Annotated in this window: 108 protein-coding genes, 1 tRNA gene and 2 pseudogenes (1 of these 111 only partly in view); 49 read left to right on the forward strand and 62 right to left on the reverse strand. The window is 61.5% G+C overall.

What is annotated here, in order from left to right; genetic code table 11:
• Positions 1–286: 286 nt before the first annotated feature.
• The 3 genes and pseudogenes from ACLIRY_RS18340 to ACLIRY_RS18350 all read right to left on the reverse strand — a co-directional run.
• Positions 287–819, reverse strand: a pseudogene (locus tag ACLIRY_RS18340) (IS5 family transposase); the annotation flags it as partial.
• Between the two features lie 136 nt (positions 820–955).
• Positions 956–1,483 (reverse strand): bacteriohemerythrin, encoded by a 528-nt coding sequence (locus ACLIRY_RS18345; protein WP_413206873.1) that lies wholly within the window; start codon positions 1,481–1,483, stop codon positions 956–958.
• 133 nt (positions 1,484–1,616) lie between these two features.
• Entirely contained in the window at positions 1,617–2,558 is a 942-nt protein-coding gene (locus ACLIRY_RS18350; RefSeq protein WP_413206874.1) for a DMT family transporter, read from the reverse strand.
• Positions 2,559–2,716: 158 nt separating this feature from the next.
• On the opposite strand from ACLIRY_RS18350, the gene ACLIRY_RS18355 reads away from it, so the two are divergent.
• From ACLIRY_RS18355 to ACLIRY_RS18415, 13 genes are all read left to right on the forward strand, one after another.
• Positions 2,717–3,154 carry an HIT domain-containing protein gene (locus ACLIRY_RS18355; RefSeq protein WP_413206875.1) on the forward strand — a complete coding sequence of 146 codons (438 nt, stop codon included), beginning with the start codon at positions 2,717–2,719 and terminating at the stop codon, positions 3,152–3,154.
• Complete coding sequence (locus ACLIRY_RS18360) at positions 3,151–3,783, forward strand: hypothetical protein (protein ID WP_413206876.1); 633 nt, start codon at positions 3,151–3,153, stop codon at positions 3,781–3,783. The genes ACLIRY_RS18355 and ACLIRY_RS18360 overlap by 4 nt, the downstream gene beginning before the upstream one ends.
• A 74-nt stretch (positions 3,784–3,857) precedes the next feature.
• A complete protein-coding gene (locus ACLIRY_RS18365; protein WP_413206877.1) occupies positions 3,858–5,309 on the forward strand; it encodes a cryptochrome/photolyase family protein in 1,452 nt (483 codons plus the stop codon).
• A 262-nt stretch (positions 5,310–5,571) separates the two neighbouring features.
• Positions 5,572–6,861, forward strand: a complete 1,290-nt coding sequence (locus tag ACLIRY_RS18370) for a PP2C family protein-serine/threonine phosphatase (RefSeq protein ID WP_413206878.1) — start codon at positions 5,572–5,574, stop codon at positions 6,859–6,861.
• Positions 6,861–7,412: an ATP-binding protein gene (locus ACLIRY_RS18375; RefSeq protein ID WP_413206879.1), complete on the forward strand. Its 552-nt coding sequence runs from the start codon at positions 6,861–6,863 to the stop codon at positions 7,410–7,412. Before ACLIRY_RS18370 ends, ACLIRY_RS18375 begins: the two co-directional genes overlap by 1 nt.
• Positions 7,409–7,738 (forward strand): STAS domain-containing protein, encoded by a 330-nt coding sequence (locus ACLIRY_RS18380; protein WP_413206880.1) that lies wholly within the window; start codon positions 7,409–7,411, stop codon positions 7,736–7,738. Before ACLIRY_RS18375 ends, ACLIRY_RS18380 begins: the two co-directional genes overlap by 4 nt.
• A 114-nt stretch (positions 7,739–7,852) precedes the next feature.
• Positions 7,853–8,650: an MlaE family ABC transporter permease gene (locus tag ACLIRY_RS18385; protein ID WP_413206881.1), complete on the forward strand. Its 798-nt coding sequence runs from the start codon at positions 7,853–7,855 to the stop codon at positions 8,648–8,650.
• Between the two features lie 7 nt (positions 8,651–8,657).
• A complete protein-coding gene (locus tag ACLIRY_RS18390) occupies positions 8,658–9,518 on the forward strand; it encodes an ABC transporter ATP-binding protein (protein WP_413206882.1) in 861 nt (286 codons plus the stop codon).
• A 37-nt stretch (positions 9,519–9,555) separates the two neighbouring features.
• Positions 9,556–10,530 (forward strand): MlaD family protein, encoded by a 975-nt coding sequence (locus ACLIRY_RS18395; RefSeq protein WP_413206883.1) that lies wholly within the window; start codon positions 9,556–9,558, stop codon positions 10,528–10,530.
• Between the two features lie 381 nt (positions 10,531–10,911).
• Positions 10,912–11,538, forward strand: a complete 627-nt coding sequence (locus ACLIRY_RS18400) for an ABC-type transport auxiliary lipoprotein family protein (RefSeq protein WP_413206884.1) — start codon at positions 10,912–10,914, stop codon at positions 11,536–11,538.
• 191 nt (positions 11,539–11,729) lie between these two features.
• Positions 11,730–12,587: a peptidase gene (locus ACLIRY_RS18405; RefSeq protein WP_413206885.1), complete on the forward strand. Its 858-nt coding sequence runs from the start codon at positions 11,730–11,732 to the stop codon at positions 12,585–12,587.
• A 73-nt stretch (positions 12,588–12,660) separates the two neighbouring features.
• Positions 12,661–13,341: a response regulator transcription factor gene (locus ACLIRY_RS18410; protein ID WP_413206886.1), complete on the forward strand. Its 681-nt coding sequence runs from the start codon at positions 12,661–12,663 to the stop codon at positions 13,339–13,341.
• Positions 13,319–14,911 (forward strand): ATP-binding protein, encoded by a 1,593-nt coding sequence (locus ACLIRY_RS18415; RefSeq protein ID WP_413206887.1) that lies wholly within the window; start codon positions 13,319–13,321, stop codon positions 14,909–14,911. The genes ACLIRY_RS18410 and ACLIRY_RS18415 overlap by 23 nt, the downstream gene beginning before the upstream one ends.
• Positions 14,912–15,299: 388 nt before the next feature.
• Here the strand turns inward: ACLIRY_RS18415 and cobW are convergent, their stop codons facing one another.
• From cobW to ACLIRY_RS18435, 4 genes are read right to left on the reverse strand one after another with little or no spacing between them, the layout of a single operon-like run.
• The gene (cobW, locus tag ACLIRY_RS18420) at positions 15,300–16,409 is read right to left on the reverse strand and encodes a cobalamin biosynthesis protein CobW (protein ID WP_413206888.1); all 1,110 of its coding nucleotides are present in this window, start codon (positions 16,407–16,409) and stop codon (positions 15,300–15,302) included.
• Entirely contained in the window at positions 16,406–16,981 is a 576-nt protein-coding gene (cobU, locus tag ACLIRY_RS18425; RefSeq protein WP_413206889.1) for a bifunctional adenosylcobinamide kinase/adenosylcobinamide-phosphate guanylyltransferase, read from the reverse strand. The genes cobW and cobU overlap by 4 nt, the downstream gene beginning before the upstream one ends.
• 29 nt (positions 16,982–17,010) lie before the next feature.
• Entirely contained in the window at positions 17,011–17,658 is a 648-nt protein-coding gene (locus ACLIRY_RS18430; protein WP_413206890.1) for a histidine phosphatase family protein, read from the reverse strand.
• Positions 17,655–18,452: an adenosylcobinamide-GDP ribazoletransferase gene (locus ACLIRY_RS18435; RefSeq protein ID WP_413206891.1), complete on the reverse strand. Its 798-nt coding sequence runs from the start codon at positions 18,450–18,452 to the stop codon at positions 17,655–17,657. Before ACLIRY_RS18435 ends, ACLIRY_RS18430 begins: the two co-directional genes overlap by 4 nt.
• Positions 18,453–18,576: 124 nt before the next feature.
• Here ACLIRY_RS18435 and cobT point away from each other — a divergent pair, with 124 nt between their 5' ends.
• Both cobT and ACLIRY_RS18445 read left to right on the forward strand, forming a co-directional pair.
• Positions 18,577–19,605, forward strand: a complete 1,029-nt coding sequence (gene cobT / locus ACLIRY_RS18440; RefSeq protein WP_413206892.1) for a nicotinate-nucleotide--dimethylbenzimidazole phosphoribosyltransferase — start codon at positions 18,577–18,579, stop codon at positions 19,603–19,605.
• 12 nt (positions 19,606–19,617) lie between these two features.
• Complete coding sequence (locus ACLIRY_RS18445; RefSeq protein WP_413206893.1) at positions 19,618–20,238, forward strand: class I SAM-dependent methyltransferase; 621 nt, start codon at positions 19,618–19,620, stop codon at positions 20,236–20,238.
• A gap of 178 nt (positions 20,239–20,416) precedes the next feature.
• On the opposite strand, the gene ACLIRY_RS18450 is transcribed toward ACLIRY_RS18445, so the two are convergent.
• Genes ACLIRY_RS18450 through ACLIRY_RS18465 form a run of 4 tightly spaced genes read right to left on the reverse strand, consistent with a single transcriptional unit; the run spans position 20,417 to position 24,490 of the window.
• Positions 20,417–21,613, reverse strand: a complete 1,197-nt coding sequence (locus tag ACLIRY_RS18450) for a M20 aminoacylase family protein (protein ID WP_413206894.1) — start codon at positions 21,611–21,613, stop codon at positions 20,417–20,419.
• Positions 21,594–22,145 carry a TRAP transporter small permease gene (locus ACLIRY_RS18455; RefSeq protein WP_413206895.1) on the reverse strand — a complete coding sequence of 184 codons (552 nt, stop codon included), beginning with the start codon at positions 22,143–22,145 and terminating at the stop codon, positions 21,594–21,596. Before ACLIRY_RS18455 ends, ACLIRY_RS18450 begins: the two co-directional genes overlap by 20 nt.
• A gap of 52 nt (positions 22,146–22,197) precedes the next feature.
• Complete coding sequence (locus tag ACLIRY_RS18460) at positions 22,198–23,172, reverse strand: TRAP transporter substrate-binding protein (protein WP_413206896.1); 975 nt, start codon at positions 23,170–23,172, stop codon at positions 22,198–22,200.
• Positions 23,173–23,209: 37 nt separating this feature from the next.
• Positions 23,210–24,490, reverse strand: coding sequence for a TRAP transporter large permease (locus ACLIRY_RS18465; RefSeq protein WP_413206897.1), 1,281 nt, complete (start codon positions 24,488–24,490; stop codon positions 23,210–23,212).
• Positions 24,491–24,704: 214 nt separating this feature from the next.
• Here ACLIRY_RS18465 and ACLIRY_RS18470 point away from each other — a divergent pair, with 214 nt between their 5' ends.
• Together ACLIRY_RS18470 and infA are read left to right on the forward strand one after the other, a co-directional pair.
• Positions 24,705–25,607: a LysR substrate-binding domain-containing protein gene (locus tag ACLIRY_RS18470; RefSeq protein WP_413206898.1), complete on the forward strand. Its 903-nt coding sequence runs from the start codon at positions 24,705–24,707 to the stop codon at positions 25,605–25,607.
• 465 nt (positions 25,608–26,072) lie between these two features.
• Entirely contained in the window at positions 26,073–26,357 is a 285-nt protein-coding gene (gene infA, locus ACLIRY_RS18475) for a translation initiation factor IF-1 (protein ID WP_413206899.1), read from the forward strand.
• A gap of 156 nt (positions 26,358–26,513) precedes the next feature.
• On the opposite strand, the gene ACLIRY_RS18480 is transcribed toward infA, so the two are convergent.
• The 8 genes from ACLIRY_RS18480 to ACLIRY_RS18515 form a co-directional block, all read right to left on the reverse strand.
• On the reverse strand, positions 26,514–27,500 hold the full coding sequence (locus ACLIRY_RS18480) for a threonine/serine dehydratase (RefSeq protein WP_413206900.1): 987 nt from the start codon (positions 27,498–27,500) through the stop codon (positions 26,514–26,516).
• Positions 27,501–27,588: 88 nt separating this feature from the next.
• Positions 27,589–28,872 (reverse strand): phosphoribosylamine--glycine ligase, encoded by a 1,284-nt coding sequence (gene purD, locus ACLIRY_RS18485; protein ID WP_413206901.1) that lies wholly within the window; start codon positions 28,870–28,872, stop codon positions 27,589–27,591.
• A gap of 50 nt (positions 28,873–28,922) precedes the next feature.
• Positions 28,923–29,855, reverse strand: a complete 933-nt coding sequence (locus ACLIRY_RS18490; RefSeq protein ID WP_413206902.1) for a ribose-phosphate pyrophosphokinase — start codon at positions 29,853–29,855, stop codon at positions 28,923–28,925.
• Positions 29,856–30,087: 232 nt separating this feature from the next.
• The gene (locus ACLIRY_RS18495; protein WP_413206903.1) at positions 30,088–31,263 is read right to left on the reverse strand and encodes a hypothetical protein; all 1,176 of its coding nucleotides are present in this window, start codon (positions 31,261–31,263) and stop codon (positions 30,088–30,090) included.
• A gap of 106 nt (positions 31,264–31,369) precedes the next feature.
• A complete protein-coding gene (gene pgeF / locus ACLIRY_RS18500) occupies positions 31,370–32,137 on the reverse strand; it encodes a peptidoglycan editing factor PgeF (protein WP_413206904.1) in 768 nt (255 codons plus the stop codon).
• A gap of 13 nt (positions 32,138–32,150) precedes the next feature.
• On the reverse strand, positions 32,151–33,233 hold the full coding sequence (locus tag ACLIRY_RS18505) for a class I SAM-dependent methyltransferase (RefSeq protein WP_413206905.1): 1,083 nt from the start codon (positions 33,231–33,233) through the stop codon (positions 32,151–32,153).
• Positions 33,223–34,098 carry a prolipoprotein diacylglyceryl transferase gene (gene lgt, locus ACLIRY_RS18510; RefSeq protein ID WP_413206906.1) on the reverse strand — a complete coding sequence of 292 codons (876 nt, stop codon included), beginning with the start codon at positions 34,096–34,098 and terminating at the stop codon, positions 33,223–33,225. Before lgt ends, ACLIRY_RS18505 begins: the two co-directional genes overlap by 11 nt.
• Before the next feature lie 151 nt (positions 34,099–34,249).
• Positions 34,250–35,062: an ABC transporter permease gene (locus ACLIRY_RS18515; protein ID WP_413206907.1), complete on the reverse strand. Its 813-nt coding sequence runs from the start codon at positions 35,060–35,062 to the stop codon at positions 34,250–34,252.
• Positions 35,063–35,165: 103 nt separating this feature from the next.
• Between ACLIRY_RS18515 and ACLIRY_RS18520 the strand changes: the two genes are divergently transcribed.
• Positions 35,166–35,753, forward strand: coding sequence for a regulatory protein RecX (locus tag ACLIRY_RS18520; protein ID WP_413206908.1), 588 nt, complete (start codon positions 35,166–35,168; stop codon positions 35,751–35,753).
• A gap of 270 nt (positions 35,754–36,023) precedes the next feature.
• Here ACLIRY_RS18520 and ACLIRY_RS18525 read toward each other — a convergent pair whose 3' ends face one another.
• From ACLIRY_RS18525 to ACLIRY_RS18545, 5 genes are read right to left on the reverse strand one after another with little or no spacing between them, the layout of a single operon-like run.
• Positions 36,024–36,578, reverse strand: coding sequence for a DoxX family protein (locus ACLIRY_RS18525; protein WP_413206909.1), 555 nt, complete (start codon positions 36,576–36,578; stop codon positions 36,024–36,026).
• A 29-nt stretch (positions 36,579–36,607) separates the two neighbouring features.
• Positions 36,608–37,396 carry a putative DNA-binding domain-containing protein gene (locus ACLIRY_RS18530; protein WP_413206910.1) on the reverse strand — a complete coding sequence of 263 codons (789 nt, stop codon included), beginning with the start codon at positions 37,394–37,396 and terminating at the stop codon, positions 36,608–36,610.
• Positions 37,389–38,363, reverse strand: coding sequence for a DUF692 domain-containing protein (locus ACLIRY_RS18535; protein ID WP_413206911.1), 975 nt, complete (start codon positions 38,361–38,363; stop codon positions 37,389–37,391). Before ACLIRY_RS18535 ends, ACLIRY_RS18530 begins: the two co-directional genes overlap by 8 nt.
• 57 nt (positions 38,364–38,420) lie before the next feature.
• Positions 38,421–38,687, reverse strand: coding sequence for a DUF2282 domain-containing protein (locus tag ACLIRY_RS18540; RefSeq protein WP_413206912.1), 267 nt, complete (start codon positions 38,685–38,687; stop codon positions 38,421–38,423).
• Between the two features lie 44 nt (positions 38,688–38,731).
• The gene (locus tag ACLIRY_RS18545; RefSeq protein WP_413206913.1) at positions 38,732–38,998 is read right to left on the reverse strand and encodes a DUF2282 domain-containing protein; all 267 of its coding nucleotides are present in this window, start codon (positions 38,996–38,998) and stop codon (positions 38,732–38,734) included.
• 402 nt (positions 38,999–39,400) lie between these two features.
• Here ACLIRY_RS18545 and ACLIRY_RS18550 point away from each other — a divergent pair, with 402 nt between their 5' ends.
• The 4 genes from ACLIRY_RS18550 (at position 39,401) to ACLIRY_RS18565 (ending at position 44,091) form a co-directional block, all read left to right on the forward strand.
• Positions 39,401–41,047: a hypothetical protein gene (locus ACLIRY_RS18550; RefSeq protein ID WP_413206914.1), complete on the forward strand. Its 1,647-nt coding sequence runs from the start codon at positions 39,401–39,403 to the stop codon at positions 41,045–41,047.
• 144 nt (positions 41,048–41,191) lie between these two features.
• A complete protein-coding gene (locus ACLIRY_RS18555; RefSeq protein ID WP_413206915.1) occupies positions 41,192–41,446 on the forward strand; it encodes a FeoA family protein in 255 nt (84 codons plus the stop codon).
• A gap of 84 nt (positions 41,447–41,530) precedes the next feature.
• Positions 41,531–43,876 (forward strand): Fe(2+) transporter permease subunit FeoB, encoded by a 2,346-nt coding sequence (feoB, locus tag ACLIRY_RS18560; protein ID WP_413206916.1) that lies wholly within the window; start codon positions 41,531–41,533, stop codon positions 43,874–43,876.
• Positions 43,873–44,091, forward strand: coding sequence for a FeoC-like transcriptional regulator (locus ACLIRY_RS18565; protein WP_413206917.1), 219 nt, complete (start codon positions 43,873–43,875; stop codon positions 44,089–44,091). Before feoB ends, ACLIRY_RS18565 begins: the two co-directional genes overlap by 4 nt.
• A 6-nt stretch (positions 44,092–44,097) precedes the next feature.
• Here the strand turns inward: ACLIRY_RS18565 and ACLIRY_RS18570 are convergent, their stop codons facing one another.
• From ACLIRY_RS18570 to ACLIRY_RS18585, 4 genes are all read right to left on the reverse strand, one after another.
• Positions 44,098–45,168, reverse strand: coding sequence for a BMP family ABC transporter substrate-binding protein (locus ACLIRY_RS18570; RefSeq protein WP_413206918.1), 1,071 nt, complete (start codon positions 45,166–45,168; stop codon positions 44,098–44,100).
• A gap of 196 nt (positions 45,169–45,364) precedes the next feature.
• The gene (phnX, locus tag ACLIRY_RS18575; RefSeq protein ID WP_413206919.1) at positions 45,365–46,180 is read right to left on the reverse strand and encodes a phosphonoacetaldehyde hydrolase; all 816 of its coding nucleotides are present in this window, start codon (positions 46,178–46,180) and stop codon (positions 45,365–45,367) included.
• A 17-nt stretch (positions 46,181–46,197) separates the two neighbouring features.
• Positions 46,198–47,388 (reverse strand): 2-aminoethylphosphonate--pyruvate transaminase, encoded by a 1,191-nt coding sequence (locus ACLIRY_RS18580; protein WP_413206920.1) that lies wholly within the window; start codon positions 47,386–47,388, stop codon positions 46,198–46,200.
• A 167-nt stretch (positions 47,389–47,555) separates the two neighbouring features.
• Entirely contained in the window at positions 47,556–47,696 is a 141-nt protein-coding gene (locus ACLIRY_RS18585) for a hypothetical protein (RefSeq protein WP_413206921.1), read from the reverse strand.
• 4 nt (positions 47,697–47,700) lie between these two features.
• Here ACLIRY_RS18585 and ACLIRY_RS18590 point away from each other — a divergent pair, with 4 nt between their 5' ends.
• Positions 47,701–48,087, forward strand: coding sequence for a hypothetical protein (locus ACLIRY_RS18590; protein ID WP_413206922.1), 387 nt, complete (start codon positions 47,701–47,703; stop codon positions 48,085–48,087).
• 151 nt (positions 48,088–48,238) lie between these two features.
• Here the strand turns inward: ACLIRY_RS18590 and ACLIRY_RS18595 are convergent, their stop codons facing one another.
• Together ACLIRY_RS18595 and ACLIRY_RS18600 are read right to left on the reverse strand one after the other, a co-directional pair.
• The gene (locus tag ACLIRY_RS18595; RefSeq protein ID WP_413206923.1) at positions 48,239–50,209 is read right to left on the reverse strand and encodes an FUSC family protein; all 1,971 of its coding nucleotides are present in this window, start codon (positions 50,207–50,209) and stop codon (positions 48,239–48,241) included.
• Positions 50,206–50,673, reverse strand: coding sequence for a MarR family winged helix-turn-helix transcriptional regulator (locus tag ACLIRY_RS18600; protein ID WP_413206924.1), 468 nt, complete (start codon positions 50,671–50,673; stop codon positions 50,206–50,208). The genes ACLIRY_RS18595 and ACLIRY_RS18600 overlap by 4 nt, the downstream gene beginning before the upstream one ends.
• Before the next feature lie 383 nt (positions 50,674–51,056).
• On the opposite strand from ACLIRY_RS18600, the gene ACLIRY_RS18605 reads away from it, so the two are divergent.
• A complete protein-coding gene (locus tag ACLIRY_RS18605) occupies positions 51,057–51,491 on the forward strand; it encodes a transposase (RefSeq protein ID WP_413206925.1) in 435 nt (144 codons plus the stop codon).
• Between the two features lie 592 nt (positions 51,492–52,083).
• Here ACLIRY_RS18605 and ACLIRY_RS18610 read toward each other — a convergent pair.
• The 3 genes from ACLIRY_RS18610 to ACLIRY_RS18620 all read right to left on the reverse strand — a co-directional run bounded on the left by ACLIRY_RS18610 (position 52,084) and on the right by ACLIRY_RS18620 (position 53,538).
• Complete coding sequence (locus ACLIRY_RS18610) at positions 52,084–52,464, reverse strand: bleomycin resistance protein (RefSeq protein ID WP_413206926.1); 381 nt, start codon at positions 52,462–52,464, stop codon at positions 52,084–52,086.
• 82 nt (positions 52,465–52,546) lie between these two features.
• Positions 52,547–52,879 (reverse strand): hypothetical protein, encoded by a 333-nt coding sequence (locus tag ACLIRY_RS18615; protein ID WP_413206927.1) that lies wholly within the window; start codon positions 52,877–52,879, stop codon positions 52,547–52,549.
• 92 nt (positions 52,880–52,971) lie between these two features.
• Positions 52,972–53,538 (reverse strand): hypothetical protein, encoded by a 567-nt coding sequence (locus ACLIRY_RS18620; RefSeq protein ID WP_413206928.1) that lies wholly within the window; start codon positions 53,536–53,538, stop codon positions 52,972–52,974.
• 223 nt (positions 53,539–53,761) lie between these two features.
• On the opposite strand from ACLIRY_RS18620, the gene ACLIRY_RS18625 reads away from it, so the two are divergent.
• Genes ACLIRY_RS18625 through ACLIRY_RS18635 form a run of 3 tightly spaced genes read left to right on the forward strand, consistent with a single transcriptional unit; the run spans position 53,762 to position 55,810 of the window.
• Complete coding sequence (locus tag ACLIRY_RS18625) at positions 53,762–54,580, forward strand: DUF4198 domain-containing protein (protein WP_413206929.1); 819 nt, start codon at positions 53,762–53,764, stop codon at positions 54,578–54,580.
• A gap of 34 nt (positions 54,581–54,614) precedes the next feature.
• Positions 54,615–55,223: a cobalt transporter CbiM gene (cbiM, locus tag ACLIRY_RS18630; protein ID WP_413206930.1), complete on the forward strand. Its 609-nt coding sequence runs from the start codon at positions 54,615–54,617 to the stop codon at positions 55,221–55,223.
• On the forward strand, positions 55,220–55,810 hold the full coding sequence (locus tag ACLIRY_RS18635) for a carboxypeptidase-like regulatory domain-containing protein (RefSeq protein ID WP_413206931.1): 591 nt from the start codon (positions 55,220–55,222) through the stop codon (positions 55,808–55,810). Before cbiM ends, ACLIRY_RS18635 begins: the two co-directional genes overlap by 4 nt.
• A 271-nt stretch (positions 55,811–56,081) precedes the next feature.
• On the opposite strand, the gene ACLIRY_RS18640 is transcribed toward ACLIRY_RS18635, so the two are convergent.
• Positions 56,082–56,282 (reverse strand): zinc-finger domain-containing protein, encoded by a 201-nt coding sequence (locus tag ACLIRY_RS18640; protein ID WP_413206932.1) that lies wholly within the window; start codon positions 56,280–56,282, stop codon positions 56,082–56,084.
• A gap of 290 nt (positions 56,283–56,572) precedes the next feature.
• Here ACLIRY_RS18640 and ACLIRY_RS18645 point away from each other — a divergent pair, with 290 nt between their 5' ends.
• Together ACLIRY_RS18645 and ACLIRY_RS18650 are read left to right on the forward strand one after the other, a co-directional pair.
• Positions 56,573–57,544: an ABC transporter ATP-binding protein gene (locus ACLIRY_RS18645; protein ID WP_413207023.1), complete on the forward strand. Its 972-nt coding sequence runs from the start codon at positions 56,573–56,575 to the stop codon at positions 57,542–57,544.
• Between the two features lie 7 nt (positions 57,545–57,551).
• Positions 57,552–58,742 (forward strand): alpha/beta hydrolase, encoded by a 1,191-nt coding sequence (locus tag ACLIRY_RS18650; protein WP_413206933.1) that lies wholly within the window; start codon positions 57,552–57,554, stop codon positions 58,740–58,742.
• Here the strand turns inward: ACLIRY_RS18650 and ACLIRY_RS18655 are convergent.
• Both ACLIRY_RS18655 and ACLIRY_RS18660 read right to left on the reverse strand, forming a co-directional pair.
• Positions 58,721–59,011 (reverse strand): hypothetical protein, encoded by a 291-nt coding sequence (locus ACLIRY_RS18655; RefSeq protein ID WP_413206934.1) that lies wholly within the window; start codon positions 59,009–59,011, stop codon positions 58,721–58,723. The genes ACLIRY_RS18650 and ACLIRY_RS18655 overlap by 22 nt on opposite strands.
• Positions 59,012–59,049: 38 nt before the next feature.
• Positions 59,050–59,595: a GIY-YIG nuclease family protein gene (locus ACLIRY_RS18660; protein WP_413206935.1), complete on the reverse strand. Its 546-nt coding sequence runs from the start codon at positions 59,593–59,595 to the stop codon at positions 59,050–59,052.
• A gap of 14 nt (positions 59,596–59,609) precedes the next feature.
• On the opposite strand from ACLIRY_RS18660, the gene ACLIRY_RS18665 reads away from it, so the two are divergent.
• Positions 59,610–60,656, forward strand: coding sequence for an aldo/keto reductase (locus ACLIRY_RS18665; protein WP_413206936.1), 1,047 nt, complete (start codon positions 59,610–59,612; stop codon positions 60,654–60,656).
• 268 nt (positions 60,657–60,924) lie between these two features.
• Here the strand turns inward: ACLIRY_RS18665 and modA are convergent, their stop codons facing one another.
• The gene (modA, locus tag ACLIRY_RS18670; RefSeq protein ID WP_413206937.1) at positions 60,925–61,752 is read right to left on the reverse strand and encodes a molybdate ABC transporter substrate-binding protein; all 828 of its coding nucleotides are present in this window, start codon (positions 61,750–61,752) and stop codon (positions 60,925–60,927) included.
• A gap of 213 nt (positions 61,753–61,965) precedes the next feature.
• Complete coding sequence (locus ACLIRY_RS18675) at positions 61,966–64,068, reverse strand: ATP-binding protein (RefSeq protein ID WP_413206938.1); 2,103 nt, start codon at positions 64,066–64,068, stop codon at positions 61,966–61,968.
• A 302-nt stretch (positions 64,069–64,370) separates the two neighbouring features.
• Between ACLIRY_RS18675 and ACLIRY_RS18680 the strand changes: the two genes are divergently transcribed.
• Entirely contained in the window at positions 64,371–65,174 is an 804-nt protein-coding gene (locus ACLIRY_RS18680; protein ID WP_413206939.1) for a substrate-binding periplasmic protein, read from the forward strand.
• Positions 65,175–65,483: 309 nt separating this feature from the next.
• Here the strand turns inward: ACLIRY_RS18680 and ACLIRY_RS18685 are convergent, their stop codons facing one another.
• Positions 65,484–65,795, reverse strand: a complete 312-nt coding sequence (locus tag ACLIRY_RS18685; protein ID WP_413207024.1) for a transposase — start codon at positions 65,793–65,795, stop codon at positions 65,484–65,486.
• 28 nt (positions 65,796–65,823) lie between these two features.
• A pseudogene (locus ACLIRY_RS18690) lies at positions 65,824–65,988 on the reverse strand (IS630 family transposase); the annotation flags it as partial.
• 258 nt (positions 65,989–66,246) lie between these two features.
• On the opposite strand from ACLIRY_RS18690, the gene ACLIRY_RS18695 reads away from it, so the two are divergent.
• Entirely contained in the window at positions 66,247–66,708 is a 462-nt protein-coding gene (locus ACLIRY_RS18695) for a hemagglutinin repeat-containing protein (protein ID WP_413206940.1), read from the forward strand.
• 126 nt (positions 66,709–66,834) lie between these two features.
• The gene (locus ACLIRY_RS18700; protein ID WP_413206941.1) at positions 66,835–67,371 is read left to right on the forward strand and encodes a DUF637 domain-containing protein; all 537 of its coding nucleotides are present in this window, start codon (positions 66,835–66,837) and stop codon (positions 67,369–67,371) included.
• Between the two features lie 437 nt (positions 67,372–67,808).
• Here ACLIRY_RS18700 and ACLIRY_RS18705 read toward each other — a convergent pair whose 3' ends face one another.
• The 3 genes from ACLIRY_RS18705 to ACLIRY_RS18715 form a co-directional block, all read right to left on the reverse strand.
• Positions 67,809–69,287 (reverse strand): hypothetical protein, encoded by a 1,479-nt coding sequence (locus ACLIRY_RS18705; RefSeq protein ID WP_413206942.1) that lies wholly within the window; start codon positions 69,285–69,287, stop codon positions 67,809–67,811.
• 36 nt (positions 69,288–69,323) lie between these two features.
• A complete protein-coding gene (locus tag ACLIRY_RS18710) occupies positions 69,324–71,069 on the reverse strand; it encodes a hypothetical protein (protein ID WP_413206943.1) in 1,746 nt (581 codons plus the stop codon).
• Positions 71,070–71,171: 102 nt separating this feature from the next.
• Positions 71,172–72,626 (reverse strand): exopolysaccharide biosynthesis polyprenyl glycosylphosphotransferase, encoded by a 1,455-nt coding sequence (locus tag ACLIRY_RS18715; RefSeq protein ID WP_413206944.1) that lies wholly within the window; start codon positions 72,624–72,626, stop codon positions 71,172–71,174.
• 966 nt (positions 72,627–73,592) lie between these two features.
• Between ACLIRY_RS18715 and ACLIRY_RS18720 the strand changes: the two genes are divergently transcribed.
• Positions 73,593–74,315: an O-antigen ligase family protein gene (locus ACLIRY_RS18720; RefSeq protein ID WP_413206945.1), complete on the forward strand. Its 723-nt coding sequence runs from the start codon at positions 73,593–73,595 to the stop codon at positions 74,313–74,315.
• Between the two features lie 469 nt (positions 74,316–74,784).
• Here the strand turns inward: ACLIRY_RS18720 and cysG are convergent, their stop codons facing one another.
• From cysG to nirB, 4 genes are read right to left on the reverse strand one after another with little or no spacing between them, the layout of a single operon-like run.
• Positions 74,785–76,284 (reverse strand): siroheme synthase CysG, encoded by a 1,500-nt coding sequence (cysG, locus tag ACLIRY_RS18725; protein ID WP_413206946.1) that lies wholly within the window; start codon positions 76,282–76,284, stop codon positions 74,785–74,787.
• Complete coding sequence (locus ACLIRY_RS18730) at positions 76,253–78,895, reverse strand: molybdopterin-dependent oxidoreductase (protein ID WP_413206947.1); 2,643 nt, start codon at positions 78,893–78,895, stop codon at positions 76,253–76,255. The genes cysG and ACLIRY_RS18730 overlap by 32 nt, the downstream gene beginning before the upstream one ends.
• 4 nt (positions 78,896–78,899) lie before the next feature.
• On the reverse strand, positions 78,900–79,223 hold the full coding sequence (nirD, locus tag ACLIRY_RS18735; protein WP_413207025.1) for a nitrite reductase small subunit NirD: 324 nt from the start codon (positions 79,221–79,223) through the stop codon (positions 78,900–78,902).
• 16 nt (positions 79,224–79,239) lie between these two features.
• A complete protein-coding gene (nirB, locus tag ACLIRY_RS18740; protein ID WP_413206948.1) occupies positions 79,240–81,711 on the reverse strand; it encodes a nitrite reductase large subunit NirB in 2,472 nt (823 codons plus the stop codon).
• A gap of 834 nt (positions 81,712–82,545) precedes the next feature.
• Between nirB and ACLIRY_RS18745 the strand changes: the two genes are divergently transcribed.
• From ACLIRY_RS18745 to ACLIRY_RS18765, 5 genes are all read left to right on the forward strand, one after another.
• Positions 82,546–83,973 carry a CmpA/NrtA family ABC transporter substrate-binding protein gene (locus ACLIRY_RS18745; protein WP_413206949.1) on the forward strand — a complete coding sequence of 476 codons (1,428 nt, stop codon included), beginning with the start codon at positions 82,546–82,548 and terminating at the stop codon, positions 83,971–83,973.
• 76 nt (positions 83,974–84,049) lie between these two features.
• Positions 84,050–85,066 carry an ABC transporter permease gene (locus ACLIRY_RS18750; protein WP_413206950.1) on the forward strand — a complete coding sequence of 339 codons (1,017 nt, stop codon included), beginning with the start codon at positions 84,050–84,052 and terminating at the stop codon, positions 85,064–85,066.
• Positions 85,067–85,118: 52 nt separating this feature from the next.
• Positions 85,119–86,840, forward strand: coding sequence for an ABC transporter ATP-binding protein (locus tag ACLIRY_RS18755; RefSeq protein ID WP_413206951.1), 1,722 nt, complete (start codon positions 85,119–85,121; stop codon positions 86,838–86,840).
• 50 nt (positions 86,841–86,890) lie between these two features.
• Positions 86,891–87,478, forward strand: coding sequence for an ANTAR domain-containing response regulator (locus ACLIRY_RS18760; RefSeq protein ID WP_413206952.1), 588 nt, complete (start codon positions 86,891–86,893; stop codon positions 87,476–87,478).
• Between the two features lie 7 nt (positions 87,479–87,485).
• On the forward strand, positions 87,486–88,721 hold the full coding sequence (locus tag ACLIRY_RS18765) for a CmpA/NrtA family ABC transporter substrate-binding protein (RefSeq protein ID WP_413206953.1): 1,236 nt from the start codon (positions 87,486–87,488) through the stop codon (positions 88,719–88,721).
• Positions 88,722–88,914: 193 nt separating this feature from the next.
• Here ACLIRY_RS18765 and ACLIRY_RS18770 read toward each other — a convergent pair whose 3' ends face one another.
• From ACLIRY_RS18770 to ACLIRY_RS18800, 7 genes are all read right to left on the reverse strand, one after another.
• The gene (locus tag ACLIRY_RS18770; RefSeq protein WP_413206954.1) at positions 88,915–90,342 is read right to left on the reverse strand and encodes an aldehyde dehydrogenase family protein; all 1,428 of its coding nucleotides are present in this window, start codon (positions 90,340–90,342) and stop codon (positions 88,915–88,917) included.
• Between the two features lie 157 nt (positions 90,343–90,499).
• Positions 90,500–91,582: an ABC transporter ATP-binding protein gene (locus ACLIRY_RS18775; RefSeq protein WP_413206955.1), complete on the reverse strand. Its 1,083-nt coding sequence runs from the start codon at positions 91,580–91,582 to the stop codon at positions 90,500–90,502.
• Positions 91,572–92,201 (reverse strand): helix-turn-helix domain-containing protein, encoded by a 630-nt coding sequence (locus ACLIRY_RS18780; RefSeq protein WP_413206956.1) that lies wholly within the window; start codon positions 92,199–92,201, stop codon positions 91,572–91,574. Before ACLIRY_RS18780 ends, ACLIRY_RS18775 begins: the two co-directional genes overlap by 11 nt.
• A gap of 342 nt (positions 92,202–92,543) precedes the next feature.
• Complete coding sequence (locus ACLIRY_RS18785) at positions 92,544–93,605, reverse strand: ABC transporter substrate-binding protein (protein ID WP_413206957.1); 1,062 nt, start codon at positions 93,603–93,605, stop codon at positions 92,544–92,546.
• Positions 93,606–93,652: 47 nt separating this feature from the next.
• Positions 93,653–94,465 (reverse strand): ABC transporter permease, encoded by an 813-nt coding sequence (locus ACLIRY_RS18790; RefSeq protein ID WP_413206958.1) that lies wholly within the window; start codon positions 94,463–94,465, stop codon positions 93,653–93,655.
• Positions 94,462–95,343, reverse strand: a complete 882-nt coding sequence (locus tag ACLIRY_RS18795) for an ABC transporter permease (RefSeq protein WP_413206959.1) — start codon at positions 95,341–95,343, stop codon at positions 94,462–94,464. Before ACLIRY_RS18795 ends, ACLIRY_RS18790 begins: the two co-directional genes overlap by 4 nt.
• An 87-nt stretch (positions 95,344–95,430) precedes the next feature.
• A complete protein-coding gene (locus ACLIRY_RS18800) occupies positions 95,431–96,567 on the reverse strand; it encodes an NAD(P)/FAD-dependent oxidoreductase (protein WP_413207026.1) in 1,137 nt (378 codons plus the stop codon).
• Between the two features lie 9 nt (positions 96,568–96,576).
• Between ACLIRY_RS18800 and ACLIRY_RS18805 the strand changes: the two genes are divergently transcribed.
• Positions 96,577–96,699: a hypothetical protein gene (locus ACLIRY_RS18805; RefSeq protein ID WP_413207032.1), complete on the forward strand. Its 123-nt coding sequence runs from the start codon at positions 96,577–96,579 to the stop codon at positions 96,697–96,699.
• Between the two features lie 402 nt (positions 96,700–97,101).
• The gene (locus tag ACLIRY_RS18810; protein WP_413206960.1) at positions 97,102–97,434 is read left to right on the forward strand and encodes a hypothetical protein; all 333 of its coding nucleotides are present in this window, start codon (positions 97,102–97,104) and stop codon (positions 97,432–97,434) included.
• Between the two features lie 182 nt (positions 97,435–97,616).
• On the opposite strand, the gene ACLIRY_RS18815 is transcribed toward ACLIRY_RS18810, so the two are convergent.
• The 4 genes from ACLIRY_RS18815 to ACLIRY_RS18830 form a co-directional block, all read right to left on the reverse strand.
• Entirely contained in the window at positions 97,617–100,295 is a 2,679-nt protein-coding gene (locus ACLIRY_RS18815) for an ATP-binding protein (protein ID WP_413206961.1), read from the reverse strand.
• Positions 100,295–100,675 carry a hypothetical protein gene (locus ACLIRY_RS18820; protein ID WP_413206962.1) on the reverse strand — a complete coding sequence of 127 codons (381 nt, stop codon included), beginning with the start codon at positions 100,673–100,675 and terminating at the stop codon, positions 100,295–100,297. Before ACLIRY_RS18820 ends, ACLIRY_RS18815 begins: the two co-directional genes overlap by 1 nt.
• A gap of 7 nt (positions 100,676–100,682) precedes the next feature.
• Positions 100,683–101,063 carry a response regulator gene (locus ACLIRY_RS18825; protein ID WP_413206963.1) on the reverse strand — a complete coding sequence of 127 codons (381 nt, stop codon included), beginning with the start codon at positions 101,061–101,063 and terminating at the stop codon, positions 100,683–100,685.
• Between the two features lie 109 nt (positions 101,064–101,172).
• The gene (locus tag ACLIRY_RS18830; protein WP_413206964.1) at positions 101,173–102,603 is read right to left on the reverse strand and encodes a short-chain fatty acyl-CoA regulator family protein; all 1,431 of its coding nucleotides are present in this window, start codon (positions 102,601–102,603) and stop codon (positions 101,173–101,175) included.
• Positions 102,604–102,851: 248 nt separating this feature from the next.
• Between ACLIRY_RS18830 and ACLIRY_RS18835 the strand changes: the two genes are divergently transcribed.
• From ACLIRY_RS18835 to ACLIRY_RS18860, 6 genes are all read left to right on the forward strand, one after another.
• Positions 102,852–104,192: a substrate-binding protein gene (locus ACLIRY_RS18835; RefSeq protein WP_413206965.1), complete on the forward strand. Its 1,341-nt coding sequence runs from the start codon at positions 102,852–102,854 to the stop codon at positions 104,190–104,192.
• Positions 104,193–104,384: 192 nt separating this feature from the next.
• A complete protein-coding gene (locus tag ACLIRY_RS18840) occupies positions 104,385–105,413 on the forward strand; it encodes a branched-chain amino acid ABC transporter permease (RefSeq protein WP_413206966.1) in 1,029 nt (342 codons plus the stop codon).
• 5 nt (positions 105,414–105,418) lie between these two features.
• Positions 105,419–106,576 (forward strand): branched-chain amino acid ABC transporter permease, encoded by a 1,158-nt coding sequence (locus tag ACLIRY_RS18845; RefSeq protein WP_413206967.1) that lies wholly within the window; start codon positions 105,419–105,421, stop codon positions 106,574–106,576.
• A 15-nt stretch (positions 106,577–106,591) separates the two neighbouring features.
• A complete protein-coding gene (locus ACLIRY_RS18850) occupies positions 106,592–107,347 on the forward strand; it encodes an ABC transporter ATP-binding protein (protein WP_413206968.1) in 756 nt (251 codons plus the stop codon).
• Positions 107,344–108,183: an ABC transporter ATP-binding protein gene (locus ACLIRY_RS18855; RefSeq protein ID WP_413206969.1), complete on the forward strand. Its 840-nt coding sequence runs from the start codon at positions 107,344–107,346 to the stop codon at positions 108,181–108,183. The genes ACLIRY_RS18850 and ACLIRY_RS18855 overlap by 4 nt, the downstream gene beginning before the upstream one ends.
• A 58-nt stretch (positions 108,184–108,241) precedes the next feature.
• Positions 108,242–108,850, forward strand: coding sequence for a hypothetical protein (locus ACLIRY_RS18860; protein WP_413206970.1), 609 nt, complete (start codon positions 108,242–108,244; stop codon positions 108,848–108,850).
• Positions 108,851–109,125: 275 nt separating this feature from the next.
• Here ACLIRY_RS18860 and ACLIRY_RS18865 read toward each other — a convergent pair whose 3' ends face one another.
• From ACLIRY_RS18865 to ACLIRY_RS18880, 4 genes are all read right to left on the reverse strand, one after another.
• Positions 109,126–110,139, reverse strand: a complete 1,014-nt coding sequence (locus ACLIRY_RS18865; protein ID WP_413206971.1) for a hypothetical protein — start codon at positions 110,137–110,139, stop codon at positions 109,126–109,128.
• 342 nt (positions 110,140–110,481) lie between these two features.
• Positions 110,482–110,982: a transposase gene (locus ACLIRY_RS18870; protein WP_413207027.1), complete on the reverse strand. Its 501-nt coding sequence runs from the start codon at positions 110,980–110,982 to the stop codon at positions 110,482–110,484.
• Positions 110,895–111,671: a hypothetical protein gene (locus ACLIRY_RS18875; RefSeq protein ID WP_413207033.1), complete on the reverse strand. Its 777-nt coding sequence runs from the start codon at positions 111,669–111,671 to the stop codon at positions 110,895–110,897. Before ACLIRY_RS18875 ends, ACLIRY_RS18870 begins: the two co-directional genes overlap by 88 nt.
• A gap of 653 nt (positions 111,672–112,324) precedes the next feature.
• Positions 112,325–112,398: transfer RNA gene (locus tag ACLIRY_RS18880), tRNA-Gln, on the reverse strand.
• Positions 112,399–112,678: 280 nt separating this feature from the next.
• Between ACLIRY_RS18880 and ACLIRY_RS18885 the strand changes: the two genes are divergently transcribed.
• Both ACLIRY_RS18885 and ACLIRY_RS18890 read left to right on the forward strand, forming a co-directional pair.
• Complete coding sequence (locus ACLIRY_RS18885) at positions 112,679–113,725, forward strand: Ppx/GppA phosphatase family protein (RefSeq protein ID WP_413207028.1); 1,047 nt, start codon at positions 112,679–112,681, stop codon at positions 113,723–113,725.
• Between the two features lie 25 nt (positions 113,726–113,750).
• Positions 113,751–113,880: the beginning of an RlmE family RNA methyltransferase gene (locus ACLIRY_RS18890; protein WP_413207029.1), read on the forward strand. It continues 629 nt past the right edge of the window; 130 of the gene's 759 nt are visible here — the first part of the coding sequence; the start codon lies at positions 113,751–113,753; its stop codon lies off the right edge, out of view.

Consider the following 113,880-nt stretch of genomic DNA (forward strand, 5'->3'; position numbering starts at 1 on the left):
ACCTCCAGCGCTATCTCTGCCGGTGCTATTGGCGGCCGATTGCTCTGGAGCCACTCTCAAGTGGTTCCATCTCATCGCCCTGCACTCCAATCCAACACCGCGATACTGTCTGCGTGCAGCCATCGGCGGCATGATAGCCAATATCAATGCGATAAGCGAATAGAGATGTTCAATAAATCACCACCATTACTTTCTAAGAGATAATAGCTTATCAAATTTTTCTCGAGCTCATCACCCTTTGGGTAACTGATGACCAAATCGCCTTAGAGTCTGTCCGAAGACATTTTTATTTTTTACAGAGCCTTCTGAGCATCATGCGTATGGATGCCAGTTTGAGGAAGGCGAGCCCCTTCCTGTTGTAGCATTCCCAGTCCTTGGCGAGACGTCGGCACCTCCCTAACCAAGCAAATGTCCGTTCGACGACCCAACGCCTCGGTGAAACCTCGAAACCCTCTGCTTTATCCGAGCGCTTGACGATTTCGACATTGACCTGGGCCAAGACCTGTTTCAATCCAGCCTGAAATTGTGGTCCTTGATACCCGCCGTCGGCCTAAAGCTTGAGGAGGAAGGGATACAGACCGAAAAGGGAAGCCATGACAAGCAGGCCGCCGTCTCGGTCCTGGATATTGGCGGCATGGAGGAGCGCATGCATCAGGAAACCTTGGGTATCGACGAGAATATGCCGCTTCTTTCCCTTGATTTTCTTGCCCGCATCGTAGCTGTTCTCATCAATGTAGCGCCCCCTTTTTCCGCGCTTTTCACGCTCTGGCTATCAATGATGCCTGCCGTGGGAGCGGCTTCCCGTCCGGCGTGTTCCCGACTGGCCCATGCTATAAGAAGAACGGCTTCGTCGACAAGATCATCGCTGCGGCCGCATTGATCCACGATATGTCTGCGGTTCCGGGAACCGAAATCACCGCCTCCCCCGAATATGAACCCTGATTATAAACCTTGATCAGGCCTCCAACAGGGCAAAGAGACCCGCGACATCGCTGTCATCGACGAGCTGTACACGCTCTGCCGCAGCCTCTGCGCCTGGGCAGCTGCGAACCGCGTGCACATAGCGCATATCCTCGACCAGGATATGGTCGATCAGCCAATGTTCCATAAAATCCAGCAGTTCGGCTAGGTTCACCCCGGCGGGATCCGTCGCATAGGCCTCCACATAGGCTCGAACCTTGGCCTTCAGGTCCTCGTGTCGAACACCGTGTTCCTCGCCATGGGCATAGCCTGCGGCAGCCAGAACCGCTTGCTCCCGGGCGAAGTGAAAATCCGTATAATCCCACAAGCCATTGAGAACACTGGACAGGATCACCCGCTCTTCCGCGTCCCCCAAAGCCGTGGGGATCTGGTTGATGAGGGACACCAGGATCCGATGGTCGCGATCCATGCTTGGGATCCCCAGATCCCACTCGTCACGCCAGACGATCAGGGGAGCCCCCTTTTCCGCCGCCTCCAGGGCCTCTGTCCCCTTCAAGGTCATGATTTCATCCTTCCCCCTCGCAGCTTTCCTGCCGTCACCCCTCTCGCATGGACTGGAGGGCCCCCGTTTGAGGTGCACTGAGCCAGACCGGGATGAAGCGAGTACGATATCTCCGCTGGTCTAAAGGAAACCTTTACGCAACCCGTTTTCGAGCGAAAAGACGCCCGATGGGCAGACCGGTGACGATGAAAATCCCCCCCATGATCAGGATCAAGCCCAGGAAATGATACCAGGCGAAATCTTCGCCCAGCAGGCCCACGGCCATGAAGGCGGTTAGAATGGGCACGAGATTGACATAAACGCCCGCGATGCTCGGTCCGACGGCGGCAACCCCCCGGTTCCAAAAATAGAAGGCCAGAATCGCCGGGCAGATCGCCGTATAGGCCAAAACCCCCAAGGTCACCGGCGTAACGGGGAAGGAGCCGCCGCCGGACAGGTTCAACAGGAAAATGGGAGTGAGAACCATCAACCCCGCACCGACCTGAGCGGCCAGCATGGAAAAAGGCTTCAACCCCGTTGGATGACGCCGAAGGAGAACGGAATAGACGGCCCAACACAGGGTCGCTGCAAACATCAACAGGTCCCCATCATGCAACTGAAAGCCAATCAGTACTTCCAGCTCCCCCCGGGAAACCACCAGGACCACCCCCAGGGCGGACAACAGAATGCCCCCCACTTGGCGCGGCTTCAACCGTTCGCCCAGCCAGAATCGGGCGATCACCGCCATGACGATGGGCAGACTGGCCCCAAGAAGGGTGACATTGATGGCCGTCGACTTGGCCAGGGCCATGTACATAAGGGTGTTATAGGCTCCGGCGCTGAGAATCCCGAGGACGAGGATCAGGAACCACCGGCGACGGATCAGATCCCAATCATCGATCAAGGAGCGCGCGGACAGGGGCAGCAGGATCAGGAAGGCCAGAATCCAACGCCAAAAAGCCAACTGAATGGGCTGAATCCCCAGATCCGGCGCCCAGCGACCGACAATCGCATTGGTCGCCCAAAACAGAGGCGGCAGAACCAGGAGCACATAAGGAGAGACGAAGGGGGACTCCGACCGCGATCCACTCGCCATGACAAACCCTTTCCGTTACGTTTCGGCGTCAATCGCCCCCAACCACAATCCGGAAGGGCGGGGCACCCTATCTGCTCTCCCGGGATCCGGGCAACCCACTTGGATCCAATCCGTTGAATCCTTTTTTCCCTCTCTCCCAACCCCAAAGGATGAGACCCATGTTCGAACTGGATCCCCGCCTGGAAGCCGACAGCCATGCCGTGACGCAATGGCCCCTCTGTCAGGTCCGCTTGATGGACGACGCCCGCTACCCCTGGCTGATCCTGGTGCCCCGGCGCGCCAGTGCCGTTGAGCCCTTCGACCTGGATGAGGTGGATCAGACCCAGCTTTGGCAAGAGGCCAACCGGGCCGGCGCCATCCTGAAGACGGAAACCGGCGCGGCAAAAATCAACATCGCCGCCATCGGCAATATCGTCTCCCAGCTCCATATTCATGTGATTGCCCGCAAGCCCGGCGACGCTGCCTGGCCCGGTCCTGTCTGGGGCCAAGGACAGGCCGAGCGCCTGGATCACGCCGCACTGGCTGAAACCCTGACCGGACTCCGCGCGAAGCTCATCGCCCCCCAGGATAATGCCCCCCAGGATAGCACCCAATGACATTGTATCGCTCGACCATCCCCCTCCCCCTGGCCGCGGCTGTCGTCGCCCTTGTGACTCTGGCCCCCTCGGCTCTCGCTCCTTTCGCCCTCGCGGCGACCGGCGATGGGGCAACCCAGTCGGCCCTTTCCACCACCCCTGGCACATTGAAGACCATGGAGCCCAAGGGCATGGGACTCCGCTACCGCATGCCGGAGACCTGGTCCCAGGAGCCCCGGGATGGTCATAGCCTGCTGCTCCAAGGCCCCAAAGCCACGCCCCAATGGCTCACCACGGTGCAGATCACCAATCAACAGAATCCCACTCCCTCCCTGCCCAGCCAGGGCGCAGAGCGGGTAATTTCCGACTACGTGGCCTATATCCAAACCAAGGGTCAGAACCAGGAAATCCTGCGGGAGGCTCCCTTCCACTACGTCAATTCGGGTCCCGGTGTGGATGGAACCCAGGCGGTATCGCGCTTCCAGGGCAAAGAAGGGCCAATCCGGCAATGGATTGTGGCCATCGGACGCGCCGATATTCCCGTGGTGCATGTGGCCATCTACTCCGCCCCCGACGACCTGTTCGACGACGGTCTACCTGCGGCCAGGGCGATCGTCGAAAGCATGACCGTCATTCCGGCCAAACGGTGATGATTCGGTGATCCGGCGGCTCCGCGCTCCCCGTATCAGCTGCGTTCGCCATTGATCCTTGGATTGTCATCGCCATGTCTTCCTCTCCTGTCCTCCTCTGGTTCCGCCAGGACCTGCGCTTGTCCGACAATCCCGCCGTCGCGGCGGCTGCCCAAAGTGGGGCCCCTATCCTGGCCCTGTTTATTCTGGAAGAGGGATCCGAAGACCACCGCCCTTTGGGTAGCGCCTCCCGCTGGTGGCTGCATGGATCCCTGGACAGCCTCGCCCGGGATATCGCGAACAGGGGAGGACGGCTGCTGCTTCGCAGAGGGAATCCAAGCCGGATCCTTCCCGAACTCCTGGCCCACAGCGGCGCCCGCTCCGTTCTCGCCAACCAGCGCTTCGGCGCCCCGGGTTCCGCAGATGCCACCCTGTTCGAGAGCCTGCGCGCCGATGGGATCGCCGTTCGTCTGTTCAATGGCACCCTGTTACACCATCCGGACGCGCTCTCTACCAAAGGCGGGACTCCCTTCAAGGTCTTCACACCGTTTTGGAAGGCTCTCTCCGCCACCTTGACCGGAGACCTCGCCCCAGCCGCCCCCCTGTCGGCCCCGGAGCGTCTGGAGGCCCCAGCCCCCCTGCCCGAGGGCGACACCTTGGAAGATTGGGACCTCCTCCCCGTCCACCCCGATTGGGCAGGGGGACTGCGGGGTCACTGGACCCCAGGCGAGGGTGGCGCAAGGGAACGACTGGAGGCGTTCCTGAAGGGCCCCGTGATCCGCTACGGCGAAGGACGGGATTTGCCGGGCCAAGCCCTGACCTCCCGCCTGTCTCCCCACTTGCGGTTTGGCGAGATCTCCCCCAATCAGGTCCTGACCGCTTGCCGGAGAGTTCAACGCCCGGGGGCTGCGGCCTTCCTGCGGGAAGTGGGTTGGCGGGACTTCTGTCACCACCTGCTCCACCGCAATCCAGACATGGCCGATCGTCCCCTTCGAAGCGAATACACCCGCTTCCCTTGGGCAGAAAAGGAAGACGCCGCGACAGCCCTGGCAGCCTGGACAAGGGGACGCACCGGCTACCCCATCGTCGACGCCGGTCTGAGGGAACTCTGGCAGACGGGATGGATGCACAACCGGGTGCGGATGATCGCCGCCTCCTTTTTGATCAAGGACCTGCTGGTTCCCTGGCAAGAGGGGGAAAGGTGGTTCTGGGACACCCTGGTTGACGCCTGCCCGGCCAACAATGCCGCCGGATGGCAATGGGTGGCCGGATGCGGTGCCGACGCTGCCCCCTTCTTCCGGATCTTTAACCCCGTGACCCAAAGTCAGAAGTTCGACCCCAAAGGCCTGTACCTGCGCCGCTGGCTGCCGGAGCTGGCCGCCCTGCCGGACCATGCCCTGCACGCGCCTTGGACTGCCAGCCCCCTTGAGCTGACCTCGGCAAAAGTGCGCCTGGGAGAGACCTACCCCCAGCCTATCGTTGACCATGGTCAGGCCCGAGTGAGGGCTCTGGCCGCCCTGAAAAGCTTGTCTTCCTCTGCCGTTTGACGGCCAATTTCGCACACCATTCCGATAAGGAAATGGAAAAACAACGATCGCAATTCGCCCCCTTATTTCATTCCGATATAGGAACGAACCATGCAGGGCCATTGCGAGGGCGCATCGAAAGTGGCAGAATTGGCCAGGAATGGGATAGGCTGCACAGTCCGGACAGGCTATCCCCGAGTATGGTGTCGCACGTCTTTCCTGGGACTCTCCATTCCCGGTTTCCGCCCCATCCCGGACGGTCTCTTTCCAGCGGAACCCGCCCTTGTCCGTCTCCCCCGAGCGCCCCAAGGATCCACTTGACCTGATCGCGGACATGACCCGCGAGTTCACCACATCCCAGGACGCAGAACAGACCATGCACCATGGTCTGCGTCAGGTGGCAGAGCTTCTCCACGCCGAAGCAGCGAGCCTGTTCCTTCTGGAAAACGGAGACAAGGATCTGGTCTGCCGGGCATGCCATGGGCCTGTGGATATCACCGGATTGCGCCTTCCCCCAGACCATGGGATCGTCGGGCGGACGGTGATGGAGAACCGCTCGCAATTGGTGCGGGATGTCTCCGATGACCCGGACTTCGGCGGGCAAGTGGATGAAAAAACGGGCTTCACCACACGGTCTATTCTCTGCGCTCCCTTAACGGTCCGCGAACACCACTTGGGTGTGGTTGAAATCATCAACAAGCAGGATGGCGACGGGCTGTTCAATATGGAGGACATGCGCGTCCTGGCGACCCTGGCCAGATCCGCCGCATTGGCTCTGCTGAACGCCCGGCTGACCGAGCAGCTTTTAGAGCGGGAACGACTGGTACGCGAGTTGGAACTGGCCGCAGAGATCCAGCGCGGCCTGTTGCCCGTGCCCGATCCCGACGATGCCCCCGTCCACGGGATCAACATCGCGGCCCATGACGTATCGGGTGATTTCTTCGACATCCTGCTGGACCCCAAGGGACGGCGTTGGTTCTGTGTCGGCGATGTCTCGGGCAAGGGCATGAACGCCGCCCTGATGATGGCCAAGACCGCCAGCCTGTTCCGCTGTCTGGCCAAGAGCATGCCCTCGCCTGGGGCGCTGATGGACACCTTGAACGCCGAGCTGTGTGAAACAGCCTCGCGGGGGATGTTCGTCACCATGGTCTCTGGCATGATTGTGGAGGATGGCTCACGGGTTTTGCTGTCCAACGCGGGGCATGAACCCGTACAAGTCTTCCACAGATCCGCTGATCGGTTCGAGGCCATTCCCGCAGAAGTGCCGCCCCTTGGTATTTTCCCCGATATCGCCGGTCCCGGCGGATTTCCCGAATCGGATCTGTCGCTTGCGGGAAAAGACCTATACATTTTCACCGACGGCGTCACAGAGGCCAAGACCAAGGATGGAACCATGGTCGGAGTCGAACGGATCAAGGACATGCTGCGGGCCGGGCGCGCCCTCCCCCCCAGCCAGCAACTGGCCAAGATTGCCGAGACCCTTTTGGCGGAAGACATCAAGCAACGCGACGACATCACCCTGCTGATCGTTCGCGGCCCCGATGACCTCCGGACGAAGGGGAGCACTGCGTGATGAAATCTCCATCAAACCTTCTGTTTTCCTTAAGAGTCCCCGCCCAGGCCGACCGTCTCCGCTTGATTCGGGCCAGCACCAGGGATGCCCTCTCAGCGCTCGGCTGTTCGCCGAACTGGACCCGGGACATGTTGATTGCCATCGACGAAGCCTGCCAAAATGTGGTGCGCCACGCCTATGGAGACAAATTCACCGGAGACATGGTGGTAGAGGCTCGGATCATGGGAAAGAATCTGGAAATACTGCTTCGGGACTTCGCGCCATGCGTCGACCCGGCTACAGTAAAGCCGAGGGATCTGAACGATATCCGCCCCGGCGGCCTGGGCACACATTTCATTCGAGAGGTCACGGACCTATGCGGGTTCCTTGACCCTCCAGTAGGGGGGGGAAACCTGTTCCGCATGGTCAAGTCCCTGGAATGCCTACCTGGGGATGGGCCGGACAAGACCGACACCGACGAACGGAAGGCGGCCCACGAACCGGAGTGTGAGGGATCCAAAGACGGAGCATCTGGCCGAATGGGGACTTCGAGTAAGGACGCAATGGAATGAAGGTTGATATCAGGGAGCAGGGCAAGGCGACCATTGTCGCGGTGGCCGGTGAAGTGGATTTGCAGACCTCCCCCACACTACGAGCGGCTTTGATCGAGTCCTTAAAGGCCAATACCGCCCTGGTCGTGGACCTGGGGGCCGTGGATTATATCGACAGCTCGGGCATCACCAGCCTGTTGGAGGCCCTGAAACTGGCCAAGGAAAAAAAGGTCGGGTTCACCCTCGCCCAGGTTTCTCCCGGCGCCATGCGGGTGATCCAACTGGGGCGCCTCGACAAAGTTTTCACCATTACCAACAGCGTGGACGCCGCCCTGGAGGACAGATGAATCGGATGGAATCACTCTGTTTCATCTGCCCTTTTATAATATAGACTTTAGAGCGCACTCTTCCTTTTTCATCCCGCCCCCCAGGCCTGGGCCCCATTATGAAACGGCGGTTCCATGACCCCGGTAATTCAACGGATCGAACGCATTGGACAAGCCACAACCAGTGGCATTCAGGAACTGGGCCACGCGGCCATGCTGTTCCTGGAAAGCCTGCTTTGGATTGCCGTCGGACGGTTCCGTCGGCAACCGGTGCGCCTGTCGGCCATTATCCGCCAAGCCATGGACATCGGGATCACCGCCCTGCCCATCATTATTGTGATGAACGGCACCATCGGCATGATGCTGGCCATCCAGGGCATTTACACCCTGCGCACCTTCGGCGCCGAACAGCAGGTGGTCTTCGGTGTGGCCTTCACCGTTGTGCGGGAATTCGCACCGCTGATCACCGGAATCCTGGTGGCAGGACGGTCCGGGTCCTCCCTGGCCGCGCGATTGGGAACCATGAAGATCAATCAGGAAATCGACGCCCTAACCGTCATGGGGATTGACCCCACCCGCTTTCTGGTCGCCCCGGCCCTGGTCGCCAGCATGGTCATGGTTCCCCTGATGACCTTCATGGCCATGGCGGTTGCCATGCTGGGCGCCGGGTTTTATGTCCAGATCGACCTGGGCATGTCCCTGCCCGCCTTCTTCGACGAGTCCTTCAACATCCTCCGGGTGAACGACTTGGCCCATGGCCTGGGCAAAAGCTGCCTTTTCGCCCTGGAAATCGTTCTCGTTGGCGTGGTCAATGGCGCGTCTGTCACCGGCGGAGCCGAAGGAGTGGGACGGTTGACCACCCGCTCCGTGGTCCAGGCCATCAGTGCGATCATTGTCACCGACATGATCTTCGCCTTCATCCTGACCCGGTAACCGGCCCATGACCACGCGCCCCAGTGACGTCGACTTTGACATCTCCCCCTTCCAGGTCCCTCCTGCTCGCCCTGGGCAGGAGGTTGCCATTTCCGTCACCGATCTGGTGACCCACTTCGGCGAGCGAAAAATCCTCAAGGATATCTCCCTGGAGGTGCGTACAGGAGAGATCCTGGTGATCATGGGCGGGTCCGGATCGGGCAAGACCACCCTGCTCAATCATCTGCTGGGGCTGTTGCAACCCACCAGCGGATCCATCCATGTCCTGGGCCAGGACATCAACGCCATCTCCAAAGGCGATCTGTCCCGCCTGCGCCAAAAAATCGGCGTGGCCTTCCAGGGGGGGGCACTGTTCTCCTCCATGTCCGTAGGGGACAACATCTTGCTTCCCTTGCGTGAACATACAAATCTGGCGGAAAGCACCATGGAGATCATGGCCCGCCTGAAACTGGAGGTGGTCGACCTGGCAGGTTTCGAAGATCTGATGCCTGCGGAACTGTCCGGCGGCATGATCAAGCGCGCTGCCTTTGCCCGGGCCATTATCATGGACCCGAAAATCCTCTTCTGCGACGAGCCCTCCGCCGGTCTTGACCCGGTGGTGGCCGCCGCTATTGACGAATTAATCCTGCGTCTACGCGATGCCATGGGCATGTCCGTGGTCGTGGTGACCCACGAGTTGGAAAGCGCCTTCAAGATTGCCGACCGGATTTGCGTCCTCGACCAGGGGACGATCCTGGCCATTGATACGGTCGACAACATCCGCCACAGCGACAACGACCGCATCCAGGACCTGCTCAATCGCCGGATCGAGCGCACCGAACTGGATCCGGAAGACTACCTGCGCCGCTTGACGGAGGGCGGCCCATGAGTACCGCCAAATTCAGCCGGTTAACCGGGGACCCAGAATGAACGCCAGCCGTGCCAACTACTTAATCGTCGGGCTCTTTGTCCTCGCCATGATCGTCGGCGTGATTATCGCCGCGTCCCTGGTCAGCGGACGCTCCGGATCCACCGACAGCTATTACACCACCTACTCCAACGTGGGTGGTGTCAAGTACGGCACCCAGGTGCTTTACGAAGGCTATCGCGTGGGCCAGGTGGAAGAGATCCTGCCCAGCCAAACGCCTGAAGGAACCACCTTCCGACTGAACCTTTCCATTCGGGAAGGCTGGCGGATTCCCGAGGGCAGCAAGGCGACGATCGCCGCCTCGGGCCTATTGGCTGCGGTAACCATCGACATCAAAGGGGGCAAGAGCAAGGATCTGATCGCCCCGGGCTCCGAGATTCCCGGCGCCACCGGTGGTGGCATGTTCGCCGCTTTGAGCGATATTTCCAGTGAATTCAGAACATTATCTAAGGACGGCCTGCAGCCCCTTTTGACCAAACTCAACACCTACATGACTATCCTGGGGGCGAGTGTCACGGACACCGTCCCCCGCATCCTGATGGATGCCCACACGGTCTCAAGCGCCATGGCCGCGCGCTTGCCCAACCTGTTGGATCAGGTCGACGAATTCACCCACCGCCTGAACGAAGAGGTCCTGTCGGCCAATAACGTGGAGCAGCTCAACGCCTCCATTGACGACCTGAACGCCTTCACCAACGATCTGGCCGCCCTGGGCGCCCAACTCAAGGGCGGCGGTCAGGGGTTGAACAACATCCTGCGGACCATTGACGGCATCGTCGACCGGGGCGGCCCCCAGGTGGACGCCTCCTTGCGGGACATGCGCCACACATTGCGCACCTTGTCCACGAGCATCGACACCATCACCTTCAATCTGGAAGGAGCGACCCGGGATCTGAAGGAATTCAGCCGGACCATCCGCCAAAACCCGGGATCTCTGCTGAGAAGCGGAGCCCCGGAAGAAAAATCCCCCTGATCGATGCCCGACCGCTCGATGCTCTAACCATTTCACTCTCATTCTATTAAGTTTTAGAGTATCTTGGAGGCTAAGTTTGGTCGTAAATCACGCTACACGACAGGGGATGTTTTCCCGTCACGGGGCTTTGCCCCGTCCCCCACTGGGGCCGAGAGGCCCCAGACCCCAAGCTGTTACTGGCCGAGAGGCCCCAGACCCCAAGCCGTTACTGGCCGAAAGGCCCCAGAGCCCAGGCTAAAAAAAAATGGGGGTTTGGAGGCATTGGCCTCCAAATGGGCTTGGGCAATCGCCCAAAAAATATACGACACGGTCGTGAAGCGACCCAACTAGGCCTCGAAGATACTCTTGTCTCCAACGATCTCCCCTTAAAGGAAGCAGACCATGTCCCTCCGTCGCCGCCTCGCCATGCTCGCCGCACCGCTTCTCGGTGCAGGCCTTCTGCTGGGGGCCTGCGCCGTGGAGAACGCCCCCCCAACCGACGTTTTCTATCGCCTGGATATCCCCCAGTCGGAGATCGTTCCCGCCCCAGTCACCGATCCGCGCACGGTCGAAGTCGGCCGTTTCGATGCCAAAGGGACCCTGGGGGATCGGGCCATCGCCTTCACCACCCGGACCGATGGCCAGGTCCTGGAGCAGTACTCTTATCATTTCTGGGAAGAGACTCCGGCGATTCTGCTTCGGGATCAGATGGTGAATTACCTGCGAGCCTCTGGCGCCTTCGCCGAGGTGGTCACCCCAGCCCTGCGCGCCAGGGCGGACTTACTCATCCTGGGTCGGGTTTTGCGTATGGAACATGTGCTCCCTCCGGAAGGGGAAAGCGGCCCCGCTGTCGCCCTGTCCCTGGAGCTCACCCTGTTGGATCCCCAAACCGACGACGTCAAAGTTCTTGCCACCTATACGGAGGTCATTCCCGTCGCAGACCGAACCGTCCCCACCGCCACCCAAGGGCTTCGGGACGCCCTGGCGCGCATCCTCGCCCGCTTCGCCAAGGACATTACGAAGAGTTAATTCCACCTCCACCTGCCCGACAGGGGCCAAGTGCCATGATCCTCTCATCGGCATCAGATCAAACGGGACCCTCGTTTCGCCCGGCCCCTTTGATCTGACGCCAAAGGGTTGAGCGGTAAGTGGAACAGGCAAACCTGCCTCCTTTTTTCCTCTGACCGTCCAATAACATTCGACATGAAGAGGACCATACCATGACACGCCGCCTGATTATTCTCTCCGCCCTGGTTGCCACTGCCGTTTCCGCACCTGCCCTCGCTTTTGCCTTTGGTGGTGGCGGATGTAACCAACAGGGCTTCGGTCCCATGGGAGGCCCAATGGGAGGCCCAATGGGAAGCAGGGCCGCCCTCACCCAGGAGGCACTGAAAACCACCACCGTGACCCTGGACAAGGCCATCGCGAAAGCCCAGGAAAATGTGTCCGGCACGGTCGCCATGGCTCGCCTTGTGCCCTTCTCCCCGACCATGGCCCAGGGGACGCGCAACGCCTTCGCCACCCCAGAGGTCCACCCCACTTTTATGGTGGCCCTGGTGGATGGTGACACTCGCACCATGGTGACCGTCGATGGTGCCACGGCGGAAAGCGTCGTCGCCGGGTCGGCCAGCGGCATCATGGCCTTAGGACACGGGGCCATGGGACAAGGGGGCATGGCCCGAGGAATGGGACCAGGACGGGGCATGGGTCCGGGTGGCCGTGGTGTCCCCGCCGACATGAGTACAGCGAAGGTCTCGCCCAGTGATGCCGTCGCCAAGGCTGTCGCTGCAACCGACGGCGGAACAGCCATCATGGTGCGAGGCATCCAACGGGGAAATGACACCGCCTGGATGACCCTTGTCCAGCCCGCCGACGGCACCGGCATGCCCTCCATGGTCTTCATCGATCCCGATGACGGCGAGGTCCTGCGAATCCAGGACATGCCGATGCGCGGGAGCCGCCAGACCCCCGGTATGGGTCCAGGCCCGGGAATGGGCCAAGGACGCGGCATGGGCCCGGGGCAAGGTATGGGCCAGGGAATGGGAATGGGTCCCTGTGGCGCCGTAACGAACCAATAGACTAGAATATCCCCCACGGCGCCCCCGCTTTCACGGCGGGGGCGCCGATTGGACTATTCAGAAAGGCTTCGCTATGCGCATCCTGGTCATCGAGGACGACAAAGACGTTTCCGCCCATTTAGCCAAGGGCCTCAAAGAGGCCGGACATGTGGTGGACACCGTCGCCGATGGTCGAGATGGACTGTACCAAGCCGCTTCGGAATCCTACGACCTGCTTGTCGTCGATCGCATGCTGCCCCATGTGGATGGCCTGACCATTGTCCGCACCCTACGGGCCTCGGACAACACCACGCCAGTGTTGTTCCTGTCGGCATTGGGCGAAGTGGACGACCGGGTGAAGGGCCTGCGGGCTGGGGGCGACGACTATCTGGTCAAACCCTTCGCCTTTGCCGAACTTCTGGCCCGCATCGATGCCCTGACCCGCCGGACCGGATCGGACGGGGGCGAACAAACCAAATTGCGCTGCGCCGACGTGGAAATGGACCTGCTGTCCCGCAAAGTGACCCGAGCAGGCCAGACCATCGACCTGCAACCCCGTGAATTCCGCTTGCTCGAATATCTGCTGCGCCATGCCGGACAGGTGGTCACCCGCACTATGCTTCTGGAGAATGTCTGGGATTATCATTTCGATCCCCAAACCAACGTGGTTGATGTCCATATCAGCCGCCTGCGCCGCAAGATGGACGAAGGGTTCCCAACCTCCTTCCTGGAAACCGTGCGGGGAGCAGGCTATGTCCTCGTCGACCCCCACTAATCCGCCCTCCATTGATTCGCCCCCCACTGGCCCGGCCCCCACCCGCCGTTTCCGCCTGTTGCCCCGGGGGGTGGCGGCGCGCATGGCTCTGACCTTCCTGCTGCTCTTCGGCGGGGCTTCGGCCCTGCTGATTGGCGGCGTCTACTTTCTGACCGCCCATGCCCTGCGCGAGCAGGTGGACCGGAACATCCGCGAGGATATTGCCCTGCTGCGGAGTGCCGCCCAAGATCGGGGCCTCCGGGGGTTGGCCCGCCAATTGGTGCGTCAGGCCCAGATGGCCGGGGAAAACCAGGCGGTCTTCCTGCTCACCAAGGCCGATGGGACGCCCATTGCCGGAAACTTGACCCGCTGGCCCGAAGGGGTCCCCTTCCAGGGTCGCTCCGTCGTGGCCCGCGACGCCCTCTCCTTAACCGAAGTCACCGACACCCTTCCTCCCCGCGGCCCCCCCAGAGGCCCCCATGGCGCCGGTCCGGGGTGGTCTGATCCCATGGGGGCCGCAATGCCCCCCTTCCCCCCCCCGCCCCCAATGCCACCCCATAGGCGCCCGCCCCCCTGGGAATCCGGAGAGGTGCGGCTGGTCACCCTTTCCCTGCCGAGTGGCGCTCACCTGCTGGTCGGGCGGGACATGAGCCTCGTGGAGGGACTCCTGGACCGCATGGCCTTCGCCATGCGCCTGGGCCTGTTTGTCACCGCCCTTCTGGCTCTGTTGGGAGGTTGGGTGATGAGCCGACGCTTCGGCCACAGGCTGGAAGGCGTGACTCAAGCCAGCCGCGAGATCATGGCCGGGGATCTGTCCCGTCGCGTCCCCCAAGGCAAAGGCTTGGACGGAGACGACTTTGACCAGCTCGCCGCCAATCTGAACGCCATGCTGGCCCGCATCGAATCGCTGATGGAAGGGGTCCGCCACGTCTCGGACACCATTGCCCACGACCTGAGGACCCCGCTTGCCCGACTGCGTAACCGCCTGGAAAGCCTGCAATCGGACTGTGCCGAAGAGACAGATCGGGAGGGTATCACCCAGGCCCTGAAGGAAGTGGACGGGCTGCTGTCCACCTTCAGCGCCCTGTTGCGCATCGCCCAGGTGGAGACCGGCGGGCGCCGCATGGCCTTTGCCCCGGTCGACCTGACCGAACTTCTGGCCGATGTGGTCGACCTCTATGATGCCGTCGCCGAAGATGCCGGAGCGCAGCTGGACACCGAGCTATCCACCGCCGTTACCGTGGACGGAGACCGGGACCTGCTGTTCCAGGCCTTTGCCAACCTGTTGGACAACGCCGTCAAATTTTCCCCACCGCAGGGGAGCATCACCCTGCGATTGAGCGTGGAAAACAACACCCCGGTCGTCACCCTGAGCGACCGGGGGCCAGGAATCCCCAAGTCGGATCGGGATCGGGTCTTTGAGCGCTTCACGCGCCTGGACCAATCCCGCACCACCCCTGGCAACGGCCTGGGGCTCACCATGGTGGGAGCGGTGATCGAGGCCCATGGCGGCACCATCACCCTGACCGACACCGAGGGCGGCGGCCTGACCGTGGTGGTACAGTTGAGAAAGAAGACCGGCCCGGCCTGAGTCTACGTCAGCTCGTTGAACTCGCGAGTAATATAAAGCATTTTTCTCATAAAAATGCGACAAGACAAAACTTTAGAGCATCTTGTCTGATTCACAACAGAGTACACGACAGTGTCTCGTCTCTTTTGGGCGATAGCCCAAGCCCATTTGGGGGCCAATGCCCCCAAACCCCCATTTTTTTCTTTTACAAATGACCGCCTGGGGTCTGGGGCCTTTCGGCCCCAGTGGGGGACGGGGCAAAGCCCCGTGACCGGAAAGCACCCCACGGATTCACAAATCAGGCGGAATACTCGAACAGGATGCGGCAGCGGAAAAAGTCCGAAAATTCTTCAAAAGCGTCATTCCCGCGTACACGGGAATAACGACAAAAGAACTTTTCCGAACCTTGCTATAACTTATGGAATGAGAGGGAAACGGCCAACTGACCGATGGCCTCCCGGATGGCGCTTTCATCCAGGCCATGCAAGCCAATGACCACCAGTCGGCCCTGGCGAGTCTCTTCGGTCTTCCAGGGACGGTCGAAATACCCCGCCATGCGCGGCCCTACGCCCTGTAGCAAATGCCGCATGGGCTTGCCCGGAACGTCCAGGTAGCCCTTCACCCGCAGGATGTTATGGGCCTCGACCACGGCGGTCAGAGCCTTGGCATAGGCCACCGGATCGGCCACGGGGGCAATGTCAATCACGAAACTGTCGAAGTCATCGTGGTCGTGGTCTTCCTCCGTATCGTGATGGCTGGGGCGGGCGGCCAGATCGTCCTCCACCCCGGCGACCAAACCGAGCGCCACGGCGGGGTCCACCCGACCGTGCTCCACGGGCACCATGCGCGTGCCCGGACGGGCCTCGGCCTCGAGGGTTTTGATCAGAGTCTCCAACTCGCCCGGGGCCAGCAGGTCAGCCTTGTTCAGCACCACCATGTCGGCGCAAAGGACTTGATCCTCGAAAACCTCTTCCAGAGGGTTGTCATGGTCGAGGCTTGGATCCGCCGCCTTCTGGGCGGCCAAGCCCGCCACGTCACCGGCAAAGAATCCGTCGAGCACCGCCCGACCGTCGACCACGGCCACCACCCCGTCCACGGTCACACGCGCCCGGATCGCAGGCCACTCAAAGGCCTTCACCAGGGGCTTGGGCAGGGCCAAGCCAGAGGTCTCAATGATGATATGGTCCGGCGGAGTCTCCCGGGCCAGCAGGGCTTCCATGGTGGGCAGGAACTCATCGGCGACGGTGCAGCAGATGCAACCGTTGGCCAGCTCCACGATATCGTCCTCGGCGCAGCCTTCCACGCCACAGGCTGCCAAAATCTCCCGATCCATCCCCACATCGCCAAACTCGTTGATGATCAAGGCGATCCGGCGGCCCCCGGCGTTTTCCATCAGGTGGCGGATCAGGGTCGTCTTGCCCGCCCCCAGAAATCCGGTAATCACTGTCGCCGGAATACGGGTTGGGGCGCTCCGCGCGGCGGAACCGGGGTGATCAAGGCGACTGGGGGATGTGGTCATGACGGATCCTCTTCCGGAAGGTCTTTCAGGAGGGTGGGCAGCCCGGCGACGCAGAGGATCACCCGGCCCGCGAGCGCGGCCACCCGTTGATTCAAAAGGCCCTGGGCGTCGCGAAACCGGCGGCCCAGGGGCGTGTCGGGCACGATCGACAGGCCCACCTCATTGGAGACCAGGACCACCGGAGCCCGGCTGTTGGTCAGGGCGGCCTCCAGGGCGGCGATGGCCGGACCCTCGGGCCGGTCGGCGAGCATCAGGTTGGACAGCCAAAGGGTCAGGCAATCCACCAGCACCGGCCTGGCGGGATCCATCGCCCGCCCCATCAGGGCGGCAGGCAGATTCATGGGGGCCTCCACCGTCTCCCAACCCGCGTCCCGGCGGTCCCGGTGGGCGGCGATGCGCGCGGCCATCTCGTCGTCGAAGGCCTGGGCTGTGGCCAAATACAGCCGCTCGGGCCCCCGGGCCGCAACCAGCCGCTCGGCCAAGGCGCTCTTCCCCGACCGGGCGCCCCCCAAGACCAGGGAAATCCGGGGACCCGGGGGGGCCCTATCGGGGTCGAAGGGAAAAAGACTCATGGGTGCACGCTCATGGATCGGGCCCGGTCCTACCAATAGGTTTCGTTGAGAGAACGCAAGGCCCAACCGCCCTCTGGCCCGGCGAAACGATCAATCCGGGTCAGGGAGAGGGGGGCCACGGACAGCCGCAAAGCGGCGGCCGGGGAGAGCTCCAGGGCCTGGGCCACCGCAGCCCGGATGGCGCCCGCATGGGCCACCACCACCACATCCCGGTCCCCCAGATGGTCGCTCCACTGAAGCACCGCCTGAGCGACCCGGTCCATCACCCGGGCAAAATTTTCTCCGCCCGGAGGTGTTCCCAACCCTGGATCCCGCCAAAAGGATTCAAGGGCCGGGTCCGGCGGATCCTGGCTGGCCAGATCGCCCCAGGTTTTGCCCTGCCACCGGCCAAAATCCTGCTCCAGAAAGGCCTCTTCTTCCTCGAAGGGAGCCAGGCGGGCTCCGGCCATCTCCAGGGCATGGGCCGTTTGGTGGGTGCGGGACAGGGGAGTAAGCACCAGGGCCGCCCCCGCAGGCAGACGCCCGGCCAGGGCGGCGATTTCCTCCTCATCCCCCGTGTCGCAGGGCAGGTCCAGGCGCCCATGGATGCGCCCCTGGGGATCGGGCACGGGAGCATGACGCAGCCACCACCACCGGGTCACGGGCCCAGCGCTTTCCCCTGAACAATCGCCATTCATGGCACAAGGTCTCCCAACACAACCAAAGCCCCCAGCAGGGCGCCGGTTTCAGCAAGCAGGGCCGCAGCCCCGGCGATATCCCCGGTTTGTCCCCCCAGGCGCACCCAGGACCGCCAAGCGACCCACAGGGTGGCCGACAGCCCGCCAAGCAAAGCCCCCGCCGCAGCCCGCTCTCCCCCAAAACAAACCACGGCCAAGGCGCCGGTCAGGATCAGGCAGGAGGCCATGGGGCCAGAGCGAGGACGGCCCGCACCCGCCCCCAGACCATCGGACCGCGCCGGGTCGAGCAGCGCCAGGATCAAGGCCGCGCCTCCGCGCCCGATCGCCGCAGAGGCCACCAGGACCGGCACTAGCCAGGGACCGGCGACCAGGGCAGCAATCAGGGCCGCGCGCAGCCCGAGGACCAGGATCAGGGCCACCACACCGAAGGCGCCCACCCGGCTGTCCCGCATGATCTCCAGCGCCCGCTCCCGGGTCCGTCCGCCGCCCAGTCCATCGGCCATGTCGGCCAAGGCATCCTCGTGCAGGGCGCCGGTCAGCAGGGCCATGGCTGCCAAAGCGAGGAACGCGGCAACCAGGGGAGGCAAATGGGCGCCCGAAGCCAACAAGGCGACGATGGCGCCCGCCAGGCCGACCCCCCCTCCCACCAGGGGGAAGGCCCAGACCGACTGGGTCAGGGGCGGGGGAGCCGTCTTCAGGGGCAGGGGCAAACGGGTCAAAAAGCACACCACGCCGGTGAGTTCGCCCAGGCGGCGCCCAAGAAGGGAGAGCTTATCGGAAGAAGGGTCGGTCAAGGGGTGCATTCACCGCAGGAATAGATTAAGCCAGAGGTCGTCAAACGGCGACCCCGCCCCTCACATAGGCGATCCCTGCCGAGCTGACCAGTCCCTTCCCTCCGATGCCTTGGGAAAGTCCGCCATGTCCGAGACTATTGCCCCCGCCCCTTCTTTTGCAATCGCCCGTGCGCTGCTGACCGCCCTGCCCGGCCCAGACACCGGCGCCATGGGGCTGGCCCAGGCCCGCGAGCCCCAACTCACCAAACCTCCCGGCTCCCTGGGACGGTTGGAGGATCTGGCCGCCTGGGTCGCCGGATGGCAGGGGCAGCACCCTCCGGAGATGCAGAACCCCCGGGCCCATGTCTTCGCCGGAAACCATGGGGTTGCCGCCCTCGGCGTCTCGGCCTTCCCCGCGGACGTCACCGCGCAGATGGTGCTGAACTACGAACAGGGCGGCGCGGCCATCAACCAGATGTGCCGGGCTTTCGGTATCGAACTCGGCATCACCGCCCTGGAGCTCGACCGCCCCACCCACCCCTTCACCGATGGTCCCGCCATGGACGAGAACGAGGTCCTCACTGCCTTCAATGCTGGCCTGACCCTGGACTTGACCGGGGCGGATTGCCTCTGCCTGGGGGAAATGGGTATCGCCAATACCACCAGCGCCGCAGCCCTGGCTCTGGCCCTGTTCGGGGGAGCGGCGGAAGATTGGACCGGTCCGGGAACGGGTGTGACGGGGTCGGCCCTGGAAACCAAGATTGGCGTGGTCCGCGACGGTGTGGCCAAACATGTCGAGGAGGCCACCGACGGCCTGGACCTGCTACGCCGCCTGGGGGGCCGGGAATTGGCCGCCATCGCCGGGGCCATCACCGCAGCCCGCTTGTCCCGCGTGCCGGTCGTGCTGGACGGCTTCATTGTTTGTGCGGCGGCCGCCTGCCTGAAAGCCGTCGCCCCCGATGCCCTGGACCATTGCCTGCTGGCCCATGTCTCCCGGGAACCCGGTCATCGGCGGCTGGCCCAGGCCCTGGGGATGGACCCCCTGCTCAACCTCGGTCTGGCTCTGGGGGAAGGAAGCGGCGCGGCGCTGGCTGTTCCACTTCTCCAAGCCGCCTGTCAATGCCATAAGGGGATGGCGACCTTCGCCGAAGCCGGCGTATCCGACAAGGAATAGGAGCTTTTTGCCATGCCCTCACCCTCTTCCCCTTCCGATTTCTGGGACGACAAGTTCTCCCGCCCCGGCTACCTCTATGGTGTGGAGCCCAATTCCTGGTTGGTGTCCCAGCGCTACCGTCTGAAGACGGGGATGCGCGTGCTCTGCGTCGGCGATGGCGAGGGCCGCAACGGCGTCTGGCTTGCCCAGCAGGGCATGGAGGTGATGAGCGTCGACAGCTCCCCCGTCGCCCTGCGCAAGTCCATGAAGCTGGCCATGGACCGCAACACCAAGCTGATGACCCATTGCGCCGATCTGGTCACCTGGCACTGGCCCCGGGAGGCCTATGACGCGGTAGTGGCGATTTTCCTCCACTTCCCCCCCACGGTGCGCCCGGCCATCCATGTGGCCATGGCTGGCGCCCTGCGCCCCGGGGGGATCCTATTGATGGAAGCGTTCAGGCCCGAGCAGATCAAGAATGGGGCTGGCGGCCCCCGGAATCCCTCCCTGCTGTACACGCCTGATACCCTACGAACGGACTTCGAGGAGCTGACCATCGAAGAGCTGGCCGCCTGGGACGGGGTCCTGGACGAAGGCCCCGGCCACCAGGGCCAATCGGCCACCACCCGACTGGTGGCACGCAAACCCAAATAACGGGCAAAGATCATCCTCAAAGCCCGTTCTGCGAAAGGGCGCCCCCACGGTACACGACAGGGAGAGTTTTCCCGTCACGGGCCAAAAAAAAGGGGGGTTTGGGGGCATTTGCCCCCAAATGGGCTTGGGCAATCGCCCAAAAAAGGCGAGACGCTGTCGTGTCCCGTGAGGCGATCCCTTATGCCTCTCCACCGAGTTCCTCCCGGACGACATTGAGCCAATAGGCCACGCCGATGGGAATCAACTCATCGTTGAAGTCGTATTTCGGCGTATGCACGAAGGCGGCATTGCCGCTGTCGCCGTTGCCGATCATCACATAGGCGCCGGGGACCCGCTCCAGCATGAAGGAAAAGTCCTCGCTTCCTCCGGCCAGGGGCGCGTTGCCGTCGACCATCCCGTCGCCAACGGTCGCTTCCGCCGCCGCAACGGCCACAGCAACCTGATCAGCGGTATTGATCAACGGGGGGTAGCGGCGGGTGTAGATCAACCGGGCCGTGACATCATGGGGTGCGGCGCAGCTCTCGGCGAACCGGGCGAGGGAGCGCTCCAGGAGATCGCGGACCTCCGGACGGTAACTGCGGGCGGTCCCGCGAATCACCACCTTGGAGGGGATGATGTTCGGGCTGTTGTAGTCGCCCGCATTCATATGACCGACAGAGACCACGGCGGCGTCATTCGACGACACAAGGCGTGAAATGATCTGGGCGATGGAGGCAACGAACTGCCCCGCCGGGATTGTCGGATCGGTCGCCGTATGCGGCACCGCACCATGACCACCGGTTCCCTCGAAGATCACCTCCCAGGTGTCTCCTGCGGCCATATAGGGGCCACTGCGGGTCTGTACCCGACCCAAGGGCTCCTTAGGTCCATTATGCAATCCATAGACCGCGTCACAGGGAAACAGGTCGAACAGCCCCTCCTCGATCATCACCCGCGCCCCGCCGAGGCCTTCCTCCGCCGGTTGGAAAATGAAGTGGAGGGTTCCAGCGAAATCGGGATCGGCCGCCAGCTTCACTGCAGCGCCGAGCAGCATGGTGGTATGGCCGTCGTGGCCACAGGCGTGCATCTTGCCATTGATCTGTGAGGCATAGGGCAGACCGGTCTGTTCCTCAATGAACAGGGCATCCATGTCGGCGCGCAGACCGATCACGCGATCGCCGCCCCGCTTGCCTTTCAGAGTCCCGACCACGCCGGTCTTGCCGAGACCCCGGTGGATCTCCATGCCCAGGTCCTCGAGAATCCCCGCGACAATGTCGGAGGTTCGACGCTCCTCGAACGCGGTCTCGGGATGGCGGTGGATATCACGCCGGATTTCGGTGAGGCGATCGAGAAAGGCCGAGTCAGCGCGGAGGGCATCAGGGGTCGTCGGATGCATGAACCAGGGTTCCTTGATTGGACTGCGACAGGCTGTCGGAAAACAGATCCCGCGCGCACCGCGCGAGACCGTGCAGGAAAATGGCGCAAATGAAGATCGGTACGGACACCGCGACAAAAATCATCGGCATGTCGAAGCTTTCCGCCATGGTCTGGATATTCCGCGCCAGAAAAGACCGCTCCGGGTTCAGCCCCGGGCCGACGAAGCAGAAGAACAGGATCGGCCCCAGGAAGACGACCACAGCCGCCCCCCGGAAAAGGGCAGCAACAACACGAATGGGACGGGGAAGCCTGGGGGGCAAGGCTACAAGGCTCGGGTCGAAGCCCGCCTTGAAGGAAATGGCGGCGCCCAGCAGGCCCACCCAGACCATGGAATAGCGCGCGGCTTCCTCCGTCCAGGCCGGTGGCGCGGAAAAGCCGTACCGCGCCACCACCTGAAGTAGAATGAAGCCCACCATTGCCACGAGGCAGATCCGAGCCACAAAACGCAGAACCTTGTCCAAGCCGTCGCTCAGCCAAACGAGCGCCTTCACGATTGAAATCATCGGACAGCCTTATGTTGTGGAGCGTTAAAAAGCCTGTGGATCAGTCGATAAATTGGGAGATGAAATCCACGTCTTCCTGGGACACAATCTGGTTCCAGATATTCCGGGTCGTGGTCAGGAACTTGTCCCGCTCGCCCTCTTTCAGCGGCGTAATTTCAATGCCCCCATCCTGGATCACCTGTTCGAAATAGGGGGCCTGCTTTACCGCCCAATCCCGGTTCTCCGCGATCCCGGCGGCCACGGCCTCGTCCACCCATCCCTGTTCCTCGTCGCTCAGGGCGTCGTACCAATCCTGGGACATCATGATGACCTTCGGCACGGGACCGGCATCCAGCGGCGTGAAGTACTTGAGCAGCTCCACCTGACCGGCGGCGACCACGGTCGACGGCGGGTTGAAATGGCCCACGGCCACCCCGGTCTGCAGCGCATTCGGCGTCTCCGCCCAGCTCACCACCGTGGGCTTGGCCCCCCAGGCGCTGAACATCGTCAGTTGGTCGCCATTCTGGGCCCGCAGACGCATGTCCTTGACATCCTCCAGCGTCGTCACCGGCTTTTCCAGGTTGAACAACCCAAGAGTGCCCCCGCGCATGGCGAATCCCGCGACACGCAGGCCCAAACGCTGGGCTTCGGCGTTGATGCGGTCCAGGGCACCGGACTGCTCGACCATGCGGTCGAAGGCTTGGTCATTGGTGGTCAGGAAGGGCAGGAACAGGACGGAGGCGAATTTCGACGCCTTCATCAGAGATCCACCATTGGCGATATTGACCGCAATCAGACCCTGGGAGGTCGCGTCGAAGCGGTCACTTTCCTTGCCCATCGTATTGGACGGATAGACGGAAACCGTCACTCCATGCGTCCCCAGGCTCTCGGCGAAGCCATGGATGAAGACATATTCGGCGTCGTTCTGCAGATCCTCGGTACCGGCGAAGGCAACAATCACGTCATCCATCGCCTGGGCCGTGCCGGTGAGGGCACAAAAGCTGATGGCGGCAGCAAGCAGGGTTTTCTTCATCATCTCATTCCTTTTTAAAACGTCTTCTGTCGCTGGATCCTCAGTGGCCCATGAGCCCCAAATAGCGCGGTAAGGTCAGCGAAATTGCGGGGACATAAATCAGCACACCCAACAGGACCAGTTCGACCAACAGGAACGGCAGGACCGCCCGGGCGAGGCGCCAATACCCGATGTCCACCACCGTAGAGAGGATCAGAAGCACCCCCCCCAATGGGGGCGTCAGCAGGCCGACGGTCAGGTTGAAGCCAATCAGGATCCCCATGTGCACCGGGTCCACCCCCAACAGAATGGCCGGAGGGATCAGCAGCGGCCCGAGCAAGGCCACCGCCGCCTTCACATCCATGACCATGCCCGCCGCCAGGAAAACCAGGTTCAGCACCACCATGTATCCCGTGGCCGAAAGGCCCGCATCGTCGATCAGCGCAGCAAGCATGCGCGGCACTTGCTCGACGGAGGTGAGATAGCCAAAGGTCGCCACTGCAACGAGAATGATGAAGACCGCGCCGGACAGGACGACCGTCCGGTTGAGCGCCTCGATGATATCCCGGCAAGTGAGACGGCGATGGAGCAGGCCCACGACCAAAGCGGCCAGGGCAGCGACCCCCGCAGCCTCAGCCGGGGTCATGAAACCGAACAGAATGCCCGACAGGATGATCACCGGAAGGGACAACGCCGGAAGCGCCGCAAACAGGGAGCCCCAGAACGGAGGGATTTCGGACCCGCGACCGCCGGGATGCCCCTGCCGATGAGCGATGATCGCGTTCATGACCATCAACACCCCCGCCAGCAGCAATCCCGGAACCACACCCGCCGCGAAAAGCGCCACCACCGAGGTTTTCAGCAGGGCCCCATAAAAGATGAGAATGATAGAAGGCGGAATGATCGGCCCGATGATCGCCGAAGCTGCGGTGATCGCCGCGGCATAATCGCGGCTGTAGCCCTGTCGCTCCATCGCCGGAACCAGCGTGTTGCCAAGCGCGGCGGCGTCCGCCGTGGCCGACCCCGAAATCCCTGCGAAGAACACCGAAGTCAGGATGTTCACATGGGCCATGCCGCCCTTGAACCGCCCCAGCATGGACAGGGAAAAGCGGATCAGGGCGTCGGTCACGCCGCCCCGGTTCATCAACTCCCCCGTCAGAATGAACAGGGGCATCGCCAGAAAGGCGAAAACATCAAGCTGGCTCATCGCGCGCTGGGGCAGACCCGAGAGAAAGCGCAGATGGTCCAGCGTCAAAAAGCCGATGATCGTCGCTCCGCCCACAAAGTAAGCAATCGCGGCGCCCGACAGGAGTGTGATGGCGAGAAACAGGAACGGCAACATGGTTTGGTGACTCCCTTTCCCCCTACAAAAAGAGAATCTCACTTAATAGACAACACGAAAAATAATCGAAACTGCATGCGTATGAGCTATAGGTTTCCTTGAAAAGACGGCGTTATTTCCCATTAGACAGGGGAAATCCCTGCCTTCTCCCGCAGCAGACGTTAAAAAAACCGCGTTTATGGTGCCTAATTTTCACGCAATGGAGAGCGCTCCCATGGACGGAATCAACCTACACAGGCTTCAAATCTTCCGGACCGTCTATGAGACGATGAGCGTCAGCGGAGCCGCCCGCACCGTCCGATTGTCGCAACCCACCGTCAGCCGTCACCTTGCCATCTTCGAAGATGAGCTGGGCATTGAGCTCTTTCGCAATGTCTCCGGCCGTCTGGAGCCCACCTGGGAAGCCCAACGCCTCTACGCCGAGAGTGGGGGCCTGTTCGAACGGCTTGGTCAGGTCGAAGCCTCCGTGGAGTCGATCAGGCGCGGCCAGCAGGACAGCCTGCGGATCATGGCCACCACCGCGCTGTGCATGTCGGCTCTGCCCGATGCCATCGGAGCACTGCATCGACGCATGCCGGATCTGGAGATCATTCTGGACAGTGGCCGCCAGAAAGGACAACTCGCGGCGCTGCGGGAAGGCTCCATCGACCTTGCCGTCGGCGGGGGCATACAGAACCGGCCAGACCTGCGTCAAACCATCATCGCCCAATTGCCCTTGGTCGCTTTGGTTCCAGCCGATCATCCCCGGGTCGGGGAAGCGGCCTTTGACTTGGCTTGGTTAAGCGACGTCGGCTGCGTTCTGCATAATGCGCACGCACCCATGGGGCGCCGGATCACCGCAGAATTGGAACGCCGCAACATTGTCCCCAAACGGTCCATCCGAGGCCTCAGCATTCTCTCCGCCGTGGGATTGGCCAGGGGGGTCAAGCTTTGCCTGGTGGTTGATCAGTTGACCGCCCTCCAAATGGCAGGGGATATGCACATTCTTCCCCTGACCGAGCCCCTGCTCCAGGATCTTGCCGTCATTGAGGTCGCCAACCGCCCGGTCCGGCGCAGCATGACCGCGTTCAAGGAAGAATTGGAACGGCAGGTCTTCCGGGCGCTCGACAGACCTTGAGTGACCCGCCAAAATCAGCATCCGTGATCCCCGTCTTTCGATCCGTCCATCGGGCTTGAAGACGGACCCCGCCCGCTTGTTTATCCACTGGGGCGCCCGTCGATTGACAAAATCCTCACCATCCCTTAAATAAGGCTGCGTCGTGGAAGGGCTATTGAGCCTCCGCGCACCCATATCACGTCGACCCGGATCCCTTTCCGTCGTTCTCACCCCGTAGAGAGCGCCCTCTCGGTCGGCGAGGTGGCTCGCTTCCGGGCGGACCATGACCACGGAGTGGGAGTGTACCAGCAGCGTCCTGGGGGGGATGCCTGGTGCTCCGGCGACGAAGAGCGATCATCGACCGATCCCGTCGTTCCAGACTGCATCGTGACCCCGTCCGCCCCAATGGGCTCGGATGGGTGTTTTCGTTTTATCCAGCGCGAGCCGTCCCCGGGGGGCCGCTTGCCAAGAACAAGGACGAGCCCCATGGCAAAGGAAGAACTTATCGAGATGGATGGTGTCGTCACCGACGTCCTGCCCGACTCCCGTTTCAAGGTGCAGTTGGACAACGGACACGAAGTGATGGCCTACTCCGCAGGCAAGATGAAGAAGCACCGCATCCGCATCATGGTTGGCGACCGGGTGGACATGGAAATGACCCCCTACGACCTGACCAAGGCGCGCATCACCTATCGCCACAAGGTCGGTGGCCCGCCGGTCGGCGCCCCCCCTGCTGGTGGCGGCAACCGGCGCCCCACCCGTCGGCGGTAGAAGCGGCGGTAGAAGCGGATCGTTTTCTGTTTGTCATCCCCCCTGCGGACAAGGAGCCTGGGATGACGAACAGAAAGAGATTTCGGCAGACTGTTCGAGCAAAGATGGAAAAGGCGATGGGGTCTCCCATCGCCTTTCTTTGTTGCCTTGCTCCGATCAGATCGCCGTTTCACTGAGGATCCGGGCAAAAACTTCCGGATCCACATTGCCGCCCGAGGCGGTCACCACGCTCACCTTGCCCTTGCTGGGAACCTTACCCGCAAGCACAGCCGCCAGGGCCACGGCTCCGCCCGGCTCCACAACGATCTTCAGGTGAAGAAAAGCCAGAACCACGGCCCGTTTCACCTCCTCCTCCGACACCGCAACCGCGCCGGTCAGCAGGGCCTTGCCGATGGGGAAGGTCAATTTGCCCGGCGCCTGGGTCTGGACCGCGTCGCACAGGGTCGGCTCCATGGGGCCATTGGCCCGGATCTCTCCGGCTTCCAGGGAGCGCACCCAGTCATCATAGTGCTCCGGTTCGACGGCCCAAACGGCCGTGTCCGCATTCCGACCCTTGACCGCAGTGGCAATCCCCGTGGTCAACCCACCGCCCCCACAGCAGACCAGCACCTGATCGGGCACCACCTCCTGAGCAGCGCATTGGTCCATGATTTCCAGCCCGATGGTGCCCTGACCGGCGATCACATCTGGGTGGTCGAAGGGGGGGATCAGGACACCGCCGGTCTCGGCCACGGCCCGGGCGGCCAGATCTTCCCGCTCGGCGCGAGGCCCCTGAATAATCCGTGCGCCATGGGCCTTGGTCAGGGCGACCTTGAGGGCCGGGGCGTCGTCCGGCATGATAATGGTGGCAGGCACGCCCCAGGTCTTGGCCGCCGCCGCGATGGCCTGGGCATGGTTGCCCGAGGAATGGGTCACCACACCCCGCACCCGGGTTTCGGCATCCATAGCGGCCAACGCATTGGTCGCCCCCCGCAGCTTAAAAGCGCCCGTGCGTTGCAGACATTCGGCCTTCACCAGAAGGCGGCCCCCCACAAGTTCATTAAGCATGGGGCTTTCCAACAGAGGTGTTTCCACCACCTGCCCGCGCAGGCGGATCGCGGCATCCTCGATATCGGCGAAGTTAATGGCCAGGGATTCGGTCATGCAAGGCAGTCCTTCCGGTTTGGGTTATCCAGGGTCGAAAGGAGTATGATGCGATTGCGGCAAAATGCCGACACCACCCGTCTTGGGGTTATTCGCTTTCACGCTCCAGCGCGCGCCAAGCGATATCCCGCCGACAAAACCCCTCAGGCCAATTGATCGCGTCCACGGCGGCATAAGCCCGATCGCGGGCCTCGCGCACTGTTTCCCCATGCGCGGTCACCCCCAACACGCGCCCTCCGGCGGCCAGAACCTTGCCCGCGCCGCCATCCTTGGTACCCGCATGCAGTACGGTGACACCCGGCACGGCGTTCGCGGCCTCGAGCCCTTTGATCTCGGTCCCCTTCTGGTAGGCACCCGGATAGCCCTTGGCGGCCATGACCACCACCAGGGCGCATTCGTCCTTCCAGGAGAGACTCTCGCCGGAGAGATCCCCCTTGGCGGCGGCCATCAGAACCGGCAGAAGGTCGGAGTCCAAGCGGGCCATCAGAACCTGACACTCGGGGTCACCAAACCGCACATTGTATTCCAGGACCTTGGGGCCATCGGCGGTAACCATCAAACCGACAAAGAGTACACCGGTGTAGGGACGGCCCATCTCAGCCATGGTCTTCAGGGTGGGGGCGACGACTTCGGCCATAACCAGATCTTGCATGGCCTCGGTGAAGACCGGGGCCGGGGAATAAGCCCCCATGCCGCCCGTATTGGGTCCGGTGTCGCCCTCGCCCACGGCCTTGTGGTCCTGGGCCGCAGCCAGGGGCAGGGCGTTTTTCCCGTCGCAGAGGGCGAAGAAGCTGGCTTCCTCACCCACCAAAAACTCCTCGATGACCACCTCGGACCCGGCCTCGCCGAAGATCTTCTCGACCATCATGGAGTCGACGGCGGCAAGCCCCTCCTCCACCGTCTGGCACAGGATCACTCCCTTGCCCGCAGCCAGACCATCGGTCTTGACCACGATAGGCGCACCCTTTTCACGGACAAAGGCCCGGGCGGCCTCGGCTTCGGTGAAGCGGCCATACCAAGCGGTGGGCACCCCGGCCTTGGCCAGCACATCCTTCATGAAGCCCTTGGAGCCCTCCAGCTCCGCCGCCCCCTGTCCGGGGCCGAAGACAGGGATTCCGGCCTCGCGCAGGGCGTCGGCGAGGCCCAACACCAACGGCGCCTCCGGTCCCACAACCACCAGATCCACGGCCCGGTCCTTGGCCAACGCGACAAGCCCGGCCAGATCCTCCGCCCCCACGGGGGCCAGTTCGGCGACCTGAGAAATGCCCACGTTCCCGGGCGCACAGATCAGGGTTTCGCAGAGGGAGGATTGGGCGATCTTCCAGCAGAGCGCGTGTTCGCGTCCGCCGGACCCAACGACCAGGACTTTCATGGGCATTTTCCTCGTGTGCATCACCCAGCGAACTGGATGACACCCTCACATCAATTGAACAGGCTGGACACCGAGGCTTCCTGGCTGATCCGGCGCATGGCTTCGGCAACCAGCGGGGCGATGGAGATCTGGTGCACATTCCGCGCAAGCCGCATGGCTTCCGTCGCCTGGATCGAGTCGGTGATGCACAGGCTGTCGAGCGGAGAACTCGTCACCCGGGCCACGGCTCCACCGGACAGCACACCGTGGGTCACATAGGCCGCCACGGAGTTGGCGCCCGCGTTCTTCAGGGCCGTGGCCGCGTTGCAGAGCGTGCCCGCTGAGTCGACGATGTCATCGACCAGAATACAATCCCGGCCCTTCACGTCACCGATGATGTTCATCACCTCCGACACACCCGCCCGCTCGCGGCGTTTGTCGATGATCGCCAAGTCGGCTTCGATGCGTCGGGCCAGATCACGGGCACGGACCACCCCCCCCACGTCCGGGGAAATGATCATCGGCCGCTCGCCCCGAAAGTTCTCCATGATATGTTTGGAGAAGACCGGCGCGGCATAGAGGTTATCCAGGGGAATGTCGAAGAACCCCTGGATCTGGCCAGAGTGCAGATCCAGAGTGACGACCCTGTTGGCCCCGGCACTGGTGATCAGATTGGCCAGCAGCTTCGCAGTGATCGGCGTGCGCGGACCAGTCTTGCGGTCCTGGCGGGCATAGCCAAAGTACGGGATGACGGCGGTCACCCGGCGGGCTGAGCCACGCTTCAGGGCATCCAGCGCGACCAACAATTCCATCAAATTGTCATTGGCCGGATAGCTGGTAGACTGCACGACAAAAACATCCTCGCCGCGCACATTCTCCAGAATCTCCACCCAAACTTCCATGTCGCTAAAGCGTTTCACGCTTGCGTTGGTGAGTTCCAGATTGAGGTAGCTGGCGACGGCCTCGGCAAGGGGACGGTTGCTGTTACAAGCAAGGATCTTCATTCCGGTTTCCCCAATCGTATAGGCGGATCATACGGATCATATACATGGCCGAAGCCAGGGCGAAGGCGGACTTGGGATTCGCCCAAGGCTGCTGAACAGGCACCCTCGAAAAGCCCGGGCGCCACGGGCCGGAGTCTTATCAACATGTCATGCGGCTGTAAACCACACAGCCCGCCTTTCCTCCCCCCGAAATAGCGGATTTACCCCATTTCCTGTGTCAGCCCCGTGAGACCTACTGTGTTTGCCCCGTGAGAACATCCCCGACACCCTCCAAGGCGGCCTGGGCGATCTCGTAGGCCAAGCGCCCCCATTCGCCGTCAAGCATACCCTTGGGGATGACGTTCTGCTGCCGCACCGTCCCGATTTCGTCGCCGCTTTTTGGGTCGGTGACCCGCCAGACCAAATCCACCTTTTCCTGGTCCCCGGCCACCGGAGTCGTTGTCACCGTCCCAATGATGGCGAAGGACGCCTTTTCCGGATTCCGGGTCACGGCCATGCCTGCGGCGCGGATCAAGGTGGCCATGGCCTGTTCCAACTCCCGCCCGCCCGTTCCCGGGGCCTCGGTGAGACGCGGCTCCATGGCCATGACGATCTTGCCATCGGGCGACAGGGCCTTCGCCGGTCTCGGCGCCGGAGGCGGCGGACGTTGATCGGCACCCGGTGGCGGTGGGGCTTTCCGCCCCTGGGGCACCTCTACGGGTGGCGGGGACTTGGCACCATTTCCGGCTTCGCCCCCGATCGGTGGGACCGCCAGGTTCTCATGGGTCACGGCCCCCCCCGGAGACGAAGGCGCCGCATGGGGCAAGGGAGGTTCGGTATCAGACATCCCTGTGGCCTCTCCCCGGGATCCCGGAGACCAGCCGCCACCACCCAGAGCCGTCGAGACCGCCGCCACCACGGGAGCCCCCAACGCGCGCGCGCTTTCCGGCGCGGCCCGTTCCCAGGCGATCGCCTGGACCGAGGCATAGCTGATATCCCCTGCCAAGGCAGTGCCATCGTCGGCGGTCAATTGCCACGTGGTTTCCATGGGCAACGCACCGGGAGCCAAAAAACCGGGGTCGAGCCCGTCCGGTACCGCACCGCCGGAAGATCCAAGCGCAGGACCAACGCGCAAAGACAGTCGGTGCCCCAAAGTACCAGACTCACCCGCTTCCGCCGGAATGCCCTGACCACGCAACATTTCGGCGATTTCCAGAGCGAGCAGACGGTTCCAGGGCACTGGCAACCCCACAGCGGGCTGCACCGTCACCCCCGTCCCCGAGCGCAGAGCGACAAGGGGATTGGCCACAGCAGCATAGCGATCACGGGCAAAGGGCCGGGGAAGATCACCACATCCAGACAGAAGAAGAGAAGCCGCCAACATCCAAAGGGTCGGCACCTGCGATAGGCGGAGAAGAGTCACGGTCACGAATAGCTCCCGAGGGGGTGAACAGTCCCTCGCCCAACGGAGGTTAAGTCTGGCACGGCCACGATAGTCCCAATCTTTTGTCTCGTTCTTATGCGTATACGGCGGCCTAACGTTCCAGAGCAATGACCGAAAGCATCCGGCCATAATCGGCCTCTCCCTTGGTCACGGATCGGCGGTAGCTGAAGAAGCGATCTTCCTCCCGACAGGTGTCGCAGGGCGTCGGCATGACCTCCGTCACGCCCACACGCACCAACCGCTTGGCCACATAACCCGGCAGGTCGAACAGGAAATGCTCCTCCTTGCGGGCCTTGGCAAAGAACATCTGGTTGGCCTCGTCCTCCTCCAGAAAGGCCGCTGGGAACTCGGGGCCCACTTCGTAGGAGCGCTGGGCAATGCAGGGACCGATTCCAGCCAGGATATCCCGCCGTTTGGCGCCCAGACGCTCCATGGCCTCCACCGTATTGTCCAGCACCCCCCCCAGCGCCCCCCGCCAACCGGCATGGGCGGCACCGATGACGCGGGCCTTGGGATCGACGAACAGGACCGGCGCACAATCTGCCGTCAGGATCCCCAGCACCACGCGAGGCGCCGAGGTGACCATGCCGTCAACCTCTGGCGCCTGACTGTGGGGCCAAGGCTTGTCCACCTCGACCACCTTGTTGGAATGGCATTGATGGACGGTGACCAAAGCCTCAGGCGGCATCTCGATCTCGGTCACGGCCCGAGCTCGGTTTCGCGTCACGGCCTCGGCCACGTCGCCGGATCCATAGCCGCAGTTCAGGGAGGCATAAAGCCCCTTGGACACACCCCGATTTCGGGTAAAAAACCCGTGCCGTACGTTCGTCAAAGCGTTGAGCGAGGAAACGGTGATCATGAAACCGGTATCCCTAGAAGCCGGGGAGAAGAGCCATAGCCGGGTGGCGAAGGCCTAAGACCTTAAATAAGGTGCCCATTTCTGCGGGATCAATCAAGCGGCGTACCGCCGAAGCAATATCCTCTCTCTGTTTGGCCGTCGCGGAATCGGTCAAAATCTGGGCGCGCTGTTCCAATCCAAGGGCCTGCAGAAAGGGACCTTGCTGCAACAAACCGTCCACGGAGGCCCCTGCATCCACGGCGGTTCGCGCCAGGGCCTCGAAGTCCACATGGGCTGTCAGATCGGCTTCTCCCGGCGTGTCCAGGATCGGAACAAAGGTATGGCGGCGTAAGGCCTGCAGGCTGTCCCCCGGGGCGGAGCGGGCAGCTCCATAGTCCAGAAAAAGGGCCGCGCCCCCCTGCTGAGCGATCCGAGTCGACCCCCATGTCACGATCTCATGGGCGGCGGGACAAACCTCGACGATCTGCCCTTCCGACGCCGAATCATGGGCAGGCTGCAAAAGCCTTGGCCGATCGACCAAAAGGGGTCCCATGGTGAAGGCGAAGGGTGGCCGCCCCTCTCGCGGCATCACCAGACGCTCCCGCCATCCCGTTCCCGCCCGCAGGTATTGGCGGATGGGAAGGGCATCAAGGAACTCATTGGCCAGCAGGATCATCGGCCCATCGGGCAGATCCTCCACCCGGTCGTGCCAAGCAACGGCGACAGGGCTGTCGCGCAAAGCCTCTTTCTGGCGGACCCTCAACCCTGGGCTGGTCTCCACCAAATGGACCTCCAGGGCGGCAACGAAGGCGGGCACCGGGGCCAAGGCCCGCAGGGCGTCGGCCATCAGGGTGCCCCGCCCGGGGCCCAGTTCCACCAGCAGAACGCGGGAGGGAGAGCCCATCGATTGCCAGACCACCGCAGACCAAAGGCCCAGGAGTTCGCCGAACATCTGGGTGCATTCGGGAGCGGTGATGAAATCGCCCTTGGCCCCAATGGCCGAGCCTTTGCCGTAATAGGCCGCGAGGCAAGCGCCCATCCACTCCTCGACGGAGAGGGCGCCCTCGCGGGCCATGCGATCGGTCAGGCTCGCAAGGGGGGAAGACTCAGCCGCCACGGGCTTTGGCCTTTTTCGGGTTGGCCTTCGCCGGGGAGGAGGCGTCACCCGTCGTGGGGTCCAGCTCGGGCCTCCGGCTGGCGAAAATGACGATGCCGATCCCGACAAGGATCATCGGCAGGGACAGCAGTTGGCCCATGGTCACGCCCATGGCCAGGAAACCGAGCTGGGCATCCGGCTCGCGGAAAAACTCGGCGGTGATGCGGGCGATGCCATAACCGATGAGGAAAACACCGATCATCCGACCGGGCTTGCGGGCCAAACGGGTAAAATGCCACAGCAGGGCCAGGACAGTGAACAGGACCAACCCTTCCAGGAAGGATTCATAAAGCTGGCTGGGGTGGCGGGGAATATCGCCGCCCCGGGGGAAGACCATGGCCCAGGGCACATCAGGAGCGGGGCGGCCAAACAGCTCGCCGTTAATGAAATTGGCCAACCGTCCAAAGAACAAGCCGATGGGAGCCGCGCAGGCCACCACGTCGCCCACCCGGGGGATGGACAGGCCACGCTGACGGCAGAACAGGATGGTGGCCGTAATAACGCCCAGCAACCCACCATGGAAACTCATCCCCCCATGCCAGACCGTCAGGATCTGCAGCGGATTGTCCAGGTAATAGGGCAAATTGTAGAAGAGCACATAGCCAATGCGCCCCCCCAGGATGGTCCCCGCCGTCGCCCAGACCAGAAAGTCGTCCACATGGGCGTCCTCCATGATCGGTGGCTTGGCCCGGCGGGACAGAAAGCGGATGTACCACCAGCCACCCAACAATCCGACGATATAGGATAGGGCGTACCAGCGAATGGCGAAGGGCCCGAGCTCCACGATCACCGGATCGATGGCTGGAAAGGGTATGGCGAAAAACATGGAACTCCCCCGGGGTGGTCCGTGATGGCGCCCCCTTCTATCACGGACCAAGCCAAAGGCCCATGACAGGAAAGGGGCACTTTCTGAGCGGACGAGGATAAAAGCGTCTCAGTCCTCGTCCATCAAACGCTCGAAGGCGCGGCGCGCACCTTTACGCCTTCAGTTTGTATCCAGACCGGATAAGGGCCCAACAGGCGACAGCGAGGACGATATTGAACCCGCCGACCACCAAAAGACCTGTGATCGGCATGGCCGACTCGTGACCCAAAAAGCCATAGCGGAACCCGTCGATCATATAGAAGAACGGGTTTATATGGGCCAGGAACTGAAGCTTCTCGGGCAGGCGGTCAATCGTGTAGAAGGTCCCCGACAGGAAGGACAGGGGGGTAATGATGAAGTTCGTCACGGCAGCCATGTGATCGAATTTCTCTGACCAAACCCCGGCAATCAGCCCCAGGATGGACAGCATCAACGACGCCCCAATGGCATGGAAGACGATAAAGAAGACAGAATGGATGTGCAGCGGCACGAAGAACAGCATCCCCAGGGCGACGAAAAATCCCACGACAAGGCCCCGAGAGACTCCCCCCATGGAAAAACCAACGGTCAGTTCCAGAGCACTGAGGGGGGGCATCAGGACATCGACGATGTTCCCCTGGACCTTGGAGATCACCATGGAGCTGGAGGAATTGGCGAAAGCATTCTGCACCATGGTCATCATGATCAGGCCCGGGGCCAAGAACTCCATGAAACTGACATTGGCCATGTTCACCTGACGACCGATGGACAATGCGAAAATGGCCAAGAAAATCAGCGTCGTGGCCATGGGCGCGGCGATCGTTTGCAGATAAATTTTCAGGAAGCGCCGCACTTCCCGCAAATAGAGCTCCCACATACCCCGCCAGTTGACGGCCCCCATCCGACGGGGAGGGGGAATACCAATGGAGCCGCTGGCATCCTTCACGGAACGATCCTCTTCATCTCTCGGAAAAAAGCGCACCTTGGGTTAGGGTCGCCCTGACGAGAAACTAAGGTTCGCAAACAGGAAAAACAAGGGACGGCGCCACATGACCCCTCCCCACCCCCACCATATGCCCCCTCCCCATCCCCCTGGCCCGAAAGGCCGCAAACAGCCCAAGCCCGTGACCCGGGAGCGCCTGGAGCGGATCGCCCTCTTTTACCTGGAGCGCTTTTCCGCCAGCGGCGAAAGTGTGCGCCAGGTCTTGCGCCGCCGGGTGGATCGGGCCGCCCAGATTCACGAAACGGACCGGGAACAGGCCGAGGTCTGGATCGGCGAGGTCATTGAAAAACTGGCCCGCGCCGGGTTCATCGACGACAGCCGCTATGCCGAGGGCAAGGCCCGGAGCCTGTTCCGCAAGGGGAATCCTCCCGCGTTGATCCGCCGCACCCTGGCCTCCAAAGGCGTGGGTGACGATGCAATCGAAGCGGCGCTATCCGAAACCCTGGAGCATTCCGAGGACCCGGACATGGAGGCCGCCCAAGCCTATTGCAAACGCCGCAAGCTTGGCCCTTACCGCACGGATCCCAGCACGCGGGAGGCACAGTATCGCAAAGACCTGGGCTCCCTGGCACGACGTGGGTTTTCCAGCGCGGTGGCCCATCGGATCCTTGGTCTAAGGGACGAGTGGGATTAGCTTGAGCCAAGATGCACAGTACACGACAGTGTCTCATCATTTTTTGGGCGATAGCCCAAACCCATTTGGGGGCGATGCCCCCAAACCCCCATTTTTCTTTTAAAAATAACAGCCTGAGGCCTTTCGACCAGTAAATGCTCGGGGTCTGGGGCCTTTCGGCCCCAGTGGGGGACGGGGCAAAGCCCCGTGACGGGAAAGGACCGACTGTCGTGTACCGTGGCCAAGACGTGGCTCAACTTGATCTCGGAGCCCTCTAAGGGACGAGTGGGATTAGGCCCCCATGCCCCGCCGCGCCACCAGGAAATCCAGCGACAACCAGCCCGGTCCCTTGGCGATCAGGAACAACAGACCCGCCGCCCACAGCATATGGTCTGACCACAGGTTCGGGTAAACGAAGATTTGGATCACCAGGGTCATGCCCAGCAATCCCAAGGCAGACAGACGCGTCGCCAGCCCCAAAACCAATAGAATGGGGAAAACCATCTCCCCCAATGCCGCCATCCAGGCAGCCAGCTCCGGAGGCAGAAGAGGCACCTTGTATTCCTCGGCGAAAAGGACGGGGGTCAGGGGGGTCAGATGGGGCGGAAAATGGACTGGTACGCCGATCTCCCGACCCAGAATGGAAAAAGCTGTCGTGCTGACCACCTTGGTCTGACCCGAAGCCCAAAAGATGCTCGCCAGACTGATACGGGCAAACAGGGCGATCACCCAATCGGGCAATCGTCCAGCCAGGGCCCGCAGGGTTCGCGCCACCTCCAGGGCACGAAGGGGCACACCAGCGAAGGGGCCAGGGCCCGTACTCTTCAGACCCATGTCATTGGTCATCTTGGACTCTCCCGGATATCTCGTTTTTTTTATGATGCCGGAGTCTGGACGGCGCCAAAGGCCCCCAGGGTGAAAAAACGGGCCAGCGCCGCTCCCAGGTCGAAGTCCGCCTGTGTCGCCTCGGCCAATGCCGCCGCCTCGCCCAGGCAGGCTCCCATCGACAGCTCCTTCCAGAACAGCGCCTCGCCTTCGGACAGGTCGGCGAACAGCACATCGGCGCCGGGGCGGAGAACCAGCAGGTGATATGGGCCAAGGGAGCGACCGGAAGACAGATCCACCTCAGGCGGATCGACGACCTCCGGTTGGTTCACCTGCCAGATCGCCGAAACCGGCCAAGGCGAAACCACCAGACGGGAGGCGGCGATAGGCAGGAAGCGCAGCAAGGGAAACAGATCCGGCGCCAGGGTCGACAGCTCCGCCGGGTTCAAAGGGGGCTCGTCGGCATCGTTATAGGCCCCCCACCAAGCCCATTCCAGGGACGCCACATCCGCGAGGTACGGCAGGGACGCCGCAGGGGGATAGGCTTCCAGAAAAGCTGCAAAACCCTCTCCCAGATCGAGAAGACAGCCGGAGGCGGGCGGATGAGCCAGCAGGAAATCCCGGGCCAACTGGCCAAAGAAAGCCTCCCCCACCAAACGGCGAACGACCGAGAAGGTGTCGCCCAAGGCTTCGGTCAGACCGATCAGCGTGTTGTTGCGGTGAATGGACAGGCGTTGGGCCGGGTCGAGCCCCAGCCCGTCGATGGCGGTCAGAACCGCCGTACTCCTCTCCAGCACTCCGGCACCGAACGCCAATTGCAAAGTCGCGAGACTAGGCATCCGCCTTCTCCCGCTCTTGGCGTGCAGCCATCCGCGCCCCGGCCTGGGCGGCCTCGTCCACCAGAACGGACAGGGAGGGAACATCATTATCCCATTCGATCAGGGTTGGCCTGGGTCCGAAGAGGGACAGGGCATGGTCATAGAGGTCCCAGACGGAGGGCCGCACCCGCGATCCATGGTCATCAATCAGGATGGTCAAGCCCTCCACCTCCCGCTCAGCATGTCCGGCCAAGTGGATCTCCCCCACCGGTGGACCATGTGCGGCCAGACGGTCGAGCCAGTCTTTCGCGTCAAAGCCCAGGTTCACGGCGCTCACATGGACGTTGTTCACATCCAGCAAGAGACCACATCCCGTGCGCCGGGCAAGCTCTGACAGGAAATCGGGTTCGGTCAGGGTCGTGTCATGGAAGGCCAGGTATTGGGAGGGGTTCTCCACCAGAATCGACCGCCCAAGGGCATCCTGGACGCGGGCGACATTGTCCGCCACCACATCCAGACTTTCCTCGGTCAGCGGCAAGGGCAACAGGTCGTTCAGATAGGTCCCCGGCGGTCCGACCCAAGCCAAATGTTCGGATACCTGCACCGGTTCGAACCGATCAACCACAGCCTTGACCCGGGCGAGATGGCCGGGATCCACCCCATGGGCCGCCCCCAAGGACAGGGCCACCCCATGCAGGGACAGGGGAAACTGCGCGCGGATGGCATCAAGCCAGCGGTGGGAGGGACCGCCCCGGGCCATGAAGTTCTCCGTATGGGCTTCCACCCAATGCACGGAGGCCGGGGGCGCCTCCAGCAGGTCGGCTTGGTGTACGGCTTTGAGGCAGATACCGGGCGCCCGGGGAAGGACGCCCTCCCCAAGAGAGGGTGGGACCTTGGGGATCCCACGGGGAACCGACCGGGTCGCATGCTCCGGTGCCTGACAGGTCATCTGCGGAGCGACCTTCGATTCGGCTGAGTGGTCGTTCATCGTGGGATCCTCATGTGATCTCAGGGGGTGATCTCAGGGGGTGATCTCAGGAAGCGATCACATGGATTCGAGAGAACCGCCGACCAGCTTCTCGCAAGTGCCCGCAGGGACGTAAACCCATGCATCCTTCTGACCGTCCACCTTGGAGGTCCCGGCGCAGGAACTCTTCGCCGTCTGGCAGTCGTTCTTTCCAGCCTTGGCCACACCATAGCACTTTTCGTTGTCGGCAGCTTGGGCCGCGGGAACCAGGGACGCGGCGCCAATGGCAAAAGCCATGGCGGTGGCGACGGCCAGGGTCGACTTGCTCTTCAGGGTATCTTTCATGGATCTATCCTTAATATGTTTGAAAAGGGAGGGGGAAGGCAGGTTTACATCGACTCGAGGGAGCCACCGACCAGCTTATCGCAGGTCCCGGCGGGGACTAAGATGAAGGCGCTCTTCGCCCCATCGACCTTGGAATGTCCAGCGCAGACGTTGCTTGCGGTTTTACAGTCGTTCTTTTCGGCCTTGGCCACACCAAAGCATTTCTCGGTATCAGCAGCCTGGGCGGCGGGAACCAGGGACGCGGCACCAATCGCAAAAGCCATGGCGGTGGCGACGGCCAGGGTCGATTTACTCTTGAGGGTGTCTTTCATGGAGTCTATCCGATCTTTGATTTGGTTAGGTCTCGTCAGTAACAATGGGCTCGACATCCGCGCCGAACTCGAGATAGAGACTGCCCAAATCCGCCGATCACGGGAAATGACGAACGCGTGAACAGAAAGACAGAAAAAATTGTTAACGCATTGTTTTTAAATGAAATAGCTCGCTATTTTGACCATCGCATCACGGATATGTGAGAACAGATCTGGCAAATTTTCGGAAAATGAGTCATTGCATAAAATGCAATCCATTAACTCTTATTCCATCTCTTTCGGATATCCCTTATTGCTGAGCAGGTGTTAGGAAGACCAGATGATCGGGTTCCGTCTCTCGCTCAAGGGTTCCCTGAGGTTGGGTAGAAAACCCGGCAATAAATGTAAAGTGGAACACGTGGAATGGCTCAAGGCCCAAATGGGATCATGCAATTGGCGGGCACGGTTCGCGTCGGTGGGACATCCATTGACCGGAACGTGTTGTCGAGCATCCATGCCGCCAGCCGCAAGACGGGGGTCAGCTTCGCCTTCATGCTCGCCAAGGCCAGGCGGGAGAGTAATTTCGAGACCTCTGCGGCCAATGGGACCAGTTCAGCCCAGGGCCTCTACCAATTCACCACACAAACCTGGCTGGACCAGATCAAATCCCATGGGGCAGAACACGGCCTGGGCGACCTCGCCGACCAGATTTACCGCGATAAGAAGGGACACTACCGGGTGGATGACCCGGAGGTTGCCCAGGAAATCCTGGACCTGCGCGATGACCACGGCGTGTCCTCGGCCATGGCCGCCGAATACGCAGCAGACAACCGCCGATACCTGTCCCATGTCCTGGGCCGAAGGATCAGCGACACCGATCTTTATTTCGCCCATTTCCTGGGGCCCGGCGGTGCGGCGGAGTTTCTGAAGGCCCTGGAGCAGGACCCCAACCAAGACGCCTCGGCGATCCTGCCCAACGCGGCCTCGGCCAACCACTCTATCTTCTTTGGCGCCGGTGGCAAGGGACGTAGCCTCGGTGAAATCCATGCCCTGGTGGAGCGGAATATCAAGGCATCCGTGCGCCGTTATGCCTCGGCGGGAAACCTTCCAGAGTTCAACGGCCCCATTCCCCTGCCCCCCGGCACGAAGCCCGACACCATCAACAAGAGCGCCACCCTGGCCGCAGGCCCCGAAGATATGGGCGCGGCAGGAAATCGAAGGGCCTCCCTTCCCCTCCCTCCGGGAACCAAACCAACGCAGACTCCGGAGAATATGGGAACCTGGCGGGAGAGCGGGCGCCAGATGGCTTCGGCCGAGGGGTTGCCCCGGCCCATAGCCCAAAAGCCGAAAGCCGAGAACATGGGGGGCCCCCGTCACCGGCCCACACCGGCTGCCCTTCCCCGGACCCTGGTGGCCGAGGCAGAGGGCACATCCCAATGGAGTGATCAGGCGCTCGCCATCTCCCTGGCGCAGGCCGCTCCCAGTCCTGCGGTGACCGACCCCCGGGAGCAGGCATTCAACGCCGCCCAAGCCTTCGTTCAAATTGCCCAAGCCGGTTACCAATGGAGCCGGGCCGAGCCCTCCGAAGAGGCAGAGCCGATAGACAGCCTGCTCACTCCGGGACTGGTTCAAGCGTCCGTCCGCCAAATCCCGGAGCGTCACATCCCAGAAAGCCAAACGCCCACCACAACCCTGGCAGGAGAGTCCGGCGCAGATTCCCTCACTCTGCACGAAACCGTCCAGACCGCTTCGGCGACCCAGGGGCCCAAAGTGACGGCCGCCAGCGGAGCAGCCTCCTACGCCGTCCTGGCCGTGGTGGAGACCTTCGACCCCAACAAGCGGATCACCTCCTTCACTTCTCCCCTACCCGATCTCAAGGATCAACAGCCCCCGACCGAGGCGGCTGAAACACCCGATTTGGAATCCGAGCCCGACGACACACAAGGGAACAGCTATCCCATGCCCATGGCTGCCCCGGCAAACCCTGTAACTGTCCCGTCCCGTGACCAAATGCCCTCGGTAACGGCCCAAGCCACCGTCGTGGGCTGGTTCCGGCGCATGCTCGGATAGGGCTCTCCTCCTGCTTCCCCCCTTTTTTCGCACTGCCAGAAAATCTCCTTTGCAAAATATTCGCAATCTTTGTAGGGTTAGTAAAGTTGCGATTAAGTCGCGGTTCCGATCAGCAAACCGTCCCGGCGATAGGGAGAGAGCCCCATGGCGACACAGACGACTTTTGATGGCGTTGGCCTGACTCTGGCTGATTTACACCCTGGAACAGCCGTAACCGTCTCCCGCATTGATGGGGACCGCCGGGCCACCCGTGACCTCGCCGACCTGGGTGTCCGTGTGGGAGGAGATTTGACGGTCATCCGTCGCCTCGCAGGCGGTGCGGTCGCCGTCCGGAACGGCGGCATGACCGTAGCCATCGGCGGAAGCTTGGCACGCCGTGTTATGGCCGCCCCCGCCTGACCCCCCACAAGGTCTCCCCCCTACAAGGTCTGCCCCCTACAAGGTCTGCCCCCCAAAAGGCACATCGATAATGGAGAGGGCTCCATGGAGCCAACGACCATCGAACAGCCCCTTCCCCGTTTCGTTGCGCTCATCGGTCCGCCGAATGCGGGCAAAAGTACCGTCTTCAACCGCTTGACCGGCGCCAACCAACGGGTTGGCAACTTTCCCGGCGTGACCGTGGAGCGCAAGGAAGGCCGCTGCCGCCTGCCCGATGGCCAACGCATTGGCATCATCGACCTGCCCGGCCTCTATTCCCTTGCACCGCGCGAAAACGATGGGGGTCTGGACCACGCCGTGGCACGGGACTACCTGGCCACCGGAGAAGCCGATCTGGTCCTCAACGTGGTCGACGCCACCCGGCTGGAGCAATCCCTTTACCTCACGGTCCAACTTCTGGAGCAAGGCCTGCCCTGTGTGGTCGCCCTGAACATGATGGATGCCGCCGAGGCGGAAGGGCTGATCCTGGACGTGGAGGCCCTGTCCGACCGTCTGGGCTGCCCGGTGGTCCCCCTCTCCGCAGCCAAGGGCCGGGGCATCGACGCCCTTAAGGCCTTCCTTGCCAATCCCGTCGGCCCCACGGACCGCGCCCCCGTTGCCCATCTCCACGCCATCGAAGAAGCCATCGCCCAGTTGGAGGAACAGCTCGCCCTGCACCCCCTTGAAGATCGCCCCCTCCGCTGGACGGCGCTGGCCCTCTTGGAGGGAGACCCCGGCCTGCTCGACCACCTGCAAGAGCCCCTGGCCACGGCGCTTGCCAGCCAGATCAAGGCCGTGCGGGCCGAAGAAGAGGGAGAGGACCCCGATAGCCTGATCGCCGATGCCCGGTTCGAAGCCGCCCATGGCCTTGCCACCTCCGTCTCCACGCGGAACGAATCGGTAAAGACGGTGGGGTCCACGGACCGGATCGATTCCCTGGCGCTCCATCCCCTGTTGGGCGTCCCCCTCTTCCTGCTGGTGATGTATGGCCTGTTCACCTTCACCATCAACCTGGGCGGAGCCTTCATCGACTTCTTCGACATCGCGGCAGGCGCCCTGTTCGTCGATGGTCTGGGGCACCTGATGGGCTTGCTCGGCGCCCCCGATTGGGCGCGGGTGATCCTGGCCGATGGCCTGGGCGGCGGCATCCAGGTCGTGGCCACCTTCATTCCCATCGTCGGCGCCCTGTTCCTGGCCCTCACGGTCATGGAGGACAGCGGCTACATGGCCCGGGCGGCCTTCGTCATGGACCGGGCCATGAACCGGATCGGTCTGCCGGGCAAGGCGGTGGTACCACTGATCGTCGGCTTCGGTTGCAACGTACCTGCGGTCATGGCCACCCGCGTCCTGGAACGGCCCCGGGACCGGATCCTGACCATCGCCATGGCCCCCTTCATGTCCTGCGGCGCCCGATTGGCCGTCTACGCCCTGTTCGTCGCCGCCTTCTTCCCCACCGGGGGGCAGAACGTGGTCATGATGCTCTATCTGGTGGGCATCGGTGCGGCCATCCTGACCGCTCTGGTTCTCCGCCGCACGCTGCTGACCGGCGAGGGCGCCCCCTTCATGATGGAGCTGCCCACCTACCGCATGCCCCGGCTTCGCGACGTTCTGATCCATGCCTGGACCCGACTGAGGGTCTTTCTTTTGGAAGCGGGGCAAGTGATCGCCCTGGTGGTCATGGCCCTGAACATTTTGGGCGCCTTGGGCACCGATGGCCGCTTCGACCATGCGGGGGATGACAGCTCCCTGCTAGCCCAGGTCTCCCAAGTGGCCACCCCCCTGTTCCACCCCATGGGACTGAGCGATGACAACTGGCCCGCTGTGGTCGGAATCGTCACCGGCCTGTTCGCAAAGGAAGCCGTGGTAGGCACTTTGGATGCCCTCTACAGTCCGGCCGGCCAAGGAGAGGGGGACGCCTTCGACCTGGGGGCAGCCCTGTCTCAGGCAGCCGCAACGGTACCCGAGAATCTTGCGGGCCTCGCCGCACTGCTGACCGATCCCCTGAACCTGGGCAGCCTGGACGACCCAGGTGTCAAAGGCGGGGATACGGAGGGCGGAGGTCCAACCATGACCGCCCTCGCCCGGGGCTTCGACGGGGCTTTGGGGGCCATGGCCTATATGCTGTTCATCCTGCTTTATGTACCCTGCGTGGCCGTATTGGGCGCGATTCGGCGGGAAGCCGGTTGGGGGTGGACAAGCTTCGTCGCGGGCTGGACCCTGGGGTTGGCCTATGCGGTCGCCACGGTCGTATATCAGGCGGGAACCCTCTCCCGGCATCCGCAAAGCAGCAGCCTTTGGATCGGCCTGATGGGGCTTCTGGTGGTTGGCGCCATCGGCCTGATGGCCTATTTCGGTCGGCGCCTGCGTCCGGAAATGGCCACCGTTGGCGCAGCCTGGAGGGCAAACCGATGATCTTGCGAGACTTGAAAGTCCACCTGCGCACCCGGGGCGAGGCGACTCTCTCCGATCTGGCCCGGGACCTCGACAGCGCACCGGAAGCGGTCGAGACCATGCTGGATCACTGGATCCGCAGGGGTCAGGCGGAAAAGCGGATGGGTGCCTGTCACAAATCCGGCTGTTGCTGCGCCACAAAACAGGCAACGGTTTACGCCTGGGTGGGGAAATAAGGTCTTTTATTCGGGCTGACGGTCTTCTGTCTTCGCCCCTTTCAAACCTTCTCGCGCAAGGCCATCCCGATAGGCGTTCAATCGATCCATCTCCTGGGCATCGAAAACGCCATCCAGAACCTCCAGATCCTGGGCCCCCTCGGCCAGTCCCTGGGTGATGGTCGCGGCACCATCGGTGTGCTCCAGAAGGGCCGCGACCAGACGTTCTGGCCGCTGGACCATCCGACCAAAAACACCCCCAGTCCGCCAGAGGTCCGGGGCACTGCTTCCCCAGGGGCGCCAGACCAACAGTTGCGCCCCCCGCCCCTGGATCCGTTCGACCAAGGCGGCCAAGGTAGAATCCCCCGCCCGAACCAAAATCCGGTCCACACCCTGAACCAACAGACCTTCCAGCAAGGCCAGGGCATCATCCTGCTGATCGGCGAGAAAATCGGACCCACCATCCTGGGGCCGAACCACATCGACCTGAATCTCCTCGACCGCAGACCGGGCCCCCTTTTCGAAGGACTGCCCGACAGCGCCATCCGATGCCATATCCAGGAAGGCCACATGCTTGGTCGCGCTGGTCAAAGCCGTGGCGACACCACCGAGGGCTCCCAGTTCCCAATCCCGAAACCCCAGACTGGACAGGCGCCCCTGGCCCTGGCCCTGGGACGTCGAGACGCGCGCTTGGGCATGGGTTTCCACAAAGGCAAGATGGCTGTCGGGCCGGGCCTCAGAGATCGCCAAAGCGGCGGCGCGTTGGGTGGCACCCTCGACCAAAATGGGGGACCACCCCTGGCGGGCGAAACGGCCGATGACCTGAGCAGCCTCCCCTTCCGTGACCCGATCCAGATAAGCCACGGGACGCTCCGTCTTGGTCTCCAAGGTCTCAAGCACGGATACCAAGGCAGAGACCGGCCCCTCTTGGTGACGATCCCCCCCGGCAACCAAGGCGAGTCCCTCCAGGGCCAGCCCGGATCCACCCTTGGCTTCGGACCCCGCCTTCTCCGCTCCAGGACCACTGATCCCCTGGTACAGCCAGATCAAAAGCACCACGACGGCGAAGAGGAATCCGATGATGGGATTGAAGCGCATGAACATCCCCCTGGGTTCGCTTTTTATGCGCCCCAGGGTAAACGCCTCTTGCCGAAAGGTGTTGAAAAAACGGACAGCTCTGCTCTAGAGCGGAATGAGGAAAAGTGTGTGCGGTTTTCCGTCTCATTCCGCTCCAACTATATGATTTAGATCACGTTTATGAAATCAGGTCGGACAGACCTGATTTCATCGTGATCTAAGGCCGTTCGCCCTTAGCCAAGCGCGCCTCGATATCCTCGATCACACCGGGCAAATTTCCCAGGCCGTCGATGACGTAATGGGCGCCCGCCTCCACCAGAGGGTCGGCGGCCTTGGCACGCAAGGCCTCCTGCTCCCCCGGGCTCAGGGCCAGCCAGTCCGCGTGGGTGATGCCCACGCCATTGCCCGTGGCGGCCACGCCAACGGACCAGAGCCCCGCATTCCGACCCGCAGCCACGCCAACGCCGGTGTCATCCACCTTGACGCAGGCCCAGGTGGGAGACAGCTCCAATTCCAACAGCTGTTTGTAGATCAGGAAAGGATAGGGCCGCCCCAGTCGGGTTTCCCCGGCGCAGGCCATGGAATCGGGCTCGTATCCCTTGGCCTTGGCCACGGGGGTTAGTTGGTCCATGACCAGCCGGGGATAGCCGGTGGTCGACCCGATCTTGATCCCCCGTCCCCGCAACCAAGCCACTGTGTCCAGGGCGCCGGGGATGGGGTCGGCGTATTGGGCGACCACCTCCGCCTGACGGGGGGTGAAGGCGGCATAGATGGCATCCACATCCGCCCCCGTCCAGGGCGCGCCATGTTTGGCGGTCCAGGCCTCGGTGATCTCAGGCAGGGAGAGGATGCTTTTGATATGATCCCACTTGGCCATGCCCATGGGTCCCCGGGCTTGGGGCTGGGTCACGGTGATCCCGAATCCAGCGAAAGCCTCGATGAAGGTCTGAGCGGGAGCCATGCAACCGAAATCGACGACAGTACCCGCCCAATCAAGGATGACACCGGCAACGGTGGTTGGAGTCTTGGTCATAAGAGGAGGCTCCGCTTTCAAGCCGGAATGGGGGCGGCGGCAAGGGCCGCCGGGTCGGGGGAGGCATCGGTGACGCCCAATTCGGTCAGGGCCTCGCCCATGGCGGCGACAACGGCGTTCATCTGTTCGGGGAAGACCTGACCGATACAGCCGACCCGAAAGCTCTCCACCTTGGTCAGTTTGCCGGGGTAGAGCACAAACCCCCGCCTCTTCACCGCCTCATAAAACGCGGGGAAGGAAAACTTCGGATGGGCCGGACTATGGAAGGTAACGATGATCGGGCTCCGCCACCGGGAATCCAACAGGGGGTGGAACCCCTGACGTTCCAGGCCCGTGACCAGGATATCCCGGTTATGGGCATAGCGGGCATGACGCCCCAGCAGTCCGCCCTCCTCCAGATATTGGTCCAGGGCCGCGTCCAGGGCCACCACCACATGGGTTGGCGGCGTGAAGCGCCATTGACCGGAGGCCTCCATGGCGCGCCATTGGTCATGAAGGTCCAAGGTCAGGGAATGGGCCTGCCCCTCTGCCGCCTCGAGGACGCTGCGCTTGACCAGGGCCCAACCGAAGCCCGGCACCCCTTCCAAGCATTTATTGGCACTGGCAACGACCGCATCGAAAGGCAGGCTTCGGGCGTCAATGGACAGGGCACCAAAGCTGCTCATGGCGTCGATCAAAAGGCGCCTCCCATGCTTGGCCACCACTTCGGCGATGGCCCGCAGGGGGTTGAGAATGCCCGAACTGGTCTCGCAATGGACCAGGGCCAGATGGGTGATCGCCGGGTCATTCGCAAGGATGCGATCGATCTCTTCCGGCGTGGGGGGCAGGTAATCGCCCTTGTCCAGCGGCACCACGGCCCGCCCCATCACCGTCAAGCTTTTGACCATCCGCTGCCCATAGGCCCCGTTCATGGGCACCAACACCTTGCCGTCCCGGGGCACCAGGGTGCCCAGCATAGCCTCGACGACAAAAGACCCACTGCCCTGCATGGGTACGCAGACGAAGGGATCTTCAAGCGCCCCGCCGCCGATGATATCGACAAGACGGCTACGGATACGGGCGGTCACCGCCTTGAAATCCCCATCCCAGGAGCCCCAATCGCGCAACATTGCCTGCTTGGTCCGGTCGGACGTCGTCAAAGGGCCTGGGGTCAGCAGATAGGGATCCCGAAGGGGGTGCGAGACAGAGGGCGAAGACAGTGACGTCATGGCGGACACACCTGAGGGGCCAGAGAGCGAAAGAACGAATTTGGTTTATGGCGAGCGCGGGTCCATTCGTCCAATCCCTTGTTTGTATTCTATGCATAGGTTTTACCTATATCATGGGCCGCTTACACTTTTCCTGCAGGCCCAAAAGGGAGTCTCCATAGGAACCGTCAGACCCAATAGACGTTAAGTTCGTTGGAGCGAAGCAGATAGGAGGGGGATATCCGGTCGCCGATCAGTGTGACGAACAGCACTTCTCGGAACTGCCCGACCGCGATATCCTTGATCCACTCACTTTCACTAGGGGACATTCCCATGAAGACCCAAACCCGTCTTTTCGGAGCCGCATTAGCCGCCATGGTCCTGGGTGCATGCGCCGGCCACACGCCAGTCATCGACCACCGCACCTCCAACAAGACCACAGCACAGTATGAACGCGATTTGGCGGAGTGTCAGGCCTACGCCGATGAGCGTGGCTTCGCGGGAGATACGGCCATAGGCGCCTTGGGTGGTGGAGCCCTGGGTGCAGCCCTCGGCGCTGCCACAGGCGCGGTGTTGGGCAGCCCGGGAACGGGCGCAGCCCTGGGCGCCGCAGTCGGAGGCATCGGCGGTGGCGCAGGCATGGGCACCAACGCGGCTCTGGAACAAAAGCGCATCATCAACAATTGCATGCGCAACCGGGGTTACGACGTACTCGAGTAAAACCCCGTCGGGTCCATCCTTGAATAAGGCCCCGTCGGGTCCATCCTTAAATAAGGCCCCGTCGGGTCCATCGCAAATCCTGTGGCAAGGGGCGTTTCGCAAGGCTGCGGGCGCCCTTTTTGGTGCTCCCTCGCCCCTTGCCCAGGCTCTCTCACCGGACGACGAAGGCCTTTTGGAAAGTCGGCGCCACCGCTGTCAGATCTCGGGCGGCCTCGGCGAGAAGCCTGCGATCGAGGGATGGCACGTTCCCCTTTCGCTCGGACAGATGGGCCAGGGCCCGCGCCGCCGCCAAGGGATCGCGACCGACCCGCCGCAACCGCTCGCGGGCCAGAAACAGGGCGCGCCGTGACCCCGCTTCCCTTTCTTCTCCCCCTTCCGCTTCAGGCAGCCCGTCCAAGTGCAGGATCACGCGTCCCAAAAGAAGGATCGTGAAGCCCACTTCCATGGCCTCCTCCCGCTCCATCCCCGTCTTCTCCGCCCAGCGGGCCAAGCGCAACACCCGGTGGTGAAGCCGAGCCCACCAATGGGCCGCATGGCGTCCCACATCTGCTCGAGCAGCCATGGCCTCTACCTCGCCCACCAACATGACCAACAAGGAACGGAACCGCCGGTGGGCGGTAACGGGAAACAGCGTGCGATAGCCGACCAGCGCGACAACCGGTCCCAGAACCACTGCCAAGCCAGCCGTTGCCCCACCAACAAATTGCCCCGTCAATGGCCAAGCAGGATGCAGCAACAGCAGAAACACCATGTTGTAGTCGAACCCCAGGGTTCCGAAGCGGCGATGGGCGAACAGCAGAGCGCCCGCCATCATGAACGGCGCCATCGATAGAATCGCCGCCCCTTCTCCCCCCAGGTGGGGCCACACCAACCAGCGGCAGGCCAAGGCCCCCAGGACCCCCAAGATCTGACCGACCACCACGAACCGGATAAAGCCCACCGGATTGTCCATGGCCGAAAAGACCGTGATCATGATCGCCACGCCAAGGGTGAGAAAGCCCCCCACACTCCACCCGGTCACCTGCCAAATCGCCCCTGCGGCGAAGGTCGCGGCCAATGCACGCAATCCCGCCTCCCGCGCCCCCACCCAATCCCGGTGGGTCCGGGTGGCCGGCAAGGAAGACGCCTCCGACGCGGTCCCCTCTTGCACCGGAATCGCCTCGCCGAGGACATCCCGTAGGGTGGTCAGGACGCTCGCCAGTGCGGGGCGCCCGGTCGTCGCCTCAATCGCCCGGGACAAGGCCCTGTCCAACCGCCCCTCCTGCCCGTCCCACTGGCCCTCTGCCAAAGCCTCCGCCGCCTCCCGCAGGGCTTGGGCGATCGCCCGAACATCCGCGCCCACAGGAGGGCGGCGCATCCATGGCAGCAGGGCCACCAGGGCCGAAAGCAGGCGGCGGATCCACCGGGCCTTCCCCCGACCGCTGGGCGAGCCCGCCGTCTGCGCATCCAGTGTTTCCTCCATGGCGCCCATTTCGGCGAGCAGACCATGGGCCCGGCGAGTCTCTTCCCCCTGGCCCGAAGTCAGGGCATCGGCGAAGTCGGACAGGACCTCCCCGGCCAACCGTCGTCCCCGGCGCCGAACCGCATCGGGATCGGTCTTTTCCGACAGAAGCCAACCCAAGACCAAGGCCAAAACCACGCCCACAAGCACCGTGGCCATGCGATCAAGCCCCGTATCCACCAGGCTTGTCGATTGGGGATCGTGAAGCAGAGTGACCATAGCCGCTGAATAGCCCGACAGCATCACGCCATAGGACAGGAAGCCCCGGACCAGATTTCCCAAACCCGCGCAGAGACCGATCCACAGCGAGAGGCCAAGGACCAGAATCCAGGTCGATCCGTCCGAAGCCACCAGCAACAGAATGCCGAAAACCGCCCCCACGACGGTCCCCAGGAAGCGGTTCAGGCTTTTTTCAAGCAAGTGTCCCCTCAGGGGTTGGGAGGCAGCCCAGACACTCATCCCCGCCCATTGGGGATGCCCCAGCCCAAAGGCCCAAGCCAGGGCGACGGCCAGGAAGGCAACCACGGCGGTTCGCCCGGTGAAAGCCAACCGATCCCGATCAAAGCCCAAGCGATCAAGGATATGGGGCCGCGTCGGGGCGAGAGAAGATCCCCAAGTCATCGGTCTCCCTCCATCGGCTCACGATAGGCCAGGATCCGCCTGTCGAGGCGGTCCAACAGGGTCACCAGAATCATGATTTCATCGTCATCAAAACCGGCAAGCAAATCGCCTTCTACCGCATCCACCGATTGCTGGATCCGCGCGACCTTCGCCTGTCCCTCCGCCGTCAAGGATAGCCGGTTGGCGCGACGATCGGCGGGGTCCTGACACCGGACCACCAGATCCTTGTCCACCAGGATATCCACCAAGCGCACCAGACTGGAGCCGTCCAGCCCGATCCGGGCCGCCAGCGCCTTTTGCGAGAGGGGCTCGCCCGCCCGCGCCAGATGGAGCAAGGGAGCCCAGGTGGCATCGCTTAAACCGTCATGGGACAGGCTGGCATCGACAACGGCGCGCCACCGGCGGGCAACACCGACAAAAAGCATGCCCAGGCGGACACGGGGAGAGAGGGGATGTTTCATCATGGCAGAACCATGCCATTCAATTAATTTGAATTCAAATTAATTTGTGCACCGCAACCACTCTCGGGGCTCTGCCCCGACCCCCGCCGGGGCCTGAGGCCCCGGTCCCCCATTCCTTTTCACAGAATGGAATCAAAGGGTCTGGAGTGAAATTGGATCAGCTTGAGTCAAGCTAGCCCAGTTTCACTCTGTTTATAGAGCTTGGGGTCTGTTGGGATGGACGGCCCCACTGGCATCGTGTGCCATGATTAGGTCGTTGAAATCCTCAATCAGGAGCCGTCCGCCATGCAGTATAAACGTATAGCCATTGACACTGCGAAGAATGTTTTCAGCACTCATGGAATTGACGAGCACGACAAGGTCTCCCTGCCGCTCTCGACGCGGAGTTGAGCAAACAGCACAAACAAAACACCACCAGTCAGGCACTGGATACGATCCCGGGGTTCGGGCGCTTGCTGTCTTTGACCTTGGCACTCCACGTCGATCCAGCGCAATTCAAGGATGGCCGCCATTTCGCCAGTTGGGTGGGATTGACGCCAAAACCAAAATCGCCAGGGGGAAAAGTCCGGATAGGCGGCATCTCCCGGGAAGGGTATGAAGGCATCAGGCATTTGCCGGTCGTCGGTGCGATGGCGGTGATCGCCGGTGCCAAACGCAGCGGGAAAGCCCTTTCCCCTTGGCTGACCAAATTGCTGGAGCGTAAGCCGCTTAAGCTGGCCGCCTGCGCCCTGGCAAACAAGATGGCCCGGATCGCCTGGGCCATTATGACGACGGGAGAATGCTATCGAAAGCCTGACCTTCAGGCTCTCTCGGCAGTCTGATCCCGTCGTCACAACCGGAAGGAAACGCAACAGCCACTTGAGATGATGACAAACGATCTCGGACCGGACACTCCGTTGGCCCCAAAGGCGGTTCATGCCGTGGGTTTGTTTGGAGCCAGTTCGCGGAACCCATCTGGGTCAGCGGTCATGGCACCGCATAAACAGGCCGAACACATGACTACTATCGTTCCTGTCAGAAACTCAAAAAAAGCGCTAGCCTCGCCAAAGAGGGGGAGGGACGGGGCAAAGCCCGTGACGGGAAAGCATCCCCTGTCGTGTACCGTGGCCGCAAAGTGTCTCAACTTGATCTCGGAGCACTATAGATCACGATGGAGTTTGGTCTGATCGACCGGATTCCATCGTGATCTGACAGGGTGTGGAAAAACTCTTTTGTCGTCATCCCCGCGCGCACAGTAATCCAGGCTTTGTGATTTCTTACCGCAAAAGACACGACATCTGCTTTCCCACTTTCACGCCCAAGGCCTGTGTTCCGCCCGCAGGAATGACGCTTGTGGAGCGTTCTCGGACTTTTTCGGCAGCCTGCTAAATTATATGGTTAGAGCCAGCCGACCAGGGAGCAACAGGGACAGGCTTATCCGTGTTCCTCGCCAAAACGCAACAGACAGCCGTCGGGATCCATGACATGGAATTCCCGCATCCCCCAGGGCTTGGTTTCCAAGCTCCGGATCTGCGTCGGCGGCCCCGCACCATAGACCTTATGCCACAAGGGATCGATATTGCGCACGGCAATGTAGACCGCCACCCGAGACCGGGTGGCCCGCAAGGCGGCCATATCCTCGGTTCGCACGAAATGAATCGTCTGGCCATCCAGCTCGACAACGCCGTAACTGTGATCCTCCATCACGAAGACTTTGGAAAAGTTCAGGTAACGCACATAAAAGGCGACGCTGACCATCACATCACGCACCGCCAGGATGGGGCTGATGGAAGCAACTTTCGCTTTAGGGGGCACGCGAGAAGAGTCCTTGATGAGGGGAAAACGTTTCAGATCGCCTTAGAGTGTCTTCGATTTCAGAGAAAGCAAGCGAACGACCTTATCCCTCTTCCCAGGGGCGAATCGGGCGCCCGTCCGTTGCCGATCGGCCTTCGTCCACCTCCCGGTCCACTCCGCTTTCGTGACTGAGGAACATCAAACGCATCAAGCCCCCCGTGACCAGGGCGCCGATCAGGATCGTCAGCCGCAAGGCAATATGACCGTCCAGACTCATTTCCCTATGGGGACCATCTGGAACACCCAAGTGCAGGAAGAGGGAAGCAAGGAGAAGGACCAAGGCCGCCAAAACCGGCAAAGCCAACAGAATCGCCCCCCAGGGTATGGTCCATCCTGGAGAATTACGCCAATCCTTCTCATTCCCGAAACGAGCCATAGGTCCTCCTCCCTTCATTTCGCACCTTTACAGGGGAGATCGTCAAGGAAGAGATCGCATAAAGTGGAAACCGAACGTCGGAAAAGCGCCCCTTACTGCCCTTGCCGGTGGATGCGATATTGCTCGTGGCAGGCTTGGCAGGCCGAAACCAAATCCTGGTAGGCTTGGTTCAAGGCCGCAGAAACCCGGGGATCGGCCGGGCTGGTCACGGTCTCAGCCAACAGAGTAAAACGATGGGCCGCCTTCTTCAGATCCAAGCTTAAAGCTCGGAATTCTGCGGGAATGACCCCAAGGGGTCCCTGTGTTCCAGGTTGCGCCCCTGACAACTCCGGGGCGCCGACACCCTCGACCTGGGACGGCAGCCGGGCGAGTCGCGCCTCGGCCAAGCCCAGATCTTCCGTTGCCGTCCACATGTGATAGCCGCCTTCCTCTCGACTCTCGGCCACACGGGCCGCCTCCCTGTAATCGCCCGTGGCAATGGCTCGGGTCAGCTCCCGCAGATTGGCCATGTTGCTTTTCATCTCTGCCAGAAAGGCGTCATGGCTTTCTTGGGGCAGAGGAATTTCCTCCCGGCTGTCACCTCCACCCAACAAGAACACCGCTGCCAGGGGCAGGGCAAGGAAAGCGGCAAGGGGAAGCAAGCGACCGGATCGTATCATGGCGGGGGGCTCCGTGTTTTCATCCGAAGGTCTCACCTTAACAACCAATGCGTTCATGTTGCATTGATTCATGTCAGTTTGCGTTGCACAACCCTGATTCTGACCCAGGTAAAGCAATCTGGACAGCGCCCCTCCATCCCGGTTAGGCTCAAAACCACTGAGAAACATTATGCGACGCGGTGTTTCCCGCATGTCATCCCTCACATTACAGTCGGAGGTTTTCTTGTCCTCACACGTCCCACCGTCCCACCGTCGATGGCCCGCCAAGACCCTGGCCGCCTTGACCATCGGAGCTTTCGGCTGGATTGCCCCCGCCGCCGCCCATTTTCAGGAACTGATCCCCACGCCACCGCTGGTGAACCAGAATACGGGCGCAACCGTCACCCTGGACATGACCTTTACCCATCCGATGGACCATGGTCCGGTCATGGACATGGGTGCCCCCAAGCGGTTCGGCGTCCTGGTGGACGGGCAGACGACGTCTTTGATGGACCGGTTGGAGTCGATCTCCGTGGAAGGCAAGGCGGCCTATCAGGCCTCGGTGCCGCTGAAGGGCCCCGGTGACCACATCTTTTTCCTGGAGCCCGCCCCCTATTGGGAACCTGCGGAGGGGGTGATGATCGTCCATTACACCAAGGTCGTCGTGGACGCCTTCGCCGCAGACGAGGGGTGGGACGCCATGGTTGGCTTTCCCGTCGAGATCCAGCCCCTGACCCGTCCCTATGGACTGTATACGGGGAACCTGTTCTCCGGCGTGGTCACCCGGGATGGAAAGCCCGTCCCCTTCGCCACAGTGGAGGTGGAATACCGCTCAAACGGCCTGATCGAAGCCCCCGACGAGATTTTCATCACCCAGACTCTGAAGGCCGACGCCAACGGCACCTTCCACTACGCCATGCCCCAGGCCGGCTGGTGGAGCTTCGCCGCCCTGTTGGAGGGGCCGGAGCCCATGGCCAATCCCCAGGGTGACATGGTTCCGGTCGAACAGGGTGCGCTGATCTGGGTGAACACCCAGGACATGCCCCAGCCGAGCACCAATTAAACCGCGACTTCGCGATAGAAAGGTATCCCCGGGAATGCATATCGCCGATGGCATCCTCCCCCTCTCCGTCATTGTCCCGGTCACGGCGCTTGCCGTGGCCGGTGTGGCCCGGGGGCTTCGCGAGCTGACAGAGGACCGCTTGCCCGCTGCGGCCCTGATCGCCGCAGCCTTGTTCGTTGCGGGCATGGTCCATGTCCCCCTGGGGCCAAGCAGTGCCCATTTGGTGCTCAATGGTTTAGGGGGACTGATCCTCGGTTGGGCCATTTTCCCCGTCATGCTTCTCAGCCTGAGTCTGCAAGCGGCCTTCTTCGGCTTCGGTGGACTGGGGGTGTTGGGGGTCAATTGCCTGGTCATGGCGGCCCCCGGCGTCGTCGCCTGGCTGGCCTATCGCTTCCTTGCCCCCCGCCTGGGGACATCCATCACCGCAGGGATCTGCTGCGGCGGGGCGGTGGGGCTCTCGGCCCTTCTGGTTGCCCTGGTGCTTGCCTTGTCCGGAGGGGAGTTTCGGGCCGCCGCCCTCCTCGCCTTTCTTGGCAACCTGCCGATCCTGGTCCTTGAAACCCTGGTGGGCGCAGCAACAGTGGGGCTGATCGGCAAAGTCCGTCCAGACCTGCTGCCCCGCCCCGTGGGAGTCCCGGCATGAAGAGCCTGCGCCCCTGCCTCAAGCTTGTCCCTGCTGTCCTGGTCGCCCTGGTTTTGCTGGTTCCGGCCGCCCAGGCCCATCGCCTGAAACTGTTCGCAACCATCGAGGGGAGCGATATCGTCGGGCAGGCCTATTTCGGCGGGGGGAAATATCCCCAGGGCATGACCATCACCGCAACCGATCCCCAGGGCCAGCCCCTGGGCGAGGCTCTCACCGACGCCGAAGGGCGGTTCCGTTTGCCGATCACCCGAAACGTCGATTACCTGCTGTCCGCAGCCACCGCCGACGGCCACGCGGCCAGTGCCCACGTCCCTCTGGCAGAGCCAGGGGAGAACGGCAAACTCCCCCTGGCAGAGCCAGGAGAGTCTGAAACCGGAAAAGCGGATCAAACGGCCCCGGAACCGGCGCGGGCCAGCGCCGAGTCGGTCGACTTGGACCGCACACTGACCAGAGCCCTTCGCCCCATGGAGGAGCGCATCCAAGCCTTGGAAGAAGCCGTCGGAGCCCGGGATATTCTGGGCGGACTGGGCTATATCCTGGGCCTGTTTGGCCTGGCAGCCTGGCTTTCCGCCCGAAAAAAGGGGTAACGGCACCTCCGTTTCCCCTTTCTGAACATCCCTTATGGTCCCGTCTGGAAAAAGTCTTTAACAGGCGGTGGACAGACTCTTTTGTCGGCATCCCCGTGCAGGCGCTAAGGGATGGCCGTTTCTTTTATTTAGGACTGATCATTTCTATTTCGTCATGCCCGTTTTCACGGGCATGACGATTCTGGAGAGTTCCTGTACTTTTTCCGCTCTAACCATATGATTTAGATCACGTTCATGAAATTCGGCCAAGCAGACCGAATTTCATCGTGCTCTAATGTCCCGAGTGAGAGAGGGCCTTTTCCGTGGCTACGTACTTGCGGCTGCAGTACGGACAAACCACATGGCCGATCTCTGGCTTGATGTGCAAATAGACCGTCGGATGGCCCAAACCGCCATCGCCGCCGTCGCAGGCAACGGCCAAAGAATCGGACGACAGGGTTTCGCTAACAGGAAAAGTGGGAACGTGGGACATCGGATCTCCAATCGTGACCGGTGCGCGCCCGATTTTCTGTCCCCATATGAAGATCAGACCCCATATGAAGACCGGGCAGCGGCGTCCAGGGTATTCACCCCGACCGCGCCGGATGATACCCATTGGCGCCCAAGGCGCAATCCCTAAAGGCGCCCAAGGGCGCAAACCCTAAAAGCGACCGGCACACCTTCGATCACAAACGGCGTCCAAAGCGCCTCCTACTAAGACACCAAAAGGGACGATCCCCTTCCATGACAGCTCCTATGACCGCCTCTTCTTCCTCTTCCCTGATGTCAGCGACCGCCAAATCCGGCGCCCCCGTCTCCGGAGCAGGCTTCCCCGACAACGCCATCGAGATCGAGGGCCTGACCAAGATCTATGGAGGAACGAAGACCGCCCTGAAAGACATCAGCCTGACCATTCCACGAGGTCGGTTTTTCGGCTTGCTCGGCCCCAATGGCGCGGGCAAGTCTACCCTGATCAACATCCTTGCCGGATTGGTGAAAAAGACCAGTGGGCGGGTGTCCATCTGGGACAACGACGTGGACCGGGACGAACGGAATGCCCGTTGCGCCATTGGCGTGGTCCCCCAGGAATTGAACCTGGATCCCTTTTTCTCCCCCCGCGAAGCGCTGGAGGTCCAGGCTGGCATGTATGGCGTGCCCAAGGCCGAGCGGCGGACCATGGAGATCCTTGAGCATGTGGGGCTGGCCGACAAGGCCGATGCCTACTCCCGGACTCTGTCCGGTGGTATGCGCCGACGGCTGCTGGTGGCCAAGGCCATGGTCCATACGCCCCCCATCCTTGTGCTCGACGAGCCCACGGCGGGCGTGGATATCGAATTGCGCAAGCAGCTTTGGGATTACGTCCGGACCCTGAACGCCCGAGGCACCACGGTTGTTCTCACAACCCACTACCTGGAGGAAGCCCAGGAGCTGTGCGACGACATCGCCATCATCAATGAGGGCACCCTGGTCGCCTGTGAACCGACGGCAACCCTGCTCCGTCGCTTGGACAGCAAAAGCCTGAGCCTGCGGGTAACCGATTCTCTTGAGTCCCTCCCCCCTTCATTGACAGCCCTGGGAGCAGAGATCCGCGATGCTCACACCATTAACTTGTGCTACCGTCCCAGTGATACCCAAATCGACAGGATCCTCACCGCCGTTCGAGAGGCTGGATTGACCATCGTCGATCTGACGACCGAGGAAACGGACTTGGAGGATATTTTCCTGCAGCTCACCTCCAAGAAGCGGGTGGGGTAACCCCTCCATGACGGCCCTCGCCCGGCTTCCCGCCCTGGCGGCGCTCTGTCTCGCGCTGTCCATGACTCTACTGTCCGCCTGCGCGAAGACAAGCGAAGAGGATGGGCGGGCCCCGGTCCTGGCCGAGACTCACAGGGAAAGCGGCCCCCCCATGATCACCAATGACAGCCTGAACCTGCGCAATGGCACCAAACTTCCCCTGCGCGCCTGGCTCCCTGCGGAGGAAACCCCGTTGAGGGGTAGTCTGCTGGCCCTGCATGGTTTCAACGACCACGCGGGCGCCTACGAGGTGACCGGCCCGGCCCTGGCGGCCCAGGGCTGGGCCGTCTACGCCCCCGACCAACGGGGCTTCGGACGCACCGCAGAGCGGGGCCGCTGGGTCGGCGTGGACACCCTGGTGGAGGATATCCGCGAGGCCCTGGCCCTGCTGGCCAAGACCTATCCCGACCGCCCCCTGTATCTCATGGGCGAAAGCATGGGCGGCGGTCTGGCCATTGCCAGTCTGACCGGAAACGACCTCGCCGCGCGGGCGGCAGCAGCCCGGGTCTCCGGCGTCATTCTCTCCGCCCCGGCTGTTTGGGCGCGGGAAACCATGCCCTGGCACTACCGGACGGCCCTTTGGTTGTCCTCCCACCTGTTTCCCTGGATGCGGTTAACCGGCAAGGGATTGGACCTGTACCCCAGCGACAATATCCCGATGCTCCGCCGCATCGGCATTGATCCCCTGTGGATCCGGGCCACCCGCATTGACGCCATGGCCGGTGTCTCCGACGTCATGGACCGGGCCCATGACCAAGCCGACGGCCTGACCGTGCCCAGCCTTCTGCTTTATGGCTTGAATGACCAGATCATCCCCGCAAGACCAGTGCGCGACGTGGCCCGGCGCCTCGACGCCCTGGGACCGGACCATCGCCTCGCCATCTATCCCGAGGGGTGGCACCTGCTCTCCCGCGGGTTGGAGGGGCCAAAAGTGATCGGCGACATCGCCCGTTGGCTGGACGATCAAAGCGCTCCCCTGCCCTCGGGCGCGGACCAGAACGCCGCAGCCTTCCTGTCGGGTGACCTGAAATCCTCCGAGGAGCGGGGCGACCACCAATCCCCTTGGACCCGGTGGAACGCCCTGACCGAAGAGGCCCGCAAAAAAATCGAAGCGCAACAGGAAAAACTGGAAAACGATCAGGTCCGGGACCAGCCCTGACGGATGAACAGAACCAGGATCGCCGGGGGAAGACTGACCAAAAGAAGATGACGCAGCCCCAACTCGATGGATTGGCCCAGCAAGAGCACGTCCAGGATCTCCATGATCGCGGCAACGGTCAACACGACACCCGCTGCCCACCATTGAGACAGGCGCAGTCGAAACACCGCTGTGGCCACCAGCAAAATGGTAAACCCGAAAAGGATCAGGGTGGCTTCTCCCCCCACGGGATACCAGCCCAAGACAGCGCCCTTGATCGTTGCATACATCCGTCAATGACTCCTAAAATCATGATTTGGCGCAGAGACTACCCGTCTTCGCTCCCTCGGGAAACCGCTTCAAACAGGTTCTGCAAGCGATCGGCCACATCAACAGCCCGTCCGTCCGCGCGCAGCAGGTGAGCCGGACAGCGGACGCAATCGCTGGCCCCCAGGCCCGGCAGGGGAACGGAGATGCCCTCCATCCCCAAAACCCGCTCCAGCAAGACGCATTCATCGCCCCCTGGGAAGACGAGGGCGCGAACGCTTGCCGCCCGGCTGGTCAAATGGTCCACATGCCAGCGGAGTCCCTTCTCGGGTCGCATGTGTCGCCCAACCCGGGCGGCGATCCCCCCCGGCCCCCGGGCACTTCCGCAATAGACATAGAGCCCCCGAGCCAAGGATCTACCGGGGGCGACATTTTGTGGCGCGGGGACTGCGGCGGTCAAACGGATCAACAGAAGGTAGGCCCCCTTGTCCCGGGGTAAGGTCGCGGCCCGTCGGTGCCAGCGCAGGGGGGCTTTATCGGCGGAGTCCTCCTCCCTAAATGGGGGTGGAAGGCTTCCAACCTCTTCCCTCTTCCTCTTATCTGACAATGGATATTTCCCCCATGGACCTGCGACCCCTCGGCCAAAGCGGCCTTTCCGTGTCCGCCTTTGGCATGGGCACCATGACCTTCGGCGAACAGAACACCAAGGACGAAGCCACCGCTATTCTGGACTTGGCCGCCGAACATGGCGTCACGTTCCTTGACGCCGCTGAAATCTATCCCATTCCCCCCAGGTCTGAAACCCAGGGGGAGAGCGAGCGGATTATCGGTCAATGGATGAAGGACAAAGGGAACCGGAATCACATGGTGGTGGCTAGCAAGGTGGCGGGCCCCACCAACAGCAGCTACCTCCGCGACGGTCCCCTCCACCTGGACGCCCGCAACATCAATCTCGCTGTGGACCGCTCCCTGACAAACCTGCAAGTGGAGGCCATCGATCTCTATTACCTCCATTGGCCCGAGCGCAAGGTGAACAACTTCGGCAAGCTCGACTACGTCCACCGCCCGGAGGAAGAGAGCGAGAGCACGCCCCTGGAGGAGACCATCGAAGCCTTGGGTGCCCTGATCACGGCCGGTAAGATCCGCGCCTGGGGCCTGTCCAACGAAACCCCCTGGGGGGTCATGCGGGCTATCGCCCTCTGCGACGCCATGGGCATTCCCCGGCCAGCCGCCATCCAAAACCCCTATAGCCTGCTGAACCGAACTTTTGAGGTCGGGCTGGCCGAAGTGGCCCACCGAGAGGACGTCCCCCTGGTGGCCTATTCCCCCCTGGCCGGTGGCATTCTGTCAGGGAAATACGCCAATGGCGCCAAACCAGAGGGCGCGCGCCTGACTCTCTACCCCCAACGCTATCCCCGGTACACCACCCCCAGAGCCTCCTTGGGAGCAGACCGCTATGTGGCCCTGGCGCGGGAGCTGGGCGTACCGCCCACCGCATTGGCTGTGGCCTATGCCCTCTCCCGTCCGTTCGTGGCAAGCGCGCTGGTCGGGGCCACGTCCGTGGCGCAGCTGACAGACAGCTTGGCGGGTCTCCATCTGACTCTGTCGGATGAGGCACTAAAGGCCATTGATGTCCTACACGGCAACGCTCCCAACCCGGCGCCCTAGGATATTCCGAGGTCAAGTTGGGCCGTGTCGCGACCAAGGTACACGACAGTGTCTCGTCTTTTTTGGGCGATAGCCCAAGCCCATTTGGGGGCAATGCCCCCAAACCCCCCTTTTTTTTATGACCTGGGGTCTGGGGCCTTTCGGCCAGTAAACGCTCGGGGTCTGGGGCCTTTCGGCCCCAGTGGGGGACGGGGCAAAGCCCCGTGGCGGGAAGCCATCCCCTGTCGTGTACCCAACTTCGCCTCAAAGAGGCTCTAGGAGTGAGCTTTTAGCCATTCACCTGGAATCCGTACTTCTCGAAGATCGCCTTGGCCTCTGGACCCTTCAGGTACTCCAAGAAGGCCCGGACCGCATCGTTATCATGGGGCGCGATGACCGCAACCGGATAGGTGATCGGCTTATGGGAGCTTTCCGGAAACAGGGCCGTAACAACCACCCCATCTGAGATCGCCGCATCGGTGGAATAGACGATCCCCAGGGGGGCTTCGTTCCGCTCCACAAAGGCCAAAGCCGCACGCACATCGCTGGCCGGGGCCAATTTGTCCGCAACGGACTCCCAAAGACCCAGCTTGGTCAAGGCCTCCTTGGCGTAGATCCCGGCGGGCACATGCTCCGGGTCACCCAAGGACAGGCGCCCCTCTCCCAAAGCTCCGGCCAGATCCGTTTCCGAGGAAATCTCGGTCAACGAGAAGGACGCGTCCTTGGGAGAAACAAGCGCCAGTCGGTTCCCCAGAAGGTCCACACGGCTCCCTTCTGCGATCAAATCGCTGTCCTCCAAGTAGTCCATCCACTTCTCGTTGGCCGATAGGAAGATCCCAGCGGGGGCGCCTCGCTTGATCTGCTTGGCCAGGGTGGAAGAAGAGGCAAAAGACGGCGTCGCCTTAACCTCACCCAGGCCGTTGAAAGCCGCAATGATCTCGGTCAGAGCATTGGTGGTGGAGGCGGCGGCGTACACGAAGATCTCTCCAGTCCAGTTCGACCCATCTCCGGCCCAAGCCAATCCAGTGACGGCGGACAAAGGTGCGATGGCAACACCAAGACCGACAAAGGCCTGACGCATGACCCGCTTGGCAAACCCTGTGATTGAATATGTCATAGAAACTTCCCCCTAACCCGGTGAACGATGGAACGAACGCATAGCCCCACTTGTGCACGCTTGTGCTTATGCGTAATCGTATACAGGTATTCCCGGAAGGAGGTCAATGGGTCAAAACCCATGACCTGTTTCCTGTTGGCGGCGGGAAATGCGGACTGCGGGATTTTCCGCGATGAAGTGGCGTTCGCGCCCCGTTCGCGTCGTCCGCCTCTGTCATCGCCTTTCGCTGTCTGCCAATGGCAGGGTCACGGTGAAGCGGCTTCCCTTGTTCAGCTCGGAGTCCAGACTCAGGGAACCGCCGTATTTTTCAGCGATCTTCTTACAGATTGCCAGACCGATCCCGGTCCCTACCGTGCGGCCAGCCGAAGCCCCCCGCTGGAAGGGCTGGAAGACCCGTTCCTGCTCTTCCTCGGCAATTCCCAAACCATTGTCCGCGACAACCAAAATGCAGTCTGCTCCCTCGACCCTGGCGCTCACATCAATCTGCGGGGGCCGATCTGGATCTTGATATTTGATGGCATTGCCAATGACGTTCATCAGCAGACGGGCCAAGGGCAGCCGGTTTCCCATGACCATGGGAAGCGAACCATGGACCGTAATCTCGGCACCCGCGTCCCGGATCGCGACGACCAGATGGGCCTTGGCTTCTTCCAAGACCTCCTCAAGGTTGACCGGTTCCGGTTCCAGCCCCCCCCTTCCGGCCCGGGAGTATTGCAACAAATCCTCAATCAACTGACGCATCCGTTTCGCCCCATCCTCGGCGAAGTCGAGGAAGGTCGTAGCGTCGTCGGTCAGAACGGGCTTCATGCGCCGCCGAAGAAGGCTCAGATAGCTGGTGACCATGCGCAAGGGTTCCTGGAGGTCATGGGACGCCACATAGGCAAACTGCTCCAGGTCCCGGTTTGACTGGTCCAACCGCTCCAGCAGATTCTTGGTCTGGACCTCGGCCTCCTTTCGGTCTGAGATGTCCACCTGCACGGCGACATAGTGAATAATCGCGCCCAGGTCGTCTTGCACACCCGATATCGCCATGTCGACCCACCATTCCCGACCATCCCGGGTCCGGTTGATCAGTTCCCCCCGCCAGCAGCCTCCGCCCTTGATGGTCCGCCACAGGTCGGCAACCACATCCGGATCGGTTCGATCACCCCGCAGCATACTGGTGTGCTGGCCGAGAACCTCCTGGCTGGCATAGCCCGACAGCCGGGTGAAGCTTTCGTTGACGTATTCAATCCGGCCCTGCGTGTCGGTCACGATGACCGCTGCGGGGCCCTTATCCATAGCCTGCTCCAGAACCCGGATCCGGGCCTGCATCCGCAGCCGCTGGATAACCATGGGCACAAAGATCAGGGTTGCGATGGTCAGTATTGCCAGAAAAACAACCGCTCCGAAAAGAACGACACTCTCACTTCGACGCCAGTCGGAGAGAATGCGTCCGTTGGTCCGCCCCACATAGACCACCAGAGGATAGCGGTTATCCCGCCACCAACTCACCCACCCCTGGTCGTTCTGGAAAGGCACATCCATGATCTGCCGCCCAAAGGCTGCGGTGTTTGCCAAGCCCGCCAGAGAGGGGGAGAGCGGCACGTTCCAAGGCCTGTTCGTCCGATCAAGGGGCAAGGCGGCCAGAAGATCGCCCTCCACCCCGTAGAGACCGGCGAAATCTCCGTCGAGATCGCGCCCCCCGACGGTCAGGGCCTCCATGAAGCCCTCCAGGATAGCCCCTGGGCTCAAGGCCGCAATCAGCAGCCGATCACTCCCGTCGCTCAAGGGACGGGCCGCTGGAATCACCCAAAGCCCTGGCAACGTTGGCGTCTTGATATCGGGACCGAGGAACCGACCCGGGATAGCGCGGCCAATCACAAGACCAACCACATTGGTATCGGCCAGACGGGCACGCTCCAAGCCAAGGTCCTTCAGAGACGGCAAAGAGCCGCCGGTCTTTGCGGAATCAAACAGCAAAACTCCCTTTTTATCCGTCAACAGGATCTGCCGGACATGGGGCGTAAAGCGCAGAACCCTGTCCGTCGCCTCGTTCAAGGCCCGCTGCATGGCCGCGGGCCCTGCGGCGGAGGCCGCAACCACTTCGTCATCCAGAATAGCCAGCGTGGCTTCCACAGCCTGAAAGGTCCGCGCCGTGCTTTGCCCCATCAGGGCAACCTTGCTGTCCAGACGTTCCCCGGTCGCGCGATCGTTCTGCCGCCAACTTCCCAACAAGCCGACGCCCGTCAAAACAACAACAGCAGATAAAAAAATTCCGGCCCCCAAAAGCGTGACCGTCGTCGGGCGATCCAATTTTTCCTTCCGTTGTTTCATTGAATATGATCGACTAATTTAGGTTGAACAACACCAATAGGATGCAGACTTCTGAAGGGAAGGCCAAAGATCCAATAGTCTAACAGGTTACGGAAAAAGTCCGAATATCCTCTTTGTTCGTCATTCCCGCGAACACGGGAATTCAGATATGGTGTTTCAATGGACTTAAAGACACAAAACCCGGATCCCCCCTTGAGCGAGGATGACGGAAAACGAGGTTTCCCACATCCAGGGAGATCTAAATTACCAGGATCCAGTCGTTAAACCTGCTTCGGATATGTGCAGAAGGGCTGTAAAATAAAATGTCACTCCGTTTCAATGCACTCGCTATTTTCATCGGCCTTTTTCTCGGATCGACCGTCTCCGTTAACAGTGCCCAGGCTGTGGGGCGGTTAGAGCAAATACACCGGCGGGGCCTGCTGCGGGTCTGTGTTTGGCCGGAATATTTCGCCATTTCCTATCGGAATCCCCATACGGGAAAACTGGAAGGCTTTGACGTGGACATGGCCAAGGCCCTCGCCAAGACTCTGGGTGTGTCGATCCAATTCGTCGACAGCTCCTTCGCCGACTTGATCAAGAATATGACCAATGACGCCTGCGACATCAGCATGCATGCGGTGGGCATACGACCGGACCGGGCTGAATATATGGACTTCTCCGACCCTGTTTTGCGCAGTGGAATCTATGCCATCGCCTCGCGGACCAGCAGCCTTGTCTCCCGTTGGGCGGATATCGACCAACCCGGTCACGTGGTCGATGTCCTAAAGGGCACCTTTATGGAACCCGTCATGCGCGAGATCTTGAAGCATGCCCATCTAAGGGTCGTCAAAACCCCCAAGCAGCGGGAGTTGGACGTGGAAAGCGGTCGGGCGGATGTGTTCATGTCTGACTACCCCTATGGACAGCAGATGCTCAACCGAACCTCCTGGGCGGTCCTTCTGGCGCCCCCCCGTCCACTGGCGCCAACCCCTTACGCCTATGCCGTGCCCAAGGGTGAACCGGAGTGGCTGGCCCGGGTCAATGCCTTCGTCCGAACCACCAAAATGGATGGCCGCCTTGCCGCCTTCGCCAAGGCCCACGACCTATCACCCATCGTGGCAGAATAGGAGATCCGCCTCCGTCACCGGCAGGGGAGCAGGCCCCTGTCGAGATGAACCACGTCCCCCTGAATGTCCCGGCCCACGTGAAAGACCTCCTTGAACCCTCGTTCCCGCGCCTGGGTGAACGCGAGGGTCCGCTCACTCTGCGAGCGGGTCAGCCACCTTTGCTCCCGGCTTCACCGAAAAAGGTCCGCTCCCAATTGCCCGGCCATGTGGTCGGAACAGGTCCGGGCTTGCCTTATCGACGACTGTAGGCGCCTTTCCTTGGATTGGCCCGAACGGGAGCGGCAAAGGTGACAGCTTATACCACCGGCCCTAACTGATGACCGCTTTTGCATATTGCCTTGATGTGATTGATCGGACGGCTTTTTGATCGTTTGCGACGAAGTTCCATGCCTCGCAGCATCGCTCGACGATTTCGTCATAGGTGTCAAAAACGGAGATGGCGAGTTTGTTGGCGCGTAGATAAGCCCAGACGTTTTCGATGGGATTTAATTCGGGAGCGTATGGCGGCAAAGGCAAGAGTGTGATGTTTTTGGGCACCTTGAGTGCTTTGGCGCCACGCCACCCGGCTCCATCCAGCACCAGGATCGCAGCGGTTGTGGAAGCCGTCGAGGCCCTCTTCATTGTAACGATGGACCCAGTCTCGAAGCGTTTGACGGTCCATGCCGCAAGTCTCCGCCGCCGACTTGCGGTCCGCCCCCTCCAAAACCAGAGCGATCGCCAATATGCGGCGGGCAGCATCGCCATCCGAGGTCCGCGACGCCGCTCTGCGGAGATCCTTCACCGTCAAATCCGTTCGAGTTATCGCGACAACCATGGCTCCCTCCTTCTGACTCAAGGAAGGGAATCACAATCCAAACCGCCTGGGAATCTCCGAGCCGCCCCAACGAGTCATAATCAAGGGCCTTTGGTATTATTCGGAGCAGCGCAAGAAGGACGGTTGGGCGCGGGAGGTCTTCACCGGCATGACCAAGGGGACCGAGAGTAATCCGAGATCAAGTTGGGTCGCTTTGCGACCCAACTTGATCTCGAAGATACTCTAAAATCTATATAATGAGAGTGAAACGGGGCCAGCTTGACTCAAGCTGATCCCGTTTCACTCTATGACAAACAGGCGCTGATCCACCGGGTCTCGACCCTCACCGCAGGCGGCGACCTGAGCCTGACAGCGACCCAGGAGGACCTTCTTCTGCAGGCGGCGAAGCTGACGGGGGCGAACGTCTCGCTGACCTCGGAGCAGGGCCGGATCATCCTCCAGGCGGTGAAGGACCGGGTGATCGAGGCGAAGAGCAAGTCGAGCGGGAGCCAGTTCTGGACCTACGACCTGAGCAAGGGTCATGACGACGAGACGGTCCGGATGGTGGAGATCCATTCGGACGGGACGGTGAGCATCGACGGGGCGACCGGCCTATCGGTGGACGACCGGGCCTTCCCGGAGGGAACGCCGGGCGGGCTGGTCGACCAGATCGCGCAACTGTCGCAGGCGCCGGGGCTGGAGTGGATGGCGCAGGTGCGCCAGATGCCCGGCGTGGACTGACACGCCATCGAGGAAGCACACAAGGCCTGGAGCGAGGAACACCAGGGCCTGGGCCAGGGCGCCAAGGCGATCATCGCCATTGCCATTGCCAGCATGGGCGCGGGCGGAGTCTTGTTGGCTCCCGGGATGGCGGTGGCCTCGACGGCAGGTCTGGCGGGGACGGCCCTTGCTGCGGCGGTGTCGACCATCGTGCTTCAGACGACCTACAGCATGATCGCCAACCAGGGCGACCTGGGGGCGGTGTTCAAGGAGCTGGGGTCGAGCGCATTCTTGATGCAACCGGCCAGCGCGGTGGTGACAGCGGCTCTGACGGCGGACGTGACCGATGCGGCATTGTCCGAGTTGGACCTGCCGGGTCTGAACGTGGCGGCTTCTGAGCTGAGCTTCGTGGAGCGGCTTGAGCGGGTCGCCCTACAGGCCACGATCCGCAATACGATCGAGTTCGGTTCGAACGTCGCGCTCTTCGGCCAGGATCCCGGGGACGCGGCGGTGTCGCTGGCGCGGAGCCTGGCCGCCGATGTGGTCGGGGCCATGGTGACGTCGGAGCTCGGAGCCCTGTACAGCGGCTACGACGATACGATGTCGGGGTATGTCGGACACAAGATCGCGAGCGCGGCAGTGGGCGAGAGTGTGCAGAATTCTGCACACTCTCAGGTTTCCTGATGCATGCACTCCTCCATGCCGCCAATATCCAGGACCGAGACGGCGGCCTGCGGCTCGCCGTGATTCTCCGCACTCTAGCTCGCTGTAAATCCGAATCCAAAGGTCAGACGAATACCCTTTGCCCATGATTCACCTCCCAAAAAGGAAAGTGAATCACGCTTGGGCCAGCTTGGGAATCCGCTGTTTCACGTTTAGCGCAGATCGCTTTAAATGGTTTCAGGACTCTTCCCGCACGATCCGGCGAGGAAGTTTTTGCGGTTTATGCCAAGCAGGCTTTTCCGCGCCGAAAGGCTCGGCAGCACCTTGGCCGCATCCAAGGAGAGGCGCTTCCAAAGTGCAGTGAGGCAAACTCACCGCACTTCGGTCTGTATTAAGCTGTCCACTTTTTTGGAACAGGATCCCCTTGCGCTGATCGATTAAGCACAAGGACCCAGGCACTATGCGCGGGTGACTCCGCGCGCAGAAAGTCCATCCCGACCAACAAGAAAGGTAAAAACCATCAATAGAATAAGATACATTACTCCCTGAATCGTAATCCTGAATACAATTTCGGCGAAATCTGAATCTGCAAACACAAAATAGCTGGTTGAAAACCCAAAAGCTGCAAAATAATTATTTCTAAACCCACCATAAATAAGATGAAGACTTGCAAAGTAGAGAACAGAAACAATAATACATCCAAGAAAAAAATAATCTCCCCCAAGAGAGGCATATAAATCAGCAAAAACACCGTAATTCATATTTGTTGCACTCTGAAAAATATCCGCCTCCATCATAGTGGTGCTCCGAATCGGACGTTCAATCCCCAAGGGCTTGAGTATCAAGTTTGGAACCCCATAGCTCATTTGCCCCACAAAATGCGAAACTCCCACAGGAGCCAAATTTTTGTAATGCTCTATGGCCTCACCAAACGGATTGGGGGCAAATCGATCCAGAAAGCCTCTCGGCTCCCCGTAATAAAGGCGCGTATACCAACTCCGATATAATCTATCCAATGAATCGTCATATTCTTCCCGCTCAGAAGAATTAAGCATATTAGAGGCCACATCTGCCGTGGACTCCAACGTCTGCAGAGCTGTAGGCGACCTCGACTTCAAAAAGCTACGCTGAATATCGATCACAGGAAAAACAATAACCTGCATGAAAGCAGCAGCCAGCAGCACAAGTGCCACATGACCTTTTTTCACACGTCCCCCATACGATAGATAGGTTGCCGCCAAAGCCACAAAACCAGCCAACATCAGTGTTCGCTGATTTTCCCAAATACCATGGAAGAATCCAAATATAAGCATCGCGACGACATATCGATCCACGAACCGACGACCACCACTGAGAATATGGACACGAACCGAAAAGGCAGCGACAGCCAGCGCCCCCATTTGACCCAAGAAGGAGAAAAGGACAAAACCGCGCCCATCAAGGGATTCGGCATCTCCGTACCGGTCAATATTCAGATATGAGCGGGCCACGATGGAAAACAAACAAAGAGCTATGGAAAATAGGGCCAATTGAAACAAAAAAGTAGGATTCTGAGATGGCTTGAATACCCCTCCACGCCGACCAGTCAAAACCCAAAGTGGAAATACCGCAACCCAAAGCCCGACCAATCCTTGGAGTAAAAAGACAACGGTCAGAAAAGGTTCTTCGAGATTTGTATCTGCCGCTTGCAAAAAGGCGACCTTAAGCCATTGAGAAACAATAAATAACTTAATGAATGTCGCGCCAACAACATACGCACCAACACTGTTAATCTTGACGTAAGATTGGATTACAAAAGGAAAAATAAAAAATATAATAAGCGTCAGAATAGATTGAATAATATTTGTTCCCATAAAAATTTGAAGAACAAAGAGAAGACAGCACATCCCAGTCCAAACAACGATCTTTGGAAACGTGAGGAAAACTCCTTGAGGCATAGGGAAAAAAACTCCAAAAATATAAAGGCAGGGCGACTACCGTCGCCATATACCACGGATATTGGTCAAGCGGCCTCTCCAAAGAGCCCAGAAAACGGCCTGTTGTGCCTGCGACAGAAGAAGGAAGGGCAAGCAGGGTGTCACAACGAGCCCGCAAAGCACAAACAACAAAACAATATCACCAACGGTTGTCACAGGGGCCATCAATGTGCTGACCGCCATAACAGTCCCCCACCCCAAACACGCCCCGGCCGCTGCGGCTCCCCAGCCCGGAAGCGCCAGAGATAGCCAGTGAACATCAAAACGCCGACAAATGGTAACCAGAGTCGGTATCAACATCGCCAGCCATTCAGACAGGACCACCGCCAAGGCTGCGCCAACCCCCCCCAACACAGGAACAGCCGCAACGGCCAGCACCAGGACCAGAAAGAAGCGTATCGCGGCCGCCCAAGCGAGGGTTTCCGCCTGGTCGGTAACCCGCAAAAAGGTCATCGGCCCCTCCACGGGCCCGGCGACTGCCGCACCGACAAGGAGAATGCCCCCAAGAATCGGGGAAAAAGTCACATTCCCCCTTGTCCAAATCGCAAAAATATCGTCCCCGCCACCAGCCAACAATCCAACGAGCAAGCCGCCGACGCCACCACAAAGACGTGTCGCCACCCTCATAAGCGCACGAAACCCAGCCCCATCTTTCTGGGCATATTGACGCCCCATTTCCAGAGCGCTTGCCACCCCCAATTGCCCCGTGACCTGCCGCACCAAACCAGAGAACATCCGCATGGTCGTGTATGCGATAACCGCCCCACCCGACCCCGTCAGCCCTTTAATCAACAAAACGGGCAGGTGAACAACTCCCACATGAGAGGCCCCCAGAATGGCATGAGTCATCGACTTCCGGACAATATAGCGCCGCTCTTCCCTCCCCGGCCACCGCAAGCCGAAGTGGACATCCGGGTGTCGGCTACGCAAAAAGTACAGTGTTAAACCCCAGCTTGCGACAAAACCAGTGCCCGCACCTGCCCAAGCAGCGCCAACCATCCCCCACCCAGCCAAGGCAGCTCCCATCTGGGCCATCACTGGCAAGCCCGATGCAAAAAAGCTCAACCCTGTATCCCAATGCTGCTCTCCCCTTGCGGAGAACACACTACCGACAAACCCACGAGGCAACAAAACCAGCGCCCCCACAGCCATTCCTAGGGCGGCCAATCTCGGCTCCTCGCCAGAAAGCCCAAGCCGTTCCAGCACGTCCAAACCCTCTATGAGCAAAAGGACCAGGGCCAGACCTGTGCCCACCAGGACACTGTATAAAGCCGTTCCTAGCGCCAAGACGTTGTTCAGATCAGGAACGTTCCCACGAGCAGCATTGTGCCGGATACGACTGCCCAGATGCATCTGCAAGCCCAGATCCCACGCACCAAGCATCGCTGCTGCGGCAACCAACATCACCCATTCTGAATAGATTTGTTTACCCCAGACGGACAAGAACAGGGGAACGGACGCCAATTGTAACAGGGTCAACCCCACAAGCATGGCTCCCATCGCGCCAATCCCCGCTACCAATCGCGCACCAAGCCCTTTGTTACTTGGCACCTTGGTTTGAGATTTCAGATCCCCATCCTCCCCCTGCATGGGAGCTGATTGTTCGCTGGGTGTGCGGGGCTGGCGGGAAAACATGGGAAACAGCATCCGTTTGGGATCAAGGGACAAGCCCCCCCGAGCAAGCAATCCAGGCAAGCAGTCCAGGTCAGGCAGGCAGCACCCGACCATCATCAACAACGGCATCGGCCTGGGCTAGGAGTTCCACCAGATCTCGAAAAGCTGACGTAAAAGCGACACGTCAGTTCAGGGAAATTCGATGACGACGATGTCCTCTACCAGAAATCTCTACCAAGCACCATGCCGAGTAAAAACGGTTTTGACCGTCCGAAACAGGATGACAAGGTCGATCCATGGCGACCAGTTTTTCACGTACCATACGTTCAGTTGAACCCTTCGATCGTAATCCAGCCCAGACCGCCCCTGAACCTGCCAAAGACCACTCAACCCCGGTTTCGTCGCCAGATAAAAGGGAAGGTCTCGACCGAACAGATCCAACTCTTCCGCACACACGGGCCGAGGACCGATCAGACTCATCTCCCCACGAAGGACATTTAACAATTGCGGCAACTCATCGAGACTGGAGGCACGCAGAAAGCGACCGATAGGGGTGACACGAGGATCCTGGCGCAGCTTCCAAGTCTGCGCCCATTCCTGGGCTGCGACGGGGTCTGAGGCCAAAAGCTCTGCCAACATCCGGTCCGCGTTTGGCACCATCGTTCGAAACTTGAAACAGGGGAACACCTTGCCGTTACGTCCCACGCGAGGCTGGGAATAAAGGACATGCCCGCCGCGCAAGGCGATAAGCACACCAACACAAAGGGCCACGGGCAGCGTCAGGACAAGAAAAACCAAGCCACATCCATAATCCATTACGGTCTTCACCAACTGCCCCACGGGGCGGGACAAGGCACTTTGCCCAGATAACATCAAAATATCGTGCCCGACTGCATGCTGAACTTCCACACGAATAACTGGCAACCCATCCAGAGAGCGCAGAGCAATAAAGGGAACCGCCTCCAGGGCGATCAGGGCGACAAGACCTTCTTCCCCCTCCCCTTCATCCAGGGCCAAAACCACCGTATCGGCACCATGGCGCTTGACAAGCTCCCGCCAGGAGCCCTTCCAGGCTTTGGTCAATTCCTTCCGTGAAAGAACTTGCTGGATACGATAAGCACGCCCCCCCTCCTCACCAAGCAGATCCAACGCCTCTCCCAAGCGCTTACCTTCGCCGATGACGAGGACAGGTATAGCCCAAACCCCCATCCGCACAAGCAGTAAGCGCGCCAGGCGTCGGAACACAAAAATTAAGGGAACCGCCAACATCCAGGTTCCAGCAGCCCAGATCCTGGAAAAGTCAACTTTCAATGCAAAATGAAGGAATCCATCCAATAAAAGAGTAAGAAAACATCCAACGGTAATAGCTTGCACTTCTTCCCATATTGGTCTCCGCAAAGACCGAGACCCGCGCAAATGAAGCCATAACAAAAGAGAACATCCAAAAATTAATATTTGCGGAGCTCGCTGAACACCCTCTTCTATCAAAAATTGGCCGAGGGTTCTTCCGCTTTGATATTCGCTGAATTCAACCACGAAAATCGCCGACACAACCGTAGCCATGAGCAAGGCAAGGGAATCACCCAAAATAACAACCATTGATCGAATGAACCCATGCCTGGGCGAACTCGCATCCTTCTCCCGTTCCAGATCGGCCGAAGCGGGTGTATTGTTTTTTTGTGGCAAGGGACACTCTTTGCTGACAACTTTTTACAAACTCAACCAATTAGATGAATCGGAGCATAGCAAAGTCCGTGTTTTCAGACAATTGTCCTGAAAGCCATACTATCACAACGAAAATCCCCAAATACCCTGAGTTCACCACTCACATCAAACCCCCTTGGGATCGGCAAGGGAGAGGCCCCAAACAGCCCCCCTTCTGGCCAAAGCGGCAAACACGGAGACCACCCACCTGTCATGACGATCAAGGCACATTCCCACCTTTTCCCGGCCCTCATGACCCTTGTCGTGCTAGCTCCCTTACCCCTGGCTAGCCAACGCCCCTTGGCTTGGACAATGCTCGCCTTGGTCACGGGACTTCTGGTCTGCGCATGGGCCGTATCAATTCTTTTGGATCGGAACACGCCAGCCATGCAAGGGAATCTCCCATGGGCTGCGGCCCTCATGGTTGTCTTTGTGCTGCTCTGGGCAGCCTTCCAAACAATGGGCATCTCGCCAGAATCCTGGCACCACCCCCTTTGGAACGAGCGATTGGCCGGAGGTCTGCCCGCCGATCTCGTGTCCCGAACGAACGGGACGATTTCATTGGATCCCGCCAGAACCACAACGGCAATCATGCGCCTTCTGACATTTTCCGCCGTCTTCTGGCTTTCTTTGCAAATCTGCCGGGATCGACGCCGAGCCAAACGAGCCCTGGTAATCATCGCTCTCATGTCGACTTTTTACGCCACCTATGGGCTCATCGTCTATTTCCTCGACATTGACAAGGTTCTCTGGATAGACAAATGGGCCTATGGAACAGACCTTACCTCAACCTTCGTCAATCGGAATGCCTACGGTGCCTTCGCGGGGATAGGCCTGCTTTGCTGCCTCGCCCTTTTTGTTCACGGAACCCGTGCTCGAGAGGAATGGCACCGATATGAAAAGGCTGAATCCCTGGCCACGCGTGCTTTTCCATTCCTGGGAATGAGTATGATCGTTGGCACGGCGCTGCTGCTCAGCCATTCCAGAGGTGCCCTTATTTCAACCGTCGCTGCCATCGCAGTCCTGGTATTTGCACTCCGCATTGGCGGGGTCATGAAGACACGGGGGACGGGCTGGATCTTTCTGCTTCCTCTGATTTTTGGTATCGGCCTCGTTTTGATCAGCGGCGATAGAACGGCCGAACGCTTTCTCTTCGTCGTCGAGGAGGGTCAAGACCGCGCCAGCCTTTACTCCCAAGTCCTTACGGCTATCGGCGACGCGCCCTGGACAGGTTTTGGATTGGGGGCTTTTGAACCCGCATTCCACTTATATCAAAATGAAGACCTCCTGGATTCTAAGATCTTTGACTTCGCCCATGGCGTCCAGCTGGAGTTCGCCATGGACCTGGGACTTCCCTTTGCCGCACTTTTTCTTCTGGCGATCCTTATCCTATTGATCACCTGTGCCCGCGGTCTGCGCCGTCGCCGACGCGATCAGATTTTCCCCGCCGTAGCGCTGGCCACCGGCGTTCTTCTTGGCGTGCATGGACTGATGGATTTCAGTGCACAAATGCCCGCCGTTGCCATCCTATTCGCTCACCTTCTCGGGATTGGATATGCCCAATCCTTCAATAGCGACAGGCGGGGAAGACAAAAGGATGGGGCAATCGATGGCCATACCAATGAAGAAAAACAGCCAACAGACCCCCCAACCTCCGCAATACTCCAATAGAGCGGAATGAGGAAAAGCGGGCACCGGTTTTCCTCTCCACTCGATGCCCTAACCACATGAGTCTAGATCAAATACTTAGAGTGAAGCTGGACCAGCTTCACTCTATTTATATGGATCTCGGAGCACTCTGGAGCAAATTCCGAGCAATCTGGAACAGATTGCGACGGGCGGAACGCACGCCGTAGGCGTGACGATTTGCTTCAATGTCAGAGGTTTAGAGCATGTCGCGTGAATCACATTTCACGCGACATGCTCTAGAATATCGCGAAGATCAACCTCTATTGTACACGACAGTCAGTTCTTTTCAGTTACGGGGCTTTGCCCCGTCCCCCACTGGGGCCGAAAGGCCCCAGACCCCGGGCATTTATTCTCAAAAGAAAAATGGGGATTTGGGGGCATCTGCCCCCAAATGGGCTTGGGCAATCGCCCAAAAGATACCAAACACTGTCGTGTACCGCGCGATCACGCTTTATCCGGTTTGAAAACGACTCTGGTCACTCGACGCTGTCCAGGCGGGAGCAAAGGCCACAACCGCACCGACAATAAACAGGACCGGATGCCCATTCCGAGGATCACCCGTCCAATGGGCAAGCTCTCCCACGGTACAAAACCTGCACTCTTGGTCCGGTGTACAGCCGCTCCAGACGACTGCCACGGGGGTAGTTGGGCCCAAGCCACCGGCCATCAACCCCCGGGCAGCCTCGGCCACCTTTCGGCCCGCCATGTAGAGGCAAAGGGTGGTTTCCGGATCGGCCAAACCAGCCCAATCCCGGGCATCGTCTCCCTCCATCCCCTCGCCCAGGGCACCGGTCACCAGCCGCAGGGACCGGGCCACGCCCCGGTGGGTGAGTGGAATCCCCAGGGTCGCCGCCACGCCCAGCGCCGCAGTCGTGCCACCGACCACCCGGGGATGGATGCCATGGGCAATCAGGTGCTCCTGCTCCTCCCCACCCCGCCCGAAAATGAAGGGATCGCCTCCCTTCAGGCGCACCACCCGGACACCCCGGCGGGCATGGGTGACCATCAGGCGATTGATCATGTCCTGGGGCATGGCCGCCCCTCCGGCCCTCTTGCCCACGGAAATCAACCGGGCGTCCTTGCGGACCATGTCCAGGACCTCGCGAGACACCAGCGCATCGTGTAGCACCACATCGGCGGTGCGCAGGGCCTGGGCCGCTGCAAGGGACAACAGCCCCGGATCCCCCGGACCGGCGCCGACCAACGCAACGTCGCCCGCCGGATCGGTGTCGGCGGTCCCGGCAAGGGCGGTCTCCACCTCCTCCGCCACCTGCGCCCCCATCTGCTCCTCCGTGCACCGCGCCAAGCGGTCCAAGCGGGCATCGGTCAGAAAGGAGTCCCAAAACCGCAGACGCGCCCGGCCCGTCGACAGGACCCGTTTCACCCCCTCCCGGCAAGCGGATAGGGCGCGGGCAAGGCGGCCCAACCCTGCGGGCAAGACGGACTCCACCCGCTGACGGACCAACTTTGCCAACGCCGGAGAGGCGCCGCCCGTGGAGATGGCCACCACCACCGGCGACCGGTCGATGATCGCGGGAACGATGAAATCACAGGCCGCCGGTCTGTCGATGGTGTTGACCAGCAGCCCCAAATCCGACGCCCGCGCCCCCAGAAACATGGAAGCCTCGGCATCGGCCCCATCATCAAAGGCGAGGCGACAGCCCCTCAGGCCGTCCAAAGTGGGACTGTCTCCCGCAAGAGCCACCTGCCCCGTCCTCACCAAGTCTCCCATCTCGGGTCCCAGTGTCCGGGCGAAGAGGCGCACCCGGGCACCGGCCCGACACAGAAGGCGGGCCTTGGCTGCAGCTCCGTCGGAGCCGCCCAGGATCACCACATCCTGGTGCGTGACGGACAGAAAGAGGGGCAGGTACTCCAGGCGGGCTTCCTGGTCCTGGGCTTTCCCGCCCTGGATGCTTAGGTCATTCCGCCGCATGGTCGATGAGCTGCGCATTGTTCAGGATCTCCCCGATCTCGGCGCGGCAACTGCCGCAACCGGTGCCCGCCTGGGTCCGCGTGGCAATGGTGTCGACGGTGGCCGCGCCCTGGGCAATGGCCGCCTGAATGGTTTTTTCTCCGACCTGCATGCAGGAACAGAGGATCCGCCCCCGATCCACGACCGGTCCCGCCGGGCGTCCGGCGAGCAGGGCCGCCCTGTCGCCGCCCTCCAAAACCCGGTCCAGCCGGTCGGCGACCCAAGCCCGGTTCACGCCCTGGACAATCGGACCAAGGTAAAGAACCGCCTCCAACCGCCCCTCCTCCAGCCAAACAGCCGAGAGGGTATTGCGGCGGATGTCCTCGAACCGAAGATCGGGTGCCCCTTGGGGCGTTCCCTGGGGCATCCCGGCATCCGGTCCCTGGGCCAGAGTCACTAGGTCCCCCCGCTCCAGGGTCATGCGCGTCCAATGGACCGCGTCGCCTGGACGGATACGGGTCCGGGTGAACAGCAATCCCTCGCGCGCCGCTCCCAGGGGCGCCACGGCCACGGGGGAGAACTTGCTTTCCGGCTGCCCTGAGAACGGATCGGTGGTCCCGGCCATCAGACCGCAGACCACCCCGGCAGAGGAAAACGCATCTGTCCAGTGGATGGGGAGGAAGACCTGTCCCCGGCCCTGCCCCTCGGTCACACGCACCCGCGCCGTCATCCGGCCCAGATCGTTGGAAACAACCGCCAACTCCCCCTCCCCCAGCCCATGGGCCAAAGCGTCCTCCGGATGGATATCGAGCGTCGGCTCGGACCGATGGGCCGCAAGGCGGGCCGACAGACCCGTGCGGGTCATGGTATGCCATTGGTCCCGATAGCGCCCCGTGTTGAGCACCAGGGGGAAGCGGTCGCAGGGCTTGCTTTTGGGCGCAATCCAGCGCACCGGATGCAAGCGGGCGCGGCGATCCTGGGTGGGGAAGCCCCCTTCGGCGAACAGGCGCGCCGTCCCCTCAGGCGTAGCGCCTGTGATCGGCCATTGGACCGGCTCCAGGGCCTCATAGGCCGCCCGCGACAGGGAAGAGAGCCCCCCCAGATTGAACAGCCTGGCCCCCTCGTTCTCGAAAGCCGACAGGGCAGCATGCTCGGCAAAGATCTCCGCCGGATGGGCATAGTCGAAGGCCGCCCCATATCCCAAGGCGCGGGCCACGTCCCGGAGGGCGACCCAGTCGGCGCGGGCCTCCCCCGGTGCCGGAAGAAATCCCCGTTGGCGGGAGATCCGGCGTTCGGAATTGGTCACCGTCCCGTCCTTTTCCCCCCAGGCTGCGGCGGGCAGGAGGATATGGGCATGGCGCGCCGTATCCGTATCGGCCACCACATCGGAAACAATCACCGTCGGACAGAAAGCCAAGGCCTCGCGTACCAGGGCGCTGTCGGGCAAACTCACCGCCGGATTGGTGGCCATGACCCACAGGGCCTTGATTCGGCCCGCCTTGACCGCATGGAACAAGTCGACAGCCTTCAGGCCATGACCCGCCCTCAGGGTGGGCGCGTCCCAGAAGCGGCGGAGGCGGTCGTGGTCCGCAGGATCATCCGGATTGAAGTGGGCGGCCAGTTGGTTGGCCAACCCGCCAACCTCCCGCCCGCCCATGGCGTTGGGTTGCCCGGTGACGGAGAATGGCCCCATCCCCGGACGCCCAATCCGCCCCGTGGCAAGGTGCACATTCAGGATGGCCGTAACCTTGTCGCTGCCCGATGCCGATTGGTTCACCCCTTGGGAAAAGACGGTGACCACCTTTTCCGTTGCCGTGAACAAAGCCAGAAAGCGGTCCAGGTCGGAGAGGGAGAGGCCATGGGCCTCAGCGGCCTGGGGAGCGTCGTCCCGGGCCGCCGCAAGAGCCTCGTCCAGGCCCCCGGCATGGGCGTCAATCCACTCCAGGTCCAGGGCGTCCCCATCTGCCAAATGGAGCAAAAGGGTATTGAACAGGGCCACATCGCCACCGGGGCGAATGGCCAAGTGCAAATCGGCTCCCTCGCAGGTGTCCGTGCGCCGGGGATCGATGACCACCAGCTTGGCCCCCCGTCGCGCCGCCGCCTCCACCCGGCGATGGAGAATGGGGTGGCACCAGGCGAGGTTGGACCCCACCAGGACGATCAGTTCGGCTTCGTCCAAATCTTCGTAGGAGCCCGGAACCACATCCTCGCCAAAGGCCCGCCGGTGCCCGACCACGGTCGAGGCCATGCACAGGCGGGAGTTGGTGTCCACATGGGGGGTTCCAAGAAAGCCCTTGGCCAGCTTGTTGATCACATAATAGTCCTCGGTCAGCAACTGACCGGACAGATAGAAGGCCACGGATTCAGGCCCATGGGCCGCGATGGTCGCCCGCAGGCGGTCTGCGGTGGCGGTGATAGCCGTCTCCCAATCCGCCTCCCGACCATCGACCAGGGGCATGGTCAGACGCGGCCCGGGATCGAGCATATCGGCCAGCATGGCGCCCTTGGAACAGAGCTTTCCGAAGTTGGCCGGATGGTCCTTGTCCCCCTCGATGGTCCACCCCTTCGGCCCGGGCCGGGCGATCACGCCGCAGCCCACACCGCAATAGGGACAGGTGGTCTTTACAGCACCTTCCGCCGCGCTCCCCATTGGCCTATCCCCCAAAGCTTTGGGGCAGGCAGACCAGGACCCGGCCCCGGTCCACCCGTGCGGGAACATGGCCGGAACAGCCCTCATCGGGGCCGGTGGCCTCGGCGGTCGCCAAATCAATGACCCAGTTGTGCAAGGGACAGGTGACGGACGCCCCATGGACGATCCCCTGGGACAAGGGGCCGCCCTTGTGGGGACAGCGGTCAATCAGGGCGAAAATCTGGTCGTCATGGGTGCGGAAGACAGCCACGGGATCGGTGCCCCCCGTTATCACCCGGGATCCTTGCCGGGGGATGTCCTCCACGGCGGCCACGTCGGTCCATCTCAGGAATTGGTCCATGGTTTCAGCCTTCCACGCGAGCGAGCGGGGTAAATTCATGGGAGTCCTTGCCGCCCGAGGCCCGCTCGGCCCATGGGTCGGTCTGGAAATGCTCCTGGCTGGCCAGGAAGCGGGCGTTGAGGGCGGCCCGCCCCTCGACGTCGTCAACCACCCGCTCCTTGACGAAGTCGAGGCCGACCCGCTCGATCCAGGGCGCGGTGCGCTCCAGATAGTGGGCCTGCTCCCGGTAGAGCTGGATGAAGGCGCCGCAGTATTCCTTGACCTCCGCATCGGTGGTCACTTTGCACAGCAGGTCCGTGGCGCGCACCTTGATGCCGCCATTACCACCCACATGCAGTTCCCAACCGCTGTCCACGGCGACCACGCCAAAATCCTTGATGGTCGCTTCCGCACAATTCCGCGGACAGCCTGACACGGCCATCTTGAACTTGTGGGGCATCCAGGAGCCCCAGGTCATGCGCTCCAGGTCCACGCCCATGCCGGTGCTGTCCTGGGTCCCGAAGCGGCACCAGGTGGAGCCGACACAGGTCTTCACCGTCCTCAGGGATTTCCCGTAGGCATGGCCGGAGACCATGCCCGCCGCATTCAGATCCGCCCAAACCGCCGGAAGGTCTTCCTTCCTCACACCAAACAGGTCGAGGCGCTGACCGCCGGTGACTTTCACCTCGGGGATGTTGAATTTCTCCACCACATCGGCGATGGCGCGCAATTCCTTGGCGCTGGTCTGACCGCCCCACATGCGGGGTACCACCGAGTAGGTTCCGTCCTTCTGGATATTGGCGTGCACCCGTTCGTTGATGAAGCGGGAGGCGGCATGGTCCTCGTACTCCCCGGGCCAGGCACAAAGCAGGTAGTAGTTCAGGGCCGGGCGGCATTTCGCGCAGCCATCGGGGGTCGTCCACTCCAGGGCCTGCATGACGGCGGGGATGGATTTCAAGCCCTGGGAGAGGATCATCCGCCGGACCGTGTCGTGGTCCTGATGGGTACAGCCACAAACGGGCTTTGGTCCGCTGTTGGCTTGGTACTCCTCTCCCAAGGCGAGGGCCAGGACCTGTTCCACCAACCCCGAGCAGGAGCCGCAGGAACCGGAAGCCTTGGTATGGGCCTTGACCTCCTCCAGGGTGGACAGGCCCTTCTCCGCGATGGCCGCCAGGATGGTGCCCTTGCTCACGCCGTTGCAGCCACAGATCTCCGCATCATCGGAGAGGGCGGCAACGGCGCCCTTAGGGTTTGCGCCGGATCCTCCCGCAAAGGCCTGCCCGAAGGCCAAGCTGTCGCGGATCGCCGAAACATCCTCGTTCCCCCGCATCAACTGGACATACCAGGATCCGTCCTGGGTATCGCCGTAGAGCACCGCACCAACCACCTTGTCCTCGCGGACCACAATCCGCTTGTAGGTGCCCCGGCCCGCATCCCGTAGGACGATGTCCTCGCATCCATCGCCCCCCTGAAACGCCCCGGCGGAGAACAGGTCGATGCCCGACACTTTCAACTTGGTCGAGGTCGCGCCGGGCCGGAAACCGTCGTGGGCTTCGCCCGCCAGACTGGCGCCGACAGCCTTGGCCATCTCCCAGATGGGAGCCACCAGACCGTGACAAACGCCCCGGTGCTCGACACATTCCCCGAGCGCCAGGATCTCCGGATCGCTGGTGGTCATCATGTCGTCCACCAGGATGCCCCGGTTGACCTCCAACCCGCAGGTCTGGGCGAGGCGGGCATTGGGTCGAATGCCCACGGCCATCACCACCAAATCGGCGGGGAGGGCGGTTCCATCCTTCAGATGGACCATGCCCACCCGGTCCGTTCCGGTGATGGAAGCCGTATCGGCGCCCGTGATGACCGTCATGCCCCGGCGCTCCAGTTCCTCCCGTAGCAGGTGCCCGGCGGAGGAGTCGAGTTGGCGTTCCATCAGATGGTCCATCAAATGAAGAACGGTGACGGACATGCCCCGAGCAAGCAAACCATTGGCCGCCTCAAGGCCGAGCAGGCCGCCCCCGATGACCACCGCGTGGCCGCCCCCTTCTGCGGCCTTGAGCATCACCTCCACATCGTCCACGTCCCGAAAGGTGACGACACCGGGCAGATCATGGCCGGGCACAGGGATGACGATGGGGTTGGAGCCCGTGGCCAGCAGGAGCCGGTCATAGGGCCGCTCGACCCCGCCCGCCGAGCGAACCACCCGGGCCTCTCGATCGATGGAGAAGACCGGATCGCCGCCAATCAGTTCGATTCCATGAGCCTCGTACCAGTCATGATCATTCAGCACGATCTCCTCGAAGGCCTTCTCCCCAGCCAGCAGGGGTGAGAGCATGATGCGGTTATAGTTCACCCGGGGTTCGGCCCCAAAAATGGTGATGGCATAGGCGTCAGGGGCGCGGGCCAACAGGTCCTCGACAGCGCGCAGGGCGGCCATGCCGTTGCCAACGACAACGAGGCGCTTGCGCTCTGGGGGACGGGCCTTGGAATGGTGGGTCATGTCGTTCCCTCTTCATCTGGCGGGACAGGCTGTGCCGGTCCGGTCGACAAAACGAAAAGGGCGCCCGCGACCCTCCCGGTTCCTTACCGAGAGAGTCACGGACGCCCTTATCCGATAAACGACCCGCCATTGGGCCGTCAAAGCACTGGGTGGGAGCAGCCTTGCCCCATGGTCTCACTCATAGCAAAGGCCATGCCAAGGCAAAACCAAAGGACCAGTTTCATGGAAAGGCCTCGGAAAGTGGCCGTTTCTCATGAGGGAGAGTCAGGCGGGCCACCCAGGACACAACGGGAAAATAGCCCATTTACTAATCAATATTAATCTTTTGATTAAAAATTATACAAATAGATTTATCTCTTATAAACAGCCACTTAACTTCTCTTCGCAACACGCTCCATCCTGCAAAGAGGAGCTATACCTTTGTCATAAATAGCTTTTTCTCGGAGCGTATAGATTATGCACTGCAACAGCAGAGCCGAACCATACCCACCCCCTCCTCCAGCCATTCGGCACTTTAGTCTCTCTTTTGAAAAGGCCGAGAAACCGGCCATTTCCCATCGATACCCATACTTTGGACCAGCATTTTGGCACTAAGGACCTGACTTGGCACGGGTCCTGCAGGACCCTTTCTCGAATAATCGAGCCTCCCACCAAAGGCGGTGGGGCCTCCCCTATAGCGGTCCAAGGATGGACCGACCGGTAATGCCGCCGTGTTTTCACCCCCCTGTCCCTCGTGCGCCAAGCGCCGGGACAGGGGGGGAAGGAAACGCGGCGGCTTTTTTTATGGATCCCTGCCGGCCTGTCCGGCGCCCCACTATCGAGGGAGAGTTCTGGATGACCACCCAATCCCCGACCAAGTCCCGGCCCTTCGCCATTCCCCGGCGTGCCGCCCTTGGCCTGATGGCCGCCGCTGCGGGCGGACTATTCCTCGCCTCTGCCAGCGCCACCGCTGCCCGGGCAGACATGCTCGACGTGGAAAAACCCGAGCTGAAGTTCGGCTTCATCAAATTGACCGACATGGCCCCCCTCGCCATCGCTTACGAGAAGGGCTACTTCCTTGAAGAAGGCCTGTTCGTCACCCTCGAGCCCCAGGCCAATTGGAAGGTGCTCCTGGACCGGGTCATCTCCGGCGAACTGGACGGCGCCCATATGCTCGCCGGTCAGCCGCTGGGGGCAACCATCGGGTTCGGCACCCAGGCCCATGTGATCACCCCCTTCTCCATGGACCTGAACGGCAACGGCATCACCGTTTCGAACGCCGTTTGGGAGGAGATGAAGCCCTATCTGGACATGGGCGCGGACGGGAAGCCGGTCCACCCGATCAAGGCCGACGCCTTAAAACCAGTGGTGGAGAAATACAAGGCGGAGGGCAAGCCCTTCAACATGGGCATGGTCTTCCCGGTCTCCACCCATAACTATGAATTACGCTATTGGCTCGCGGCGGGTGGCATTCACCCGGGGTACTATTCGGACACGGATATTTCCGGCCAGATCAAGGCCGACGCCCTCCTCTCCGTCACGCCTCCGCCCCAGATGCCCGCCACGCTTGAGGCCGGCACCATTTACGGCTACTGCGTGGGCGAGCCCTGGAACCAGCAGGCCGTCTTCAAGGGCATCGGCGTTCCGGTGATCACCGATTACGAAATCTGGAAGAACAATCCGGAAAAGGTCTTCGGCATCACCGCAGAATTCGCCGAAAAATACCCGAACACCACGCTGGCGGTGACCAAGGCCCTGATCCGCGCGGCCATGTGGCTGGACGAAAACAACAACGCCAACCGCGCGGAGGCCGTCGAGATCCTCTCACGCCCCGAATACGTGGGCGCCGACGCCGAGGTGATCGCCAACTCCATGACCGGAACCTTTGAATACGAGAAGGGCGACAAGCGCCCGGTTCCCGACTTCAACGTCTTCTTCCGCTACTACGCCACCTATCCCTACTACTCAGACGCCGTCTGGTACCTCTCGCAGATGCGCCGTTGGGGGCAGATTGGCGACTACAAGGCGGACTCCTGGTACGACGAGACCGCCAAGAAGGTCTATCGCCCGGACATCTACCTCAAGGCGGCCCGCATGTTGGTCGAAGAGGGCAAGGCCAAGGAGGCCGACTTCCCTTGGGATACCGACGGCTACCGTGCCCCCCAGGCGGAATTCATCGATGGCGTGGTCTTCGATGGCCACAAACCCAACGACTATCTGACCAAGTTCCAGATCGGCCTGAAGGACCACCAGAAGGTGGTGGGCGCCGACATCACCGAGTGATGGGGCTGGACGGGGAAGGATCGTCCCATTCCCGTCCACCGCCACGTTTCCGACACGAAGGGAAGGACAGCACTCCATGACCGCCGCCACCGCCACCAAAACCCTGGGATTGATCGGCCTGGGATGGCTGACGCCCCTGTTCAAGCTCGCCACTGGGGACGACCCCAAGGGCAATCTGCGCGATTTCGCCCGCCAACTTGGCGTGCCCCTGCTCGCCATCCTGGTCTTCCTGGCCCTTTGGGCGGGTCTCGCCCCGCGCATCCAGACCAGCCTGGGCGAGATCCCCGGCCCGGTCCAGGTGGCCGAGCAGTTCGCCAACCTGCACGCCGACCACATGCGCACGCTCGAAAAGAAAGCGCAGTTCCTGGCCATGCAGGAGAAAATCAACGCCAAAAAACTGGCCAAGGACCCCACCGCCGAGGTCACCATCCGCCCCTATACCGGCGCGCCGACCTATTACGAGCAGATCCTGACAAGCCTCAAGACCGTCTTCATGGGCTTTCTCTTGGGCTCCATCATCGCCGTTCCCTTGGGCGTGGTTTGCGGCATGTCCAAGACCATGAATGCCGCCTTCAACCCGCTGATCCAGATCTTCAAGCCCGTCTCGCCGCTCGCCTGGCTGCCGCTGGTGACCATGATGGTTTCGGCGCTGTACGTCTCCGACGACCCCATGTTCGACAAGTCCTTCCTGACCTCGGCCATCACCGTCACGCTCTGCTCCCTCTGGCCAACCCTGATCAATACGGCCGTCGGCGTGGCCTCCATCGACAAGGATCTGGTCAATGTGGGCAAGGTCCTGCGCCTGTCCCCCTGGACCAAGGTCACCAAGCTGATCCTGCCGTCCGCCCTGCCCTATATCTTCACCGGTTTGCGGCTGTCCTTGGGCGTGGGCTGGATGGTGCTGATTGCTGCGGAAATGCTCGCCCAGAACCCGGGCCTGGGCAAGTTCGTCTGGGACGAGTTCCAGAACGGTTCCTCCCAATCCCTGGCCAAGATCATGGTCGCAGTATTCACCATCGGGATCATCGGCTTCCTTCTGGACCGCGTGATGATGGCCCTGCAAACCGTCGTGTCCCACGGCGATGTCCGCTGACCCTTCCGGTTGCCCCCCGGTTCATGTGAGCCAGAACAAGGAGACCCCCAGGATGCCGATTCTAGACCTTCAAGGCATATCCAAGTCCCATGGCGAGGGTCCCCAAAGGACCCAGGTTCTGAAGGACATCACCCTGTCCATCAAGGAAGGGGAATTCGTCGCCATCGTCGGGTTCTCCGGCACGGGCAAAACGACCCTGATGAATTTGATCGCCGGGCTGACAGAAGCCGACAGCGGATCCATCACCCTGCGGGGCAAGCCCATCACCGGCCCGGGTCCCGATCGCGGCCTGGTCTTCCAAAGCTACAGCCTGTTGCCCTGGCTGACCGTGCGGGGCAATGTGGCCCTGGCCGTTGACAGCGTCTACGCGGGCAAGTCCAAGGCCGAGCGGGCCGCGCTGGTGGACCACTACGTGGGGATGGTGGGCCTGTCCCATGCCCTGGACCGCCGCCCCTCGGAACTCTCCGGCGGTATGCGTCAACGGGTCGCCGTGGCCCGCACCCTGGCCATGGATCCGGAAATCCTGTTGCTTGACGAACCCCTGTCGGCCCTTGATGCCTTGACCCGGGCCAAGCTCCAGGACGAGATCGAAAGCATCTGGGAGAAGGACCGCAAGACCGTCATCCTGATCACCAACGATGTGGATGAAGCGATCCTGCTAGCCGATCGCATCATCCCCCTGAAACCGGGCATCCCTGGCGATACCCCAGGCGCGACCCTGGGGCCCGCGTTTCCGGTGACCCTGCCCCGCCCCCGGGACAGAACCGCAGTGAACTCCAATCCGGCCTTCAAGGCCCTGCGGGCCGAAGTCACCAATTACCTGATGGGCGTCTCCGGCGCCACCCCCCCGGGGACGGACAGCGTGACCGCCCTTCCCCTACTCAATCCCCGCCTGCCGGGTTCCCCGGGCCGCAGACCCCCCAAAGCCTGGTTGGAAGCCGCGTCCCAGGGCACGGAAAGCCAGCGCTATGTGGAATTCTCGCAAGTCCGAAAAACCTATCCCACGGCTAAGGGCCCCCTCTGCGTCGTCGACGGCTTCGACCTGAAACTGCGCAAGGGCGAGTTCATCTCCCTGATCGGCCATTCGGGCTGCGGCAAGTCCACCGTGCTCTCCATGGCTGCGGGGCTGACCGAGATTTCCGGCGGCGGCATCATCCTGGACGGTCGGGAAGTGGACTCCGCCGGGCCGGATCGGGCGGTGGTTTTCCAGGCCCCCAGCCTGTTCCCCTGGCTGTCGGCCAAGGACAACGTCCTGCTCGGCGTCGACCGGGTCTTCCCCCATGCCGCCAAAAGCGAGCGCAAGGACGTGGTGGAATACTACCTGGACCGGGTTGGCCTGGGAGACTCCATGGACCGCAAGGCCGCCGACCTGTCCAACGGCATGCGCCAACGGGTCGGCATCGCCCGGGCCTTCGCGCTTTCACCCAAGCTGCTGCTGCTCGACGAACCCTTCGGCATGCTCGACAGCCTGACCCGTTGGGACCTCCAGGATGTGTTGATGGAGGTCTGGCAACGCACCCAGGTGACCGCCATCTGTGTCACCCACGACGTGGACGAGGCCATCCTGCTGGGCGATCGGGTGGTGATGATGACCAACGGCCCCAATGCGCGGATCGGCAATATCATGGAGGTCGACCTGCCCCGCCCCCGCACCCGTCGCGCGCTCTTGGAGCATCCCCGCACCTATGAATACCGCGCAGAACTGCTAAGCTTCCTGGAGGAATACGAACACGGAGCCAAGGGCAAGCCCGACAAGAAAGCAAAAGCCGCCTGACGGGTCTCGTCCCCATCCAGCTCCCCCTCCCTTCCCCGAAAAGGATTCCGATGACCGGCGAGGACCTGTCCATACTCGTGATCGACATCCATCCCAGCCGCGCGGCGGTCGTGGAAGCGGGACTCGCCGCAGCGGGACACAGTCGGGTGGTGACCTTGAACGCCACCACCAACCTGGCGGCCCGGATCGAGGCCCTCGCCCCGGATGTCATCGTCATCGATCTGGAAAACCCCGATAGGGACACTTTGGAGCAGATGTTCCAAGTGACCCGGGCGGTTCAACGGCCCATCGCCATGTTCGTCGACCACTCCGACACCGACAGCATCCGCGCCGCGATGGAAGCCGGAGTCAGTGCCTATGTGGTCGACGGTTTGCGCAAGGAGCGTGTCCAGGCGGTCCTGGAAACCGCTGTCAGCCGCTTCCGGACCTTCGACCGGCTGCGCAAGGAACGGGACGAGGCGGTGACGGCCCTGGCCGACCGCAAGGTCATCGACCGGGCCAAGGGCATTCTGATGAAAAGCAAGGGCTGGGCCGAGGACGAGGCCTACACGGCCCTGCGCAAGAACGCCATGAAGCACAACAGGAAGCTCGTCGACGTCGCCCAAAGCGTCATCACGGCCTTCGAGATGGACCTGTGAGGACGCCATGACTCCCCCTCCCGACGTGATCCGCCTTGGCTTCATCCCGCTGATTGACTGCGCGGCCCTGGCCGTCGCCCGGGAAATGGACTTCGCCGCCCGGGAGGGGCTGGAGATCGACACCCGCAAGGAGGGATCCTGGGCCGCCATCCGCGACAAAGTGGCCTTTGGCCTCTACGACGGCGCCCATATGCTGGCCGGGATCCCCTTGGCCTGCCGCCTGGGGTTGGGCGGTGTGCCGGGCGACATCATCTCCCCCATGGCGCTGGGGTTCGGGGGCAATGCCGTCACCGTTTCCAACGCCCTGCACGACGCCCTGCTCGCCGTTGACCCCGGCGCCACACCCAACGGAGCGCCCGACCCGAGCCGCATCGCCCGGGCGCTGGCCCGGGTCATCGCCTCTCGGAAGGCCGCAGGACAGCCCCCCCTGTCCTTTGCCACCGTTTTCCCCTTTTCCAGTCACAACTATGATCTGCGCTACTGGTTGGCGACGGAGGGCATTGATCCCGACCGGGACCTGAACATGGGCATCATCGCCCCGCCCCGCATGGCCGAAAGCCTCCGCTCCGGCTGGATCGATGGCTACTGCGTAGGGGAACCCTGGAACCTGCGGGCGGAAGCCGAAGGCGTCGGCCATATCCTTCTGACCAAACGAGACATCTGGCCCTGCGGCCCGGAAAAGGTCCTGGGTCTGAACGAAGCCTGGGCCAAAACCCATGGGGAGGTCGTGACACGCTTGGTCTCGGCCCTGGTCCAGGCGGCCCGCTGGGCGGACCAGCCGGAAAACCGCGACGACCTGTCGAAAATCCTCTCCCACCCCGACTATATCAACCAAGACGCGGCGCTCATCCGCCGAGCCCTGGATCTGGGACGCCACAGGTTTTTCGAAACCGGCGCCACCTACCCCTGGCGCGCCCATGGGGCTTGGCTGCTCTCCCAGATGGCTCGCTGGGGCCAGATCACGGCACCAGCGGACCTAAAGGCGATCGCCGAGGCGGTCTATCGTCCCGATATCTACCGGGCGGCCCTGGAAAACCAGATAAACCTCCCCGGCACGGAGCCTCGGTTGCTGGGCGGTAACGCCACGGCCTTCACGATTCCCGGCGCCGACGGAACCCCCTTTGCCATGGCTCCAGACCGCTTCCTCGATGGAAGACCCTTCGATCAGGAGGATCCCGTCGGCTACGCCTTCGCCTTCCCCATCGGCCATCCGGCGCTTACGCCTGCAGACCTCCGTCCCTGAGAACCCAAACCAAAATTCATGGTCTCGTCTTTTTTGGGCGATAGCCCAAGCCCATTTGGGGGCAAATGCCCCCAAACCCCCATTTTTCTTTTATACATAAGAACCCGGGGCAGAGGCCTTTCGGCCAGCAACTGCCCCGTGACGGGATTGACGACGAAGCGAGAGCGGCACCCTTGGGGACCGCCTGCGCAGATCAATCTCCGTAGCCGACGATACCCTTGATCTCGAGGAAATCGTGGATGCCCCAATCGGCATATTCACGGCCATTGCCCGACTGCTTGTAGCCGCCAAAGGGAGCATAGGTGTCCCAGTCCGGGTAGTTCAGATAGACCGATCCCGCCCGCATTTGCGCCGCAACCTTGCGCGCATGCTGAATATCGGCCGATTGGATATAGGCCGCCAGTCCATAGACCGTATCGTTGGCGATCTCGATCGCCTCTTCCTCGGTCTTGTAGGGCATGATGGACAGGACCGGCCCGAAGATTTCTTCGCGCGCGATGGTCATGTCTCTGGTGACATTCCCGAAAACGGTCGGACGGACATAGTATCCCCGATCAAGGGTTTCCGGACGCCCCAGCCCCCCGGTCACCAACAGTGCCCCCTCCGTGATGCCAGCCTCGATCAACCGCTGAATTTTGTCGAACTGGAGTTGCGAAACGACGGGTCCCAAAACAGTCCCTTCCGAACGCGGATCCCCAACAACGAAGGTCGCCGCTTCAGACTTGGCGTATTTCAGCGCCTCATCCTGTCGCTCCAAGGGCACCAACATGCGGGTCGGCGCATCGCAGGACTGGCCGGTATTGCCGAAACAGCCCTGCACACCCTTGCGCACGGCCTGCTCAAAATCGGCATCCGGCAGCAGGATATTGGCCGATTTACCGCCCAGCTCCTGAGCCACCCTTTTAACGGTCTCTGCCGCTGTCTTGGCAACGATCACGCCAGCGCGCGTCGATCCGGTAAACGAGACCATATCCACATCCGGATGACCGGCCATCACCTGGCCCACATCCGGACCCGTGCCGTTGATCATATTATAGACGCCCTTCGGCATCCCGGCAGCGTCCATGACTTCCGAGAAGATGATCCCGGAAATCGGCGCAATCTCGGACGGCTTCAGCACAACCGTGCAGCCCGCGGCAATCGCCGGCGCGACTTTGCAGACGATCTGGTTGAGCGGCCAGTTCCACGGGGTGATCAACGCACAGACCCCAATCGGCTCCTTAACGACGGTGGTCGAGCCGCGTTTTTCCGAAAACTCGTACCTCTCGAAGGCCTCAATTGTCGCTTCCAGATGGCCTCGGCCCGCCCAGGCCTGGCTGTCGCGGGCGAAGGCGATGGGCGCGCCCATTTCCTGGCAGACCGCTTGGGCGATATCCTCGAACCGGTCGAGATAAGCCGCATGGATGCGCTTCAACAGGGCAAGGCGCTCGTCCTTGGGCCATGTCGAGAAGTCTGCAAAAGCGGTCTTGGCCGCCGCAACCGCCTTATCCACATCCGCCGCCGATCCAAGCGAGATCTGCGTATAGGCCTCTTCCGTCGATGGATCGATCACGTCAAGAACGGCGGGAACAACCGGATCAACCCAGGCGCCGTCGATGTAGAATTTCTTGTGATTGGACATACCAATATCTCCTGACTTTGATCTGCTAGATCAAACCGCCTTAAATCGGAATCGATTTAAGGCGGTTAATTTGATCTAGATTCAACAAGTTGAGCATCGAGTGGACCGGAAAACCGGATCCACTTTTCCGCTCGATGCTCTAAAACGCCTGGGGAAATCAAGCTGACAAAATGCTGCAGACCGCGCCGGGGCGCAGCCGCACATGGGCAAACTCACCGGCAGCAAGGCTCATTCGCTCGCTTTGACGCGGCACATCGAGAACGATCTCCTGTCCGCTGGACAACGCGCCGTGCACCCGAAGGCTTCGCCCGTGGAAGACGATGCTGGTGATCTTGAGCGGCCGTGACTCTGTCACACTCTCACTCTCCAACTGGAAATCTTCCGGTCGGATTCCAATCGTCACCGCCGCCTGCTCGGGTACTGCCGCAGTAGCCTCAAGAGCCAGAGAAACCGGTACCCCAGCGTCGAACATCACGCGGTCCCCGGCCCGGCCCAGTACGGTGGCCGGCAGCAAGTTCATCGTGCCGATGAAACTCGCAACAAACTTGGTCGCCGGGCAGTCGTACAGCTCGGCCGGGCTTGCCACCTGCTCAATCCGCGCCTTGTTCATGACGACGATGCGGTCGGAGATCGAGAGAGCCTCCGTCTGGTCATGGGTAACCAGGACAAATGTCGTCCCAAGCCGCGCTTGCAGGCTTTTCAACTCGACCTGCATTTGTTCGCGCAAATAGGCGTCCAGAGCGGACAACGGTTCATCCAGCAGCAGCACCTTTGGTTCGCAGACAATGGCGCGCGCCAGGGCCACGCGCTGTCTTTGGCCACCAGACAGCGCCTGCACCCGTGACTGTGCCTTGTCGGCAAGACCGACCAGCTCCAGTGCGTTCAGGATCCGTTTGCGTTGCTCAGCGACCGGAATCTTGCGGAGAGACAGACCGAATCCGACATTCTCGGACACGTTCATATGCGGAAAAATCGCATAATCCTGAAAGACGGTATTTACGGGCCGGTCATAGGGCCGGAGGTGACCGATATCCCGTCCGCCCAATAGCACCGAGCCGCTGGTCGGCGCTTCGAAGCCCGCAATGACGCGCAGGGTCGTTGTCTTGCCGCAGCCCGAAGGGCCGAGCAGACTCAGGAACTCCCCTTGGGCAATGTCCAGATTGATGTCAACGAGACCCAAGCCGCCATTGCCGAAAGTCTTGGTGACAGCCTTCAATTCGAGCAAAGGATCATAGGCCATCCCGTACCTCCGATGGTTTGCTGGTGTTGACCCAGAGAATGACGCACTTCTCCGTGCTGGAATTGCGAAACGAATGCAGAAGGGTGCTCTTGAAGGCGAAGCTGTCGCCGGGACGTAGGAGATATTTGCTGGAATCGACGACCAATTCGACGACGCCGCTCAGGACAAATCCAAATTCATGGCCGCTATGGGCATAGGCTTCCGACGTACCGCCATTCGGCTCAACTTCGACAGTCATGCCCGTCAATGTGGCCCCAGGTGGCGAAAGCAGTTGCTTGCGAATTCCCTCGGAATGGACGGGCAAGTCACGGCGGTTGGCGACCCGGACGCAATAGATATCGCTGGAGGCATCGTTCCCCTCCGATATGAGGATCGAAGGTTCGACGTTGAGAGCGGCGGCCAAAGGCCAGATCACTTTGACCCTGAGCGAGCTCATGCCACGCTCTATCTGGCTGAGAGCCCCAATGGAGATACCGGCTTGCGCCGCCAAATCGGCCAGCGACAGACCTCTTTCAAGACGCAAAGCCCGAATCCGCCTTCCGACCATGACGTCGGCTTCGCCCCCATCCGCCGCCTCTTTCACCGCTTCTTCGCCCATTTCGCTGGTTATGCCTCGCATCGGTTGTCCTGTTATCCTGCATGGGCGGTCCAGCCGCCTGATGCGCTATACACGACAGTTTTTTTGGGCGATTGCCCAAACCCATTTGGGGGCAAATGCCCCCAAACCCCCTTTTTTCTTTTATACTCTGTCTCCTTGAAAAACCGAAAAACCCGGGGCAGAGCCCAGAAACTGCGCAGCACATTTTCCGGATTTTCGAGGAAACGGTGTGTACAAATAAGAGCCCAGGGTCTGGGGCCTTTCGGCCCCAGTCTCGCCAAAGAGGGGGGGGACGGGGCCGAAAGGCCCCGTGACGGGAAAGCCCCCCTGTCGTGCACCCTGCGCCTGCTGTTCCTTTGCGGCTCAGCCGCCCGCTTTGACTTTCTCAAACATTTTCGACAGGGCGTCATTCTGCTTCATGGGTCCAGTAAAGACCGTCTCTTTGAGCATGACATTGGGATCGGACGGCAATTGCAGCTCCTCCAATGTTTCCTTTGGCACCGCGTCGAAGGCCGATTTTGTCGAACTGCCATAACCGTAGGCTTCGATCAGATACTTGCCCGACTCAACCTCCAGACGACTGTTGATAAAGTCATAGGCGAGATCCACGTTCTCGGCATCCTTCAGCAGAACGTAACCGCAGGCCCAGGTGAGCATCCCCTCCTTCGGCTTCATGAACTCAACCGGCACACCCTGCTTTTTCAAGGCGACCGCCGAAGCATTCCACGTCATCGCAGCCACCAGCTCGCCACTAGAGAGTGACTGTTCCACCGAGGTCATATCCGTTGTGTAGCTGGACAGCAACGGACGCTGTTCGCGCAACTTTTCGGCAACCTTATCCATTTCGGCATCCGTCATATCGAACGGATTGACGCCAGCCAGAAGGGCCGCGACGACCGGCGTATCATGCACCGCGTCAATGGTCGCGAGACGGCCCGCATACCGCTTGTCCCAAAGCAAGGACCAGCTTTTCTCCGGGTTTTCGACCATATCGGTCCGGTAGAGCACCGACGTATTGCCCCAATCCCAGGGGACCATCCAGACCTTGCCATCGCCAGCCTGCAAATCAGGAAGGTTCCGGAAGACCGGGAAAATGCTGTCCCAATTCTTGATCTTGGCCGTATCAATCGGCTGCAAAAGCCCTTCCTTGTTCCAGCGCGCGATCTTGTCGTAGCAGGGATGCGCGATGTCCGGTCGGAAGCCCGCTTTGACCTTGGTGAAGGCGTCGTCATCATCGCCGAACACGGTCACATCGACGCCATCCGGATGGGCTGCGAGGAAACTCTGGTGAAACTCCGGCAATTCGTACCCAGACCACGTGAAGTACTGGAGCTTATCCGCCGCCAAAGCTGGCCCTGCCATCACGCCAACTGCGAAGGCCAAGGCAGCAACACCACTCGACCGCTGTACAGTATCCAATTTCATGCTCGTTCTCCTCTTTCGTTTTTTCGTAGAAATGACAGAACGCAACGTCAATCCTTGGCTATGCTCATCGACGGCTGGCGGCGACGAAGGATTTCAGCGACCGTCACCAATGCGACGGAAACGGCCAGAATAAGGGTCCCAAGCGCCATCACGGTCGGCAGCGATTTGGGAAATCTGAGTTGACTCCAGATGTAGAGGGGCAGCGTTGGCTCCGTCCCCGCAAGGAAGAAGGCAACGATGAACTCGTCGAAAGACGTGAGAAAGGACAGGGTGAAGGCGGACGCCACGGCGGACCAGGCGAGCGGCAGCACGGCCCGTCGAAAGACGACCGCATCATGGGCGCCAAGATCACTCGCCGCTTCGGCAATGCTTTTGGGGATCGCCGCGAAGCGCCCCCGCATGACCACCACTGTGGTTGGCAGGCAGACAAGAACATGCCCCATGACAATCGCAATCCGCGACGGTCCCAACCCGACCAGATTGACCAGAATCAGGAGTGCAATGCCAACGATGACACCGGGTATCAGGATTGGCAGGCGAGACAGACCTGAGATGATCGCAGAAAACGGTGTTGCTCCGTAAAGATCCAGATAGGCAATCGTCGTTCCGCAAAGGGTGGCAATCACGGCCGAGGAAAACGCGATCACCAAGCTGTTGCCAAGCGCGGCGGGAATCGCTTCATTGCCAACCAACGTGCGGTACCACTCGAACGTGAAGCCCTTCAGCGGAAAGGCAGCCTGGATTGAATCGTTGAATGAAAACAACGGGATCAGAACCACGGGCAGGTAGAGAAAGAGGATATAGGCGATCACGTAACCGCCCAGGAGGCGGGCATGGCCCGCAGGGGATGTCGTCTTCATGTGCGGCTCCCGAACTTCCGGTCGGCCAGCTTGACGAGCATGACCAGCGCAAGGATCACCAGCATCGTGGCGATCGACAGGGCCGCTCCGAATGGCCAATCGTTGGCTTTGCCGAACTGGGCCTTGATCAAAGTCCCGATCATGGTGCTGGCCGGACCGCCGACCATCGAAGGGGTCACATAATCGCCGATCGTCGGCACGAAGACGACAAGCGCAGCGGCCAAAACTCCGGGCATCGACATCGGCAAAACCACCCGACGAAAGGTGTGAAGCGGATGGGCACCAAGATCAGAGGCCGCTTCCAGAAGTGATCCCGGAATGGTCTGAAGGGCGACAAAAATCGGCAGAATGGCAAAGGGCGCATAGGCGTGGGCCAGCGTCACGACCACCGCCGCAGGGGTATTGAGGAAAACCAGCAGCGGCTCGGAAATGACGTCAAGAGACATCAGGGCAGAATTGAGCACGCCGTTATAGGCAAGCACCACTTTCCAGGCAAAGACCCGCAGGAGATAACTGGTCCAGAAGGGCAAGGTCACCAGAAACAGGATGATGCCCCGCCAACGCCCGGCGTGAAAGGCCAGGAAGTAGGCGACGGGGTAGGCACTCACCACAGTCGCCAGCGTTACCAGACCGGAAATGATCAAGGACCGGAAAATGACAGTGGCATACAGGTCGTCGGTGAAAAGAGCCTTGAAGTTTCCAAAGCTGAAACCACGCCCCATCAACGAACCATCATTGATGCGAAAGCCCAGAAAGAAAACAAGCCCAAGTGCAAACAGGATCAGTACCAAGGTGACAGCCGCGCCGGGCAGCGACATGACTGCCCGAAAACCGAACTTGCCTTTCCCCCACCCCTCGCCATTTGCCGATACCGTCATGTGCAAATCCATTTTTCATGGGCGTGACATTCGTTACTGTAATTTTATATAAATGAAATTGTCAACACAGATTTCATATTTCAGCAATCACCGCTCCAACCCGTCCAGGAGCCGATACCAGGCAATTGCCGCAGCAATGCCGACTTGACGGCAACCATGAAACGGTATCGAGCGGATCGGCGACACAGGAAGCGGCAACACACGCGGATCCGAGGACGCAACATAGCGGGCGAGACAGGCCCCCAAAGCTGTCATCAGCCCCACTCCCCGCCCCTGACAGCCCGCTGCAATCAGAAGCCCTCTCTCCGGTTCATGGATGTGGGGCAGGTGATCAGGCGTTAGGGCAACCCGACCGTACCAGCGGCGCTCGATGGCAATCCCTTCAAGGGCTGGGAAGATGCGCCGCATTGCCCGTTCAATATGGCGCCAGTCGTCAGCGGATCGCGGCAAGCCCTGACACCCTCTGCCACCAACGGCAAGCCGCCCATCAGCCGTCTTGCGGTAGTAGACGAGGATCCTCCGGGAATCCGAAACCGCCTGCTCTCCTGGTAGGATCGCCCGATTCTGCGCGGCGCTGAGCGGAGCCGTCGCAATCTGGAACGAATGCAACGGCACAAGGCTTTGCTTCAGTCCCGGAATAAGGTCGTCAGAATAGGCATTCGTGGCGACCACAACCGATTTTGCCGTCACGAATTCTCCGGAAAGCGTCGAAACCCGCCAGACGCCGTCGCCGCGACGCAGACTGGAAACCCTTTGGTTTTCGGCGATACGCACGCCCTTCTCTGTGGCCAGTCGTGCGAGTTCACAGACAAGGGCAAGGGGATCGACCACCCCCGCGCGACGGTCCAACCAGCCACCAACATAGCCGGAGGAGCCGATCATGTCCGCGACCTGGCGCGCATCGAGCAGAGCCGTATCCGCCCCCCGCGCACCCCATTGCCTGTGGCGCGCGGCCTGCATCTGCAAAGCCGTTTGCGTATGGGCTGCCTGGATCCAGCCATTGCGCCTGTAGGGCACAGTCAACGCGTACCGCTGAATAAGATCAAAGACGGAATCCGCCGTCGAGGCCGCAAAATCGACAACGCGCTGACCGACTTCTTCGCCGAAATGCTGGATCAACCAGTCAGGATCGTATTTCAAACCAGGGATGACCTGGCCGCCATTCAGCCCCGAAGCGCCAGCCCCAACGGTCGACGCATCGATCACACGGACTCGAAGGCCCAATTCAACGGCATGAAGAGCCGTGGAAAGCCCCTGAAAGCCCGCACCGACGACAGCCAGATCAACCGACTCATTGCGCTCTATCGGCTGGTCGAACGGTCGATGACACGGGGGAGAATTCCACACGGACTCTGAAAATGGCAGAGACATGGGCCAACCTGCACTTATCGACATGTGAACAGAGATTCTATCTGTTCACTTATATGAAATCATGTCAACGAATTTCAAACTCGGTATGACGTCGGCCCGCATGCGCCGGAGCCACGCCCTTTTCCTCGCCCGCACTCCATAAAAGGAAACGAGACCAACACGTTCCCAGTGGCGTCCCGCGCATTCTCTTGCGTAATATGGAGGAGGAACCGGGAGTCTGGCGGCGAACGCTCGGACGCTCGGAGCACTCGAACGCGCCCCTCAATGACACGCCGACACGCCCCTGTCCCGGTGAAAAACCGCCAGACGAAGGGCATGAACTGACACTGCCCGTTACATTTTCATTCTTCACAAGATCAGACAAATGACCACCCAACGGAGAGCCTCATGGTCAAGGTCGAGCAAAAAATCACACAAATCGTCCCCGCAGCACCCGGCTGGAAATTATGCGAACTCATTGGCCAAGAAGATGACACCAATGATATTGGATACATGGATGTCGTTGCCTGGTTGGTTATCGCAGAATACTCTGAAGGCGCATGGACGACATCGTCCCTCCCAGTCGTTGCCGATTCAGAAATTTGCGAAGGATCAATGCTTTTAAGGCGGCCAGATGGCAAATTCACCCATCCAGACTCCTGCTATCTGGAGACAGAGGAAGAAGCGATCAAATATATGGAAAACGGATATTCATTTTCACCCATGGATCCCCTCGATTAACCCACAAAATAGGGCCAACGTTTTACCGTATACTCCACTTCCCTGAAGTCTCACACAAAACCCTGGGCTCTGCCCAGACCCGCAAAGGGTCACGGACCCTTTGATCCCATGCGCTTAAAAAGAGTGGGGGTCCGGGGCCTCAGGCCCCGGCGGGGATCAGGGCAGAGCCCCGAGGTCAGGGGTCAGCGCTCTCCCACCGCCAGAGTGAAACGCAGACGGAAGAAGCTGGTCCCATCGGGCGCAAACTCCACGGTCAGATCCCCGCCCATGGCGCGCATGATCGTTCGGCTGATGGGCAGCCCCAAACCTGCGCCCTGGCCCAGGTGCGCCCGCTCGCCCCGGGCGAATTTCTCGAAAACCGTCGTCGCTTCGGCGCGGGAAATACCTCCACCGTTGTCGATGATATCCAGAATGGCCCATTGCCCCTGGGTCCAACTGCGCAACTCCACCCGTGGCAGACGGGCGGCATTGTATTTCACCGCATTGGATAGAAGATTGATCAGAACCTGACGGGCTCGATCGGCATTAGCCCGGATCTGGACTTCGCCCGGATCCACAGCATTGCGGATCCGCACCCCCGCCTTTTCCGTCAAGCTCGACATGGCCTCCAGCGCCCCATCAATGGTTTCAGCCAGATCGACGGCCTCAAGGGCCAAGTTTAACGCCCCGGACTCCAGGCGACTGACTTCCAGCAATTCATCCAACAGTCGGGTCAGGCGGCGGCTTTCATCGTGGATGATCCGCAGGAAGCGCGCCTGTTTTTCCTCCGGCACATCCCCGCCCTGTTCCAGCAGGATCTCCGAGAAAGAGCGGATCGAGGTCATCGGGGTGCGCAATTCGTGGCTAACCTGCCCGAGAAAGGCGTCCTTTTGGGCATCCAGCGAGCGCAACCGTTCATTGACCTCGCGAAGCTGCACCGCCGTACTTTCCAACTCCTCGGATTTTTCCGCCAGCGCCCGGGTGGTCTCAATCAACTGGTGGGTTTCGTCGGCAATGTCGATCAGGTCGGTCATGCCCAGGCTCTGCCCCCCGGCGATCCGCGAGACCAAAGCATGGGCCGATGCCGCTCCGATCGACCCCGACAACTCCCGCTCCAGGCGGGAGACCACGGCATCGGTGGGATGGGGAAGCCTCCCGCCCAAACCTTGGGAGCGGGCCAGCTCATCGAACAGGCGTAGCGCCGGCTCGTCCCCCAAAATACGTTGGGCAAGAATAAGCAAATCCTCGGTTTCCGCATTGGGGAGGGTTTGGCCCTTGGGCTCCCCCCAGGTGGAGCGGTGCACATCAACGAACAGGGAGCTTTGCAGGCGCTCCAGAGCGCCGGGGCGGCTCAGGCTGGAGACCACGATGAAGCACAGGGCATTGACGCCGATGCTCCAGACCGTGGCGTGCACCAGGGGATCCATATGCGACAGACCAAAGAGAGCCTGGGGCCGCAGCAGACCGATACCCCAAGGACCATCGGCCAAAAGCGCCGGGCCGAGGAGAAAGTCCCCCCCAAAACTGGGAAGAAACAGGGTGTAGACCCACAGGACGAATCCGGCCAACAGACCCGCCAGAGCACCCGATCGGGTGGCGCCCCGCCAGAAAATACCGCCCAACAGGCTAGGTAGAAACTGGGCCACGCCGACAAAGGCGGTCAGACCAATGGAGGCCAGGGCATCCGATCCGCCACTCAGACGGAAATGGAGGAAGCCCAGCCCCAGGATGGCGGCGATGCTGAACCGACGCGACACCAGAAGCAGATGGCGCAGGTCTCCACTCACGGCCCGGTTCATGGACAGCAGCCGCATGGCCAGGGGCATGACGATGTGGTTGGAGACCATGGTGGAGACGGCGATGGCCGCGACGATCACCATGGAGGTGGCCGAGGAAAACCCACCCAGGAAGGCCAGAAGGGCGATTTCATCCCGGTTCGCGGCCAGGGGCAGGGTCAGCACGTACAGATCCGGATTGTGCCCCTCGGGCAGGGAGGTCAAGCCCACCAGGGCGATGGGCATGATGAAGATGGTCATGCCCAGCAGATAGAGCGGGAAAAGCCAGGACGCCGTCACCAAATGGCTTTCGTCGATATTCTCCACCACCGTGACCTGGAACTGCCGGGGCAGACAGATCACCGCCGAGGCCGACAGAAAGATGATGGTCACCCACCGGGGACCAAAGGGGTCCGAAATCCCCTGTCCGATGTGGGGCGGGATGTAAGAGAAGACATCGGCCCAGCCGTCGGAGATCCCATAAACGGCGAACACACCCACGGCGACCAAGGCCAAGAGCTTAACGATGGCCTCCAGGGCGATGGCGGCAACCACCCCATGGTGACGCTCATTGGCGTCCAGATTGCGGGTGCCAAACAGAATGGTGAACAGAGCCATGCCCGCAGCGACCCAAAAGGCCGTGGTCACCCCGTCTGACTCTCCATTGATCAATTGGTAGCTCAGGGTGACCGATTGGAGTTGCAAGGCGATATAGGGCGTGGTGGCGATGACCGCGATCACCGTCACCAACACCGCCAGCCCCGGACTTTTGCCATAGCGCGAAGAAATCAAGTCGGCGATGGAGGTAATGCGATAGGCCCGGCCGATCACCACCAGTTTGCGCAACAACCACCACCAGCCGACGAAAACCAGGGTGGGTCCCAGGTAGATGGTGATGAACTCCAGGCCGCTCCGAGCCGCCGACCCCACTGCCCCATAAAAGGTCCAGGAGGTGCAGTAAATGGAAATGGACAGGGTATAGATCACCGGCGATTGCAACCAGTGAATGGGCCCCCGACGGGTGCGGCGATCCACCAGGAAGGCAACGGTGAACAACAGCGCCACATAGCCCAGGCAGACCGTCAGCAGAAGATTGACCGACAGCATCAGGGCCCGCCTGCCCCGGGTCCAGAGGCACTCCCGGTTTCCCCTCCCCTCTCTGGCGGCGAGTCGTCCGAACCGGTGCCTCCCCCTTCCCTGGCTCCCTGCTGGGTCACCCAAAGGGTGCTGGCCAAACCCGCCGTTCCCAGGATCAGCCCGACCCAAACCCCGAACAGGTAAACCAGGGGGAAAGGAACGCCAAGAACTTGGACATCAATCAAAGAGACTCCCGCCAAGGGGGGCAAAAGCAAGGCGACACCGACGGCAAGCAGAACGGTGGAGCGGTCCCGGACCCGCCGGTGGTCGAGGCGTCCCCGGGGGCGACCCTGGGGACGACCCTGGGGACGCCTGGGCAAAAGACGCCCGGGCAGGAGAGGCCGGGGCAAAACCGGTTTACTCCGCCGCCCGACCCGCAGCGAGGCGCTCCACCGCAGCGACGATATCCGCATTGGCGAAGGGCTTGGTCATGAACAGATCAGCACCCCCGTCCATTGCCGTCTCCCGGTCTTCCCGCTGACTTTTGGCCGTCAGCATGAGCACGGGCGTCCGCCGCGCGGTTCGATCGGCCCGCAGACGCCGCAGAATTTCGTATCCGTCCAATTCCGGAAGCATGACATCCAAAACGAGGACATGGGGTGCCTCTCGCTGAACCGCTTCCCAGGCTTGACGTCCATCCATCTGAACCGAAACCTCGAATCCGGCCCTTTCCAGCAAGAACGTCAGGGACTCGACAATATTCGGCTCATCCTCGGCTACAAGCACACGCCTGCCCATGGTGCGAAACCCCTCCCTGTTCATGCGCCCTTTTTCGGATCGCTTACGGCGAATTAGAGTGCATTTCACCCAGAGGTGCAATGACCGTTTGGTCGGTAGGGGCCAGGCTCTAATCCAGGAGGGGATCCTCCACCCGGTGCGCACAACTGGCCCGGGGGCAGAGTCGGCAACTGGGGCCGACCTCGTCCACCCGGGCGGAGGGATCGGGGGCATAGACCGTCCGGCGGGCGTCGGCCTCGCTCATCGCCACCATGTCGGTGAGGTAATGGCGGGGGCGACCAAACCCCGTGGGACCGGCGCTGCGGGCGCGGGCGATGAACACATGCCGGGCACCAGAGGGGAAAACCACGCATTGGCGGATCACCGCTTCCGGACTTTGTTGCGCCCGGTAGAGCACCCAAAGGGGGCAGGCTGCCGCATACCGAGGCAAGGCCAGACCCGGGAGTCCCCGCATTTCGATGATCGTGCCCGCCGCGTTGGCCCGATAGTAGCCGAAACGCGGATGTCCCTCCCCCGGCAACAGAGCCGTCAAGCGGTGGCAGACCGTTTCCACCTCGACCGAAAACAGGTCGGCCAGGGCCTCCACGTCATACTTCAAATCCCTGGCCCTGGGGGCGAACAGGTCCATGGGAAGGAGCAGGGTCCCCACCGCGTAATCACTCAAGGCCCGGCGCGCCCGCTGGCGGCCAGGTGCCGTCCGAATGGCCGCGCTGGCCTCCGTGGTCCGATCGATGACCGGTATCATATGGCGGTCCACCAGGGTCCGCGCCCGTTCGATCCGTGACAGGGGAAGCGGATCCGTCAGGGAAGCGGTCAAGCGCCCCCCCACCTCCCGGCCCGCCTCCTCGATCTCCTCGAACCGGTTGCCATGGGTCTCGAACAGGGACTCCACTTCATCCAGGGGCGTCATCACCCGGTCCGGGTCCTCGGCCTTGTCCAGATAGGTGGCCAGGGCCTCGCCCGCGTCGGACAGGGCACGGCTTTCCTCGTTGATGATGACCATGAAGCGGTCCCGCCGGTCCGGCGGGATGTCCGAGTAGTCGGTAAGGATTTCTGCCGCAGATCGGACAGCAGCAATGCGCGTCAACATGCGGTGGATGGCCTCACCCAGGAAAGGGTCGTTGGACAGCCGGTCGGACAGAATGGCCGCCCGGGCCGTAGCCTCCCGTTCGGCCCGGGCCAGGGCACCAATGCCCCGGGCCCAACCGGGGAAACGGCCAATCAACTCGTCGATTCGCCCCGCCTCAACCCCGGCACCCGACAGGGTTGGCAGATGGGCGATCTCGGTCAGGGTTCCGACCAGGCGTCGCTCCGTTGCCCCATCCAGCTCTTCCAAAGTGAGGCCCAAGGCCTCCGCCACGCGGTGCAACACGGCCCCCGCGACCTTCCGCTTGTTCCATTCGATTAAATTCAAATAGGAGGCGGAGATGCCGATGCGTTCCGCCAAATCCGACTGCCGGATCCCCAACTCCCGCCGTCTCTGACGGATGCGAGGCCCCAAGATGGATCCGGATTGGCCGGTTTTTCCCTGCGCAGACACGACCTCACCGTCTCCTTGTCAAAAATTTACATTTGTGAGCAAGCGCAACAACATTTATTTACAAAAAACTCGTTGAAAGTCAATAGCTTATTGAGCATTTGACAAAAACACGGCATTCTCCGGCATCACGAGGGGCTTTTCGCACCCATAGAGGATCCGTTGGCGGACCGCATCCCTCCAAAACAAACGTCACAGAGACAAACAGAGTCAAGACGGCCAACGTCGAGACGCACAGGGAGTGAAGTACAATGTCCGATTTCAAGATCAGCCGCCGTGGTATTTTGCGGGGAACGGCCATGGTCGGTGCAGGTTTGGCCATGCCGACCATCCTCACCAGCCGGGCTTGGGCGGCCGGTTATGTCAACGAGCCCAAAGGCGGGACCGTGACCCTGGGCTTCAACGTGCCCCAGACCGGTGCCTATGCCGAGGAAGGTGCCGACGAGCTGCGCGCCTACCAACTGGCCGTTGAGCATCTGAACGGCGAGGGTGACGGCGGCATGATGGAGACCTTCTCCTCCAAGGCCCTGACCGGCAGCGGCATCAACGGCAAGAAGGTCGTCTTCGTCACCGGTGACACCCAAACCAAGTCCGACGCCGCACGCGCCAGCGCCAAGCGGATGATCGAGAAGGACGGCGCGGTGATGATCACCGGCGGATCGTCGTCCGGCGTGGCCATCGCGGTCCAGGGTCTCTGTCAGGATGCCGGTGTCATCTTCATGGCTGGCTTGACCCATTCCAACGACACCACCGGCAAGGATAAGCGGGCTAACGGCTTCCGCCACTTCTTCAACACCGAGATGACCGGCGCCGCCCTGGGTCCGGTGCTGAAGAACGCCTATGGCACCGACCGCAAGGCCTATCACCTGACCGCCGATTACACCTGGGGCTGGAGCCAGGAAGAATCCATCAAGAAGTACACCGAGAAGATGGGCTGGGAAACCGTCGCTGCGGTCCGCACCCCGCTGGGTGCCGGTGACTTCTCCCAGTACATCACCCCGGTTCTGAACTCCGGGGCCGACGTGCTGGTTCTGAACCACTATGGCCGCGACATGGTGAACTCCCTGACCCAGGCGGTGCAGTTCGGCCTGAAGGACAAAATGGTCAATGGCAAGGAATTCGCCATCGTCGTCCCACTCTACAGCCGTCTCATGGCCCAGGGCGCGGGCGACGCCGTGAAGGGCATTTTGGGCTCCACCAACTGGCACTGGTCCCTGCAGGACGCGGGATCCCAGGCTTTCGTCAAGTCCTTCGGCCAGAAGTACGGCTTCCCGCCCAGTCAGGCCGCCCATACCTGCTATGTGCAGACTCTGCTGTACGCCGACGCCTGCCAGCGGGCAGGCACCTTCATGCCCTCCGAAGTCGGCAAGGCCCTGGAAGGGTTCGATTTCGATGGTCTGGGCAATGGTCCCACCCTGTACCGCGCAGCCGACCATCAGTGCTTCAAGGATGTGCTGGTTGTGCGCGGTAAGGAAAACCCCTCCTCCAAGTTCGACCTGCTTGAGGTGGTCGAGGTCACGCCACGTGCGCAGATCGAATACGATCCAGCGATGCTGGGTGGCGAGCTGGGTCCGTACAACAACGGAGCCTGATCTCGCTTCGGGGTGGCGCGCGGACCGGTTCGCCGGACCCCTTTCCCGCGCGTCACACCGTTGTTCGACCTTCGCCGACCTGTTGGGCCGCCCCGCCTCCCCCCTTCCGCCCTCCCAAACACGACCGGAGGCGGATTGGGCGGGGCGGTCGACAGTCCAGATTTCCGATCTCGAATCCGGAACCGATGTCACATGGACGCGATCCTGCTGCAAATTCTCAACGGGCTCGACAAGGGTGGCGCTTATGCCCTTATCGCGCTCGGCTTGACCATTATCTTCGGCACCCTGGGCGTCGTGAACTTCGCCCATGGCGCGCTGTTCATGCTGGGTGCCTTTTGCGCGGTGGCTTTCAAGGCCCTGCTCAACATGCAAAAGGTTTCCATAGACCCCACCCAGATGACCGCCTGGGGCACGCCCATGGAAGTCCGTGTGCCCTATGTGGAGGCCTGGTTCGGTGACTTCGGCTCAACCCTGCTGGACTATTCCGTCCCCATTTCCCTCCTGATCGCCGTACCCTTCATGTTGCTGCTGGGCATCATCATGGAGCGTGGCTTGATCCGGTTTTTCTACCGGCGCCCCCATGCCGACCAGATCCTGGTGACCTTCGGTCTGGCCATCGTCCTGCAGGAAATCACCCGGTCCTTTTTCGGCGCCAATCCCATCCCCATGCCCGCTCCGGAAGCGGCCCAGGGGATGATCGACTTCGGAGCGGCCTTTGGTTTCTCGGCCGACAGCGTCGTCTATCCGGCTTGGCGCCTGCTGTACTTCCTGTTCTCCCTGGTCATCATCGGAGCGGTGCTGGCCTTTTTGCAATTCACCAGCTTCGGTATGGTGGTGCGGGCGGGCATGGCCGACCGGGAGACCGTGGGCCTGCTGGGGATCGACATCGACCGGCGGTTCACCATCGTCTTCGGGATCGCGGCGGTCGTCGCGGGCTTGGCCGGGGCCATGTATACCCCCATCCTCAGTCCCGATTATCACATGGGCATGGACTTCCTGGTGCTCAGTTTCGTTGTGGTCGTCGTTGGCGGTATGGGCTCGCTCAGCGGGGCCGTGGTCGCCGGATTCACCCTGGGTATCCTGCAAAGCTTCGCCTCCATGAACGAGGTGAAGGCCATCTTTCCCGGGATCGACCAGATCATCATCTACCTCATCGCCGTCGGTATTCTGCTGGTCCGCCCCCGTGGGTTGATGGGCCGCAAGGGCGTGATGGAGAATTAAGTCCAATGGGCAACCTCGCCATGAACAAGAACGATCTGATCCTCCTGGGGGCCTTCGTCCTGGTGGTTCTGTTCGCTCCGCAACTCTTCGCCCCGCTCGGCGCCGGATATCCGGACCTTCTGCAGAAGTTCGCCATCTACGGCATCTTCGCCTTGGGGTTCAATATCCTGTTCGGCCTGACCGGATACCTGTCCTTCGGCCATGCCGCCTTCCTGGGTGTCGGATCCTATTCCGCCGTCTGGTGCTTCAAACTGCTGAGCATGAACCCCCTGCCCGCCCTGCTGTTCGCCGTCCTGTTTGGCGGTCTCTTCGCGGCGGCCATCGGTTTCGTCTCCCTGCGCCGGACGGGCATCTACTTCTCGATCCTGACCCTGGCGTTTGCCCAGATGAGTTACAATCTGGCCTATTCGGTGATGACCCCCATCACCAATGGCGAGACCGGGCTGCAACTCGCCCAAAGTGACCCCCGCATCATCGACGTGCTATTTGGCCGGGATTACGGCGCCGTCCTGCCCTCGTCGGACCTCTTTGGCCTCGAGATGACGGGATATTCGGGCTACTACTTCTGCGCCGTGATGCTGATCATCTGTTTTTTCATCTCCCTGCGCATCTTCCGCTCTCCCTTCGGACTGATGCTGCGCGGTCTGAAGTCCAACCAGAACCGCATGGCCTATACCGGCCTGAACATCCGGCCCTATGCCCTGAGCGCCTTTATCATCTCGGGCATGTATGCCGGTCTGGCCGGGGGCCTCTTGGCCATCACCGACCCCCTGGCCGGGGCAGAGCGCATGCAATGGACCGCCTCGGGCGAGGTGGTCTTGATGACCATTCTGGGGGGGGCAGGCACCCTGCTGGGACCGGTAATCGGCGCGACCTTCATCAAGTACTTCGAGAACATTTTCTCGGCCTTCAACGATGGCATTCTCAATCAGGTCTATGGCTTCCTGCCGGACTCCTTGCGGGACATCATGGTGTCCATTTCCTCGCTGTTCGTGGGGGAAGGCTGGAACCTGACCCTGGGCGTGTTGTTCATGCTGATCGTGATCTTCCTGCCTGGAGGGTTGATCGAGGGCGTGAAGCGCATTCGCACCGGCGTCGGAAACCTATTCCGCAGCGGCGGTGACGGCGATGGGAAGACTCCCACTGCCGCTCCGGCCGAGTAAGGGGGGAGCGGAACCATGAGTCTTCTATCGGTCAAAGACGTCAACAAGCGCTTCGGTGGCCTCAAGGCCTTGGACAAGGTCAACCTTGAGGTGGAGGCCGGGACGGTCCATGCGATCATCGGCCCCAACGGCGCGGGCAAATCAACCCTGCTCAACTGCTTCATCGGTCGCCTGGATCCGGACACCGGCAGCGTGACCTTCGACGGCAAATCCCTGTTGGGTCTGCCGCCGCACGAAATCAATCAAGCCGGTGTCAGCCGGGTTTTCCAGACACCGGAAATCTTCGCCGACCTGACCCTGCTGCGCAATGTGATGCTGCCCGCCTTCGCCAAACGGGACGGATCCTTCAACCTGAACCCCTGGTCCCTGGTCGACCGGCAGGCCGACATCCGCGACGAGGCCATGCACCTGCTCGAGGACGTGGGGCTGGCCGAGAAGGCCGGGCATATCGCCGGACAGCTCTCGCGCGGGGACAAGCGGCGCCTGGAACTGGCCATGTGCTTGGTGCAGAAACCCAAGCTGTTGTTGCTCGACGAACCGACCGCAGGCATGGCCCGGGCCGACACCAACAACACCATCGATCTGATGAAAAAGATCGCCGACCGCGGCATGACCATGGTGGTCATCGAACACGACATGCATGTGGTGTTTTCGCTCGCCAACAAGATCAGCGTGCTCGCCCAGGGCACGGTCATCGTCGAGGACCTGCCCGAGAACATCAAGGGCAACCCCCGAGTCCAGGAAGCCTATCTGGGAGGGGCTCACCTATGACCAGTTCCACCTTGGGGGGCACCCCGACACAGGAGACCACCATGGACCAAGGCCCTCAAACCCTGTTGGGCGATACGATCTACGCGGGCAAGGCGCCCGGCAAAAAGCCAGTCACGTCCAAGGGCGGACAGGCGGCCTTCTTCTCCTGCTGGGATATTCACGCCTATTACAACGAAAGCTATATCGTCCAAGGCGTCAGCTTCGACATCCGCGAGGGGGAAATCATCGCCCTGTTGGGCCGCAACGGGGCGGGCAAAACCTCGACCCTGCGGACCATCGCCCGCTTGGCCGATCCCGAGCTACGCCATGGGGAAATCTGGCTGGACCACAAACCCCTGCACACCATGAAAGCCTTTCAGGCCGCGCAATGGGGTGTGGGTCTGGTGCCCGAAGACCGGCGGATCATCCAGGGGCTGTCGGTCGAGGAGAACCTTCAACTGGCCCAGATCGCGCCGCCCATCGGTTGGTCCATCGAGCGCATTTACGAGCTTTTCCCCCGCCTGGGAGAACGCCGCAACCAGGAGGGCACCACCCTGTCGGGGGGAGAGCAGCAGATGCTGGCCATTGGCCGGACCCTGGCCCGGGACGTGAAACTGCTGCTGCTGGACGAGCCCTATGAGGGGTTGGCCCCGGTGATCGTGCAGGAGATCGAACGCACCCTGGAGCAGATCAAGAACCTGGGCATCACCACCGTGATCGTGGAACAGAACGCCATTGCCGCCCTTCACCTGGCGGACCGGGCGATCATTCTCGACATGGGACAGGTGGTTTTCGATGGAGTCGCGCAGGACGTGCTCGACAACGCCGATTTGCGCCAGCAATATCTCGCGATCTAATCGGCTCGGTCCCTCGAGCATGCCAGCGACACAGACACAGGAAGGCGCGACTCTTGCCTTGAGCACGACACTCGAGAAGGACTTCATTTCTCCGATCACGGCGGTTCGCGGAGCCCTCGAAATTCTCCGCGACCATGCCGATTTGACAGAGGAAGAGCGGCTGCGCTTCGTCAACTCCGCCCTGGCGGGGTGTGCGCGGCTGGAGCATGGAATCTCCCACCTGTCCGAAAGCGTCTACGCCGCTTCAAAACGCCAGAAGGAGCAGGAGGAAAAGGACAAGGACTGGCGCGCCCGGATCCATTTCCTCAATGAGTCCGGGGACAATCCGGACGGCGCATTGGGCCTGGACGTGGTCGAGGTGGACTTTTCCAATGTCGTCTTCAGCGACACGGAAACCGTCACCGCCTTCCACGATGTCATTGACCGAACCTTGGAAGCCACGGGCAAGCGGTGGTTCATCCTCGTCAACTTCAAGGACTGCAAGGTCTGGCCGGAGGCCTGGGTGGCCTTCGCCCATCGGGGCAAGCAAACGGCCATCCAGCGATCATCCGGCGTGGTCCGCTTCGGCGAGCCCCCCGGCCCCCTGTCCTCCCCCAATGAGTGCGCGGACAAACCTGCGGCGCTCGATCGGATCCGGGTTTTAGCCAAGGAAGCAGGGATCATTTGACCCCTCTGGAGCCTTTCGACCAGTAACCGCCCGGGGTCTGGAGCCTTTCGGCCGGTAACCGCCTGGGGTCTGGGGCCTTTCGGCCGGTAACCGCCTGGGGTCTGGGGCCTTTCGGCCGGTAACCGCCTGGGGTCTGGGGCCTTTCGGCCGGTAACCGCCTGGGGTCTGGGGCCTTTCGGCCCCAGTGGGGGACGGGGCAAAGCACGGGAAAACACCCCCTCCCTGTCGTGTACCATACGGAAAACCGCGATACACTTCTCCTCATTCCGCTTTCGTCAAAGCGACGTCCGCTCCTTCCCTTCCAGGGCCATGTAGGTTGCCAGCCGAAACAGGATAATGGCGGTATCGATGGAGGGGAATGTCAGGTCCGTTTGCGCCAGGGCGCCGTCCCGGTCGCCCAGGGTCCATTGGGTAACGATGCTGTCCTCCAGAAAGGTCACCCGGTCAATGTCGTCCAGGGCGGCGGTGTTGGCCTGGAAAAAGGACCGGGTTTCGCGCAGCAAAGGCTGGGTCCGATCCGCCGCGATCCCATCGGCTGCGGCACATTGCACGGTGGCCAAGCGGTAGTATACCCCCCCGTAAGCTTCGTCGAATCCCCCCTGCTCCGTCCCACGCTCCACCTGGGCCAACAGGCGGGGAATCAGCCCCGTAACAGCACTCACCGCCTTCCAGGTTTCCGGCGGAAAAACCGTACTGTCCAGGAAAGGGCGGGAGCGGCAGAGTTCCAATAGGTCGATGGCCGTGAAGACATAGGGGGACTCCTCGTTGAAGGCTTCCTCTTCCACCAGGGCCAAGACATCCTCCACAACGGCCACTTGGGAGGCCCGTTCTCCCCCAACCGCCAGGTATTTGGCGATGGCCGCCCCGTCGTACCAACGCCCCGCCTCGTCCAGAGCCGCCATCAGGTCTTCTCGATCCTCGGTTCGGCCACCCGCAGCCAAGACCTCGACCAACAGTTCCTCGGCGTAATCGGCGTCCTCGTCCTCAAAGTCTCCCGCCATGGCAGAGAGGCGGTCGAACAGGGCATCGTAGTCCGCCGTCGCCCCCATGACGCCCAAAGCCTCGGCGGCGCGGATCAGGGCGAAATAGCGGTCCAGGGGTTCGGCGGCGGGATCATCGACCATGGAGAGGCCCAGGTCCGTCAAACAGCGGGGCGAAGGACTGGCCAGACAGGTCCGGGGCGCCTGGGCGACCCTCTCGATGTCCCGGTTCCGGGCGACGTCAGTCTCGGCCTTTGCCTGCTCCCCCTGATCGTCGCAAGCTGCGACAGCCAGGGGGGCTAGAAGCATCACCCCCAAACCGATCCATCTCAACACCCGTGTCATCATCATACCTCTGGATAGCCGCATGGACCCATACCTCACGTCCGCGGTCGAAAAAAGGAGAGGGAATGCAGGTCATCCATCGCCCCACCGGGGCAGAGCCTGACCACAAAAACGTTTGGAAATCTATGGCAATGCGGTGTTGCCAGACCAGATCTATCCAACTTGATCCCATATCACTCTAGCAGGCTGCGGAAAAAGTCCGATCATTCCCCAAAACAGTCATTCCCGCGCATGCGCTAAGGTATGCAGGTTTCTCTGTGCCGCTCCGAGTTTAACTTCGTCATCCCCGCGTGCGCGCTAAGGGATTCATGTTTCTCGGACCTTCCATCCGATGAGAATACTCTGAAAGGAATCCAAGTCATTTTTCATGGTTATCGGTCCTGGAGGCTTTGACTTGGGATAGCCGTCCCATCCTCCGAGACGGGCAATGATCCAAGCCGCCCAGGCCAAGGTTCCTTTTTTATGTGGATTGGCTTGCAATTTGGTGCGGGGCGCATAGTTAGCCTTCGCAACGGCATCGAGCGCCTCAACGGCTTCGGCGTCGAAGGCCAGCGCAGCGGTTTCAGGCTGTTTTCCTCCTCTGGCTTGCACCAATTGGAGCGTCATCACGCTGGCGCGCGCGGCGATAGCGGTCAATTTGCACAGGCGCTCCGCGCTCTGAACTTGGCTGTCTTCGATACCCAAGCCCTGGCTTTTCAACAGGCGGAAAAACTGCTCAATCACCCAGCGCTGGCGGTACATTCCGACGACCTCCCAGGCTTCGGATAGCAAGCCAACCGCCCGTGTGGTGAGGAGGCGCCAGACAATCGGTTTGGCCTTCGCTGGTGGATTGGGTTCGCGACCTCCTCCACACGTAGAGTGCACTGTTCGGGCATATCTGGCTCGGTCTTGTCCGGTCGCCGTAACGTCACCTCTCCAAACCGCAGCTCGACTTGGGCCGCACGCGCCGCCCGGCCTGATTGAGCTTGGATTTCCAGAAAATCCGTCGCGCCGATGGGCCAGCTGGCCACTTCCTCATACAAGGAGTGACCGTTCCTCAGACGCCGGTCCCGGGCTGAACGGGTCAAGACGAACGGGCCCTCTCGATCAATCAGAACAAGAGCGGCATAGATGTCTCTTTCGGCTTCGGCCAGCACCGTGATCCGACGCGCTTCAGATAAGATCGCCGTCCCTTTTCGGGCCGTCTCGACCCAAGGCTTCGTCTCCTTGTCCGCCAACGGGCGGTCCGTATGGCAGGTGTCGCGCTGTCCTTGCCGTGTGCGAATGTCGCCATCCACCCAACCCAGGCAATGTCCCGTATCCGCATCAACCGCGACCATCGCATGAAGAAGAAGGCCGTGGATGTTGCCCTTTCCGATCTCGCCAAGATCCCGCCTGTTCTTCGCCGTGGTCTTGGACTTGATCTCGCTGGTGTCTTGGATTGCCAGAATATCCCGGCCCTGCACGGCGACCGATGTCGTCTCGCTCCAGCTTTCGAGAATTCGATCCGTGGTCACCTTATACCCAGGTGCGGTGAGTTTGACTCAGCGCACCTTGGAAGCGGCCAAGTGGCCGCCGCCGCGCCTTATGGCGCGTAAAAGCCCGCTTGGCGTTTGAACGCAAGAAAAGCGGCGTGGGTTTAAACCCGCGCCGCTTGGTATAAGGGTGTCCGAGGAAACGATTGAACCGAACGATCCGACCCCGATCTCCCTTGGCGGCTTTTTGCAGGCAACTCGTTCCCTCCGAGACCATCCCCGCCAAAAGCAAGGCCCCCTTTTTCGAGCCGTCGGTCCTCGAAATACCCAACCCTCTCCGCCAAATCCCCCACTTAACCCTCCCGTGAAAAGAGGCTTATAGGGAATCACGGATCTAACTTCTTGGGAATCCCACGGAAACAGAGATATGTGCATCCCTTAGCGTGAAAACGGGGATGACGACAAAAGAGATTTTCCGCAGCTTGTTAGATGCGGGACTTTGCGGCCAATATGTCGGCAAGCATTTTTGATCTGTTGATGGGTTGGTTGGCTTGCTGGGGTGAGCGATCGCCGATTTTCAGGTCGCGAAATTTTCCGAGAGGCCCGTTTTGACTTTGGGGAAAAAGGGACGAAGAAAAAGCCCCACTTTTCAGTGGAGCTTTCAGTTTCCTGGTTGCTTGATATCAACCCTATTTTGGCTGGGGAACGTGGATTCGAACCACGACTGACGGAGTCAGAGTCCGCTGTTCTACCGTTAAACTATTCCCCATTCGGCTCCCGGTGGACCTCTGTCCGTCCAAGAGGGTGCGCTATCTACCATGCGGTTTTGACTTTGGCTAGAAAAAAATGAAAGTCGGTCGTTGGTTTTGTCTCCGCCCCCGTGAAAGGGGCTTTGCGCCATCCGCTTCCCTCGCCTAAAGTGATCTGTCACGGTATCGCCATGGTTTCCCAACACTCTTGCCAGAGGCTCTTCGGTGTCCCCGATATCCCTGTTTCCGTCTCAGACCCATACCTCCCCCTTGGGGGGAGGGGCGACGGCCCCAAGGGGGATGCGGCGGCGTGTGACTGAGGGGGAGGCAGGACGCCTCTGCGCAGCGTTGGATTTGGGGACAAATAATTGTCGTCTATTGATTGCTGAAGCCCTGGATACGGGGTTCCGAGTGGTCGATTCCTTCTCGCGGATCACCCGGCTGGGGGAGGGCGTGCGGGCATCCGGTCGGCTTTCTCGGGTTGCCATGGATCGAACCATTGCGGCTTTGGCTATTTGCTCTTCCCGCATGGACCGCCATGCGGTGACCCAGGTCCGGTGCGTGGCGACCGCAGCTTGTCGGGCCGCAGAGAATGTGGCGGAGTTCGTCGAGCGCGCGCGGGTGGAAGCGGGGGTGGATCTGGAAGTCATCCCCGCCGAGGAGGAAGCCCGCTTGGCCCTGGCTGGATGCGCGCCCTTGCTGGAAGGGGAGCGCCCGCTGACGCTGGTCTTTGATATCGGGGGAGGGAGCACGGAGCTGACCCTGGTCGAAGTCCGAGATACGAGCGATGGCCCCCGGCCAGGAGCCGTCCTGGCTGTGGAAAGTCTTCCCCTGGGAGTTGTCACCCTGTCCGAGGCCGTTGGTGGAGGTCATCTGTCCCCCCGCCTTCATGCCGATATCGTTGAACATGTGCGTGAACGCTTGCGTCCCTTCGATGTCGCCTATGGAATCGCCGACTATGCCGTGAGGGAGCAACTCTCCCTACTCGGCACCAGTGGCACCGTGACCACCGTGGGCGCGGTAGCCCTGGGTCTGGGGCGCTATGACCGCAACCGGGTGGATGGTCTGGGGTTGTCCGTCCGCGAGATCAAAGACGTGGGCGCCCGCCTGTTGGACATGAGTCCCTCGGATCGGGTCGCTCATCCCTGTATCGGCCGGGAACGGGCTGATTTGGTCTTGGCGGGCTGCGCTATTTTGCAGGCGATTCTCGACACTTGGGCCGTTCCAGCGCTCCGCGTTGCCGATCGGGGTATCCGCGAGGGGCTGCTCGCGGATATGATGGGCACCAGGGCAGAGGGGGAGTGCACCCCTGCCGAAGCCGGGGTGGATGCGGTTCCGACCGTTTGACCACACGGGGTCCATGGGATCCGACATCATCTTGCAGGAAAGTATGAAGACCATGAGTAGCGGAAAGGGTTCCGGGAATCGGGCCAACGGTCGCGCCCCCTCGGGGGCCCGGGATCTGTTCGTCAAAGTAAAGACGGCTCGGGGACGGAAAAACT

The sequence above is a fragment of the Rhodospirillum sp. A1_3_36 genome (assembly GCF_047263945.1).
In the GTDB taxonomy this organism is placed as follows: Bacteria; Pseudomonadota; Alphaproteobacteria; order Rhodospirillales; family Rhodospirillaceae; genus Rhodospirillum.

Coding starts and splice junctions, on each gene's coding strand:
- ACLIRY_RS18345 (WP_413206873.1), bottom strand. CDS start 1,483: ATGACCTTGAAGGGGACAGAGGCCCTGGAGGCGGCGGAAAAGGGGGCT.
- ACLIRY_RS18350 (WP_413206874.1), bottom strand. CDS start 2,558: ATGGCGAGTGGATCGCGGTCGGAGTCCCCCTTCGTCTCTCCTTATGTG.
- ACLIRY_RS18355 (WP_413206875.1), top strand. CDS start 2,717: ATGTTCGAACTGGATCCCCGCCTGGAAGCCGACAGCCATGCCGTGACG.
- ACLIRY_RS18360 (WP_413206876.1), top strand. CDS start 3,151: ATGACATTGTATCGCTCGACCATCCCCCTCCCCCTGGCCGCGGCTGTC.
- ACLIRY_RS18365 (WP_413206877.1), top strand. CDS start 3,858: ATGTCTTCCTCTCCTGTCCTCCTCTGGTTCCGCCAGGACCTGCGCTTG.
- ACLIRY_RS18375 (WP_413206879.1), top strand. CDS start 6,861: ATGAAATCTCCATCAAACCTTCTGTTTTCCTTAAGAGTCCCCGCCCAG.
- ACLIRY_RS18380 (WP_413206880.1), top strand. CDS start 7,409: ATGAAGGTTGATATCAGGGAGCAGGGCAAGGCGACCATTGTCGCGGTG.
- ACLIRY_RS18385 (WP_413206881.1), top strand. CDS start 7,853: ATGACCCCGGTAATTCAACGGATCGAACGCATTGGACAAGCCACAACC.
- ACLIRY_RS18390 (WP_413206882.1), top strand. CDS start 8,658: ATGACCACGCGCCCCAGTGACGTCGACTTTGACATCTCCCCCTTCCAG.
- ACLIRY_RS18395 (WP_413206883.1), top strand. CDS start 9,556: ATGAACGCCAGCCGTGCCAACTACTTAATCGTCGGGCTCTTTGTCCTC.
- ACLIRY_RS18400 (WP_413206884.1), top strand. CDS start 10,912: ATGTCCCTCCGTCGCCGCCTCGCCATGCTCGCCGCACCGCTTCTCGGT.
- ACLIRY_RS18405 (WP_413206885.1), top strand. CDS start 11,730: ATGACACGCCGCCTGATTATTCTCTCCGCCCTGGTTGCCACTGCCGTT.
- ACLIRY_RS18410 (WP_413206886.1), top strand. CDS start 12,661: ATGCGCATCCTGGTCATCGAGGACGACAAAGACGTTTCCGCCCATTTA.
- ACLIRY_RS18415 (WP_413206887.1), top strand. CDS start 13,319: ATGTCCTCGTCGACCCCCACTAATCCGCCCTCCATTGATTCGCCCCCC.
- cobW (WP_413206888.1), bottom strand. CDS start 16,409: ATGACCACATCCCCCAGTCGCCTTGATCACCCCGGTTCCGCCGCGCGG.
- cobU (WP_413206889.1), bottom strand. CDS start 16,981: ATGAGTCTTTTTCCCTTCGACCCCGATAGGGCCCCCCCGGGTCCCCGG.
- ACLIRY_RS18430 (WP_413206890.1), bottom strand. CDS start 17,658: ATGAATGGCGATTGTTCAGGGGAAAGCGCTGGGCCCGTGACCCGGTGG.
- cobT (WP_413206892.1), top strand. CDS start 18,577: ATGTCCGAGACTATTGCCCCCGCCCCTTCTTTTGCAATCGCCCGTGCG.
- ACLIRY_RS18445 (WP_413206893.1), top strand. CDS start 19,618: ATGCCCTCACCCTCTTCCCCTTCCGATTTCTGGGACGACAAGTTCTCC.
- ACLIRY_RS18450 (WP_413206894.1), bottom strand. CDS start 21,613: ATGCATCCGACGACCCCTGATGCCCTCCGCGCTGACTCGGCCTTTCTC.
- ACLIRY_RS18460 (WP_413206896.1), bottom strand. CDS start 23,172: ATGATGAAGAAAACCCTGCTTGCTGCCGCCATCAGCTTTTGTGCCCTC.
- ACLIRY_RS18465 (WP_413206897.1), bottom strand. CDS start 24,490: ATGTTGCCGTTCCTGTTTCTCGCCATCACACTCCTGTCGGGCGCCGCG.
- ACLIRY_RS18470 (WP_413206898.1), top strand. CDS start 24,705: ATGGACGGAATCAACCTACACAGGCTTCAAATCTTCCGGACCGTCTAT.
- infA (WP_413206899.1), top strand. CDS start 26,073: ATGGCAAAGGAAGAACTTATCGAGATGGATGGTGTCGTCACCGACGTC.
- ACLIRY_RS18480 (WP_413206900.1), bottom strand. CDS start 27,500: ATGACCGAATCCCTGGCCATTAACTTCGCCGATATCGAGGATGCCGCG.
- purD (WP_413206901.1), bottom strand. CDS start 28,872: ATGAAAGTCCTGGTCGTTGGGTCCGGCGGACGCGAACACGCGCTCTGC.
- ACLIRY_RS18490 (WP_413206902.1), bottom strand. CDS start 29,855: ATGAAGATCCTTGCTTGTAACAGCAACCGTCCCCTTGCCGAGGCCGTC.
- pgeF (WP_413206904.1), bottom strand. CDS start 32,137: ATGATCACCGTTTCCTCGCTCAACGCTTTGACGAACGTACGGCACGGG.
- lgt (WP_413206906.1), bottom strand. CDS start 34,098: ATGTTTTTCGCCATACCCTTTCCAGCCATCGATCCGGTGATCGTGGAG.
- ACLIRY_RS18520 (WP_413206908.1), top strand. CDS start 35,166: ATGACCCCTCCCCACCCCCACCATATGCCCCCTCCCCATCCCCCTGGC.
- ACLIRY_RS18525 (WP_413206909.1), bottom strand. CDS start 36,578: ATGACCAATGACATGGGTCTGAAGAGTACGGGCCCTGGCCCCTTCGCT.
- ACLIRY_RS18530 (WP_413206910.1), bottom strand. CDS start 37,396: ATGCCTAGTCTCGCGACTTTGCAATTGGCGTTCGGTGCCGGAGTGCTG.
- ACLIRY_RS18535 (WP_413206911.1), bottom strand. CDS start 38,363: ATGAACGACCACTCAGCCGAATCGAAGGTCGCTCCGCAGATGACCTGT.
- ACLIRY_RS18540 (WP_413206912.1), bottom strand. CDS start 38,687: ATGAAAGATACCCTGAAGAGCAAGTCGACCCTGGCCGTCGCCACCGCC.
- ACLIRY_RS18545 (WP_413206913.1), bottom strand. CDS start 38,998: ATGAAAGACACCCTCAAGAGTAAATCGACCCTGGCCGTCGCCACCGCC.
- ACLIRY_RS18550 (WP_413206914.1), top strand. CDS start 39,401: ATGGCTCAAGGCCCAAATGGGATCATGCAATTGGCGGGCACGGTTCGC.
- ACLIRY_RS18555 (WP_413206915.1), top strand. CDS start 41,192: ATGGCGACACAGACGACTTTTGATGGCGTTGGCCTGACTCTGGCTGAT.
- feoB (WP_413206916.1), top strand. CDS start 41,531: ATGGAGCCAACGACCATCGAACAGCCCCTTCCCCGTTTCGTTGCGCTC.
- ACLIRY_RS18565 (WP_413206917.1), top strand. CDS start 43,873: ATGATCTTGCGAGACTTGAAAGTCCACCTGCGCACCCGGGGCGAGGCG.
- ACLIRY_RS18570 (WP_413206918.1), bottom strand. CDS start 45,168: ATGCGCTTCAATCCCATCATCGGATTCCTCTTCGCCGTCGTGGTGCTT.
- phnX (WP_413206919.1), bottom strand. CDS start 46,180: ATGACCAAGACTCCAACCACCGTTGCCGGTGTCATCCTTGATTGGGCG.
- ACLIRY_RS18580 (WP_413206920.1), bottom strand. CDS start 47,388: ATGACGTCACTGTCTTCGCCCTCTGTCTCGCACCCCCTTCGGGATCCC.
- ACLIRY_RS18585 (WP_413206921.1), bottom strand. CDS start 47,696: ATGTCCCCTAGTGAAAGTGAGTGGATCAAGGATATCGCGGTCGGGCAG.
- ACLIRY_RS18590 (WP_413206922.1), top strand. CDS start 47,701: ATGAAGACCCAAACCCGTCTTTTCGGAGCCGCATTAGCCGCCATGGTC.
- ACLIRY_RS18595 (WP_413206923.1), bottom strand. CDS start 50,209: ATGACTTGGGGATCTTCTCTCGCCCCGACGCGGCCCCATATCCTTGAT.
- ACLIRY_RS18600 (WP_413206924.1), bottom strand. CDS start 50,673: ATGATGAAACATCCCCTCTCTCCCCGTGTCCGCCTGGGCATGCTTTTT.
- ACLIRY_RS18615 (WP_413206927.1), bottom strand. CDS start 52,879: ATGGCTCGTTTCGGGAATGAGAAGGATTGGCGTAATTCTCCAGGATGG.
- ACLIRY_RS18620 (WP_413206928.1), bottom strand. CDS start 53,538: ATGATACGATCCGGTCGCTTGCTTCCCCTTGCCGCTTTCCTTGCCCTG.
- cbiM (WP_413206930.1), top strand. CDS start 54,615: ATGCATATCGCCGATGGCATCCTCCCCCTCTCCGTCATTGTCCCGGTC.
- ACLIRY_RS18635 (WP_413206931.1), top strand. CDS start 55,220: ATGAAGAGCCTGCGCCCCTGCCTCAAGCTTGTCCCTGCTGTCCTGGTC.
- ACLIRY_RS18640 (WP_413206932.1), bottom strand. CDS start 56,282: ATGTCCCACGTTCCCACTTTTCCTGTTAGCGAAACCCTGTCGTCCGAT.
- ACLIRY_RS18645 (WP_413207023.1), top strand. CDS start 56,573: ATGTCAGCGACCGCCAAATCCGGCGCCCCCGTCTCCGGAGCAGGCTTC.
- ACLIRY_RS18650 (WP_413206933.1), top strand. CDS start 57,552: ATGACGGCCCTCGCCCGGCTTCCCGCCCTGGCGGCGCTCTGTCTCGCG.
- ACLIRY_RS18655 (WP_413206934.1), bottom strand. CDS start 59,011: ATGTATGCAACGATCAAGGGCGCTGTCTTGGGCTGGTATCCCGTGGGG.
- ACLIRY_RS18665 (WP_413206936.1), top strand. CDS start 59,610: ATGGACCTGCGACCCCTCGGCCAAAGCGGCCTTTCCGTGTCCGCCTTT.
- modA (WP_413206937.1), bottom strand. CDS start 61,752: ATGACATATTCAATCACAGGGTTTGCCAAGCGGGTCATGCGTCAGGCC.
- ACLIRY_RS18675 (WP_413206938.1), bottom strand. CDS start 64,068: ATGAAACAACGGAAGGAAAAATTGGATCGCCCGACGACGGTCACGCTT.
- ACLIRY_RS18680 (WP_413206939.1), top strand. CDS start 64,371: ATGTCACTCCGTTTCAATGCACTCGCTATTTTCATCGGCCTTTTTCTC.
- ACLIRY_RS18685 (WP_413207024.1), bottom strand. CDS start 65,795: ATGAAGAGGGCCTCGACGGCTTCCACAACCGCTGCGATCCTGGTGCTG.
- ACLIRY_RS18700 (WP_413206941.1), top strand. CDS start 66,835: ATGGCGGTGGCCTCGACGGCAGGTCTGGCGGGGACGGCCCTTGCTGCG.
- ACLIRY_RS18705 (WP_413206942.1), bottom strand. CDS start 69,287: ATGCCTCAAGGAGTTTTCCTCACGTTTCCAAAGATCGTTGTTTGGACT.
- ACLIRY_RS18710 (WP_413206943.1), bottom strand. CDS start 71,069: ATGCCGTTGTTGATGATGGTCGGGTGCTGCCTGCCTGACCTGGACTGC.
- ACLIRY_RS18720 (WP_413206945.1), top strand. CDS start 73,593: ATGATCGTTGGCACGGCGCTGCTGCTCAGCCATTCCAGAGGTGCCCTT.
- cysG (WP_413206946.1), bottom strand. CDS start 76,284: ATGCGCAGCTCATCGACCATGCGGCGGAATGACCTAAGCATCCAGGGC.
- ACLIRY_RS18730 (WP_413206947.1), bottom strand. CDS start 78,895: ATGGGGAGCGCGGCGGAAGGTGCTGTAAAGACCACCTGTCCCTATTGC.
- nirB (WP_413206948.1), bottom strand. CDS start 81,711: ATGACCCACCATTCCAAGGCCCGTCCCCCAGAGCGCAAGCGCCTCGTT.
- ACLIRY_RS18745 (WP_413206949.1), top strand. CDS start 82,546: ATGACCACCCAATCCCCGACCAAGTCCCGGCCCTTCGCCATTCCCCGG.
- ACLIRY_RS18750 (WP_413206950.1), top strand. CDS start 84,050: ATGACCGCCGCCACCGCCACCAAAACCCTGGGATTGATCGGCCTGGGA.
- ACLIRY_RS18755 (WP_413206951.1), top strand. CDS start 85,119: ATGCCGATTCTAGACCTTCAAGGCATATCCAAGTCCCATGGCGAGGGT.
- ACLIRY_RS18760 (WP_413206952.1), top strand. CDS start 86,891: ATGACCGGCGAGGACCTGTCCATACTCGTGATCGACATCCATCCCAGC.
- ACLIRY_RS18765 (WP_413206953.1), top strand. CDS start 87,486: ATGACTCCCCCTCCCGACGTGATCCGCCTTGGCTTCATCCCGCTGATT.
- ACLIRY_RS18770 (WP_413206954.1), bottom strand. CDS start 90,342: ATGTCCAATCACAAGAAATTCTACATCGACGGCGCCTGGGTTGATCCG.
- ACLIRY_RS18775 (WP_413206955.1), bottom strand. CDS start 91,582: ATGGCCTATGATCCTTTGCTCGAATTGAAGGCTGTCACCAAGACTTTC.
- ACLIRY_RS18780 (WP_413206956.1), bottom strand. CDS start 92,201: ATGCGAGGCATAACCAGCGAAATGGGCGAAGAAGCGGTGAAAGAGGCG.
- ACLIRY_RS18785 (WP_413206957.1), bottom strand. CDS start 93,605: ATGAAATTGGATACTGTACAGCGGTCGAGTGGTGTTGCTGCCTTGGCC.
- ACLIRY_RS18790 (WP_413206958.1), bottom strand. CDS start 94,465: ATGAAGACGACATCCCCTGCGGGCCATGCCCGCCTCCTGGGCGGTTAC.
- ACLIRY_RS18795 (WP_413206959.1), bottom strand. CDS start 95,343: ATGACGGTATCGGCAAATGGCGAGGGGTGGGGGAAAGGCAAGTTCGGT.
- ACLIRY_RS18805 (WP_413207032.1), top strand. CDS start 96,577: ATGAAGAGCCGTGGAAAGCCCCTGAAAGCCCGCACCGACGACAGCCAG.
- ACLIRY_RS18810 (WP_413206960.1), top strand. CDS start 97,102: ATGGTCAAGGTCGAGCAAAAAATCACACAAATCGTCCCCGCAGCACCC.
- ACLIRY_RS18815 (WP_413206961.1), bottom strand. CDS start 100,295: ATGCTGTCGGTCAATCTTCTGCTGACGGTCTGCCTGGGCTATGTGGCG.
- ACLIRY_RS18825 (WP_413206963.1), bottom strand. CDS start 101,063: ATGGGCAGGCGTGTGCTTGTAGCCGAGGATGAGCCGAATATTGTCGAG.
- ACLIRY_RS18835 (WP_413206965.1), top strand. CDS start 102,852: ATGTCCGATTTCAAGATCAGCCGCCGTGGTATTTTGCGGGGAACGGCC.
- ACLIRY_RS18840 (WP_413206966.1), top strand. CDS start 104,385: ATGGACGCGATCCTGCTGCAAATTCTCAACGGGCTCGACAAGGGTGGC.
- ACLIRY_RS18845 (WP_413206967.1), top strand. CDS start 105,419: ATGGGCAACCTCGCCATGAACAAGAACGATCTGATCCTCCTGGGGGCC.
- ACLIRY_RS18850 (WP_413206968.1), top strand. CDS start 106,592: ATGAGTCTTCTATCGGTCAAAGACGTCAACAAGCGCTTCGGTGGCCTC.
- ACLIRY_RS18855 (WP_413206969.1), top strand. CDS start 107,344: ATGACCAGTTCCACCTTGGGGGGCACCCCGACACAGGAGACCACCATG.
- ACLIRY_RS18865 (WP_413206971.1), bottom strand. CDS start 110,139: ATGCTTCTAGCCCCCCTGGCTGTCGCAGCTTGCGACGATCAGGGGGAG.
- ACLIRY_RS18885 (WP_413207028.1), top strand. CDS start 112,679: ATGCGGCGGCGTGTGACTGAGGGGGAGGCAGGACGCCTCTGCGCAGCG.